The following is a 115343-nucleotide window of genomic DNA, read 5'->3' on the forward strand; positions in this document are numbered from 1 at the left end:
AGGTCTACCACATCGCGGGCGCCTTCCCGTCGGCCTGCGGCAAGACCAACCTGGCCATGCTGGAGCCGACCATCCCGGGCTGGAAGGTCGAGACGATCGGCGACGACATCGCCTGGATGCGGTTCGGCCCGGACGGCCGGCTGTACGCGGTCAACCCGGAGTACGGCCTCTTCGGCGTGGCACCGGGCACCGACTGGAAGACCAACGCCAACGCGATGCGGACGCTGGAGCGGGGCAACTCCGTCTTCACCAACGTCGCCCTCACCGACGACGGCGACGTCTGGTGGGAGGGGCTGGGCGAGCCGCCGGCGCACCTGATCGATTGGAAGGGCAACGACTGGACGCCGGGGAGCGAGAACCTCTCCTCGCACGCGAACAGCCGGTTCTGCACCCCGATCACCCAGTGCCCGATCCTCGCCGAGGACTACTTCGACCCCAACGGGGTGCCGATCGACGCGATCCTCTTCGGTGGCCGGCGCCGGGACACCGTACCGCTGGTGACCGAGGCCCGGGACTGGGTGCACGGCGTCTACCTGGGTGCCACCCTCTCCTCGGAGACCACCGCCGCGGCCTCCGGCGCGGTCGGCGTGGTCCGCCGCGACCCGATGGCGATGCTGCCGTTCATCGGTTACCACGGCGGCGACTACTTCCGGCACTGGATCGAGATGGGCAAGGGCGCCGACGGCGACGAGTCGAAGCTGCCCAAGGTCTACTACGTCAACTGGTTCCGCAAGGACCCGGAGGGCAGCTTCCTCTGGCCCGGCTTCGGCGAGAACTCCCGCGTGCTGAAGTGGATCATCGAGCGGATCGAGGGCCGCGCGGAGGCCGTGGAGACGCCGATCGGCATGGTTCCCACGCTCGACTCGCTGGACGTCGACGGCCTGGACATGACCCAGGAGGATGTCCGGATCGCGCTCAAGGTGGACCCGAACGAGTGGCGCGACGAACTGCCGCTGGTCACCGAGTGGTTCGAGAAGTTCGGCGACAAGCTGCCCGGTGTGCTGTGGGCCGAGCTGGACGCCCTGCGGGCCCGGCTCGACGCGGAGCAGCCGCAGCGGGGGGTGTGATCGACGCCGGATCCGGGCATCATCGGATCCCATGAGGACGGCCGCCGAGACCGAGGTCCGGCGGCCGTCCGCCGTCCGGGCGCTGACCGTGCTGCTCGCCGTGACCGCCGCGGCCACCGTCGTGGTCGAGGTGCTCAACTGGTGGTACGCCCCGGAGCAGGGCTTCGGGCTCGCGGTACGCACCGGCTGGGCGATGCTGCGTTCGTTCGGCTTCCTGCTGCTGATCGGCCACGTACGCCGAGGACGTACGGTGGCCCGCCCGCTCGGCCTGATCCTCGCCGTCACCACGGTCTTCGCGGTCGGTCGGCTGATCGTGCCCCGGCAGGGCGTGCCCCCACTACCCGGCCTGCTCGGCTTCGCCCTGCTCACCGCGCTCTGCACCACGGTGGTGTGGCTGCTGTACCGGTCCCCGCCCATCGCCGAGCATCTGGTGCGGCACCGGCCCCGGCTGGTCATCGACCGGTCCGGCATCTCCTGGCGGGAGACACCACCGCGTCGACCCGAGGCGAGCGCCTGGCTGCTGACCAGCCGGGTCGCCGCGTTCACCTACAGCCCGCTGATGCTGGTGCCGGCCCTGGTCGCCGCCGCGGCGATCCTCGACGGCCGGGCGTTCGCCCTGCCCGCGGTGCTGTTCTGGCTGCTGGCGGGCATCGCCACCAGCTACCTGGTGCTGTTCTGCACCGCGTTCCTGATGCGCGGCAAACGCTGGGCGAGCACCCTCCTCGTGGTGATCACCGCCGCCGTACTCGCCGTGGACCTCCCGCTGTGCTGGTGGCTGCTCGGCGTCGACGGCCTGATCCGTGACGGCGCCCCCCTGGTCGCCGCGGCGGGCCTCGCCCTCTACGGCGTACGCCGCGCCGCCCGCGCCACCGCCTCTGCCTGAGGCCGCCCCCGGTCTCCGCCTGAGCCCAGCCCGCCGCCCGAGCCCGCCCCGCCACCCACCGGCGGCCGTGGTCGCATGGCGCCCGGCCGGCGACCGAGTCCTCCGCGCCGCCTTTGCTCTGCTCCAACCCACGCAACGGAGAGTGGCCGAGTTCATTGCGTGGGTTGAAGCAGAGCAAAGCGCCTGGACAGGGGAGGGTGGAGGGCCGGGAGGGCCCCGGGCGGTGGGTCGAGGCGCGTTGCCCGGTCGGCCGGTCGGTGCCGCCCCGTCGCTGGTCCGCGAGCCTGTCACACGGTCGGTTTGATCGGCCTCGGCCGCTCGGTGCGGTATCGGCCACCGGCCCGCTCGATCGCGCGAGGGCTCGCTACTCTGCAAGTGATGACTCTGCGGAAACTTCTCTACTCCGTGTACGAGCGGCGGCTGACGGCCAAGCTCGCGGGCCGGCCGGTGCCCCGTCACGTGGGCGTGATGTGTGACGGTAACCGCAGATGGGCCCGGGACATGGGCTTCGTCGACCCGAACGACGGGCACCGCAAGGGCGCCGAGCGGATCAAGGAGCTGCTCCGCTGGTGCGACGCCGCCGGCGTGGGGCACGTCACGCTCTGGCTGCTCTCCACCGACAACCTCTCCCGGCCGGCGGCGGAGCTGGATCCGCTGCTTCAGATCATCGAGGATCTGACCACCGAACTGGCCGAGCAGGGCAACCCGTGGCGGCTGCGGATGGTGGGCGCCCTCGACGTACTGCCGGCGCAGCACGCGGCGGCGCTCAAGGCCGCCGAGGAACGGACCCGGGAGCGCAGCGGCGGCGCCCAGGTCAACATCGCGGTCGGGTACGGCGGCCGGCGGGAGATCGCCGACGCGGTGCGCTCACTGCTGCTGGAGCACGCGGCGAACGGCGGCACGCTGGAGGAGTTGGCCGGCTCGCTCGACGTCGACGACATCTCGGAACACCTCTACACCCGCGGCCTGCCCGACCCGGATCTGATCATCCGGACCAGCGGAGAGCAACGGATGTCCGGCTTCATGCTCTGGCAGTCGGCGCACTCGGAGTTCTACTTCTGTGAACTCAACTGGCCGGATTTCCGCCGCGTCGACTTCCTCCGCGCACTGCGCTCGTACGCCACTCGCCAGCGCCGTTTCGGCGTCTGACCCGGCCGGCTGAGCCGGCCGGCTGGCCCTGTCTCGGGTGCCGGCCGACCGGTCCCGGTGTCAGGTCAGGTGGTGGGTGGCCTCGGTGAGGAAATCGCCCAGGGCGGCCGGGGAGTCGATGGTGAGGTCGGCGGCCTCGGCGACCTCGGCGCCGGTCTCCGGGTTGGCGACGGCGACGCAGACCCCCACAAATTCCGGATCCGCAGCCGTACGCGCCCGCAGTGCGGCGAACGCCTTGATGTCGGAGACGTCGTCGCCGAAGTACCAGGCGCCACCGGCCTCCTGCACCAGCTCGCCGATGACCATGCCCTTGTCCCGGTCGACCGGCGGCTTGACCTCCAGCACCATCCGCCCGACCTGCACCCGCAGGCCGAGGCGCTCGGCCTGGGCGCGACCCCACGTCTCGACCGTGTCGGCGAGTTGCGGGGCGGTCCGCCAGTGCAGGGCCACCGAGAGTCGCTTGTACTCGACGAGGGCCTGCGGCGGCAGTTCGGCCCGAGCCAGGTCGGCGAGTTCGGCCATGGTGGGCACCCACGGCAGGGCGGCCGGCTCGGTGACCGTCTCGCCGCCGGAGTGGCTGTGCTCCAACCCGTAGAGCCCGTAGAGGTCGACGCCGCTCAGCCCGCCGAAGTGCTCCCGCAGGAACTCCACCGGCCGGGCGGAGACGATCGCGATTCGCCGGACCACCGGGGCGAGCGCCTCGATCGCGGCCAGCACCTTCGGCGCGGGCTGTACCTTCGTCGGATCGTCGGCGACCGGCGCGAGTGTGCCGTCGAAGTCGAAGAAGAGTATGGTCTCGGCCGCCCGGTCGGCGGTGGTCCGCCAGGCCTGGTCGGCGTCGGTCGGGATCTTCGGCTGCTGGTTGCCCAGATTCAACGGCGGCACGCGCGACAGCGTACCCCGGCTTTCGGCGATCAATCCTGGCCGGAATCGGCTCGGTTGGCCCTTGTGATCAGCGTTCGGCGGCTCCACGTCCTCGGCGTCCGAACGGCACCACGGCCGCCTCCTGGCCGTGGCTGAGCAGGTAGCCCTCCACGAAACCGCTGTTCCGGTCGCCGGTGTGCGCCTCGATCTCCCGAAGCCGCTCCACCAGGAACTCGGTGAGCGCGGTGAGCCGGTCGTTGAGCCGCTCGTGCAGCTCGGCGACCACGGCCAGGACGATCGCGGTGCCCGCGGCGGCGAGCGCGAAAAGGTTGACGAGCAGGGGAAGCTGCCCGCCGTTGAGGGCCAGGGTCACGGCGTTACCGGTCACGCAGAGCGTCACCGAGATTGTCGCGACCACGACTGCCGACCATTTCAGGGTCATGAAAGACCCTCCTTCTGTCCCGCAGGGCTGGGTTCGGCCTTGTCCCGTCCCCCCGCCGACGACGAGCCCAAGCAGTACAAACACGGACGCTAGCGCGCCCGTTCCCGCCCCGTAGCGAAACGAATGAGGCTGACCTGGTGTTCTTTCGCCATCTGAGGAACTAGCTGGCCGCTTCTCCTCGTTTTCGGACACCGGCCGGCAGTGTCGGCCGGTATGCGAGATAACGGATGGTTTCTCGGATGTGGAACTTCTCCGCGTCCGAGACGTCGGGGTCGACCAGCCGACGCAGCAGCGCCTCGACGTCAGGGTCCATCGGTGGGGGCGTCGGGGCGGTCCGGCGGGAGGCGGCCCGGTCCCAGCCCAGGGCCGTGAAGGCCACCGCCGGGTCGAGGCCGAGTCCTTCGCAGAACGCCACCACCCGCTCGGCCTCCGGGTCGCTGGCCCAGTCGCCGCGTACCCAGCGGTTGATCGTCTGCCGCGAGACGCCGGTACGCCGGGAGACCTCGGTGCCGCTCCATGCCCGGGTGGCCCGCGCCTCGTCGAGGGCCCGTCGGACGAAGGTGGCGAAGGCGATCTTCCGTGCATTGGCGGTCTCGGTCACCTCGTGACCGTACGACCGTTGAGCTTGGGTGGGGGTGCTCGGCACGCGTCTGTCACGCTTACGTGACGCCGATTCTGACTGGCTGGTCAGGGGTCCAGCGCTGTTCCTGAGGGGTGTCACCTGGGCAGGATAGATGTACGTAGGTGCGGAGGCAAACAAACGAAAAGCTGATACTGTCACGCCCATGGGACAACCTACGGTGTGTCACGTGCTTGAGACGATCAGTGCTCACCTGCGTTACGCGCCCGGTGTGGGGGAGGCGCGGTGACCGAACTCGCAACCCGTGCCCAGGCCTTCGGCCTGATCGCGGAGGGCGTCGCCGCCGGGCTCAGCGCGCCATGGCGCCTCTACCTCGCCCGGGGCTGCCGCTACCTGTCGCTGAGTGTCGGCGACCGGGCCGAGTGGAACGCCTGGCGGACCCACCTCGGCTGCCCGGAACTCAGCGTCCGGGTCTACGACGCCGGCGGAGAGATCCGCCGGTCATCGGTGGCCGAAGTGGTCCTGGACGGCTGCCGGATCAGCGTCGAACTGGTGGAGGAGATCGGCACCGACGACCTCGACCGGCTGCTGGTGCCCGACCCCACCACGGTCGAGCCGGAGGAGCGATGAGCGGCGCGCGAGGGATCGGAGCCGCCGGATGAGTCCGTTCCTCGCCATCTTCCTCGTCCTCGTGCTCGCCGCGACGAGCTATGCCGCCGGGCGCCTGCACGGGCAGCTCAGCTACCGGATCGGTTACCGCTTCGGCTACCGGCAGGGCTACTTCGATGGCGACCGGGGGGCATGGAACCGGCGGCGCCGCGACGCCCAGGCCGCGATCGCCAGCGCGCTCGCGGTCACCGGGCCCGCCAACGCCCGGGTGCCCGCCGCGGTGGCCCGCCCGGGCACCACGTACACCGGATCCTCGTTCGCGACGCCGGCCGCCTCGGTCACCGGGCGGCACCCGACCGGCACTCTCGTACGACGAACCGGCTGATACCGGTCGACGGGCCTGCCGGCCCGTCCACGAACGCGGCGTATCGCTTGATCGGGCGTGCGCCGCCGGGGTCACGTCAGACCGGTGACGGTGGTCCCACCGGCCGGGGTGCGCGCAGGGGGCATGCATCCCGGCCGGTTCGCCCCGTCGGCGCGGCGCCCGGCGTCGGTACTGCTCGGCGGGGTCGTCACCGGCTATCGGGCGTTAACGAACGACTACTAGCCGGGACGGGTGCGGGGAGCTAGCGTCTAGGCATGGCGCGGGATTGTCCCGAGCCAGCCGGTAGCCCGGCCTGCGACCTCGCGCATGGGGCCCGCATCCGACCCCGTGTCCGCCGGGCACCCGGAGGAGGCGGACCGCGGGTGGCCGGGTGCCCATCCGCCGGAGCAGGCCTGTGACGACTCGCCGTACGACCGCCGGTGCCGACCAGGGCCCGGCCGCGACTGCCACGACCCGCCGCACCGCCCGGAGCCGCCGTACCGCGGCCACCGGGTCGGCCGACACCAGGGAGCCTCGACCAGCGGGGCAATCCTTCGTTCTGGACACCTCCGTCCTGCTCAGCGATCCGGCGGCGTTCCACCGCTTCGCCGAGCACGAGGTGGTCCTGCCCCTGGTGGTGATCTCCGAGTTGGAGGGCAAGCGACATCATCCCGAGCTGGGCTGGTTCGCCCGGCAATCGCTACGCATGTTGGACGAGCTGCGCGTGCGTCACGGGCGGCTGGATGAGCCGGTGCCAGCCAACGACGCCGGTGGCACGCTGCGGGTGGAGCTCAACCACACCGACGACGGCGTGCTGCCGCCGGGTTTCCGCAACGAGTCCAACGACGCCCGGATTCTCTCCGTCGCGCTGAACCTCGCCGCCGAGGGGCGGGAGGTGACGCTGGTCAGCAAGGACATGCCGCTGCGGGTCAAGGCCGCCTCGGTCGGGTTGCGGGCCGACGAGTACCGGCACGGTCAGGCGAGCGACCCGACCTGGACCGGGATGGCCGAGCTGGAACTGAGCGAGGAGGACATCGGCCGGCTCTACGGCGGGGAGACCATCGACGTGGACGCGGCGGCCGGTCTGCCCTGTCACACCGGTCTGGTGTTGCACTCCGCCCGGGGCTCGGCCCTCGGCCGGGTACTGCCCGACAAGACCGTCCGGTTGGTGCGCGGCGACCGGGAGGCGTTCGGCGTGCACGGCCGTTCCGCCGAGCAGCGGGTCGCGCTCGATCTGCTGCTCGACGAGTCGATCGGCATCGTCTCGCTGGGTGGCCGGGCCGGCACCGGCAAGTCGGCCCTCGCGCTCTGCGCCGGCTTGGAGGCGGTGATGGAGCGCCGCCGGCACAAGAAGGTGATCGTCTTCCGCCCGCTGTACGCCGTCGGCGGCCAGGAACTCGGCTATCTGCCGGGCTCGGAGTCGGAGAAGATGTCGCCCTGGGCTCAGGCGGTCTTCGACACGCTCGGCGCCGTGGTGCACGAGAACGTGCTGGAGGAGGTCACCTCGCGGGGTCTGCTGGAGGTGCTGCCGTTGACCCACATCCGGGGGCGCAGTCTGCACGACGCCTTCGTCATCGTCGACGAGGCGCAGTCACTCGAACGCGGGGTCCTGCTGACGGTGCTCTCCCGGATCGGTCAGGGTTCCCGGGTGGTGTTGACTCACGACGTCGCCCAGCGGGACAACCTCCGGGTCGGCCGGCACGACGGAGTGACCGCTGTGATCGAGGCGCTCAAGGGTCATCAGCTCTTCGCGCACGTCACGCTCAGCCGTTCGGAGCGTTCTCCGATCGCCGCAATGGTGACCGATCTACTGGAGGACATCCCGCAGTGATGGCCGATTAGGGGGAGTTTTAGCGGCTTTTTCGGGTGACCCACGTCACAATTGGGTCGCGCGGTTTCCCATCAGCCTCACTGTGCGCGATGGTGTCCCACGGGCGCCCACGCACCAGACGCATCGTTGGTGGTCATTCGCCACTCCTTCGCGGAGGGCGGACGACTCGCCGGGATGCGACCCGGTGTGTCTACGGTGACCGGCCAGCCGGTCGCGGGCGCTCGCGGTGTGCTTCGGCCCAGCGCGGCTGCGGTCACACCGTGTCCCTGACCCCGACGAAGGGATCACTTCGTGAGTCGGCTGTGGAGCCGGTTCGCCGCCCGTGGCGTTGCTGTCGTGCTGCTCTCCGGGGGCGTTGCCGGCGGCTTCTACCTGAGCGAAGAGCGCCAGACTTCGCGCCCGGACCCGGGCGCACAGGTGGCCGGCAGTGTTACCCAGATCGATGTCGACTATCGGCAGGAGCAGCAGGTCTCCCGCCAGGTGCGGGCCGTCCGCGAGCAGGCCGCCGAGGCCAAGAAACGGGCCCGCGCCGCCGCCGAGAAGGCCCGCAAGGCCGAGGAGGCAGCGCGTCGAAAGGCCGCCGAGGAGAAGGCGGCCAAGGAAGCGGCAGCCCGGGCCCTGAAGCCGTACGACGGGCCGATTCCGGAATCCTGCGAGGAGTACAGCGGCAACCGGAAGACCGGCTGCGCGTTGATGATCGACGCCGGCTTCGGCATCGACCAGTTCCCCTGCCTGGACAAGCTCTGGAACAAGGAGAGCGGCTGGAACCCTCGGGCCCACAACAACTCCTCCGGTGCCCACGGCATCCCGCAGGCCCGGCCGGGCAACAAGATGGCCACGGTCGGCTCGGACCGGGAAACCAACCCCGTGACGCAGATCAAGTGGGGGCTCGGCTACATCAAGGGCCGGTACGGCACGCCGTGCAAGGCGTGGACGCACTCGCAGAACACCGGCTGGTACTGACCTGACCGCGACGGTGGCGGAGACCGGACGAGCCGCGTCCCCGCCGCCGTCGCCGTCGGCACCCGACCGGCCTCGGACGGGCGGTGCCGGGTGGCGAAAAGTGGCGGCTGTCGGCGTTTGCTGATAGCTGTTGACGGGTGACCCTGCACCCCGTCAATGGCGATCCGCACCGGTTCGGCACCGAGGCCTTCTACGCGTCCATCGGCCGAGCCTTCGTCGCCATGTGCGCCGTGGTGCCGGTGCTGTTCCTGATCGAGGGCCTCGACCAGTGGCTCGGTGCCGGCTTCGACGCCGCCGCCGGCATCATCCCGCAGCGCATCGAAGGGCTGGACGGGGTCTTCTTCTCGCCCTTCCTGCACCACGGCTTCGATCACCTTTACAGCAACAGCATCCCGCTGATCCTCCTCGGCACCTTCGTGCTGGCCGCCGGCGCCCGCCGGTTCCTCTGGTCCACCCTGGTGATCGTCCTGGTCAGCGGCCTCGGTGTCTGGTTCACCGGTTCACCCAACACGATCGTCGTCGGGGCGAGCGGGGTCATCTTCGGCTACCTCGGCATCCTGCTGACCCGGGGCATCTTCGAGCGCAGCTGGTGGAACTTCGCCGTCTTCCTGCTGGTCGGCCTCCTCTACGGCGGCCAACTGGTCGGCGTCCTGCCGACCGACGAGCGGATCTCCTGGCAGGGGCACCTGTTCGGGCTGCTGGGCGGCATCGTGGCGGCGATCATCTTCCGCCGTCGGCGGCCCGAACTCGACGGGCCGTACAGCTCCGAGTCGCCGATGACCATGCCCTGATCCGCCGCCCCGCCGCTTGCGGCGAGACGGCGTACGAGGGTCCGCGCGTCGGGCCTTACGCCTGCTCGGCCAGCGGCCGGCCGTCGAAATCGACCGCCGAGTAGAGCGCCAGCTTCTCCAACCGGTGGTACGAGTCGATCACCCGGATCGTGCCGCTCTTGGAACGCATGACGATCGACTGGGTGTACGCCCCACCGGCCCGGTACCGCACGCCACGCAGCAGGTCACCGGAGGTGACGCCGGTGGCCACGAAGAAGCAGTTGTCGCCGGTGACGAGATCGTCGGTGGTGAGCACCCGCTCCAGGTCGTGCCCGGCGGCCAGCGCCTTCTCCCGCTCGGCGTCGTCCCGGGGCCAGAGCTTGGCCTGCATCATCCCGCCCATGCACTTCAGGGCGCAGGCTGCGGTGATCCCCTCCGGGGTGCCGCCGATACCCATCAGCACGTCGACGTCCGACTCGCCGCGGGCGGCGGCGATGGCACCGGCGATGTCGCCGTCGGAGATGAAGCGGATACCGGCACCGGCACGGCGGATCTGATCGACCAACTCGTCATGGCGGGAGCGGTCGAGGATGCAGACCGTCACCTCGGACACGCTGGAGCCCTTGACCTTGGCGATCCGGCGCAGGTTCTCGACGACCCCGGCGTTGATGTCGACAACGTCCGCGTACGCCGGGCCGACGGCGAGCTTCTCCATGTAGAAGACGGCACTCGGGTCGAACATGGCGCCCCGCTCGGCGACCGCCAGCACCGCCAGCGCGTTCGGCATCCCCTTGCTCATCAGCGTGGTGCCGTCGATCGGGTCGACGGCGACGTCCACCTCCGGACCGCTGCCGTCGCCGACCTCTTCCCCGTTGAAGAGCATCGGCGCGTTGTCCTTCTCGCCCTCGCCGATCACCACGACACCGCGCATCGGGATCGAGTTGATCAGTTTGCGCATCGCGTCGACGGCGGCACCGTCGCCGCCCTCCTTGTCGCCCCGACCGACCCACCGGCCGGCAGCCATCGCTGCCGCCTCGGTGACCCGGACGAGATCGAGGGCGAGGTTGCGGTCGAGATTCTGTGGGGTACGCGTGCTGGTGGTCGTCATTGAACGGCTCCTCCTCGCGGCGGTGCGGGGTTGACCGGGCCGGCAGTGATCAGCTGCGGGCTTTGTTCCTGATCCTCACACGATGGCGGACGCGAGGCCGGGGCGGGGCGGTGATGGGCCGGATACCGCCGGTCGGGCGGCTGCGAGAATGGCCGGGTGGAACCCGCACAGCCTGCCGACCGTGAACCCGCAGCCCAGCCATCGGGCGGTGACCAGCCCACCGCCGAACGGCCGAGCGACCCGGGCGTACCCCAGCAGCTGACCGAGCCGACGGAGGCCGCCAGCGAGCCGGCGGCGCCCGCCTCCACCCGGTCGCCTCGGGACATGGTGATCTCGATGCTGGTACTGCTCATCCCGATCGCCCTGCTGTTCGCCTTCTACCGTGGGTTTCTCGGCGGCGACCAGCCGATTGCCGTCGATCCGGCGCCCACCTTCGAACAGGCCCGAGCGGCCGGGGTGTTCCCGGTGAGCGAACCGGCCGGCCTGGGCGACGGCTGGCGTTCCGTACGGGCCTCCTACCGCACGGCCGACGGCGGCGCCACGTTGCGCGTGGGATATGTCACTCCCGAGGGGCGTGGCCTCCAGTTGGTGCAGAGCAACGTGCCGCCGGAGCAGCTGCTGCCCGTCGAACTCACCGACGAGGGACGGCCGCAGGGCCAGGCCGACCTTGGCAGCGGGACCTGGCAGCGGTACACCGCGCGGGGTAACGAGCAGGCGCTGGTGTTGCTTGAGCCGGACCGTACCGTGATCGTGGTCGGCGATGCCCGGGACAACGAACTGCGGGAGATGGCGAGCGCCGTCGACTGACAAACGCTCCCCGAAACGTCGGCCCGATCCGTTACGCTCCCCGCGTTCGTTCCTCGGACGGCGTGACCGTCCGGATCTCCCCAGTTTGAGAAGAGACTTTCTGTGAACATTCGACGCTGGAGCGTGAGCGTCATCGCCGCCACGTTGCTCGTTCCTGGCGTGGCCGCCTGCAACTCCGGCACCACCGACTCGCCCGGCGCGTCGGGCTCGTCCGCTGCCGGCATCCCGACCGACCCGAAGCAGGCGCTGGTCGCCTCCACCAAGGGCCTGGCCGACGGCAACTACGCCTTCACCATCACCTCCGAGGCGATCAACGGCAGCGGCAGCGTCCACAAGCCGAGCAACAGCGCTCAGATGAGCATGAAGGTGGGCGACGAGACGTTCACCATGGAGTTCGAGCTGATCCAGATCGACGCCGACACCTGGGTGAAGATGGACCTGGGCGAGCTGCTCGCCGGGCTCCCGGGCATGGCGGAGATGAAGGACAAGTACCAGCACATCGACGCCGCCAAGGCGGGCGACGCCAGGAACCTCGACATGCTCAAGAAGGGCAGCGACCCGGCCGACGCCGCCGCGATGTTCCAGGGCCTGGCCGACGTGCAGGAGACCGCACCGGGCACCTACAGCGGCAAGGTCGACATCACTGCGGCGAAGGACTCGGTCGCCGCCGACGAGGACGTGGTCAAGGCGCTGGGCGAGCAGGCCAAGGAGATTCCGTTCACCGCGAAGGTGGACGCCGAGGGCCGGCTGACCGAGCTGGTCATCTCCATCCCCGCCGCGGGCGAGGCCAAGGCGCAGGACATCAAGATCGGGTACGCCGACTACGGCGCCGCCACCGCCGCCCAGAAGCCGCCGGCGGACAAGGTCGTCGAGGCCAGCGAGCAGACGTACGAGATGTTCAAGTAGGCCGATCGGTGGTGATCCGAAGCGGGGGGCGGACCGGTCCGCCCCCCGCTTCGCGTGTTCGGGTCCGGGACGGCGGTGCCGGAGCGGGCGCCCGGTCAGGTGATTGCCCGACCGGCTGGCAGGGAACAGAGAGGACAGCCTTCCGGCGCGCGAGGTGCGTCGGGCGACCCTGCTGGGAGACACCGATGACCGTTCGACGATTGAGCGCCGGCCTGATGGCCGCCGCACTGCTCACGCCCGGACTCGCCGCCTGCGCCCCCACCGGCGACGGCACTACCGGGCCCACCGCCACGCCGTCCGCCACCGCCACGCCGACCGGGGCAGCCGGCGACGCCGACGCCAAGCAGGCCTTACTGGACTCGACGCGGGAGATCAGCAACGGCAACTTCCGGTTCCGCATGTCCGGCGCCGGATCGACCGCCGAGGGGCAGGTCCACCAGCCGAGCCAGAGCGCCCAGATGCAGGTGAGCATCGGCGAGCCGACCGACGATCTCGCGATGACGCTCGACCTCATCCACGCCACCCCGGACAGCTGGGTCAAGCTGGACCTCAAGGGTGCGGCGGCGTCCAGCGTCCCCGGGCGGGACCGACTCAACCTCGGCAAGTACCAGCACCTCGACCAGACCCGGATCCAGGGCAACCGTAACCTCGGCTTCGACTTCGAAAAGGTCGACCCGGCCGGCAGCGCGGTCCTCACCCAAGCCATCACCGAGGTACGCCGCACCGGCGACGGGGCGTACGCCGGCACCATCGACCTGTCGAAGGCCGCCGAGGCCGGCTCGCTCGACCAGGGCATGATCACCGCACTCGGCGCGCAGGCGAACTCCGTGCCGTTCACCGCCACCACCGACGCGCAGGGCCGACTCACCGAGATGGTCCTCCAGATCCCGGGCACGAGCGAGGCGGCTAACCAGGAGATCCGGGTGACGTACAGCGACTACGGCAACGCGACCGCCGCCCAGAAGCCCCCGGCCGACCAGGTCGTCGAGGCGCCGCCGGAGCTGTACAACCTGTTCGACTGAGCCACGCGGAACGCGCGGCGGCTGGTCGGCCGGGTGCCCGGAGTCTCGACCACGCCGCGCTGTCCGCCGCACCGACCACCACCCATGGTGGGTCGAGCCCCCCGCGCAGGTCGACGTCGAGGGTGAGGTGCCTGGTGAGGCGGAACTGATCGAGGTCGCGGCGGCCTGGCCAGGCGGGACTGATCGAGGTCGCGGCGGCCCGGTGAGGCGGGACTGATCGAGGTCGCGGCGGCCTGGTCAGGCGGGTGCGGCGGAGCGCGCGACGTCGGTTGGGTGTCGCGGGCGCGGTGGGGGCGGAGGCTCTCTCCGCGCCCGCTCAGCTTGCGGGGTCCTGCCGGCTGGCGTCGATGCGGGCGCGGGCCCCGTCGAGCCAACGTTGGCAGATCACCGCGAGCGCCTCGCCCCGTTCCCAGAGCGCCAGGGATTCCTCCAGCGACGTCCCGCCGGCCTCCAGCCGTTCCACCACCGACGCGAGTTCGGCGCGGGCCTGTTCGTAGCTGAGCCGCTCGTCGGGCCCGCTCGTCTGCTCGTCAGTCATCGCACCCATCTCAGCACAACCACCCGACACCTTCCGCGACCGCATCGGCAGTCGATCCTAGCCGCGGATCTTGGTACGAGACGGCCTCCATGCGGGTCGTTTCGTACCAAGATCCGCTAGACAGAAGCGGAGCGGGTCAGGTGTTTACGGTGGCGGAGAGTTCGCCGTCGGCGAGGCGTACGCGCAGGGGGTCGCCGGGGCCGACCTGGTCGGCGGCTCGGACGACGTGGCCGTCGGCGCGCTGCACGATGGCGTACCCACGATCGAGGGTGGCGGCGGGGGAGAGCGCACGTAGCCGGGCCAAGGTGTGCCGCAGGTCGTCGTCGGCGGCGGCCAGCCGATGAGTCAGACAGCGGTCGGCGCGCTGGCGCAGGGCGGCCAGATCGGCGGCCCGCTGTTCGACCATCACCTGTGGACGGGCCAGCACCGGCCGCGAGCGCAGCGCGTCGATGCGGTGGGTCTCCCGGTCGACGAGATTGTGCACCGCCCGGTGCAGCCGGTGGCGGGCCTGGTTGATCAGGCGTACCTCCTCGGCCAGGTCGGGCACCACCCGCTTGGCGGCATCGGTGGGCGTCGAGGCGCGTACGTCGGCCACGTAGTCGACCAGCGGCGCGTCCGTCTCGTGCCCGATCGCACTGACCACGGGCGTACGGCAGGCGAAAACCGCCCGGCACAGCGCCTCGTCGGAGAAGGGCAGGAGATCCTCGATGCTGCCGCCACCGCGAGTCAGGATGATCACGTCGATGCTCGGGTCGCTGTCCAACGCCTTCAGCGCGTCGATGATCTGCGGGACGGCGCTGGGCCCCTGGACGGCGACGTTCACCGTCCGGAACGCCACGGCCGGCCAGCGGCGACGGGCGTTGGTGAGGACGTCCCGCTCGGCGGCGCTGGCCCGGCCGGTGATCAGCCCGATGCGCTGCGGCAGGAACGGGGGCCGGCGCTTACGGGCCCGGTCGAACAGCCCTTCGGCGGCGAGCAGCTTCTTGAGCTTCTCCAGCCGGGCCAGCAGCTCGCCCAGCCCGACCTGACGGATCTCGTCGGCGCGCAGGCTGAGCGTGCCCCGGGCGGCGTAGAACTCCGGCTTGGCGTGCACCACGATCCGGGCGCCCTCGCGCAGTTCGGGGGCGCCGGAGTCGAGCACGTCGCGGTTGGTGGTGACGGTGAGACTCAACTCGGCCGACGGGTCACGCAGGGTCAGGAAGACGGTGCTGGCACCGGGTCGGCGACTGATCTGCGCCACCTGCCCGTCGACCCACACCCAGCCCAACCGGGCGACCCAGGCGCCGATCTTCTGGCTGACCACCCGTACCGGCCAGGGCTCGTCGGAGCTGCTCGCCGCCCCCGCGCCTGGTGCCGCCCCGCCCGCACTCACCCGCCCACCCTAAACCCCGCCACCGACCACGACTCCGCGCACCGAAGCGTCGGCCGCCCGTTCCGCCCCTGCCCGACCCACCGAATCCGGCCGTGGACCATGAAGTTTGGTGGCGTTTCTGATCTCCGGGGCCTGCGTTCGGCAGGGTCGGCCGGGAGGCGCAGGCGGCGAACCCGCGTACGATGAACGGGTGACTGAGGCTGAGACGACTTCCCGGACCGGCAAGCGCGTCCTCCTGGCCAAGCCCCGCGGTTACTGCGCGGGCGTCGACCGGGCGGTGCAGACCGTCGAGGAGGCGCTCAAGCTCTACGGCGCCCCGATCTACGTACGCAAGCAGATCGTGCACAACAAGCACGTGGTGCGCACGCTGGAGGCCCAGGGGGCGATCTTCGTGGAGGAGAACGAGGAGGTGCCCGAGGGCGCCACCGTGATCTTCTCCGCCCACGGTGTGGCGCCCGAGGTCTACGAGCAGGCGAAGGAGCGGTCGCTGAAGGCGATCGACGCGACCTGCCCGCTGGTGACGAAGGTGCACCAGGAGGCGAAGCGGTTCGCCGCCGAGGACTACGACATCCTGCTCATCGGTCACGAGGGCCACGAGGAGGTCATCGGCACCGCCGGCGAGGCCCCGGAGCACATCCAACTGGTGGACGGTCCGGAGGATGCCGACCGGATCACCGTGCGCGACCCGAACAAGGTCGTCTGGCTGTCGCAGACCACGCTGTCGGTGGACGAGACGATGGAGACGGTGGCCCGGCTCAAGAAGCGGCTGCCGATGCTCAAGTCGCCGCCCAGCGACGACATCTGCTACGCGACGAGCAACCGCCAACACGTGGTCAAGGAGATCGCGGCCGAGTGTGACGTGGTGATCGTGGTCGGCTCGCGGAACTCGTCGAACTCCGTACGCCTGGTCGAGGTGGCCCTCGACGCTGGCGCACGCGCCGGGCACCTGGTCGACTTCGCCCACGAGATCGACGACGCCTGGCTGGTCGGCGCGGAGACGGTGGGTCTGACCTCGGGAGCGAGTGTTCCGGACGAGTTGGTCCAGGAGGTGCTGACCCATCTCGCCGAGCGCGGCTACGCCGACGTCGAGGAGGTGGTGACCGCCAACGAGCGACTCACCTTCTCGCTGCCCCAGGAACTCAAGCGTGACATGAAGGCCGCCGCAGCCGCCCGTGATTGACCGGCCAAGGGCAGTGCACAGGGGAGTCCGCCGCCGGCGCTTCAGGCTGATCGGCGTGGCGCCGGAGGCAGTGCACGGGGGCGGTCCGCCGCCGGTGCTCCAGGCTGATCGGCGTGGCGCTCGGCGGATGGAACGGTCGACCCGCCGCCTGCGTCAGAATTGGGTATGAGGACCATTCGGATCGCCGCCGCCGCGCTGATCGTCTGTACGGCGCTCGTCGCCTGTGCCGGTCAGGACGCGGGGGACGGCCCTGCCGCCCCGACGGGAGCGCCATCCGTGACCGAGCTGCCGACCCCCGATCCGACCGGCCCCGTCCCCTCGCCGTCCGACGCGGTGGACCCGACCGCGCCGCTCAGCCCGCCCGGTAAGCGTCCGGGTGGTGCGCCGAGGCCGACCGCGACCAGCGAGATGACCCTCACCGGCCGGATCGAGGCCGGTGTCGAGCCCGGCTGTCTGCTGCTCAACGGCTATCTGCTGCTCGGCGGTCCCGACGACGTGCTGACCGCGGGCGCCACCGTGACGGTGACCGGAAGGCCCGCACCCGGCATGCTCACCACCTGCCAGCAGGGCACCCCCTTCCAAGTGGCATCCGCCCACCGCGGCTGATCCGACCGACGCGAGATCTTGGTACGAAAGCGCCCCCGGAAGGGCCGCTCCGTTCCAAGATCTCGTGCGCGGTAGCGGGTGGGGGGAGAGAGACGGACGGGAGCCCGTCTCCGGAGATCCGGAGACGGGCTCCCTGCGTGGTGCGGTGGTGGGGTCAGCTCACCGCGCCGATGGTGACAGCGCCGCGGCCGACGACCGCGCCTTCGCTGGTCACCACGGCCAGCTCACCGGAGAGCGTCCGGCCTGCGGGCGGGGCGGACTGGGCGGTCACCGTACCCGAGAGGGCGCCGGTGGCGCCGTGGGCCAGGGTGGTGCTGCTGCTCGACGCCGCGAGGGTGCCGAGCGCCGGGGAGGAGTACGAGTCCCGGTAGTCGTACGCGGTGCTACCGCCCGCGCCGTCCACCGAGTACGCGTCCACCACGACCGTGTAGGTGCCGGCCGGCGGGTTGTTGATGGTGACGAACTCCTCCGAGTCGCCGTCGGCGTTGTACGCCACCAGGGCGCCGCCCCGGTAGACGAACAGGTCGAGGTCGGCGCTGGCGTTGGAGACGTTGCCGATGCGGGCGGTGAAGCTGGTGGCGCCCGCCGGCACAACGACGGTGAACTCCTGCTGGGCCAGCTCGACGATGGTCGGCCGCTCGACGTGCACGCTGGAGAGCGCGCCGCCCTGGCCGGTCACCGTGACCGGACCGAAGGTGTTCTTCAGCGACCAGGTCACCGGGGTCGGGGTGCCGGGGGTGACCGACGGCAGCTCGACCACGGCCGGCTCGACCGCGACACCCTGCACCCGCGCCTGGATCTGGTACGGGTTGTTCAGCGACGGCGAGGTACGCCGCGACTCCACCTCGATCTCCCAGACACCCGGGAGCGGGTTGGCGTAGTCACGCTCGAATGCGTTGCAGACGACCGTGCTGACGTGGTTGGTGAAGCAGGCCAGGCTGGAGGTGCTCTCCACCGGAACGCCGTACGGGTTGATCGCGATGAACCGGGTCTGCGACGCGGTGGCGATGCCGGAGAGGTTCACCTGCAACGCACCGGCGCCCGGCGGCACCGTCACGAAGTACGACGTGGTGTTGTTGCGGTCCACCTCGCCCTGCGCCGAGTAGGCGAAGTTGGGCTTCACGACGTCGTTCGAGACCACCACCACGGCGGCGAACTCGAAGTCGATCGTGTTGGTGGCCGGGTCGTCGACGGTGACGATGGTGCTGTGCGCACCGGCGGTCTTCGGCTTGGCGGTGACCGTGATGGTGACGGTCTGGTTCAGCGGCAGGGTGACGTTCTTCGGCGCCGAGAAGGTGCCGTTGTTACCGCGCAGGCCGACGTTGTGCTTGATGTTGCCGGCCGGGCCGCTGGTCCGGGTCAGCTTCACCTGGTAGGACTTCGACTGGTTGGCCTTGTGGCCACCGTTGGCGGCGTCGCACCGGTTGTAGACGCCGGTGCCCTGGTTCGGGGTGGCCAGCTGGTTGGACAGCGGCGTGCAGACCGGGGCGTCGGCGGTGTACGAGCGGGTCTGGACGCCCTTGCGGAGCAGCTTCCAGGCACCCGGCACGTCGAACATGCCGTAGCCCTGCGCGTACGTCGCGGTGTCGGCGATCGGCTTGGCCGAGGTGTAGATCGCCCGGCGCAGCGCCTCCGGCGTGATACCCAGGTGGTTCGCCTTGGCGGCCGAGAGCAGCAGCGCGGCGGCACCGGCGGCCTGCGGGGAGGCCATCGACGTACCGTTGAACATGCCGTAGCCCGGCGGCAGCGCGTAGCCGGCCTCGGCGACCGGGCTGCCGGCCTGCCAGACCGGGGTGGTGGAGATGGCCGAACCCGGCGCGGCGATGTTCGGCTTGGCGCCACCGTCCTCACGCGGGCCGCGCGAGGAGAAGTTGAACAGGGCGTTCTTCTTCTTGACCACCGAGCCGTAGTTGGCCAGCCAGGTGTCCTTGCTGATGCTCGCGGCAACGCTGACCACGTTGCTCGACGCCGACGGGTCGCCGATGGTGTTCAGACCCGGGCCGGAGTTGCCGGCCGAGATGAACATCTGCACCCCGTACGTGGTGATCAGGTTGTTGTAGAGGGTGGCGCGGGCGTTGTTGCCGTCGTTGAGCGCCGGCAGGCCGCCGATCGACATGTTGATGACGTCGACCCCACGGTTGATCACCAGGTCGGCCATGCCGGTGGTGAGCGCGGCGTACGTGCAGCCGCCGCCCCAGGAGCAGGCACGGGAGGAAACGATCTTGGCGCCGGGGGCGGCACCGTTGAACGCGCTGTTGCCCAGCATGCTGTTGGCGGCGGTGATGCCGGCGACGTGCGTGCCGTGCGCGCTCTCGATGATGCCGATGTTGACGTAGTCGACCAGGCCCGGCCCGCCGACCGGCGTGGTGTCGACGTTCTTGCGGTACTCGACCACGAACGACATCCGCTCCGTGATCGGAGTCGCCGGGTTGTCGGTGCCGAAGTAGCCGACGTCGAACTTCTCCTTGTACGGCCGCATCACGGCCTCGTCGGTGAAGTCGCCGTCCTGGTCGGTGTCGACCCAGACGTTGTTGGTCGCCGGGTCGAAGAGGATGCCCCACTGGTCGGTCCGGTCGCCGTCGCGGTTGACGTCACCGGCCGGCTCGCTGTTGTTCGTGACCGACTCGCTGAACAGGTTGAACCGGTAGGTGCCGGCCGGCGCGGTCCAGGTGCGTCCCGCGACGGTGAACGACGGGCCGGTCACCTGGGTGATCATCGGGCGCCAGGTGGCGTCCTCGAACGGGTCCGTGGCGGTGACCCAGTCGACGATCTTCCGCTCGCCGGTGGTGGTCGTCTGGAGCGCCGGGTGCTCCAGGTCCACACCGGAGTCCATGATGCCGATGGTGACGCCCCGGCCGTCCCACTTCTTGTTGTCCTTGACGAACTTGACCGCACCGGTCTCGCCCGTCGGCATGTAGGGGTTGTCGGCGGCGGTCTTGGCGCCCGGGCCGCTCAGCGTGCTGCCCTGCTTCTCGCCCTTCTTGCCGCCCTGGACGACCTCCGGCTTCGGGTCAGGAAGCTGGATCTTCTCGTCTAGGTCGACGGCGGCGACGCCGGGCAGGGTGGCGGCCGTGACGGCCTTGCCGGTCGGCACCTTCGCCAGCACGAAACCGATCGTGTCGTAGCGCTCGGTGACCGCGGCGCCCAGGTCCTTGAGGTCCTCGGCGACGTCCTTCGCCTTGCCCTTCTCGGTGGCGACGATCATCGTGACGGTGGGGGCCTTCTTCGCCTCCGCCTCGGCGAGCAGCTTGGCGTCGTGTTCGCCCAGCGCCTCAGCGGGGGTGACCTGCGCCGGGTCGGATCCGGCAGGAGCGGCGCTCGCGGTGGCGGTACCGCCCACCACGGTCACGGCGCTGGCCGCCATGACCGAGGCGAAGAGCGCAGCGGAGGTACGCCGGCTCAGGTTTCGGGGTTTACTCACGTTCTCTTTCCTCCAGAGAACTCAGGCGCCCTCAGATGCAGGGCACGCGTGAGCGAAATCCTTCGTGGTGCCGCCCATCGATGTCACTACCGACGGGTACGTTGTGACCATCTCGTGATACGCGAGACGCGCAATGTCACATCGAAGGTGGTAAAGACCCGATTAGGTGGACCGACTTCGACTGTCCGAACTGGACTCATCGACCAGCAGCTCAGGTGCCTGGGGCTGGCGGGGAGCCAACTCGACCTGCCCCGGCGTGGTCAGCTCCTGATCGGACACTCCCAGCTCGGCCAGCTTGCGCGCACTGACCAGCACCCGCGCCTCCAGCGACCCCACCGCCCGGTTGTACGCGGTCACCGCGCCACCGAGCGAGGCGCCGAGCTTGCCGACATGATCGCCGAGCGTGGAAAGGCGACCGTACAGTTCCCGGGCCAGGGAATGCACCGCGAGCGCGTTGCGGGCCAACTGTTCCTGCCGCCAGGACCAGGCCACCGTACGCAGCATTGCGACCAGGGTCGCCGGGGTGGCCAGCACGACGTTGCGCGCGAATGCGTGTTCCAGAAGTGTCGGATCGCGTTGCAGCGCCACGTCGAGGAACGGATCGGCCGGCACGAACAGCACCACGAACTCCGGGGTCTGCTCGAACGCCGCCCAGTACGACTTGGCCGCCAGCGCGTCGACGTGGGCCCGCAGGTGTCGGGCGTGCGCGTCGAGGTGGGTGTCGCGGCCCCGCTCGTCCCGCGCCTCCATCGCGGTCAGGTACGCGTCGAACGGCGCCTTCGCGTCCACCACCACGGTCCGGCCGCCGTGCAGGCGGACCACCAGGTCCGGGCGTACCGTCTGCTGGTCGGTGGCGGCGGTGACCTGCTCGGAGAAGTCGCAGTGCTCCAGCATGCCGGCGGCCTCGACGATCCGGCGCAGCTGGTGCTCGCCCCACCGGCCGCGTACCTGCGGCGCCCGCAACGCAGCGACCAGCTGTTTCGTCTCGGTACGCAGTTCGCCGGAGACGCTGCTCATGGCCCGGACCTGCTCCCGAAGCTCGGCGTACGCGTCGACCCGGTCACGCTCCAGTTCGGTCACCCGCTGCTCGTAGCGGCGCAGCGTGTCGTGCAGCGGCGCCACCGCCCGGGCGACCGCCTCCTGCGACTGGGCCGTCGCCTCGTAGCTCAACGCCCGCATCGACTGCTCCAGCCGCCCTTCGCCCTCCCGGGTGGCGCGCAGGGTGGCGTCCAGCCGGGCGATCTCGGCCGCCGCGCGGGCCCGGCCGGCGTACCAACCCACCGCGCCACCGGCGCCGAGGCAAACGACGACAACCGCCAAGGTCGTGAACTCCACGGCACGAGCTTGCCAAACAACGGCGACCCACGCCCGCGACAGATGGTCCGGGCGTGGCCCCGGCTGCTCCGGCGCGCCTGGGCAGCTGGGTCCGTGGCGTCGGGTGGGTACGTTTGGAGTCGTGGAACTTCTGCTGTGCGTACTCGTGATGGCCGTGCTCGTCGTCGGCCTGGTCTGGTGGCAGCGGCAACGGGCGGCGCGTGAGCTCGCCGACGTGCAGGCCGACGCGCGACGGTGGTACGAGCGCCTCGGCGGCCAGGTGATGCACCTGAGCGGCGACGACCCGGCGGTACGCCAGGCGTTGGCCGATGCCGCCGAGCGCTACCACGCCGCCGGCTCACAGTTGGAGCAGGCGCGGACCGTCACGCAGTTCCGGCTGGCCCGGGAGACCGCGGTGGAGGGCCTCACCTACATCCGGGCGGCCCGGTTGGCGCTCGGCATCGACCCGGGGCCGGACCTCCCGCCGCTGGCCGCCGCCAGCGGTGCCGGCCAGTTGACCGTGCCCCGTCAGGTCGACGTGCAGGGCCAGACGTTCCGGGCCGGACCGCAGCCGGGCCGGGACACCCCGTACTACTACCCGGGCGGGCGGATACAGGGCCGGCCGGTGCCGGCGGGCTGGTACTCCACCCCGTGGTGGAAGACGGCGCTGGGCGCCGGCGCCGGTGTGATCGGCGGCATGCTGATCGCCGACGCCCTCTTCTCGCCCTCGTTCGGCGACCCCGGCTACGACGCCGAGGCCGCCGGCCTGGGTGACCTGGGCGACACCGGCGCCGACTTCGCCGGAGACGACTTCGGTGGTGGCGGTGACTTCGGTGGTGGCGACTTCGGGGGCGGTGACTTCGGCGGAGGCGGCGACTTCTGACGCCACCGCCCACTCGTCCATCCGGCGGCGTTGATAAGGGGCCCTTCCTCTACCCGAGGCGTTAACAGGGTGCCCTTCCTTACCTTTCAGCCGGTGTTGCGCATGCCGGCGGCGATGCCGTTGACGGTGGTGAGCAGGGCGCGTTCCAGCGCCGTGCCGTCGCTGGGGGCCCGTCGGCCGCCCGGTGCGGTGACCACCGCCCGGCCGGCCGCACCCGAGTCGCGGTACTGCCGCAGCAGCGCCACCTGGAGGTGGTGCAGCGGCTCCAGGTAGGTGTCGCGGACCGCGAGGGTGCGTTGCAGCACCGGCGAGTTCTCCAGCAGGTCCGGTGAGTCGGTGACGGCCAGCACCTCGCGCCGGGTCAGCTCGTACTCCTGCTCGATCTTGTCGAAGATCGGGTGCAGCTGCTTCGGGACCAGGGTTTCCACGTACCGGCGGGCGATGCCGAGGTCGGTCTTGGTCAGCATCATCTCCACGTTCGACAGGAACGTGCGGAAGAAGTGCCAGTTGCGGTGCATCTCGGCCAGCACGTCGGCCAGCCCGGCCTCCCGGGCGGCGGCCAGGCCGGCGCCGACGCCGAACCAGCCGGGCACGATCTGCCGGGTCTGCGTCCAGCCGAAGACCCACGGAATGGCCCGCAGTCCGGACAGGCCGGCGCCGGTGTTCGGCCGCTTCGCCGGCCGAGAGCCGATGTTCAACGCGCCGAGCAGTTCGGTCGGCGTGGACGCCCAGAAGTACGCCGGCAGATCCGGATCCTCCACCAGCGACCGGTACGACCGGTAGGCCGACTCGGACACCACGTCCATCGTCGCGTCCCAGCGTTCCAGCATCTCGGCGGGCTGCCGGGGTGCGGTGTGCAGCAGCGTGGCCTGGAGCGCGGCGGCCACCGTCAGCTCCAGGTTCTCCCGGGCCAGCGCCGGCAGGGTGTACTTGTCGGAGATCACCTCACCCTGCTCGGTCACCTTGATGGCGCCGTCCAGGGTGCCGTACGGCTGGGCCAGGATCGCGTCGTGCGTGGGTCCGCCGCCGCGCCCCACCGTCCCGCCTCGACCATGGAACAGCCGCAGGTGGACGCCGTGCCGGGCGGCCACGTCCCGCAGTGCCCGCTGGGCCCGATGGATGGACCACTGGCTGGTGGTGATGCCGGCCTCCTTGTTGGAGTCGGAGTAGCCGAGCATCACCTCCTGCACGTCACCCCGGGCCGCGACCAGCGCACGGTACGCGGGCAACGACAGCAACTCGTCGAGCAGTTCACCACCGGCGTTCAACTCGGCCGGGGTCTCCAGCAGCGGCACGATGCCGATGCGTGCCCGCCCGCTGTGCACGTCGACCAGGCCGGCCTCGCGGGCCAGCACCACCGCGGCGAGCACGTCGTCCACCCCGAGGGTCATCGAGATGATGTACGACTCGATCACCTCGCTGCCGAACCGGTCCTGCGCCTCGCGGATGGTGCTGAACACGTCGAACGTCTTGCGGGCCGACTCGGACAGCGGAGTGTCCGCAGCCGACAGCGGTCGGCGGCCGGTCAGCTCGTCGGCGAGCAGCTTGGTGCGCTCCAGCCGGGTCAGCGACGGGTAGTCGGAGACCTCACCGACCGCCGCGTACAACTGGGTGAGCACCTCGTGGTGCTTCTCGGCGTGCTCGCGGACGTCCATCGTCGCCAGGTGCAGGCCGAACGCGGAGACGGTACGGATGGTCGAGGCGAGTCGCCCGACGGCGGTGAGCTGCCCGGAGTTACGGGCCAGCGAGGCGCGCAGCAGTTCCAGGTCGGCGATCAGCTCGGCCGAGCCCCGGTAGTCCCGCCCCGGCACGTGCGCGGTGCCCTGGCGCAGCCGGGCGCGGGTGTTGGCCAACTTGGCGCGTACGCAGCGGGCCTTCAGCCGGTACGGCTCCTCGGCGTTGACCCGGCGGAACCGGGGCGCCACCTCGGGCAGCGCGTCCAGGTCGGCGGCGAGGCTGGCGGAGAGGTCCAGCGACACCCCGCGCAGCCGGCGGGACACCGACACCTCGTTGATCAGCTCTTCCATCGCCGCCTCGGTGGCGGTCAGCCCGTGCTCGTGCTGGATGGCCAGCACCTCGCGGGTCACCGTCGGGGTGACGAACGGGTTGCCGTCCCGGTCGCCGCCGATCCAGGTGCCGAAGGTCAGCGGCCGAGCCGTCGGGGAGGTCTCCACGCCGAGGGTGCGCAGCGTCTCGGCGAGGTCGTCGAGCACCTGCGGAGCCGCCTCGGCGTACAGGTCACGCAGGTAGTAGATGGCGTTGCGGGCCTCGTCGGTCGGGTCCGGCCGGTCCAGCCGCAGCTCGTCGGTCTGCCACATCAGGTCGAGCAGCTCGGCCAACCGCCGGTTCGCCGGGCCTTCGTCGCTGGCGCCGTAGAGGATCGCGTTGGTCGTCTCGGCGTCCAGCTCGTCGGCGATGGCGCGCAGCTTGGACAGGATCGACCGGCGGGCGGCCTCGGTCGGGTGGGCGGTGAAGACCGGGCGGATCGCCAACCGGCGGGCCACCGCCGCGATCTCCTCCGCCGGCACTCCCCGCTCGGAGATCATCTTGGCCGCCTGGTCCAGCCAGCCACCGTTTATCGCGCGGCGGCGTCGCAGATCACGGGCCCGGTGCACCTGCTCGGTGATGTTGGCCAGGTGGAAGTAGGTGGAGAAGGCGCGGGCCAGCTTGGTGCCCGTGGTCACGTCGAGCCCACCGAGGCGGCGGGCAGCGGCGGGGGCGTCGGTACGGACCTGGGCGCGGATCTCCTCGACGAGGTCGAGCAGGGGCCGGCCCTCCTGGCGGGCGAGGGTCTGCCCGAGCAGGGTGCCCAGCCGGCGGATGTCGGCGCGCAGGGCGGCGTCGGGGCCGTCGTGATCGTGCTGGTCGGTCACCATGCGCTCCTCACGTTAGTACGAAGGACAGCGCTGTCCGACTCCCCCGATCGTATCCGCGCACGACCGGTTGAAAGGAGGGGCCCCTTGTTATCGCCTTTTGTATAGGAGGGGCCCCTTCCTAACATCGTGCCTGTCGAGGACCGGACATCAGTGCTGGTCGGGGCTGCGGTGGCGGCCAGGGGAGCCGACGACGTGCCGGCCCCGGACCAGGGTTGCGGTGATCAATCCCACGATTCCGGCGGCCACCCAGATCACCAGCCCCGTCAACGGCCAACGGATCGCCCGCCCGTCGAAGTAGACAGCCGACTTGACCAGATCGGTGGCCAGCCCCGGTACGTTCCAGCGGTGCATCCCGCGCAGCGCCGAGGGCAGGAACTCTGGCGCGTAGACGCCTCCGGAGCCCGGGTTGCCGAGCACCACCAGCAGCAGGATCACCAGCCCGGTGCCGAACAGGCCGAGCCAGCCCTGCACCGCCGCGGCCACCATGGTGGCGGCGAACGCGGCCAGCGCGCCCACCCCGGCGATCGCCAGGACGTGGTCGTGCCACACCCCCAGCACCGGTCCGACCAGCACCGCGCCCGCGATCCCGAGCAGCACGGCGTGCACGGCCAGCGCGGCGATCCGCAGCCCGGCGCCGCGCAGCCCGGCAGGCGCGGTGCCCAGCGAGATACCGAGCACGGTCGAGGCCAGGTACCCGCCGAGGACGAAGCCGATGGCCAGGTAGAACGGCGCCAGTCCACGCGGATCTTCGGGTGAGACCGGCACCTGGTCGGTCACCTGGATCCGTACCCCGGCCTGCTGGCCGGCGGTGGTGATCACCCGCTGCACCACGTCGGTGGCGGCGGGTGCGGAGGCACTGGCGAGGGTGAGCGCCAGGGCGCCATCGCCGGCGGTGGCGAGCGTCGCGTAGACGTCGCGGCCGTTCAGCGCCGCCTCGGCGGCGGCCGGATCGGCGTACGAGATCGCCTTGATGGTGTCGGTGTGCTGCCGGACGGCGGCGAGCAGCGTCTGCGCGGCCTGGTCGCCACGGACCACGCCGACCGGGATGTCCCGGGGATTGGGCGCGTGCAGCGCGCCCACGTACGCGGCGATGAAGGCCGACGCCAGGATCAGCGTCCCGACCAGCAGCGCCGCGGTACGCGGCAGCCATTCGCGTACCGGACTGTCCTCTGCCACGCCGTCAGACTAGGGGCGTTTGTGGCCGTTTCGTGGTGGTTCTGCCCGAGGAAGTGCCGGGGTCGGGTGCGCGGGGGTGGGGGTTGGGGGGCGCCAGGAGCCGGGCGGGCGGGGAGGGCGGGGCTGGGAGCAGATGGGGAGGGCGGGTGAGGCTGGGCACGGGAACGGCCGTGGACGGCGGTGGATAGTCGGGCCGGAGAGATAGTGTCGACCCATAGCACCCCCCGTCCGGACGGACGCGGGGTGATCGTCGTGTCCTCGCCTCGGAAGTGATCATGACTGCGCTCACCGGACTGTTCGCCGCCGCTCTGGCTGACCCGGGTCTGGCCCGGGTCCGTGACCTGGCGCGCTCGGGCGCGGCCCAGGTCGACGGCCTGGACCTGACCGCGCCGCCGGCACTGCGTCCGTTCGCGGTCGCCGCTGTCGCAGCCGATCCCACGCCGGGCGGGGATGCCGCGTCCCCGGGCGCCGGCACGTCGGGCGGGGGAGCGGGGCGGCTGGTGCTGGCGGTGACCGCCACCAGCCGGGAGGCCGAGGATCTGGTCGCCGCGTTGGGCAGCCTGCTGCCGGCCGAGCAGGTGGCGATCTTCCCGAGCTGGGAGACGCTGCCGCACGAGCGGCTCTCGCCGCGCTCCGACACGGTCGGCCGTCGGCTGGCCGTGCTGCGCCGGCTCGCGCACCCGGACTCGGCCGACGCGCACGGGCGTACCGGGCCGCTGCGGGTGGTCGTGGCGCCGGTCCGTTCGATGCTGCAACCACAGCTCAAGGGGCTCGGCGACCTGGAACCGGTGCGCCTTGCCGCCGGGCAGGAAGCGGACCTGGAACAGGTGGCACGCCGGCTGACCGACATGGCGTACGCGCGGGTGGACCTGGTCACCAAGCGGGGCGAGTTCGCCGTACGCGGCGGCATCCTGGACATCTTCCCGCCCACCGACGAGCACCCCTCCCGGGTCGAGTTCTGGGGCGACGAGGTGGAGGAGATCCGCACGTTCGCCGTCGCCGACCAGCGCACCATCGAGCAGGTCGCCCAACTCTGGGCGCCGCCCTGCCGGGAACTGCTGCTCACCCCGGCGGTACGGGAACGGGCCGCCGCGCTGGCCGAGCAGCATCCGGAACTGGCCGAGATCCTCGACAAGCTGGCCGGCGGCGTACCGGTGGAGGGGATGGAGTCGCTGGCCCCGGCGCTGATCGGCGGTGAGGCGATGGAGTTGCTGCTGGACTGCATGCCGGCCGGCACCCACGTACTGCTCTGCGACCCGGAGCGGATCCGCACCCGGGCGCACGACCTGGTGCGTACCTCGGAGGAGTTCCTGGCCGCCAGCTGGGCCGCAGCCGCCGTCGGTGGCCAGGCCCCGATCGACCTCGGCGCCGCCGCCTTCCGGACCCTGGCCGACGTACGCGCGACCGCCGCGAACCTGCGCCAGCCCTGGTGGACGCTGTCCCCGTTCGGGCTGGTCGACGCCGGCACCGCGACTGCCCGGCAGCCCTGGGAGGACGAGCCGGCGGCGGTCGACGTCACCCCGGACGACGCGATCGCGGTGTCCCTGACCGCGCAGCCCGCACCGCTCTACCACGGCGAGACCGCCCGGGTGGTGGACGACCTGAAGCGCTGGGCGGGCGAGGGCTGGTCCATCGCGCTGGTCTTCGAGGGGCACGGCCCCGCCCAGCGGGCGGTGGAGGTGCTCCGCGACGGCGGCCTCGGTGCCCGGCTGACCGAGCAGGTGCCGGCCGCGCCCGCCCCGGGCGAGCTGCTGGTCACCTGCGGCAGCCTGACCGGTGGCTTCGTCGACGAGGCGGCCCGGTTCGTGCTGCTCACCGGCAACGACGTCACCGGTGGACGGGGCAGCTCGACCCGGGACATGCGCAAGATGCCGAGCCGGCGGCGCAACACCATCGATCCGCTGGAGCTGCGGGCCGGCGACCACGTGGTGCACGAGCAGCACGGCATCGGCCGGTACGTCGAGCTGGTGCAGCGTACGGTCAACGGCGCTTCGCGCGAATACCTGGTCATCGAGTACGCCGCGAGCAAGCGCGGCCAGCCCGGCGACCGGCTTTTCGTCCCCACCGACCAGCTCGACCAGCTCAGCCGCTACGTCGGCGGTGAGCAGCCGACCCTGCACAAGATGGGCGGCTCGGACTGGCAGAAGTCCAAGGCGCGGGCCCGCAAGGCGGTCAAGGAGATCGCCGCCCAGCTGATCCAGCTCTACGCCGCCCGTAAGGCGTCCAAGGGGCACAACTTCGGGCCGGACACCCCGTGGCAGCGGGAGTTGGAGGACGCCTTCCCCTGGCAGGAGACGCCCGACCAGCTCGCCGCCATCGAAGAGGTCAAGCGGGACATGGAGCAGAGCGTCCCGATGGACCGGCTGATCTGCGGCGACGTCGGCTACGGCAAGACCGAGATCGCGGTACGCGCGGCGTTCAAGGCGGTGCAGGACGGCAAGCAGGTGGCGGTGCTGGTGCCCACCACCCTGCTGGTGCAGCAGCACTACAACACCTTCGCCGAGCGGATGAGCCAGTTCCCGATCACGATCCGGCAGCTCTCCCGGTTCCAGACGCCGAAAGAGGCCGAGCAGACCCTGGAGATGGTGGCGAACGGCACCGCCGACATCGTCATCGGCACCCACCGGCTGCTGGCGGCGGCCACCCGGTTCAAGTCGCTCGGGCTGGTCATCGTGGACGAGGAGCAGCGCTTCGGCGTCGAGCACAAGGAACACCTCAAGTCGATGCGGGCCGCGGTCGACGTGCTGAGCATGTCGGCGACCCCGATCCCGAGGACCCTGGAGATGGCGATCACCGGCATCCGGGAGATGTCCACCATCGCCACCCCGCCCGAGGAACGGCACCCGGTGCTCACCGCCGTCGGGGCGCAGGACGACCGGCAGGTGGCCGCCGCGATCCACCGTGAGTTGCTCCGCGACGGCCAGGTCTTCTACCTGCACAACCGGGTCGAGTCGATCGATCGGGCGGCCCGGAAGCTGCGCGAGCTGGTGCCCGAGGCCCGGGTCGCGGTGGCGCATGGCCAGATGGGTGAGGACGCCCTGGAGAAGGTCATGGTCGGCTTCTGGGAGAAGGAGTTCGACGTCCTGGTCTGCACCACGATCGTCGAGTCCGGCATCGACATCCCGAACGCCAACACGCTGATCGTGGAGCGGGCCGACCTGCTCGGCCTGGCCCAGCTGCACCAGATCCGGGGCCGGGTGGGTCGGGGCCGGGAGCGGGCGTACGCGTACTTCCTCTATCCGTCGGACAAGCCGCTCACCGAGCACGCCCACGAGCGGCTGGCCACCATCGCCCAGCACACCGAGCTCGGCGCCGGCATGTACGTGGCCATGAAGGACCTGGAGATCCGGGGCGCCGGCAACCTGCTCGGCGGCGAGCAGTCCGGGCACATCGAAGGCGTCGGGTTCGACCTCTACGTCCGGATGGTCGGCGAGGCGGTGTCGGCGTTCAAGGGCGAGCGTCCCGAGGAGGAGACCGACGTCAAGATCGACCTCCCGGTGGACGCGCACCTGCCGCACGACTATGTCGGCGTGGAACGGCTGCGCCTGGAGATGTACCGCAAACTGGCCGAGGCGCGCGACGAGGAGCGGCTGCGTGAGGTGGCCGCCGAGATGACCGACCGCTACGGCGAGCCGCCCGCCCCGGTGCAGAACCTGATCGCGGTGGCGAAGTTCCGCCTGCTGGCCCGCCGCTACGGCCTGACCGACGTCAGCGTGCAGGGCAAGCACCTGCGCTTCAGCCCGCTGCCGCTGCCGGACTCGAAGCAGCTGCGGCTCAAGCGCTACCACCCCGACTCCGTCTACAAGACCGCCCTCGACCAGGTCAGCGTCCCCCGCCCGACCACCCGCCGGATCGGCGGTGAGCCCCTGCGCGACCAGGCCCTCCTGGACTGGTGCGCCCAACTCCTCGCCGACGTCCTAGGCGCCCCCACAGCCCCCCAACCGTCTCCCGCCCCCTAGTTCTGTCTCGCGGATCTTGGTACGAAATGGCCCTCATGGAGGCCGTCTCGTACCAAGATCCGCGGCTGGGATCGGCGGAGAGCCAAGCGGAGCCCGGTGTGGTCGGTGCCCGGCGGGCTCGGCTGGGCTCCGGCGGAACCCTCCCACGCAGGGCAGGCAGGGGCATGAGAGAGTGACGGGCATGCGTGCTCGCCGTCTTGTCGCCGTCGCCAGCGTGGCGGTCGGTCTCGTCGCCCTCTCCGGTTGTCGTTCCGAGCCCGGTGTCGCCGCCTATGTCGGTGACCACCGGATCACCGAGGACGCCGTCACCGAGGTCATCGACGATGCGCGGGCGAAGAACCCGGCACCGACCGAGGCGGACGAGATGCTGCCGGGGCAGGCACCACGGCTACCCGGGCGCAGCGACGTGGTGAGCGTCTTGGTGCTCGGCGAGGTGTGCGAACGAGTGTCCGCCGCCGAGGGCTACCGGGCCCAGCGCGAGGTCGATCCCGCGCAGATCGCCCAGGGTGCCGGTCTGAACCCGGAGACCGAGTACGTGCGCCGCACCGCCGAGCTGTACGGCTGCCTGTCCGGCATTCCGATCGGCGAGCCGGTCGCTCCGACCGAGCAGGAGTTGGCCGAGCTGGTCGACGCCGGCAAGCGGGCCGGCGCGGTGCCGGCCGAGGTGAGCGTCGAGCAGGCCGCCGCCCAGCTCGACGGCGAGCAGTTGCGCTACGCCCTGGCGAACCGTAACTCGCTGGCGGAGGCGGTCGAGGCGTACGACGTGACGGTCAATCCCCGCTACCGGCCGCTGGTGTTCCCGGTGCTGAGCTTCTCCGGTCAGACCCCGATCGTCGCGGTGGGCGTGCCGCTCGGTGAGCCGGCCTCCGGGGCGGTCACCGACGTCTCCACCCCGAAGCCGGTGCCGACCGCGGCCGGCCCGACCGACGGCTGAGCATGCCGCGGATCGTCCTGCTGGTGACCTCGCCCCGGTTGCCGGCCGGTCTGCTGACGGCGGCCGCCTGGGACGTCGTACGCACCGCTGTGGTGTTTGCCGGCGCGGAGAGTGAGCTGGCCACGGCCATCCGCTCGGCGGGTGGGCAGGTGCGGGTGCCGGACGGCCCGGCGGTGCCGGCGTTGCTGGCCGCGGCGGCGACCCACGACACCGTGGTCTGGCTGGCCGGCCCGGCCGGCGACGAGGCGCTGGCCCGGGAGCTGGGTCTGCGGCTGGCCCGGGAGCCAGGGCTGGCCGAACTGGAGTTGATGTACGGCTCGTGGGATCCGCCGGGCGCCCGACTGCTCGACGCGGTGGCGGTGCTGGACCGGCTGCTCTCGCCCGGCGGTGACCCGTGGAAGCGGGCGCAGACCCACCAGAGCCTGGCCGGGTTCCTGCTTGAGGAGTGCTACGAGGCGTACGACGCGATCGTTGCCTCGGACACCGACGCGCTGCGCGAGGAACTGGGTGACGTGCTGCTCCAGGTGGTGCTGCACGCCCGGTTGGCCGAGGAACTGCCCGAGGGCGAGCGGTGGAACGTCGACGACGTGGCCGGTGGGCTGGTCGACAAGATGATCCGGCGCAATCCGCACGTCTTCGCCGGTGCCGAGGCGGGCAGCCTGGAGGAGATCACCGCGAACTGGGAGCGGATCAAGCAGGCCGAGAAGTCCCGCACGTCGGTGCTCGACGGCGTCGCGCTCAGCCAACCCGCGCTGGCCCTGGCCACGACGATCCTCGATCGCGCCGCCCGCGCTGGTCGTACCCTCCCGCTCCCTCCCCCCGAGACCCAGCCGACCCCCGAGTCCACTCTGGGCGCCACCCTCCTGGCCGCCGTGGCCCAGGCCCGCCAAGCCGGCCTGGATCCCGAATCCGCCCTCCGCCACACCACCCTCACCTACGCCCAAACCCTCCCCCCGACCACCTCCCCCACCCCACCCCCCACCGACCCGAGTTGATCAAGAGGTTTGCGTCTGGTTTCGGGCCGCCCGAGACGCAAACCTCTTGATCAACCGGACGGGAGCGGGGGTGGGGGTGGGGTGGGTAGGGTGGGGTGGGTGGAGCGGTTTGGGGTGGTGGCGGAGCGGATCGTCGAGGCGCTGCTGGTCAGTCGGCCTGGGGTGGCCAGTGCGGTGGGGGACCACCGGTACGACGATCGGCTGCCGGATCTCTCCGACGATGCCGTGGCCGCGGACCGGGCGATGTTGGTCGACGCGGCGAGTGTGCTGTGTGAGATCGACCCGGATTCCCTGGACGTCGAGGAGCGGGTGGATCATGCACTGCTCGCCACGCTGGTCGACCGGCAACTGTTCGAGCTGACCGAGATCCGCGAACGCGAGTGGAACCCGCTCGTGCACAATCCGGGGCCGCTGCTGCACGGGCTTCTCGCCCGGCCGTACGCCCCAGCGGAGCAGCGGCTGACCGCGCTGGCCGGCCGGCTCGCCGCCGTACCGGACGCGTTGGCCACCGCGCGTGCGACGTTGCGGGAGCTGCCCCGCATCCACGCCGAGACGGCGGTGGGGCAGTTCACCGGCACCGCGGCGTTGATCCGCGACGAGGTGCCGGCGCTGCTCGCCCAGGCACCCGCGCTGCTCGGCGCGGTGGAACCGGCCGCCACCGGGGCGATCGCCGCGCTGGAGGAGTTCGTCGCCTGGCTGCGCGTCGGTCTGGCCGCCGACCCCGGGCCCGGCCGCGATCCGCGACTCGGCCGGCGCAGGTGGGAGGCGCGGCTGTGGTACGCCCTCGACACCGAACTGGGCGCGGCCGAGATCCAACGTCGGGCCTGGGCCAACCTGGACCGGGTCAGCCAGGAACTGCGCGCCGCAGCCGTCGAGCTGGTCGGGGGTCCGGCCGACGACGAGACGGTACGCCGAGCCCTGGACCTGCTCGCCGCCGAGCACCCGGACGACCACACCATCGTGGACCTGGCCTCGATCACCATGGACGAGGCGAGCGACTTCGTCCGCGCCCACGACCTGGTCACGGTGCCCGACGACCCGTGCGTGATCCAGGTGATGCCGGAGTTCGCCCGGGGCGTGGCGGTGGCCTACTGCGACGCGCCCGGTGCGCTGGAAACGGCTGACCTGCCGACGTTCTACTGCATCGCGCCCACCCCGGCGGACTGGCCGGCCAGTCGAACGATCTCGTTCTATCGCGAATACAACGATCACATGATCCGGAACCTGACCGTGCACGAGGCGATGCCGGGGCATTTCCTCCAGCTCGCCCACGCCCGCCGGCACGTCGGCTCCACCCGGGTCCGGGCCCTGACCCGCTCCGGCCCGTTCCTGGAGGGCTGGGCGGTCTACGCCGAACAGCTGATGGCCGAGCACGGCTTCGGCGGCCTGCCGGTGCGGTTGCAGCAACTGAAGATGCAGCTGCGGATGACCCTCAACGCGCTGCTCGACCAGCTGGTGCACGCCGAGGAACTGCCCGAGACCGAGGCGATGGCGCTGCTGACCGGGCGCGGCTTCCAGGAGGAGGGCGAGGCGGCGGGCAAGTGGCGCCGGGCCCTGCTCACCTCCACCCAGCTGTCGACCTACTTCGTCGGATACAGCGAGGTGGCGGAGATCGCCGCCGCCCGCCCGGCCGAGGTGTCGCTACGCGACTGGCACGACGAGATGCTGGCCCACAACTGTCCGCCGCCGCGCCACCTGCGCACCCTGCTGGGGGTGTGAGACTCAGGAGTCGGGACGTCGGTCCACGATGCCGGCACCCGGCGGCAGCTCGAAGGCGGCACCGTCGACCTGCTCCTGGTAGCGGCTCAGCGCCAGCTCCACCGGTTCGCCGTCGATCCGGCCGGTGAAGCTGCCCAGCGCGCCCTCCCCGGTCACGCAGGCGGAGAAGTGTTCGCCGTCCTGCCGTACGTCGACGCAGGTGGCCAGGAGGCCGGCGACCGTGGTGTCGCTCTGGGTGATGACTGCTCCCGGGTCCAGGGCGGCGGTGGTCAACAGTCCCATCACCATCGGTGGGGTCACCTGACCCTCCCGTTCGGCGGCGGCGAAGACGACCACCGAGGGCTTGCTGTTGGCGGCCGGCGGCGCGTCCAGGGTGCACGTCGTGCGTTCGCCTTCGGCGTCGCAGTGGGTGGTCGCCTCGGCCGTGACGGTCAACTTCCCGCCGGGCCACTGGTACGCGGACCGGGCCGGGTCCTGGGCCTGGACGATCAGGGCGGTCCGCCCGCCACCGAGCTGATACTCCGCCGAGTAGGTCAGCCCCAGCGCCCGATCCATCCGGGCGGCCAGGTCGTTGACGATGTCGGCCCGTCCCATCGCCCGCCCGGCGTCGTCCAGGGCCTGACAGCCAGTGACGGTGAGCAACGCGATGGCCGACGCGGCGATCGTACGAAGGGTGGTCGAGGCGGCGGGCATGGCGCCCAGCCTGATCGATCAGGTCCCACTCGCGCAAACTCGTTGCCGGTTGACGCACGAGAATCCGGGAATGTCCGACCCGTCCCTACCCGAATCGGGGGTCGCAGGGCCGCCCGGTCGCGGTGCGGGCCGGCGGGGACCGATACGCTGCGTTCAACACTTGCCTCAGCCGCACCGTCGCGGCCGATACCGGACGAGACCACACAACGAGGAGCGACTCAGTGGCAACCATCGAGGTAATCGAGGCTCGGGAGATCCTGGACTCGCGGGGCAACCCGACCGTCGAGGTCGAGGTCGGGCTCGACGACGGCACGATCTCCCGCGCGGCGGTGCCCTCCGGCGCCTCGACCGGCGCCTTCGAGGCGATCGAGCTGCGCGACGGTGACAAGGGCCGCTACCTGGGCAAGGGAGTGGAGAAGGCGGTCGCCAACATCGAGGACCGGATCGTCGACCAGCTGATCGGCTACGAGGCCAGCGAGCAGCGGGTCATCGACCAGAAGATGCTGGACATCGACGGCACCGACAACAAGGCCGAGCTGGGCGCCAACGCCATCCTCGGGGTGTCGTTGGCGGTGGCCAAGGCCGCGGCCGGCAGCGCCGAGCTGAGCCTCTTCCGCTACCTGGGCGGGCCGAACGCGCACCTGCTGCCGGTGCCGATGATGAACATTCTCAACGGTGGGGCGCACGCCGACAGCAACGTCGACATCCAGGAGTTCATGATCGCGCCGATCGGCGCGCCCAGCTTCCGCGAGGCGCTGCGCTCCGGTGCCGAGGTCTACCACGCACTGAAGTCGGTGCTGAAGAAGAAGGACCTGTCGACCGGGCTCGGCGACGAGGGCGGCTTCGCGCCGAACCTGCCCACCAACGCCGCCGCGCTGGACCTGATCGCCGAGGCGGTGGAGAAGGCCGGCTACACCCTCGGCACCGACATCGTCTTCGCCCTGGACGTGGCCGCCACCGAGTTCTTCGCCAACGGCAGCTACACCTTCGAGGGGGTCGCCAAGACCGCCGAGGAGATGAGCGAGTACTACACCAAGCTCGCCGACGCGTACCCGATCGTGTCGATCGAGGACCCGCTGGCCGAGGACGACTGGACGGGCTGGCAGACGCTGACCGCCGCGATCGGTGACCGGGTTCAGATCGTCGGCGACGACCTGTTCGTCACCAACCCGCAGCGCATCGCCCGGGGCATCGCCGAGAAGGCCGCCAACGCGGTGCTGGTGAAGGTCAACCAGATCGGTTCGCTGACCGAGACGCTGGACGCCGTCGACCTGGCCCACCGGGCCGGCTTCAAGTGCATGATGAGCCACCGCTCCGGGGAAACTGAGGACACCACCATCGCCGACCTCGCGGTGGCCACCGGCTGCGGCCAGATCAAGACCGGTGCCCCGGCCCGCTCGGACCGGGTGGCCAAGTACAACCAGTTGCTGCGCATCGAGGAGGAACTGGCCGACGCGGCGCGGTACGCCGGCGCGGGCGCCTTCCCGCGTTACCGTTCCGCCTGATCCATGCGAGACCTCGGGGGAGGGGTGTGATGCAGCAGCGCCGCACGCCAGGTGGTCAGCGTCCGGTCCGCCGGCCGGGTCGCACCGGCCGGCCCGGCACCGGCCGCGGCACGGTGCGCGACAGCGGGGTCCGCGCGGAGTCGCGTACCGCCGCCGGTCGCGCACCGTCGACGGCTCGCGGTGCCGAGGGCGTACGCTCCGCCAAGCGCCCTGCCGCCAGGCGGGCGGCGGCTGGCGGGGTGACCCGGCTGGCCGCCCCCCGACCCCGAGGTCTCACCGGACGCGCCACCGTGCTCATCGCGGTGCTGATCGCGCTGGCGCTCGCCTACACCTACCCGGTCCGGGTCTACCTGGACCAGCAGGCCGACATCGAACGGATGGAGGCCGCGCAGGCGGCCCAGCGGGAGCTGATCGCGGAACTGGCCGAGCAGGCGGCGAAGTGGGACGACGAGGCGTACATCAAGACCAAGGCCCGGGAGCGGTTCTTCATGCACCGGCCCGGCGAGAAAATGGTGATCCTGCTTGAGGATCCGGCCGGCGCCGCCCGGGACGCCGGTGCCGGGGGCGACCCGAGCCCTCCGGCCCCGCCGGACGCCTGGTACGACACCCTCTGGTCGAGCGTGCGGGCCGCCGACGCCGCGCAACCCACCGGGCAGACCGACTCGCAGCTCGACGAGTGAGCACCGAACGAAAGAATGGCACCGTGACTGTCGTACCACCGCAGGAGCCGGCGGCTGCCTCCGTACCCCCGCCGAAGCGTGAGCCGGCCACCGAGGCCGACCTGGCCGCCGTGGCCGCGCAGCTCGGACGCCCGCCGCGCGGCACCCGGGCGGTGGCCCACCGCTGCCCGTGTGGCCTGCCCGACGTGGTGGAGACGACCCCCCGGCTGGCCGACGGCACCCCGTTCCCGACGTTGTACTACCTGACCTGCCCTCGGGCGACGGCGGCGTGCAGCCGGCTGGAGTCGGCCGGGTTGATGCGCGAGATGGCGGACCGGCTGGCCACCGACCCGGAGCTGGCGGCCCGCTACCGCGCCGCGCACGAGGACTACCTGACCCGCCGGGACGCGATCGCCGAGGTCCCCGAGATCGCGGGTGTGTCGGCCGGCGGCATGCCCGGCCGGGTCAAGTGCCTGCACGTGCACCTCGGCCACGCGCTCGGTGCCGGGCCCAGGGTCAACCCGTTCGGGGACGAGACCCTGGAACTGGTCGAGCCCTGGTGGGCGGCGGGTCGCTGCGTGGACGTGCCGGAGGCCGAGTGACCACCGAGGCAACCCCGGCCGTGGTGACCTCCGACGACATCGTGATCCGGCGGGCCCGCACCGCCGACGTGCGCGCCATCCGGCGACTGGTGGACACCTACACCGACGACCGTCGACTGCTCAGCAAGGCCACCGTCACCCTCTACGAGGACGTGCAGGAGTTCCGGGTGGCCAGCCGGGTCACCGACGGCGCGGTGGTGGGCTGCGGCGCGCTGCACGTGATGTGGGAGGACCTGGCCGAGATCCGCACCGTGGCCGTGGATCCGAGCTGCCGGGGGCGGCGGATCGGGCACCGGATCGTCGCCGAGCTGATCGAGGCGGCCCGGGAACTGGGCGTGGCCCGGATCTTCGTACTGACCTTCGAGACCAGCTTCTTCGGCTCGTTCGGCTTCACCGAAATCGACGGGGCGCCGGTGCCACACCCGGTCTACGAACAACTGCTGCGCTCCTACGACGAGGGTGTTGCCGAGTTCCTCGACCTGGAACGGGTCAAGCCGAACACCCTGGGCAACACCCGGATGCTGCTGCGCCTCTGACTCCGCCTAGCGGGATGCCCGCGCCCCGGCCCACGCCCGCGTCCACGCCTGCGCCCACGCCCGCCGGGTGGCCGGGTGAGGGTCACCGCTTCGGGCCCTGTCGAGCTGAGCCGTTTGCGCTCTCGCGGTCGCTCAGGAGACGGCCACCGTACGCGGACGGAGTCGCCGGGTGTGCGCCGCCGACCGAGGGCCGGCCGCCGGGCCGACCAGACCGGGTGATCCGTTGATGCAGTCAGCTCGACAGGACCCCAGGACCCCAGGACCCCAGGACCCCAGGACCCCAGGGCCAAGGGCCAAGGGCCAAGGGCGGGAGGCCAGGGGCGAGCGGCGAGGGCGAGGGCGAGGGGCCGAGAGGGTTGGTGGGGTTGGGTCGTTTCCGCAGCGGGCCAACACGCGTCGAAGCCCTCGGCTGGGCGAGGGCTTCGGGGGCGGGAGGTTAGGCGGTCGGGCCGATCTCCTTTGTCAGCCCGACGAAGCTCGCCCAGGAGGTCGGGGTGAAGGCCAGCGTGCCGCCGTTCCGGTCCTTTGTGTCGCGGACGAGGACGACGCCGGTCAGATTGTCCGCTACCTCCACGCACGAGCCGCCGTTGGTCCCGGAGTAGGTCGACTTGCGCCACCTGGCCGCTGTCATGTCCATGTCTGCGCCGCTTCCTTGATCAGTTCGAGGGACTGTCTGCGGGGGAGCGCCTCACCACGGACCGCCTCCCAGGTCCGTTGCAGGGTGGCCAGATCTTCGGTGTGGTTCACGATCTGCGCCCGGACCTGGTGGTCGAGGTGCGCCACCACTGAGCCGTCGCTCAGCGTGGCCAGGATGAAGCCTCCCTGCAACCCAGGGTAGATCCCGGTCTCCGCCGGCACCACGAGGATTTGGACATGAGGCAGCTCGGAGATCTTGACCAGTTGTTCGAGCTGCTCCCGCATGGTGTCGGGGCGGCCGATGATGCCGCGCCGGAGCACCATCGCGTCGAGCGCCGCCACCACCGGCACCGGCACGTCCCGGGTGAGGATCGACTGCCGGTCCAGCCGGGACGCGACCCGTTGGTCGATCTGGTCGGGTAGAAGCAGGCCGTTGTCCATCATGCCGCGGGCGTATGCCTCGGTCTGGAAGATGCCCGGCACGAAGGCCGGCTCGTACCAGCGCAGTAGGGCTGCCTCCCGTTCCAGCTCAATCCATTCCCGCAGCCATGACGGTGTCTGCTCCAGCTTCGACAACTCGCGGAGCATTCGGCCGAACCGGCCTTCCGCCGCATCCGGGTCGAAGGCAGGGTCGTGCGCGCGATCGACGGCGAGCATGTAGTCCTTCGTGGGTGGTCGGCCACCGGTCTCGACCGAGCTGACGTGTGAGCCGGAATAGCCGATGACCCGTCCGAAATCGTCCTGGCTCATCCGGAGGTGGGCCCGGAGCAGGCGCAGTTCCTCGCGTACGTAGTCGATCGCGTTGCCCATCAATTCCTCACCTCTGCCCAATTCCGCCAGACGGCCCTTCAAGCCGGCCCTACAACCGCCGCGACCTGCGCAGATGACGCGAGCACCTATCGACGCCCGTGCGGTCCTATGCAGACTTTGGCACAACGGATCCGCTCCTATCCAGGAAGGGACGGGGCGGGTTTCGTGTCGGGGCCGCCCCTGGACTTCCCCCGTTACCGGGGCGGCCCCTCCCGATCCCCCGTGCGATGGAGGTCGATGTGCGTACCCGTCCGTTTCTCTGCCCTACGGTGGTCCTCACCGTCCTGCCGCGCCGCCGACGTGGCACTCACCTGCCCGAGTGGCTGCGCGAGCCCACCCAGCCGTTGCCGTTGCAGCGCCCCGGCCGGCCCGGCTGGCTGACCCCGGGCCAGCAGTGGCGGGCGAACGGTGGACACCGATGATCACTACTCGGCTCGCGCAGCCAGGTCGGGGCCCGCACCCCGAGCATCCGCATGCCATCGGGTCGAACGTCCCGCACACTCCGCTACGACCGATGTGGTGCTGTCGGGCCGACGGGCAACCATGGCCCTGCGCCCAGGCGCGACTCCTGCTCTGGGGCGAGTTCGACCGGAACCCCGCCGGCCTGACGATCTACCTTGCCGGGCTGATGTACGAGGCCATGCGCGACCTCTACCACCTGAACCCACACGACGGTCCCGAGCCGGGGGCGCTGTTCGACCGATTCGTCGGCTGGGCGAGGAACGGTCGGCGGGCCGGTGATTCGGCTGGTCGCGAAGGGGGTGGAGCGGCAGGTGAGACGTGATCGGCGAGTGGGCGGTCGGGGCACGGTGGCGCTGTAGGGTGACTGTCGTGACGACGCGCGTGGCTGCCATCGACTGCGGCACCAATTCGATCCGCCTGCTGGTCGCTGACCTGCCCGACCCGGCGGCCGGGCCGGCCGAGCCCCTGGTCGACCTGCGGCGGCGGATGGAGATCGTCCGGCTGGGGCAGGGAGTGGACGCTACCGGCCGGCTGGCTCCGGAGGCGATCGAACGGACCCGGATCGCGCTGGCCGACTACGCCGACGATATCGGCAAGCTCGGTGCCGAGCGGGTCCGGATGTGCGCCACCTCGGCCACTCGGGATGCCGAGAACGCGGCCGACTTCCGGGCCATGGTGGAACAGACCCTGGGCGTACCGCCGGAGGTGGTCAGCGGCGACGAGGAGGCCCGGCTCTCGTTCACCGGTGCGGTGCGTGGGCTGCCCGCCGACGCGCGGTCGCCGTACCTGGTGGTGGACATCGGTGGCGGTTCGACGGAGTTCGTCGTCGGCAGCCGTGACGCGGGCGTACAGGCGGCGATCTCGATGGACATCGGCTGCGTCCGGATGACCGAGCGGCACCTGCACGGCGATCCGCCCGGCCTGGACGAGATCGCCGCCGCGCAGGCGGACATCGCGGCGGCGGTCGACCGGGCGCTGACCGTCGTGCCGGGCCGCGAGGCCGCCACCCTGGTCGGGCTCGCCGGTTCGGTCACCACCGTCGTCGCCATCGCGCAAGGGCTCACCGAGTACGACCCGACCCGCATCCACCACGCCCGGGTGTCGTACGACCGGGTGGCGGAGGTGACCGCGCAACTGTTGGCGATGACCCGGGAGCAGCGGCTGGCGATTCCGGTGATGCACCCGGGTCGGGCCGACGTGATCGGCGCCGGTGCGCTGGTGCTTCGCGTGATCATGGAACGCGCCGGGATGGATGCGGTGGTCGCGTCGGAGCACGACATCCTCGACGGCATCGCCTGGAGTCTCGCCCGTTGACCGGCCGCTGGCCGCTGACCGGGCCGGATGCGAACGGGAGGTGAATGCCACTGTTCCGGCATCTTCCGGCGGAGGTCACCGCGTGGCAGGCTACGCGCACGTGGGACCACTGGGCGACCAGCCAACGATGACTGACCGCTAGGAGGACGGGCCGATGGGCGAGATGGTGACCTACCGTGGCGATGGCGGTACAGGTGAGGGCTACCTCGCGATACCCGCCACCGGCACGGCCAGCCCTGCGGTAATCGTCATTCAGGACTGGTGGGGGCTGGTGCCGCACATCCGGTCGGTGGTGGACCGGTTCGCCGAGGCCGGCTTCGTCGCGCTCGCCCCGGACTTCCGTCACGGTGAACCGGCCGGCAAGCCGAGCGAGCCCCGGCAGATGCTGAACGGGCCGCAGATGGACGAGGCGGCGCGGGAGATCGCGGTGGCCGCCGACTACCTGGCCGGCCGGACCGAGGTCACCGGCAAGATCGGCTGTGCCGGCTTCTGCGCCGGGGCCAGCCTGGCGCTGTGGGCCGCGAGCTTCTCCGAGCGGATCGTCGCCACCGCCGCGTTCTACCCCCGCCTGCCGTGGGAGGGCATGCGTTCGGAGTGGACGGACTACGCCGGCAAGGACGCGCTCGTGCACTGCTCCGAGGCGGACGGCACCTCGGCCGACCCGGGCGTGCAGACCGTACGCCGGGCCATCGAGAACGCCGGCGGCACCTGCCACCTGCACGACTACCCGGGCACCGCGCACGCCTTCTTCAACGAGGACCGGCCGGAGAAGTTCGACCAGCGTGCGGCGACCAGTGCCTGGGCCCGCAGCCTCGAACTGTTCCGGGCGAAGCTTGGCTGAGCCGCGTACGCCCGCCGATGTGGTCGCCCGCGCCGCGCGGGCGACCGACCTGGCTGACCTCGACGCGGCTGTCACCGATTGTTACGCCTGCCCCCGGTTGGTCCAGTGGCGGGAGGAGGTGGCGCGCACGAAGCGGGCCGCCTTCCGCGACCAGGTGTACTGGGGGCGGCCGGTGCCCGGCTTCGGTGACCCCACGGCCCGGATCGCGATCCTCGGTCTGGCCCCGGCGGCGCACGGTGGCAACCGCACCGGGCGCATCTTCACCGGTGACCGTTCCGGCGACGTGCTGTTCGCCGCGTTGCACCGCGCCGGCCTGGCCAACCAACCGACCAGCGTGGCCGCCGACGACGGGCTGACCCTGCGGCAGACACGGATCTTCGCCGCCGTGCGCTGTGCGCCGCCGGACAACAAGCCCACCCCCGTCGAGCGGGACACCTGTGCACCGTGGCTGCATCGGGAGGTAGCCCTGGTCCGCCCGACGTTGCGGGTGGTGGTTGCGTTGGGTGCCTTCGCCTGGGCCGCGTGGTGGCCGGTGTTGCGGGACGTCTACGGTGTCGCCGCGCCCAGCCCGCGACCGTCGTTCGGCCATGGGGCACACTGGTCCGGCACGGCCGTTCCGGAATTGCTCGGTTGCTACCACGTCAGCCAGCAGAACACCTTCACCGGGCGGCTCACACCAGAGATGCTGGACGATGTGTTCGCCCGGGCGAAGCGGTTGGCCGGGGTGGACTGAGGCTGCGGGGCGGTGGCGATGACGGACGGGACGGTCACTTGCCCGCCGTACGCCCCGGTGGCCCGGAGGTAGGCCGGATGGACCTCGTGCGCAGGTGGTGGCCGGTCACGGTGGTGGCCGCGTTGCTTGCCGCCGTCGCCCTGGCCGCCTCGCACTCCTCGATCGGCGCGAGTCGGATCCCGCCCGCCGTGCAGGACGCGCCGTTCGTGCTGGAATACCCGACCGACGAGGCACGGCCCTCGATTCCCGCCGAGCCGCGCGAAGCCGCCGAGCAGACCCGTACCGAGATCCCTTCCTGGCTCGGCACGGTGGCGCTGGTGTTGCTCGGGGCGGCGCTGCTCGCGGCCATCGGCTATCTGGCCTGGTCGGTGGCGCGGGGAGTGGCGCGGCGGGTCACCCGCCGGTTGCCGGCCCGCCCGGCTCGACGCAGCGCCGAAGGCACCGCGCGGGAGGTCGTCGCCGCCGTCGATGCCGGTCTGGTCGATCTGGACGACCGGGCCACCGATCCGCGTACCGCCGTGATCGCCTGCTGGGTACGCCTCGAAGAGGCCGCCGCCGCCGCAGGAGTACCCCGGCTGACCGGCGACACCCCGACCGACCTGGTCACCCGGCTGCTGCGCGGCGACCCGTCCGCCGGCGTACCGGCCATCGTCAGCGCCGACGTGCTGGCCGAGTTCGCGCACGTGTACCGGGAGGCCCGCTACGCCACCCGGCCGGTCGACGAACGCACCCGCGACCAGGCCCGCGCCGCGCTGCGCCGGTTGCGCGGCGAACTCACCGCCACGGTGGAGCAGGTGACGGCGTGAGCAGGACCAGCATCGACGACCTGCTCACCTTCGAGGAGGAGCGGCCGGTCCAGCCGGAGCAGCGTCGTGGTGGCCGGCTGCGGTCGCTGGTCGCTCTCATCGGTGTCGCCGCCGCCGCGACCGTGGTACTCGTCGCCGGGCTGCGCGCGGTCGGCCTGCGGGTGTCCCTACTGGTGCTGGTGGCCGCGGTGGTCACGCTGCTGCTGGTACGTCGCATCGTGGCCCTGCTCGCCCCGCCGCCGACATCCACGCAGTCGTCCACCTCGCGTCCGCGCGGCGAGGAGGACGGCATGTACAACTGGGACGCCCGGGACGCGCTCCGTACCGCCATCAACGGCTGGGAACTGCCGCTGGAATGGTCGAAGACCCGGTCCGAACGCTTCACCGGGGTGATCCTGCCTCGGCTCGCGGAGTTGGCCGACGAGCGGTTACGCCTCAAGCACGGGGTGACCCGCGAGTCGGATCCGGCCCGGGCCCGCGCCCTGCTGGGCGACCGTCTGTGGCTGTTTCTGGAGACCCCGCCTCGCCGCACCCCCTCGCCGCGCGACCTCGCGGCGATCGTCGCCGAACTGGAGAAGATCTGATGAACGACGCCGTCCGGACCATGCCTCCCACCGAGGTCGGTAACCTCGCCCGGGCGGTACTGGACGCGGTGGGCCAGGTCGTGGTCGGCAAGCGGGATGCCCTGGAACTGGTGCTCGCCGGCATCCTCGCCGGTGGTCACGTGCTGCTGGAGGATCTGCCCGGCCTGGGTAAGACGCTCACCGCCCGGTCCTTCGCGCAGGCGCTCGGGTTGGACTTCCGTCGCCTCCAGTTCACCCCCGATCTGCTGCCCGCCGATGTCACCGGCTCCTTCCTCTACGACCAGCGCAGCGGCGACTTCACCTTCCGGGCCGGGCCGGTCTTCACGAACCTGCTGCTCGCCGACGAGATCAACCGGACCCCGCCGAAGACGCAGTCGGCCCTGCTGGAGGCGATGCAGGAGAAGCAGGTCTCGGTGGAGGGGGTGACCTACCGGCTGGACGAGCCGTTCCACGTGCTGGCCACCGCCAACCCCATCGAGTACGAGGGCACCTATCCGCTGCCGGAGGCGCAGCTGGACCGGTTCCTGCTGCGGGTGTCGTTCGGCTACCCGGAGCAGGAGGAAGAGTGGGAGGTGCTGCGCCGCCGGATGGCCCGCCGCCGCGAGGAGGCCGACATCAAACCGGTGGTCGACGCGGCGACGCTGCGGGCCATGCAGGCGGCGCTGGAGGACGTGGTGGTCGAGGACTCGGTCGGTCGCTACATCGTGGCGCTCACCGCGGCCACCCGGGAACACCCCTCGGTGCTGGTCGGTGCCTCGCCGCGTGGCTCGCTGGCGTTGCTGCTGCTGGCCCGGGTGCGGGCCGTGCTCTCCGGACGGGACTATGTGGTGCCGGAGGACGTCAAGGACGTGGCGGCACCAGCGCTGGCGCACCGGATCACGCTGCGGCCGGAGATGTGGCTGCGTCGCGTCGATCCGTCCTTCGTGGTCGGTGAGGTCCTCGACCAGACCCCGGCGCCGGCCAGCGGTGCGTTGCCCAGCTACGCCGCCGGGCGGCAGGGGCACTGACCCGACGTGAGTCTTCCGGACCGACCGGCACCGGCCAACTGGGCGCCCACCTGGGCACTCGGGCGAGCGGTGCTGCTCACCGGCCTGCTGCTGGTGGCGGCGGTGCTACTCGGCCGGGTGGACCTGGTCGTGCTGGCCGCCCCGTTCGCGCTCGGCACCGCGTACGCGTTGCGCCGCCGGCCCACCGAACTGCCTCAGGTGTGGGTGACCGCCGACGAGGGACACCTGGTGGAGGGGGGCGAGCTGACCGGGCGGGTCAGCGTCGGCAACCCGGGCGCGGTGCCGTACGACGTGGCGGTGGTCCGTACCCGGGTCTCGCCCTGGCTGCGGGTCGAACGGGCCAGTCTCGCCGGTGGAGCCGTCGCCGGCCGCAGCGGTGGTCGACGGTCGGTCGTCGACCGACCGTTCGTCACCTCGGTGACCCCGGACACCGCAGTCGACCTTGAGCTGACCGGCGCCGCGCTGCGCTGGGGGCGGCACCAGCTCGGCCCGGCCGGCGCGCGGGTCGCCGCCGCGCAGGGCCTGCTGGTCTCCCGCGCGGTGATCGCCGAGCCGGTCGTCAACCGGGTGTACCCGAAGACCGAGCCGTTCGAGGCGGTCAACGCGATGCCCCGGGCGGCCGGGCTGGTCGGCGCGCACCACTCGCGGCGGGCCGGTGAAGGCGGCGAGTTGGCCGGCGTACGGGTCTTCGCCCCCGGCGACCGGCTGCGCCGGATCGACTGGCGGGTGTCGCTACGCGCCCGGCAACTGCACGTGGCGGCCACCCTCTCCGATCGGGACGCCGAGGTGGTCGTCCTGCTCGACGTGCTCGCCGAGGCGGGTCGTTCCGGTGGCATCACCGGCACGGCGTCGGTGCTGGACACCACCGTCCGGGCCGCCGCCGCCATCGCCGAGCACTACCTGCACCGGGGCGACCGGGTGGCGCTTCTTGAGTACGGTCCGAGTGCCCGGCGGTTGCGCCCGGCCACCGGCCGGCGGCAGTACCTGACCGTCCTGGAGTGGCTGTTGGACGTGAAGGCCCAGTTCTCCCCGCACGAACCCTACGACCAGGTGTTCGGCCCGCAACTGCTCTCCGCCGACGCGCTGGTGGTGGTGCTCACGCCGCTGCTGGAGGAACGGTCGGCACAGATGTTGGCCCGGTTGGCCCGTTCGGGACGGTTCGTGGTCGCCGTGGACACCCTGCCGGCCGACCTGTCGCCGCCGAAGGATCGGGGCTGGGCCGAGGTGGCGTACCGGCTGTGGCGGCTGGATCGGGACACGATGATCGCCCAGTTGCGTGAGCACGGCGTGCCGGTCGTGCCGTGGGCCGGCGCCGGCAGCCTCGACCAGGTGCTGCGCGACGTGGCCCGGCTGGCAACCGCCCCAAGGGTCGGTGGCCGGTGAGCGCGAGGAACGCAGCGCAGCGGAGTCCCGCAGTCGCGAGCGAAGGACTGGCCCGGTGAGCGCGAGGAACGCAGCGCAGCGGAGTCCCGCAGTCGCGAGCGAAGGATCGGCCCAGTGATCGAGTCGCTCACCGGCCGGGTTCGGGCGCTGCGGACGGCGACTGGCCGGATCACGTTGGCCCCGGTGCTGGTCCGGTTGGGGATTTTCCTCAGCTCGCTGGCGGGGCTGCTGCTGGCGTACCCGGCCGAGGTCGTCGCGGGGCAGGCGCTGCCCGCCCTGCTGGGGGTGGCGGCGTTGCCGGCGCTGGCGCCGCGCCGGTTCTGGCCGACCTTCGCCGCGCTGGTCACCATCGGCGGCTGGCTGCTGGCCACCGACGGGTACGGCCGGCCCATCGCGCTGTGGCGGCTGATGGCCGTGGCGGTGCTGCTCTATCTCACGCACACGCTCTGCGCGCTGGTCGCGGTGCTGCCGTACGACGCGGTGGTGGATCCGGATCTCATCGTGCGTTGGCTCACGCGTACCGGCGCAGTGTTGCTCGCCACGTCGGTGCTCGGGGTGCTGCTGTTGGAACTGAGCCGGATTCGCGGTGGCGCAGCGGGCTGGCAGTCCGCCACGATCGCCGGTCTGCTGGTCGCGCTCGCGGTGACAGCGTTGCTGGCCTGGCTGCTGAGACGCCGGTGACAGCAGGGCCGGAAGGGGTCGGTCGCGGCGGCGTTACCGGCGCGTTGGAAGTGTTCCGAGTGGGCTGGGTTGCTCAGGTCACAGGGAGGTTGTGCTCGGTCACAGAAGGGGGCCGCGAGCGGGATTAGTGCCGCCGGTGGGGGAAAGATGGTAGGCGTGAATCCGAAGCGGATCCTTGTGGTGGGCGCCGGGCACGTTGGTCTCTACGCGGCGCTGCGCCTGTCGAAGAAGCTCAGCTCCCGTGAGGCTGAGGTGATCGTCGTCGACCCCCAGCCGCACATGACGTACCAGCCGTTCCTGCCGGAAGCATCGGCGGGAAACATCTCCCCGCGGCACTCCGTGGTGCCGCTGCGTCGCGAGTTGCGCCGGTGCACGGTGGTGGCCGGCGCGGTGACCCGAATCGAGCACGACCGCAAGACCGCCACCGTCCAGCCGATCGTCGGCCCGCCCCGGGAGATCACGTACGACCATGTCGTGGTCGCCCCCGGCTCGGTCTCCCGGACCCTGCCGATTCCCGGCCTGCACGAGCACGGGATCGGGTTCAAGACCATCGGTGAGGCCATCTACCTGCGCAACCACGTGCTGGAGCAGTTGGATGTGGCCGCTGCCACCACCGACCCAGAGGTGCGCCGCCGGGCCCTGACCTTCGTCTTCGTCGGTGGTGGCTACGCCGGCATCGAGGCGTTGGCCGAGATGGAGGACATGGCCCGGGACGCCCTGCGGTACTACCCCGAGCTGAAGACGTCGGACATGCGGTGGGTGCTGGTGGAGGCCACCCAACGGGTGCTGCCCGAGGTCGATCGGGACATGGGCGCCTACACGGTGCAGCAGTTGCTGAAGCGGGACATGGACATCCGGCTCGACACCCGCCTGGAGTCCTGTGTCGACGGGGTGGTCAAGCTCTCCGACGGGGACAGCTTCAGCTCCGACACCATCGTCTGGACCGCCGGGGTGAAGCCCTCGCCGATGCTGGACGCGACCGACTTCCCGCGCGATGACCGGCGCCGGGTCACCTGCCTGCCGACGCTTCAGGTGGTCGACGGGGACCGGGTGGTCGAGGGGGCGTGGAGTGCCGGCGACTGTGCGGCCGTACCGGACCTGACCAAGCCGCCGGGCAACTACTGCTCGCCGAGCGCGCAGCACGCCGTACGCCAGGCGCAGCGGCTGGCGGACAACATCGTCGCCGTGGTTCGAGGTCGGCAGCCGGTGGACTACAAGCACAAGCACGCGGGCAGTGTGGCGAGCCTGGGCCTGCACAAGGGGGTGGCGCAGGTCTACGGCATCAAGATGACCGGCTGGCCCGCCTGGTTCATGCACCGTACGTACCACATGAGCCGGATTCCCTCGTTCAACCGCAAGATCCGGGTGGTGGTCGACTGGACGCTGGCGTTCGTCCTCAAGCGCGAGGTGGTCGCCCTCGGCCAGCTACACGACCCCCGCGAGGAGTTCGCCGAAGCCTCCCGTAAGTAAGGAAGGGCACCTTCTTAACGTCTCCGGTAGAGAAGGGGTCCCCTTTTAACACCTGTATCCGCCCCCGGCTGGTCGCTGGCCGGGGGCGGATGCACGACCTGCCGTACGGGGTCTGGCGCGGGGGTGCTCGTCGCACGGGACGCCGTACCGGCCGGGAAACCGCTACCGTGGCACTGCACCGCGCGTGCCGGCGCGTCGGGGTCACCCGCCCGGGTGGTGGAACGGCAGACACGGCCGCCTTAAAAGCGGCTGCCGCAAGGCGTGCGGGTTCGACCCCCGCCCCGGGCACTCTCAGCGTTCCCTCAGCTTTCCGACGTCCAACGGGCTGTTCCGGCCGTTTACTCTTATAGCGCGCGTTGACGTGCCACGACCCCCTTAGGGAGGCCAGACAGTGAAGACTTCGAACCCGGTACTCGCTCGGCTCGGCCAGGCGGCCGAGCGGGAGCGGGCCGCCGGGTACGCCCCGACCGGGCCGTACGGACAGCCCGGCTACCCCCAGCAGTACCCGCCGCAGGTCGGCTACCCCGGCGCGCCGGGCTACCCCTCCGCGCCGCCGGCGGTCACCCCCATGTCGATCGACGACGTGGTGGTCAAGACGGTGACGCTCCTGGCCATCGTCGGCGTTTCCGCCGCAGCGGCCTGGATGTTGGTGCCCGACGCGCTGCTCGGCGTTGCCTGGATCGGCGCGGCCGTCGTCGGTCTGGTGCTCGGTCTGATCATCTCGTTCTCCCGGATGGCGAACCCGGCGCTGGTCGTCGCGTACGCCCTCGTCGAGGGCGTCCTCGTCGGCGCGGTCAGCAAGTTCTTCGAGGCGCGCTACCCGGGCATCGTCATCCAGGCGGTCGTCGCCACCTTCGGCGTCTTCTTCGTGATGACCATGCTCTACAAGGCGCGGGTCATCCGGGCCACGCCGAAGTTCACCAAGGGTCTGATCGCGGTGATGGCGGGCCTGTTCGCCGTCATGATGATCAACTTCGTGTTGGCGTTGTTCGGCGTGAACACCGGCCTGCGTGACGGTGGCCCGTGGGCCATCGGCTTCAGCCTGATCTGCATCGTGGTCGCCTCGCTGAGCTTCGTACTCAGCTTCAAGGAGGTCGAGGACGGCGTCCGGATGGGGCTGCCGCAGCGGTACTCCTGGGTCGCCGCGTTCGGCATCCTGGTCAGCCTGATCTGGCTCTACATCGAGATCCTTCGACTGCTGAGCTACTTCCAGGGCGACGACTGACCGCGCCGCCCAGCGACCGACCGGCGCCCGCTCCCCACTGGGGACGGGCGCCGTCGTCATTTCCACCCGGACCTGTGCTCGGCGGCACGGCGCGCGGGGCGGGTGGCGGGATGGATAGGGTTCGGATGTGCAGGACGTGGATCTGGGTCGCGGCGTGGAACTGATGGTGCGGCAGGTCGGACACTGGCAGCAGCCACGGTGGTCCGCCGTTGCGGCCGGCGGCAACGTGGCCCGAGGCGATCTGGTGCACCGGCTGGTGCAGGAGATCGCCAACCTGACCGCCGACGCGGAAGGCCAGCCCCGGCGAGACGTGCCTCGACTCGACAACGACCTGGCCCTGCCCGACCAGCTGCGGGTCGTCGCGGCGGATCTGCTCGCCGCCGGACCGCCTGCGGAGGTCCTGGCCCGAGCCGCCGCCCAGGTCGCGGCGACCCGGGCGGCGCTGTAGGACGACCCTGGGCCGGAACGTCAGCTGAGGCGTTCCAGAACCATCGCCATGCCCTGGCCACCGCCGACACACATGGTTTCCAGGCCGATGGTCTTGTCGTGCCACTGCAGGGCGTTGAGCAGCGTGCCGGTGATCCGGGCACCGGTCATCCCGAACGGGTGGCCGACGGCGATCGCACCGCCCATCACGTTCAGCTTCTCCTCGGGGATGCCGAGCTGACGGTACGACGGGATCACCTGGGCGGCGAACGCCTCGTTGATCTCGACGAGATCGACATCGGCGATGGTCATGCCGGCCCGATCGAGTGCCTGCCGGCTCGCCTCGACGGGACCGAGCCCCATGATCTCCGGTGACAGCGCGGTGACGCCGGTGGAGACGATCCGGGCCAGCGGGGTGATCCCCAACTCCTGCGCCCGCTGGGCGCTCATCACGACCACCGCGGCGGCCCCGTCGTTGAGCGGGCAGCAGTTGCCGGCGGTGATCCGACCGTCGGGCCGGAAGACCGGCTGCAACGTGGAGACCGCCGCCAGGTTCACCCCCGGGCGTGGACCGTCGTCGGTGTTGACCACCGTGCCGTCCGGGGTGGTGACGGGAGTGATCTCGCGGGCCCAGAACCCGTCCGCGATAGCCTTCTCGGCCAGGTTCTGGCTGCGTACGCCGAACGCGTCCATCTCCGCGCGGGACACGTCGTACACCTGGGCCAGGTTTTCCGCAGTTTGCCCCATGGCGAGGTAGACGTCGGGGAGTGCGCCCTCGTCGCGTGGGTCGGTCCAGACCGGGGCGCCGGCCTCGGCGCGGGCCACGGACCGCTGCTGCGCCTCGGCGAAGCGTGGGTTCTCCCAGCGCCCCAGCAGGGCCTGTGCCTCGGCCGGCAGACCGTCCGAGCTGCCCCGGGCGTACCGGGAGACGGCCTCGACCCCGGCGGAGACGAAGACGTCGCCCTCGCCGGCCCGGATCGCGTGCATCGCCATCCGGGTGGTCTGCAACGACGAGGCGCAGTAGCGGGTGAGCGTCGCGCCGGGCAGCCGGTCGAGGCCCATCAGGATGGCGACCACCCGGGCCATGTTGAAGCCCTGCTCGCCGCCGGGCAGGCCGCACCCCAGATAGAGGTCGTCGATCTCCTGCCGGTCGAGCTGCGGGACCTTGTCCAGGGCTGCCTGCACGATGGTGGCGGCGAGGTCGTCCGGGCGTAGGTCACGGAGGGAGCCCTTGTGGGCCCGACCGATGGGCGAGCGGGCGGTGGCGACGATCACGGCATCGCGGGGCGACTCAATCGGCATGCCCCAACGTTAACCCGTCAGTAACTTACGGCGGAAGCTGCCGCCACGGACGGCGGGCCGGCGTACGGTCAGGGGTCAGTGGCGGGGTGTGACCGCCGCGGCGGCGGCCACCGCCGGCAGCAGCGCGTGTGCCCAGACCCGGTAGCCGTCGGCGGAGGGGTGGTAGCCGTCGTGGCAGAACGTGCCGGCGTCGGCGCGGAAGACCGGACCGGTCTCGGTGGCCAGGTCGACCACCGTCCCCCCGGCGTCGAGGACCGCCTTTGTCTGGGCCCGGCCGACCCGGCGGCCGACCCAGCCGACGACCTGACGTAGCGGCGGGGCGATGGCCCGTACCGCGCCGAGGTCCGGGCAGGTGCCGACGACGACCTCGACCCCGGCCTGGCGTAGCCGGTGCACGGCCGCGCCGAGGTAGGCGGCGGCATCGGCCGGACGGCGCAGGCTGGTGGCGTCGTTCGCCCCGATCAGGACGACCGCCACGTCTGGCTGTTCGCCCAGCAAAGCCCGAGCCACCTGGGTCGCCAGGTCGGTGGAGCGCGAACCGGAGACACCGACGCTGGACAGGCGTACCCGTCGCCCGGTCGGCCCTTCCGCGAGAAGCTCGGCCAGCTGCCCGCCGATGGTGTCGCCGAGGCGATCGACACCGACCCCGAGAGCGGACGAGTCACCGAGCAGCACCAGACGCAGCGGCGGGGCATCGGCGCGGCCCACCGTCGCGCGCAACGCCAGGCCCAACTCGGGCTGGGCGTAGCGGCGGCTGCGGGCCAGCACGGCCTGTCCGGCGAGTACGGCCGCCCCACCGAGCGTGCCGGCGACCAGCGAGGCAGCCGCGGTACGGGCCAGCCAGCCGGCCACCCGGACTCCGGACGACCTGGTGTTCATCTCGTTGCCCCGGTGGGCGGGCCCGCGTTGTGCGGGGGCCTGATCCGCTCGGTCATTTGAGTTCCTCCACTGCGGGTGAGTCGACGCCGGCCGGCTGTGACACCGCACCGACACCGAACAGCCCTCGGCGACGCAGCTGCGCCCAGCGACCGCCCGGACCGCTCTCGCTGCCACGGACCTGCGTGCCGCTGACCTCCGTGCCCGGACGTCGAGCCGCTTCGTGAGCGGCCTTCGGCAACGACCGTACGCCTTCGACGCGCGTTGGCGAAGGCCTGCGTTCCGCTCCGTAACCGAGCGCGGCGAGCACCGTGGGCAGGATGGCGGCGGCAGCCATCGCGTACCCCTCGGCGGAGGGGTGGAACCGGTCCCAGGCGAACATCCGTCCCGGTTCGGCGGTGAAGCGTGGACCCAGCAGATCGCCGAGGGAGACCGTCCAGCCGCCCGCCGAGACCACGGCGATGGTCTGCGCGGCGGCGAGCTGGCGGCTCCACCGGCGGGCCAGCCACCGCAGCGGCGGCTGGATGGGACGGATCGCCCCCAGATCGGGGCAGGTGCCGACGACCACCTCGGCCCCGGCCGCGCGGAGGGCCCGGACCCCCTCGACGAGGTGCCGTACGGCCAGGCTGGGCGGCGTACGGTTGGTCACGTCGTTGCCGCCGATCAGGATCACCGCGACGTCGGGATCGCACTCCAGGGCCGCCTCGACCTGGAACCTCAGGCCGGCCGAGATGGCACCCACCACGGCGAAGCGATGCAGGCGTACGGGACGCTGGAGCCGCCGGGACAGCCCGGTGGCCAGCAGCGCGCCGGGTGTCTCCCGCCGACGGTGCACCCCGTATCCGGCGGCGGAGGAGTCGCCGAGCACGACCATGGTCAGGGCCGGGCCGGGAAACTTCGCACCGTAGACCCCGTCACAGCGCGGTGGGGGTGCCTCCGCCATCGGGATGGTGCGGCGGGCCTGGCGGGCCTGACCGAACAGTACGCCGGTGGCGGCTGCGGCCGTCACCGTGGCGGCACCGGTGCCGATCGCCGCCAGCCGGGCCACCCGCCACGCGCGCTGCCAGCGCGGGCGGTCAGGTACGACAGAACCAACGGCCCCCATACCGCGACATTAGCGCGCCGGTCCGACGTGTCGCTGTGCGCGTACGGCGCCCCGGTGCCTGGAATCCGACCGCTCTGGGTATTTGATTGAGGGTGTTGCGTCGGTTCGTCACGCTGCACGTGGAGAGGAGCACGACGATGGCTAGGACGTTGAAGCGGGGTGCCGCCTTCGTGGCCCTGGGCCGGGCCCTGACCTCCGGTGCTCGGGGCGGCCCATCGCTCGGCGCGCGGATCGGCGCGTTGCCCAGGATGATCGCCGCCACCGCCCGAGGACGGTACGACGGCGGGCTGCGGCTGGCCATGATGACGGCGGCGACGGCGTACATCGTCTCCCCGATCGACGCGGTCCCGGAGATGTTCCTGACCGTGTTCGGGCTGATCGACGACGCGGTGATGGTCACCTGGCTGGCCGGGGCCGTGCTCGCCGAGACCGAACGCTTCCTGGAGTGGGAGGCACGTCGCAGCTCTGTGGTCCCCGGGCACGTGGTGCCCTGACCCGACGTACCCTGGGCGCGGGAATCTCACGGAGTCACCCGCCCCGGCCTGCGGCGCCGGCGCCGGAGGAGAAGGGCACAACGAGGTGCAGTACTACGACAACGTCGTCGAGATGATCGGCAACACCCCGCTGGTACGGCTGCGCAACGTCGCCGAGGGCATCCAGGCGACCGTGCTGGCGAAGGTGGAGTACCTCAACCCCGGTGGGTCGGTGAAGGACCGGATCGCGCTGCGGATGGTGGAGGACGCCGAGGCGGCCGGGATTCTCCGGCCCGGTGGCACCATCGTCGAGCCGACCAGCGGCAACACCGGCGTCGGGCTGGCCCTGGTGGCCCAGCTCAAGGGCTACAAGTGCGTCTTCGTCTGCCCCGACAAGGTCAGCCAGGACAAGCAGGACGTGCTGCGGGCGTACGGCGCCGAGGTGGTGGTCTGCCCGACCGCCGTTGCGCCGGAGGACCCCCGCTCCTACTACAACGTCTCCGACCGGCTGGCCCGGGAGATCCCCGGCGCCTGGAAGCCCAACCAGTACGCCAACCCGGCGAACCCGCGTTCGCACTACGAGACCACCGGCCCGGAGCTGTGGAAGCAGACCGAGGGGCGGATCACGCACTTCATCGCGGGGGTGGGGACCGGCGGCACCATCTCCGGCATCGGGCGGTACCTGAAGGAGGCGTCCGGCGGCACGGTCAAGGTCATCGGGGCGGACCCGGAGGGTTCGGTCTACTCCGGCGGCACCGGCCGGCCGTACCTGGTGGAGGGGGTCGGCGAGGACTTCTGGCCGGAGACGTACGACCGTGGCGTGGCCGACGAGATCATCGAGGTCTCGGACAAGCAGTCCTTCGAGATGACCCGGCGGCTGGCCCGCGAGGAAGGGCTGCTGGTCGGCGGCTCCTGCGGAATGGCGGCGGTGGCCGCGCTCCAGGTGGCCCGCTCCGCCGGCCCGGACGACGTGATCGTGGTGCTGCTGCCGGACGGTGGCCGGGGTTACCTCTCCAAGATCTTCAACGACGGCTGGATGGCCCGCTACGGCTTCCTCGACAACTCCGGCTCCGAGCCGACCGTGGCCGAGGCGCTGGCCAGCAAGCCGGGCGGCCTGCCCGAGCTGGTGCACGTACACCCGACGGAGACGGTCCGCGACGCGGTCGACTACATGCGGGAGTACGGCGTCTCGCAGCTGCCGGTGCTCAAGGCCGAGCCGCCGGTGGTCACCGGCGAGGTGGCCGGCTCGATCGCCGAGCGGGATCTGCTCGACGCGCTCTTCACCGGCCAGGCGCAGCTGCACGACACGATCGAGCGGCACATGGCGGCGCCGCTGCCGATGGTCGGTGGCGGCCAGCCGGTCAGCGAGGCGGTGAACCTGCTGGAGAAGTCCGACGCCGCGTTGGTGCTGATCGACGGCAAGCCCAAGGGCGTACTCACCCGCCAGGACCTGCTCGCCCACCTCGGCGCCCGCTGATCCCGACCGAGCCGCGAGGCCCTCTTCCCGATGCGGGAAGGGGGCCTCGGTGCACAGCGGGCACACAACCTTTGCAAAGCCGGCGCCGATCCTCCGTCCCTACCGTCGCGGTCAGCGACCACGACAGGAGGCGACGATGGGGTACGACGACCATGAGGGGCAGCGGGTCAGCCGGCGGCGGCTGATCGCCGGGATCGGTTCGGTCGGGCTGGCCGGTCTGCTGGCCGCCTGCACACGCGGCGGCACGGTGACCACGTCGACGGGGGAGACGATCGCCCCGCAGGCGACCACCACCAGCGACCTGACCTCGTTGTTCGACGGGGCGAACACCTGCACCCTGGCGGCGAGTACCACCCAGGGCCCGTACTACTTCGACGCCGACAAGATCCGCAGCGACATCCGGGAGGACCGCGAGGGCGTACGGCTGCGGTTGGCGATCAGGCTGCAGGACAGCGAGCAGTGCGCGCCGTTGTCGAACGCGGTGGTGGAGATCTGGCACTGCGACGCGGCCGGGCTCTACTCCGGCGCCGAGGCACAGTCGTCCGGCGCCAACGGCGCCTCCGGCGGCGGCATGCCCCCCGGCGGCGGCACCCCGCCGAGTGGGGCACCCGCGGGCGGTCCCGGCAGCGGCGGTCCGGCCGGCGGCGGTCCGGGCGGGGCGCCCGGCGCCACCCCGGCTGACGGTGCCTCCGGCGGCGGCGACATGGCCGACCTGACCCCGACCGACGATCAGCGCTACCTGCGGGGGGCCCAGGTGACCAACGCCGACGGCATCGTCGAGTTCACCACCATCTGGCCCGGCTGGTACCGGGGTCGCACCGTGCACATCCACGCGATGGTGCACGTCGACAATGCCCGGGTGCTGACCACCCAGGTGATGTTCGACGAGGCGCTGAACGCGAAGGTCTACGCGAACCAGCCGTACGCGGCGCACACCGGTCGGGACACCTTGAACGACAACGACTCCATCTACGCCGACAGCATGCTGTTGACGGTGCGCGAGGAGGGCGACGGCTACCTCGGCGTGATCAACTTCGGAGTCGACGCCGACCAGGACGGGACCTGAGACGCCCCCGACAGCCACGCCCCCGGCAGCGCCGAGCACCGCCCACCCGTCCTGGCCATGTGAATGTCCAGACCCCTCCCGCCGGGCAGCGACACCCTCCAGTACGCCCTTTGCTCTGCTTCAACCGACGCCACGATTGTCGCGGGAAAACTGTGCGCGGATTGAAGCAGAGCAAAGGAGGCGCAAGGGAGGTGGCGGGTGGCGAGCAAGGGGGTGAGCAGGGCGGGAGCGGCGAGTGGGCGGGAACGGGGAGTGGGTCAGAGTGGGCGGGTGTAGCGCAGCTGTGGGGTGTGCACGTTGCCGATTCGCTCGTCGCGCTGCGCCCCGGTCGACCGCCAGCCGCCGCGTTCGTAGAAGCGGCGGGCGTGGGCGTTGTCGCGTAGCACCCAGAGCACCGCGTGCTGCCAGCCTCGCTGCCGCATCGCAGCCAACGCGTCGAGCATCAGCTCCCGGCCGACGCCCCGGCCGCGTTCGGCCGGGTCGAGGTGGATGGCGTTGAGGAGGCCGGTCCCCGGGTCGCCCTCGTCGTCCGGGCCGAGGTAGCTGAAGCCGGCCAGCGTGCCGTCCCGCTCGGCCACCGTCATCCGGTGGTCGGTCTGCTCGTAGGCCCACCGGATCGACCAGTACTCGCCCATCGCCTCGGGCGTCGGGTCGGCCAGCGCCTCGGGCGGCAGGAACGACGAGTACGCGGCGACCCGCGAACGCTGGTGCAGCCGGCCCACCGCCAGCAGATCGTCAATGGTCGCGGCACGCAGCGTGACAGTCACCCGGCCGAGGGTACCCGCCGGGGCGGGACCTGCACGGTGGTCAAATCTTCGGCGATCACCAGGTCGCCGTCGAAGTGGGCGCGGGCCTCGTCGGCGAAGCGGCGCGGGCCGGCGTACCGCTGGGAGAAGTGGGTGAGCACGAGCCGGCGTACCCCCGACTCGGCCGCCACCCGGGCGGCCTGGGCGGCGGTGAGGTGACCGACCTCGGCGGCGAGGGCGGCCTCCGACTCCAGGAAGGTGGCCTCGATCACCAGCAGGTCGGCGTGCTCGGCCAGCGCGTACACCCCGTCGCAGAGGCCGGTGTCCATCACGAAGGCGAACCGCTGCCCGGGCCGGGGCACGCTCACCTCGTCGCGGGTGACGCGCCGCCCGTCGAGGTCGAGGTGGCCGACGCGCTGCAACTCGCCGACGGCCGGCCCGTCGATGCCGTACGCGGCCAGCCGCTGCGGCAACATCCGGTAGCTGTCCGGTTCCACCAGCCGATAGCCGTACGTGTCGATCGGGTGCCGCAGCCGGCGGGCCTCCAGCGTGCCGCAGCGCAGCGGGATGCGCTGCCCGTCCGCCTCGATCGGCGTCACGGCAAGCTCGGCGGTCTCGTAAAAGGAGCTGGCGTGGCGCAGTCGGGCGAAGTACTCGGCACCCTCGGCCGGGAAGTGCACCGCCACCGGGCGCGACACCCGGTCCAGGGAGAGCCGCTGGATGGTGCCGGGCAGGCCGAGGCAGTGGTCGCCGTGGAAGTGGGTGACACAGATCCGGGTCAGGTCGGTGGCGGTGACCGTGGTGTGCAGCAGTTGTCGCTGGCTACCCTCGCCCGGATCGAAGAGGATCACCTCGTCGTCCCAGCGCAGCACGTACCCGTTGTGGTTGCGTGCCCGGGTCGGGGCCTGACTGGCCGTACCGAGCACCACCAGCTCGCGCATGGACACGTCGACCTTCCGCGCCGGCCCGGTCGACCCGGGCATGAAGCGACCCCCGGGGCTTCCGCGCGGACGCGGGCCGACTGGACTGGGTCGGCACCCCGGGGGTCGGGTGGCTTGTCGTGGATTCGCCGCACCGCTGCCACACGGTCTCGACGACGTCTTACTGCCCGCCTGGGAACAGACGGTCACTGTCGAGGACAGCGGCTAGCGGACAGCCACCTCACGAGTCCGATTGCTATACAAGTCTGGACCACCTCCCTTCCCGTGTACCGCCACGCTATCCATCACCGGGGCCAGCGGCAACGGATTTCGATCACATCTGTACCGGCCCCGGCAGCCCGGCGGCCATGCGGGGGTCGGCGTCGCCTGGCGGGCGGCTGGCACGATCGCCGTCATGGCGGCTGGCGGCGGTTGGGGTGCGGCGGCCGTCGTGGCGCTGGTCGGCGCGACCGGCCTGGCGAACCTGACCCAGCAGATCCTCGGCCCACCGGCCGGCCAACCTGATGCTGACGAGGTGGGCCGACCGGCCGAGCGGGGCGACGGTTAGGTGACGGGGGCGATGCCGATCGGGCCCTCGCGGGGGCCCTCCTCGTTGGCGGGCTGCACCGCCAGGGACGGGAAGTCCGCCAGTTCGCCCTCCGGCTCGGCGTCCCACTCCGGGAACACCAGGTCGCTCTGGAGGTAGAGACAGAGCAGTTGGGTCAGTTGGCGCAGCCCTTCCAGGTGGGTGCGTTCATGGCCGTGGGTGGCGTCCACGCCGAAGCCGAGCAGGGCCACCCGGGCGTGCGCCCCGGCCTCCACCGCCGCCGCCACGTCCGAGCGGTAGTAGTCGAAGACGTCGCGGACCAGGTCCACGTCGTGTTCGCGGGCGATGGCGGCCAGGTTGCGGGTGAGGTGGTAGTCGAAGGGGCCGACGCCGTCGCCCATGGCCAGGGTGGCGGCGTCCTCCCTGGACTGCTGGCCGGGGGCGACCACTGCGGCGTCCACCGAGACGATCTCGGCGACGTCCGGGTCGAGGCCGTGCGAGGCGCCGTGGCCGATCTCCTCGGTCACGGTGATCAGCAGGTGCGCGGTGACCGCCGGCTTCACTCCGGCGTCGACCATCGCCTTGATCGCGGTGAGCACCGCGGCGACCCCGGCCTTGTCGTCCAGGTGGCGGGACTTGACGTACCCGCTGGGCGTGACCGTGGGGTTGGGCAGGAACGCCACGAAGTCGCCCGCGTCGATGCCGAGCGCCCGCAGGCCGTCGATGTCCTCCACCGGCTCGTCGACGCGTACCTCGACCTGCTCCCAGCCGATGCCCTGCTCGTCGACCGCGTCGTTGTAGCGGTGGCCGCTGGCCTTCAGCGGCAGTACCTGGCCGGTGATCACCCGCTCCAGGTCGTCGGTGAAGATCCGTACGTGTGCCCCCTCGGCGAACCGGGCGCTGTGCGTGCCGATCGGCTTCAACTCCAGCCGGCCGTTCGCCTTGAGCTGCTTGACCATCCCGCCGATGGTGTCGGTGTGCACCACGATCGCGCGGTCCGCCCCGTGCTCGCGGGGGCCGGGCAGGCAGGCGCTGAGCGCACCCCGGCGGGTCAGTGTCGACGGGATGCCGAGCGCCGACAGGCGCTCACCGACGTACTGCTGCACGTGGTCGGTACGCCCGGACGGGCTGGGAATGTCCAGCAGCTCGACCAGCACCTGGCGGAGATACTCCAGGTCGATCGGCAGCGGAATGGTCTTGCGTACGGTCATGCCCCCGATGGTGCCGCACCCGCCGGGGTCCACAGCCGTTGCGGTGCCCGCGTCCCGGGGAAAAGGAGATCCACGAAGCGTTCGGCGGTCGGCTGCGGCTCGTGGTTGGCCAGCCCGGGCCGCTCGTTGGCCTCGATGAAGACGTGCTCGGGTTGGTCCGGGGCCGGTACCAGCAGGTCGAGGCCGGTGACCGGGATGTCCAGCGCCCGGCTGGCGGCCACGCACGCCTCGGCGATCATCGGGTGCAGCTCGCCGGTGACGTCGTGGATGGTGCCCCCGGTGTGCAGGTTCGCGGTCCGCCGTACGGCCAGCACCTGCCCCTCGGGCAGTACGTCGGGCAGCTCGTACCCGGCCTCGGCGATCACGTCACGGGTCATGTCGTCCAGCGGGATACGGGACTCGCCACCGGTGGCGGCGGCCCGGCGGCGGCTCTGCCGCTCGATCAGCTCGGCGATGTCGTGCACCCCGTCGCCGGTGATCGAGGCGGGACGGCGGACCGCGGCGGCGACCACCTCGTGGTCGATCACGATCACCCGCAGGTCCTCACCGGTGCACAGCTCCTCCAGCAGCACGTCCGGGCAGTACCGGGCGGCCAACTCGACCGCGGCGGCCAGCGCCTCGGGAGTGCGTACGCCCACCGTGATGCCGTTGCCCTGCTCGCCCCGGGCCGGCTTGACCACCAGTTGGCCCACCTCGGCCAGGAACTCGGCGTCGGCGTCGGCACCGGTGGCGGTGCGCCCGCGCGGCACCGACAGCCCGGCCTCGGCCAGGATCCGGCGGGTGACCCGCTTGTCGTCGCAGCGGCTCATCGCCACCGCCGAGGTCAGCTCGGACAGCGACTCCCGGGTGAGGATCGTCCGGCCACCACTGGTCAGCCGCAGCTCACCCCACTCCGGGTCGGTCACCTCCACCCGGATGCCCCGGCGCATGGCCTCGTCGGCGACGATCTTCGCGTACGGGTTGAGCCGGTCGTACCCGGTCGGCATGGCGGGCAGGAACAGCCGCTCGTTGATCGGGTTCTTGCGCTTCACGCAGAGCGTCGCGGTGCGGTAGAAGCCGAGCCGCTCGTACAGCCGGATCGCGCCGACGTTCTCGGCGAGCACGGAGAGGTCGACGTACGCCCGGCCCCGGGCGACCAGCCGGGCGGCCAGCTCGGTGATCAGCGCCTGGCCGGTGCCCGGCGGTGCCAGGTTGAAGTCGACGGTCAGGCACCAGAGGCTGGCCCCCCGCTCCGGGTCGTCGAAGACCGCCACGTGGTCGATGCCGGTGATGGTGCCGACGATCTCACCGGTGGTCGCCTCCGCCACCAGGTGCAGGAAGCGGTCGGTGGTGGCGTTGTCCACCAGCACCTCGACCGGCGCGGTGACCATGCCGTTGGCCGCGTAGATCCGGTTGACCGCGTCCGCGTCGGCGGCGTCGCGCAGCCGGCGGATGCGTACCCCGGGCAGCTCGCCACGGCCGGCGGTGGCGGCCGGGGTGTCGGCGCTGCCGGCCTCCTCGGCGGTCCCGTTGGCGTTGCGCGGGCCGGGCCGGGTGCCGCCGAGCGGCAGCCGGAAGGTCAGCGACGGGTCGATGAACAACTCGTCGGGCAACCGGGAGACCAGCACATGCGGGTCGCGCAGGTAGATGCAGATGTCCCGGGCGCCGGCCGCCTCGGAGCGCAGCACGTCGGCGACGGCGGCCTGGTCGGTGAAGGTCTGGCCGAAGACCAGCCGACCCCAACCACAGTCGAGGATGACGCCCGCACTGCCCGGGCGTTCGTCGTCGTCGGCCGCGTCGGTGCCGCCCGCAGCGATCGGATCACCGCCCGGCCCGACCCGTTCGTACCGCCGTCCCGCGCCCCGGCCACGGTCGGTCCGGGCTATCCCCGTTGCCAGGGTGTCGGTCACGGTCAGTCGATTCCGTGGCTCTGGAGCCACATTTCCAGGAGTCCGAGTTGCCACAGCTTGTTTCCGTTCAACGGGGTCAGTTCGGCGTTGGGCGCGTCGAGCAGGGCGTTGACGTAGTCGGGGCGGAACAGGTCGCGCCGGCGGGCCTCGGGCGCGTGCAGCGCGTCGCGTACCCGGTCGAGGAGCTTGCCCTCCAGGTGGGTGAGGCCCGGCACCGGGAAGTAGCCCTTCGGCCGGTCGATGACCTCGTGCGGCAGTACCCGGCGGCCGATCTCCTTGAGCACGCCCTTGCCGCCCTGGGCGAGCTTCAGCTCCGGCGGGCAGGCGGCGGCCAGTTCCACGAACTCGTGATCCAGGAAGGGCACCCGGGCTTCCAGCCCGTGCGCCATCGTCATGTTGTCGACCCGCTTGACCGGGTCGTCGGTGAGCATGATCTGCGTGTCGATGCGCAGGCCGGCGTCGATGGCGGTCTGCGCGCCGGGCTGCGCCAGGTGCGCGGCGACGAACTCCCGCGCCGGGTCCCCGTCGGCGAGCCAGTCGGGGTTGAGCACCTGGGCCAGGCCGGCCGCGTCGCGGTCGAAGAAGGCCCGGGCGTACGTGTCGAGGGCCTGCTCGCGGTCGACCCGGTGCAGCGGCGGATACCAGTGGTAGCCGCCGAGGATCTCGTCGGCGCCCTGGCCGGACTGCACCACCTTGACGTGCCGGGACACCTCCTGGCTGAGCAGGTAGAACGCCACGCAGTCGTGGCTGACCATGGGCTCGCTCATGGCCGCGACGGCGGCTTCCAGCGGCGGGACCAGGTCCTGCGCGGCGACCCGGATCTGGTGATGGTCGGTGTCGAAGGTCTTGGCGACCACGTCGGAGTAGCGGAACTCGTCGCCCTCCCGGCCGCCGACCGCGTCGAAGCCGATCGAGAAGGTGGACAGCCCGCGCTGCCCCTCGCCGGCCAGCAGGGCGACCACCAGGCTGGAGTCCAGGCCGCCGGAGAGCAGTACGCCGACCGGCACGTCGGCGACCATCCGCCGGCGTACTGCGGTGGTCAGCGATTCGAGCAGGGCGTCCTGCCAGTCCTTCTCCGACCAGTCGGTGTGCTCGACCTGGCGGAGGAACGACGGGTTCCAGTAGACCCGCTGGTGACTGCGGCCGTCGGGTTCGTAGACCCGGACGGTGGCCGGCGGCAGCTTGCTGACGCCGCGCAGGATGGTGCGCGGCGGCGGCACGATGCTGTGGAAGCTGAGGTAGTGCGCCAGGGCGACCGGGTCGATGGTGGTGTCCACGTCGCCGGCGGCCAGCAGGGCGGGCAGCGTGCTGGCGAAGCGCACCACGCCGGGCGACTCGGCGAGGTAGAGCGGTTTGATGCCGAGCCGGTCGCGGGCCAGCACCAGGCGACCGGTGTCCCGCTCGTTGATCGCCACGGCGAACATCCCGATCAGGTGGTCGACGAAGTCGATCCCCCACTCGGCGTACGCCTTGACGACCACCTCGCTGTCCCCGGTGGAGAAGAACTGGTGGCCCTTGGCGGACAGTTCGGCGCGCAGCTCACGGTAGTTGTAGATGCAGCCGTTGAAGACGGCCGACAGCCCGGTGGCCGAATCGACGATGGGCTGGCCGCTGGCCGCCGACAGGTCGATGATTTTCAGCCGCCGGTGACCGAGCGCGACGGAGCCGTTGGACCACACTCCGCTGCCGTCGGGCCCACGGTCGCACATCGTGGCGGCCATCCGTTCCACCGCGACGACATCGGCGCGCGTCGCGTCCCGTCGGAATTCCCCAGCCAGTCCGCACATGCCAGACCATGCTGCCAGAGGATGTTGCGATTCGCCTGTTGAGCCAATGACGTTCGTGTAACAGCGTTGCTAGAATCCGCGCCCCACGCGATCAAGCCCCGTACTCGGTCTTCGCGGCCGGGGGAATTTTGCGCCCTGATCAGCGCCGCTGCCCCAATCGTCGGACCAGTCGCGCTGTGACGAATGCCGCAATTCCGGTTGCGCCTGGAGAATCGACCGCAGCATCGAAGGATGGGAATGCACCCCGGCGTCGTGGCGGCATCCGCCGAACGGTCGACATTCCATAGTGGATATCGGGATGCATCGAGATCTTGACGCCCGTACGGTCTGATCATCACGGTTAGCGAACGGGGGAGATCAGTGTGTAGTCATACCGGTGTGCCCGGATCACCCGCACGCCTGCTACCCAAGGCAGGGCCGGGCTTGCGACGGACGATCTCCGTCGGCTTGTCCGTGGTGTTGGCCGCCACCATGGCGGACTGGGCGATCGCCCAGCCGGCGCAGGCCGCACCCGCACCAGAGTCGGCCCCGCCAGCCGCGCCGACGGCCGGACAGCCGTTGGAGCGACCCGACGAGGCCGCCGCGATCCACACCGCGCGACTTACCGGACAGAAGGTACGCGTCGGCGGGCTCACGACAGAGACGTCCGAGTTCTGGGCACTGCCCGACGGGCGGATCGAAGCCGAGGTCCACCTGGGGCCGGTCCGCATCCGCGACGACTCCGGCGCCTGGCAGGCGGTCGACTTCAACCTGACCCGGGAGCCGGACGGGTCGGTCCGGGCCAAGGTCCACCCGAGCGGGCTCCGGCTCTCCGGTGCGGCCGGGCCGGGCGAACACGACCTGGTGACCGTCGGCCGGGGCGGCGACCAACTGTCGCTGGGCTGGTCCGGTGCCCTGCCGGCACCCGAGGTCGACGGCACCCGGGCCACCTACCCCGAGGTGCGTCCCGGGGTGGACCTGGTGGTCGAGTCGACCCGGACCGGGTTCGAGCAGTACCTCGTGGTGAAGAACCGGGCAGCCGTCGCGCAGGTCCGCACCGTCTCGTTGCCGCTGCGCGGCAAGGGACTCAGGGCGGTCGCCGACGACCAGGGTGGCTTCGAGATCCGCGACGGCTCCGGCGAAACCGTCGGGGTGTCACCGGAGCCGCTGATGTGGGACGCGCGCGTCGATCCGCGCTCCGGCGAGCGGCTGCGCCAGACCCGGGTCGGCAAGAGGGTCGGTGTCGCCAAGGCCGGCCGCCTGGCGGTGACCCTGACCCCCGACGAGACGTGGTTGACGGACAGGGCGACCACCTTCCCGGTGACCATCGACCCAGCGGTGACGCTGAAGCCGAACTACGACGCGTTCGTCCAGATCGGCTACACCAGCGACCAGTCCGCCGCCACCGAGCTCAAGCTCGGCACCTACGACGGCGGTACGACGAAGGCCCGCTCCTTCCTCAGCTTCCACAACATGGAGTGGTTGCAGGGCAAGCAGGTCCAGGCGGCGACGCTGTACCTGTGGAACCACCACTCCTGGTCGTGCACGGCGCGGCAGTGGGAGACCTGGCAGACCAACTACGTCACCACCTCCGCGCGCTGGACGAACCAGCCGACCTGGATCAAGCGGCTGGGCTACACCACCGCGACCAAGGGCTACAACTCCTCGTGTGCCGCCGGTCGGGTCAACGCCTCGGTCACCACCGCCTTCGCCGACCTGGCCAACGGTGTGACCTGCTGTAGCACCGTCAACATCGGACTGCGGGCCGCCTCCGAGACCGACAACCTGGGGTGGAAGAGGTTCCACTCGATGGAGGGCGCCAACGACCCGTACGTGACGCTGACCTACCAGACGCTGCCCACGGTGACGGCGCGGGCGACCGTGCCCTCGCTGCCCTGCGCGACCGGCACGAGCACCCCGTACGTCAACACCCGGACCCCGCAGTTGCGGGCGCAGGTCACCGACGCCGAGGGTTCGCAGGTGCGGGCCGAGTTCGAGTGGCTGACCGGAGGTGGCACCCGGATCGGGGGCACCACCGTCGGACCCGGTGCGTCGGGTTCCTGGCTGGCGACCACGGTGCCGGCCGGCGCCTTCGCCGAGGGCAGTACCTACTCCTGGCGGGCGCGGGGCAACGACGGCAGCGGGAACGGTCCGTGGACGGGCTACTGCGCGATGATCATCGACACGGTCGCGCCATCGGCGATGCCGACGGTCTCCTCGACCGGGTACCCGGCGGGACAGTGGGCCGGCGCGGTCGGCACCGCCGGCAGCTTCACCTTCGGTGCGGCCGGCGTCTCCGACGTGGCCGCCTACGAGTACGGGCTCAACGTCAACCCGCCGAACCAGACGGTCAACGCGGCCAGCGTGGGTGGCAACGCCACCGTCTCGATCACGCCCACCACCGACGGGCCGCAGGCGCTGTACGTGCGCTCCCGGGACCGGGCCGGCAACCAGTCCGCGATCCGGACGTACGCGTTCAACGTCGGGTCGGGTGCGGTGACCTCGCCCAAGGAGGGCGACATCACGGCGGCGAAGGTGGCGCTCACCGGGATCGGCCAGGCGGCGGCCACGGGGGTGACCTACCAGTGGCGGCGCGGTGACGCCGACGCCTGGGTGACCGTCCCGGCCGGCCACGTCACGGTCGCGGCCGGCGGTGGCGCGGTCAGTTGGCCGCTGCCGAGCACCGGCGGCGGCAACTTCGCCAAACTGAACTGGGACGTCGAGGCCACCCTCGCCGCGGTCGACGCGGAGTCGATTCCCCGCAACGGGCCGTTGCAGGTACGCGGCACGTTCGTCGGCGGCACCGGCGGCACGTCCAGCCCGGTGAAGATCACCTTTGACCGGGACCAGGCGTCGGCGGCATCGCAGGAGATCGGCCCCGGCTCCGTCAACCTGATCACCGGCAACTACAGCCTGTCGGACACCGACGTCTCGGTGGACTCCTACGGCACCGACCTGACGGTGACCCGGTCGTACAACTCCCGCCGGGCGGCCGAGGCGGACACGGCGAACATGTTCGGACCCGGCTGGGTCTCCGGCGTGACGGTCGAGGAGGCGGACGCGCCGTACACGTCGCTCACCGTCTACGGGTCGCTGGTGCAGGTGGGGCTGCCGGACGGCGACACCATCGGGTTCACCAGGCGCACCGCCAGCGCGTTCGACCCCGAGGTCGGAATGGAGTTCCTGCGGCTCTCCTACGCCAGCGGCAGCGACTCGTACGCCCTGATCGACGAGGACGGCAACAACGTCAGTTTCACCCGGGTCGCCGGCACGGCGGCGGGCAAGTACTTCCCGACCTCGGTGCTGGTGCCCGGCAGCAACCAGACCACCACGCTGGGCTGGGAGAAGGCCACCGTCGCCGGTAAGGAGGTGGTCCGGCCGGTCCGGATGCTGGCGCCGGTGGCCGACGGGGTCAACTGCGCCACGCTGACCCGGGGCTGCCGGGCGTTGACCTTCACCTACGCGACCACCACCACGGCGACCGGCACCGGCGAAACGGGCTGGGGTGACTACACCGGCCGGGTCAAGGAGATAGCGTTCACCGCCTGGGACCCGGACCTGGCCACCCCGGCCATGCGTACGGTGCCGATGGCCCGGTACGCGTACGACAACGCGGGCCGGCTGCGCGGAGTGTGGGATCCACGGCTGGACTGGAACGACGGCGGCACCACCCGGCAGTTGCGGGAGACCTACGACTACACCGCCGACGGCATCCTCAGCAGCATGAAGCCGGTGGCCGAGGAGCCCTGGCAGCTCAGTTACACCACCATCCCCGGCGACCCGGGTGCCGGCCGGCTGCACAAGGTGACCCGCTCGGCGCTGGCCGCCGGGACGGCGACCCAGACCGTCGTCTACAAGGTGCCGCTCACCGGCGCCGGTGCGCCGTACGACCTGTCGCCCGCGCAGACCAGCCGGTGGGCGCAGCCGGAGGCACCCACCGACGCGACGGCGGTGTTCCCGGCCAACCAGGTGCCGACCGGCAATCCGGCCACCGGCACCCTGCCGTCGTCGTACGAGCGGGCCACCGTCACCTACCTGGACGCCAACGCCCGCGAGGTGAACACCGCCACGCCGGGCGGGCACCTCAACGCCACCTGGTACGACCAGTGGGGCAACACCGTGCGGACCCTCACCGCCGGCAACCGGGCCCGCGCGTTGAACGCCAGTACGACCGACGACGCGGCGGCGGAGAGCATGCTCGCCCGCAACCGCTCCACCCTCAACACCTACTCCGCCGACGGGCAGCGGCTCACCAGCACGATGGAGCCGGAGCACGACGTCATGCTGCCCACGGGCGTGGTCGTGCGGGGGCGTAAGCACACCATGAACAGCTACGACCAGGGGGCGCCGACCACGGGTGGGCCGTACCACCTGATCACGAAGGAGGATGTGGGCGTCCGCACCCGGGACGCGAACGGAGTGGACGTCGACACCGACATCCGGACCACCACCACCGCGTACGACTGGGGCCTACGGCAGCCGACGGTGGTGACCGTGGACCCGGGTGGGCTGGCGCAGGCCACCCGTACGGCGTACGACCCGATCACCGGCCTGGTCACGTCGAGCACCTCGCCGGCCGGCGGCACCAGCACCACCACGCCGGCCACCCGGCGGACGGTCTACTACCGGGCCACCGCCGGCTCCGGTCACGCCGAGTGTGACCTGCGGCCGGAATGGGCGAACCTGCCCTGCCGGGTGCAACCGGGCGGGCAGGCTGCCTCCGGGCCGGAACTGCCGGCCCTGGTGACCACCTACGACATGTACCAGCAGACCCGGGTGGTGACCGAGAAGACCAGCACGGCGACCCTGCGGACCACCACCACGACGTACGACGCCGCCGGACGGACCTACGAGACCAGCGTGGCCGTCGCGGCCGGGCTCGGCACGGCGGTCCCGATCACCCGCAACGTCCACGATCAGGCCACCGGCCGGCTGAGCCGGGTCCAGTCCGTCGTCGGTGGACTGGCGACCGCGCAGGTCGTCACCGTCCACGACAGCCTCGGCCGGCAGATCTCCTACACCGATGCCGACGGGGTCACCTCCACCACCACGTACGACCTGCTCGGCCGGGTGGCGACCAGCAACGACGGCAAGGCCACCCGGACGCACACCTACGACGGCGGTAGCGAGCGGCGCGGCCTGGTCACCTCCATCACCGATTCGCAGGCCGGCACCTTCACCGGCAGCTACGACGTAGACGGCAACGTGGTCACGGAGACCTGGGCCAACGGGGTGCAGGTGACCAACGAGACCGACGAGACCGGCACCCAGGTCGGCCTGACCTACGTCAAGCCGGGCTGTGCCGCCGACGACTGCACCCTCTACACCGAGAGCGTCATCGAGTCGGTGCACGGCCAGTGGCGGGAACGCGCGTCGACGCTGTCCGAGCAGAGCTACAGCTACGACCAGGCGGGCCGGCTCACCTCGGTCCGGGACACCGTCGGCGGCCAGTGCACCACCCGGTCGTACGGGTTCAGCACGTCGGCCAACCGCACCTCGGTCACCGAGTACGGTCCGGGTGCCGACGGCACCTGCCAGAGCACGACGTCGGCGTGGTCGAGGAGTTGGACGTACGACACCGCCGACCGGGTGAACACCGCCGGCTACGGCTACGACGCCCTCGGTCGTACCACCACGGTGCCGGCGGTCGACAGCGCGACCTCGGCCGGCGGAAACGTGACGATCGCGTACCACTCGACCAACCTGGTCGACAGCATCACCCAGGATGGCCGAACCACCGACTACGCCCTCGACGTGACCGGTGAGCGGATTCGGTCGTGGACCGACAACAGCAGCGGCGAGGTGGTGCAGTCGGTGCACCACTATGATGGCGACGATGACCGCCCGTCCTGGACACAGGAGACGGACGAACGGTTCACCCGACCGGTCGCCGGCATCTCCGGTGTGGCCGGCACGTTCGACAGCGAGAGCGGGCAGGTCGACTGGCAGCTCGCCAACCTGCACGGTGACCTGGTCGCGGCGATCGAGGGTGACGACGAGGGTCTCTCCCGCACCAGCGAGGCCACCGAGTACGGCACCCCGCGTAACGCCGCGGACGCCGGCAACCAGCGGTACGGCTGGCTCGGTGCCAAACAACGGGCGGCCGACACCCCGTCCGGCATGGTGCTCATGGGGGTACGCCTCTACAACACCGTCACCGGTCGTTTCCTCCAGGTCGACCCCGTACCCGGTGGAAGCTGCAACCCCTACGACTACACCTGTGCCGACCCGATCAACCAGGAAGATCTCGATGGCAAGGCCGTCCCGATCATCGCTGGCCTGGTGCTCCTCGGGCGGGCCGTGTGGACCGCGTGCCGGGTGTCGAAGGGGTGGTGCGCGCGTGCCGGAAAGTATGTCGCCAAGCAGGCCTGGCGTGGCGCGAAGGCCGGTTGGCGGGCCGCCAAGTCCCGTTGGCCCTCGGTCAAGGCATGGGGCAAGCGGAGCTGGGACTACTCGGCCAAGTGGGCGGGCCGTGGTGGCGCCGCCGGCGCTGTCGCGGGCTACGGAAGCTGTGTCTACCGCACCCGGAAGTGGGGCAGATGTGTTGACCAGGCGTCGAGCTGGGGTGGCTACGGTACGGCGTACGGCGCCGGGTTCGGCGTGGCCCGTGGGGCGTACAAGGCCGGCCGTAGGTTGTGGCAGCGCTGGCGGCGCTGAGTGATCAGGCGGGAACTGCCGCGCCAGCCCCGGTTTCGTCACCGGGGCTGGCGCGGCGCGCTGTCCGTGGGTGCCGGTCTGCTGCTGCTGATCGTGGTGCTGATCGTCAGTAGTCGCTGGGGGAGTGCGGACTGGCCGGACGCGGCTGGTCGCGCTGTCCAGTCGCCGTACGCGTGGCTGGCCGTGCTGGCGTACCTGGTCCGCTATCTGGTGGGTCCGGAGCGGCCGAGGTCGTCCGGGACGTGGCGCAACGGGTTGACCGTCGGCTACTGGGTGCTGCTCGCGCTGGTGGTCTTCACCGCGGTCTTCGCCGGGAGCATCTTCCCGGACCGCTGGTACGGCGATGCCGTCAAGGCGCTGTTGGCCGTCCTGGGTGCCACGTTCGTGGCCGACTCGGCGCACCGACTCCTGGCCCCATCATCCGACTCGGGGCCGGCCGTTTCCCACGACCGACCCCGATGACCGCTGCTGCTGGTCAGCCGGCGGTGCGCGCCACGCCGACCGGGCAGCTCAACCCGTTCGGGCCGTGGTTGCAGTAGCCGTTCGGGTTCTTCGTCGGTGCCAGGTACTGCTGGTGATAGTCCTCGGCGAAGTAGTAGTCGCCGAGCCGGCCGATCTCCGTGGTGATCTCGCCCTTACCGGCGCGGGCCACGATCGGCGCGAACGCGTCGCGGGACGCCTCGGCCGTCGCGAGCTGCTCGTCGGTGGTGGCGTAGATGGTCGACCGGTACTGGGTGCCCACGTCGTTGCCCTGGCGCATGCCCTGGGTCGGGTCGTGGTTCTCCCAGAAGACCTTCAGCAGGTCCTCGTAGCTGATCGTCGAGGGGTCGTAGACCACCTGGACCGCCTCGGTGTGTCCGGTCATCCCGGAACAGACCTCCTCGTAGGTCGGATTCTGGGTGTAACCACCCGCGTAACCGACCGAGGTGGTGAATACGCCCGGGAGGGTCCAGAACAGCCGCTCGGCCCCCCAGAAACACCCCATACCGAAGACCGCGACCTGTGAACCCTCGGGGAACGGGCCCTTCAGCGGGGTGCCGAGCACCTCGTGCCGGTCGGCAACCGGCATCGCGATCGGACGACCGGGCAGCGCCTGGTCGGGAGAGATCATCTCGGCCTTCATGCGGCGGAGGAACACGATGGGACTCCTTTCGTACCCTTCCCCGCGAACAACACCGGCGGACCCCACTTCCTTACCCGCCCCGTCGCCGGTCAGGCCCGATCCTGCCGCCAACGCGTCCGCGCGTACTCGTCGACCCAGCTCCGACTGCTCCGCCACGCGCCATCGTCACCCTTGACCGCCCGCAGCCGTCCACGGCTCGCGGCGACGCGCAGGGCTGCCTCCGAGAGGTCTTCGCTCGCGAGGGCCGGTAGGGGGACGAGGTGCGCCGCGTCGGCGACGGCCGGTATCACGAAGCGGTGGATGTTCGCCGTGACGCTACGGGCGATCAACTCCGAGGTCAGGTCGGCGTGGAGAGGGCGGTGCGGATCCGGTCGGCGTAGGAGGCGGCTTCGGCGTCGTCGGCGTAGCGGGTACGTGGCCAGAAGAAGCCGCGCAGGCCGTCGCCCTTGGTCCGGGGCACCACGTGGGTGTGCAGGTGCGGCACGGACTGGGACACCTTGTTGTTCATCGCCACGAAGGTGCCGCCCGCCTCCAACCCGGCCTCGACCGCGATGGCGAGCCGGCGGACCAGCCCGAAGTAACCGGCCAGCGACTCCGGCGGCAGGTCGGCCAGGGTGACCAGGTGGGTGCGGGGCACCACCAGCAGGTGCCCCTTGAACACCGGCCGGGTGTCCAGGAACGCCACTCCGTCCGGCTCGTCGACCACCCGGAACGCCGGCACTTCACCGGCCACGATCCCGCAGAACACACACCCCGCCACGCGCCCAGGTTAGGCGCTGCGGGCCGGCACGGACCGGACCCGGGCAGCACTGGTTTGCGGAGGCCGTCGGGGATGACGTCCGGTTCCCCCGCTCGGCCGGGTTCCAGAGCCTGGGACGGACTGGAGGACTAACGTCTGCGTAATGAACCACGGCTTCGACACACTCGCCATTCACGCCGGTCAGGACCCGGAGGCCCGCACCGGCGCGGTGATCCCACCGATTTACCAGACCAGCACGTACGCCCAGGATGCGGTCGGCGCGCCCCGGCTGGGTTACGAGTACAGCCGCTCCGGCAACCCGACCCGGGACGCGCTCCAGGAGTGCCTGGCCGCGCTGGAGGGTGGGCCGGTCGGCCTGGCCTTCGCCAGCGGCCTGGCCGCCGAGGACACCCTGCTGCGTACCGCCTGCGCTCCGGGTGACCACGTGGTCATCCCCGACGACGCGTACGGCGGCACCTATCGGCTCTTCGCGAAGGTGGCGCAGCGGTGGGGGCTGGCGTACACCCCGGCGAAGGTCTCCGACCCGGACGCCGTGCGGGCCGCGATCCGGCCGGGCACCACCAAGATCGTTTGGGTGGAGACGCCGACCAACCCGCTGCTCGGCATCGCCGACATCGCCACCCTCGCCGCCGTGGCGCACGACGCCGGAGCGCTGCTGGTGGTCGACAACACCTTCGCCTCGCCGTACCTCCAGCAGCCGATCGCGCTCGGCGCGGACGTGGTGGTGCACTCCACCACCAAGTACGTCGGCGGGCACTCCGACGTGGTCGGTGGGGCGCTGGTCGCCGCCGACGCCGGGCTCGGCGAGGAACTGCGCTACCACCAGAACGCGATGGGCGCGGTGAACGGACCGTTCGACGCCTGGCTCACCCTGCGCGGGATCAAGACCCTCGGCGTACGGATGGACCGGCACTGCGACAACGCCGAGCGGATCGCCGCGTACCTGGACGGGCACGCCAAGGTCGGCCAGGTGCTCTACCCGGGTCTGCCCACGCACCCTGGTCACGAGGTGGCGGCCAAGCAGATGCGCCGGTTCGGCGGGATGATCTCGTTCCGGGCCGCCGGTGGCGAGGAGCACGCCGTCGAGATCTGCAACCGGGCCAAGCTTTTCGTACTCGCCGAGTCGCTCGGCGGGGTGGAATCCCTGATCGAGCACCCGGGCCGGATGACACACGCGAGCGCTGCCGGCTCGCCGCTTGAAGTTCCCGGCGATCTCGTGAGACTGTCTGTCGGCATCGAGACGGTCGAAGACCTGCTCGCCGATCTGGAGCAGGCGTTGGGCTGACCGCTGGCTGGGGAGGGTGGCCGTGCAGGACATCATGCCGACCTGGGTGGGGGCGACCGCCAAACAGATCGCCCGGGGCGTACGCCGGGGAGATGTCTCCGCCACCCAGGTGCTGGCCGACCATCTCGACCACATCGCCAAGGCCGACGCCGACCTCGCCGCGTTCCGTACGGTGCGTGGCGGGGAGGCGGTCACCGAGGCGGAGAAGGTCGACGAGCAGGAGGATCTGGCCAACCTGCCGCTGGCCGGGGTTCCGGTGGCGGTGAAGGAGAACACTCCGGTGGCCGGCATGCCCACCTGGAACGGCTCCGCCGCAGTGCGTACCACCGTGGCCGAGGCCGACCACGAGGTGGTCCGCAGGTTGCGCGGCGCCGGCGCGGTGATCCTCGGGGTGACCCGAATGCCCGAGCTGGGCCTCTGGGCGGCGACCGACGACGCCACCGCGGTCACCCGCAACCCGTGGGACCTGGACCGGACCCCGGGCGGCTCGTCCGGTGGCGCGGCGGCGGCCGTGGCGGCCGGGCTGGTGCCGATCGCACACGGCAACGACGGCCTGGGGTCGATCCGCATCCCGGCGGCGTGCTGCGGTCTGGTCGGCCTCAAGCCGGGCCGGGGCGTGGTGCCCTGCCAGCTCGGTGCCGAGGACTGGTTCGGGCTGGCCGAGCACGGCATGCTCAGCACCACCGTCGCCGACGCGGCGGTGGGCTTCCAGGTGCTCGCCGGCCGCGCCCAGGAGAAGCTGGTCCCGCCGCAGCGCCTGCGGGTCGGCGTGTCGCTGCGCTCGCCGGTGCGTGGCGTCTCACCCGACGCGCCGAACCGGGACGCCGTCACCGCCGCCGGTCGGCTGCTCGCCATGGCCGGGCACGACACCGTGCCCGCCGACCCGGTCTACCCCACGGCCCTCGGGTTGCAGGGCATCGCCACCTGGTTCGCCGCCGCCGCGGCCGACGTCCGGGCCGCCGGGGTCGACCGCCGCAGCCTGCAACGCCGCAGCCGGCGGCACGTCGCGTTCGGCGAGTGGGCGTGGCGACGCGGGTACGTCCGGGAGGCCGACCGGCTGGCCTGGCGCGAACGCTCCATCGGGTTCTTCACCGACCACTCGGTGGACCTGCTGCTCACCCCCGCACTGGCCGCCGCGCCGCCGCCGGCCACCAACTGGTCGGCCCGGTCCTGGCAGACCAACATGCTGGCCAACATCCGGTACGCCCCGTACGCCGCACCCTGGAACATCGCCGGACTGCCGGCCCTGGTGGTGCCGGTGGGTCGCCGCCCGGACGGGTTGCCGCTGGCCGTGCAACTGGTCGGCCCGCCCGGCTCGGAACTGCTGCTGCTCGGCGTCGCCGGACAGTTCGAGATGGAGGCCCCGTGGCCTCGGCACGCACCCGGCTACCCCCGGGTCGGAACGGGGTCGCCGGCCAGCGCCTGATCATCTACGCTCCCGGTGCCGATCACCTGGAGAGATTCGATGATGCGCTGCCAGACCTGCCACGCCGACGTGGACGCCCGCATGCCGGAGTGCGAGACCTGTTTCACCCCGGTCGGCTCGCCCGCGCTGCGGCCCGACGTCCAGGTGCGCGCGGTGTGGGGGGTCGGACGTGCCGCCTCGGTCGCCGTCGCCGCGACGGTGCTGTTCCTGCTGTTGACCGTGGCGGTGCAGCCGGTCAACGCGCTGCTCGCCGAACGGGCCGTGGACTCCGTCGACGGCGAGGCGTTCCTGCTCACCGCGGGCCTGCTGGAGTTGGGGGCGGCGCTGCTCTACCAGGTGGCGATCCTGGCCGCCGTCGTACTCGTCATCATCTGGACCTGGCGGGCGCGCAAGAACCTGGACGCCTTCCCGGGCGCCGGCCCGACCCTCTCGGCCAAGTGGGCGATCGCCGGATGGCTGGTGCCGTTCGTCAACCTCGTGCTGCCGCACCGGGTGATGGCCAACGTCGCCCGGGACAGCCTCTGGCGGTTCGGCACCCCCTGGCTGGTGCACCTCTGGTGGGGCACCTGGCTGGCGTTCCTGCTCACCGATCGGATCGCCACCCGGTCCGCCGTCGCCGAGTACGACTCGCTGCCGTACCCGCAGACCTCGGCCGACTTCCAGGCGTACGCCGACCACTACTCCTCCAGCACGGTGGCCTATCTGCTCCCCGCGCTGGTCTGCCTGGTCGCCGGGGTGTCGCTGATCGTGCTGATCCACCGGGTCTCGGTGGCGCAGACCGCCCGGATCGGGCGCGGTGGGGCCGCCGGACCGATCCTGCCCGGCATGACCCTGACCGGCGCCGCCGGTCCGGCCGGGCCCGCCGCCGCGATGCTGGCGAGCCCGGGACCGGCCGGGGGCGGGCACCCGGCGCCGGGTGTGCCCGTCGCCGCCCCGCCGGTTGTTCCGGCGCCACCCGCCGCACCGATCCAGGCGCCGCCGGCTGCCGGCGGGCCGGGTGGCACGATCGGGGCATGACGGAACTTGTCAGCCTGGACGACGTGCGAGCAGCGCGGGAACTCATCGCCGGCGTCACCCGCACCACCCCACTGGAGCCCTGCCGTCCGCTGAGCGCCGCGCTCGGCGGGCCGGCCTGGCTCAAGTGCGAGAACATGCAGCGGGCGGGGTCGTACAAGGTGCGGGGCGCGTACGTGCGGATCTCGCGGCTGTCCGCGCCGGAACGGGCCCGAGGGGTGGTCGCGGCCAGCGCCGGCAACCACGCCCAGGGGGTGGCGTTGGCCGCCGGGCTGGTCGGCACCCAGGCCACCGTGTTCATGCCGGTGAACGCGCCGCTACCGAAGGTCGCGGCCACCAAGGGGTACGGCGCACAGGTCGAGCTGGTGGGCGCCACGGTCGACGAGTCCCTCGTCGCGGCGCAGACGTACGCCGAACGGACCGGTGCGGTCCTGATCCATCCGTTCGACCACCCGGACGTGATCGCCGGGCAGGGCACGGTGGCGTTGGAGATCCTGGAGCAGTGCCCCGAGGTGAAGACGATCGTCACCGGGGTCGGCGGCGGTGGACTGATCTCCGGGGTGGCGGTGGCGGCCAAGGCACTGCGCCCGGACGTGCGGGTGATCGGAGTGCAGGCGGCCGGTGCGGCTGCCTTCCCGCCGTCGCTGGTGGCCGGTGAGCCGGTACGCCTGCCCGCCTTCGCCACCATCGCCGACGGCATCGCGGTGGGCCGACCCGGCGAGATCACCTTCGCCCATGTCCGCAAGCTGGTGGACGAGGTCGTCACGGTGACCGAGGAGGACATCTCGCGGGCGCTGCTGATGCTTTTGGAGCGCGGCAAGCAGGTGGTGGAGCCGGCCGGCGCCGCGGGGGTGGCCGCTCTGCTGGCCGGTGCCGTCGAGGTGCAGGCCCCGGTGGTGGCCGTGCTCTCCGGCGGCAACATCGATCCGCTGCTGATGCTGCGGGTCATCGAACACGGCCTGGCGGCGGCCGGCCGTTACCTGCGGATCACCGTGCGCTGCTCGGACCGGCCGGGGCAACTCGCCTCGCTGCTCAGTCAGATCGCCGAGCATCGGGCCAACGTGGTCGACGTGGTGCACCAGCGGGCCAACCCGCATCTGCGGCTCGGGGAGGTCGAGGTGGCGTTGTCGGTGGAAACCCGGGGCGTCGAGCACTCCGACACGTTGATCAGTGCCTTGCGGGCCAGCGGTTATCAGGTGACCATCGCGCCAGAGGCGTGACACCGTTGCGGTGCCACGCCTCTGCGCGGGTGCCGGCGGTCGCGAACGCCGGGACGACTCAGCCGGAGAACGGCTCGAAACTGACCACGGTCACCTTGATGTCAGCGCCGCTGGGCGCGGTGTAGGTGCAGGTCTGTCCGGCCTTGCCGCCCAGGATCGCCCGGCCGAGCGCCGACTCCGGGCTGTAGACGGTGAGGTCGGTGGTCGAGGCGATCTCGCGCGAGCCGAGCAGGAATGTCTCTGTGTCGTCGGCATCGTCGTCGAAGTAGATCGTCACGACCATCCCGGGCGCCACGGCGTCGGCGGTCGGCGCCTCGCCGACCTGGGCCGTGCGGAGCAGCTCCTTGAGGTAGAGGATGCGCCCCTCGGCCTTGCCCTGCTCCTCACGGGCGGCGTGGTAGCCGCCGTTCTCGCGCAGGTCGCCTTCCTCGCGCCGGGCGTTGATCTCGGCGGCGATGATCGGCCGGTTGGCGATCAACTCGTCGAGCTCGGCCTTCAGGCGGTCGTACGCGTCCTGGGACAGCCAGGTGGCGGGCGCCTCGTTGCCATTGGACACAGGCGGTCCTCCTCGGTTCTGCGTGCTGGCTGACAGGTGAACCTTTAAGTTACCAGTGCCGTACGACAAGGAGTGTCGGCGATCACGTCGCGTACCTTGGTGGACCCGGTGGGTCCGACGGCCTCAGCCGGGCGGTCGGCAGCGGATGACTTCACCGATGAAGGGACGCCCGCTGGTGGCCAGCCGGTGCCGGACGGTGACCTGCCGTTGCCCCTCGACCGCGGTCACCGACACCTCCTCGCGGGCCACCTCGGCACCGGCGACATCGCGGGCGCGCAGCAGGCACACCGCCGATCCGCCGTCCGGCAGGTTCACCCGGAAGTCGATCATCACCTGGTGGTCCGTGATGTCGGTGTAGGTGATCACCTGCACGTCGTACGCGGGGTCTCCGTACTGCTGGTAGAGCCGGACGGAGATCGCGGTGAGCGCGGCCGCCACGACGATCACCAGGAGCCCGGTCAACAGCGGCCGGCGGCGGCCCGGCTCACGGCGTCGGCCGTACCGGCCGGGCGGGAACACCGGCGCGCCCGGTGGAATTGTGGCGTGCGTCTCGGTCACCGGCGGGTATCTCCTGGCGTTGTTGTCGGCGGCATCGGCAAGAATGGCGGAGGCCCGTCCTTTCCTGCCCGACTCGGTTCGAGAGCTGCTCGGCGTCGATGCTGCCCAGCAGCGCTGCCTGGCAGCAGAGCTGCTCGGCATCAGCGGTGCCTGGCATCGAGGATGCCGGCATCAAGGATGCCTGGTGTCGAAAATGCCTGGCGCCGAGGATGGCTGGTGTCAAATATGACAGGCCGACGCGGGCCGGTACCGCGACGGGGAGGAATCCGGCAGGCCAACGGTCGACCCGGCGTGGGTCGGCCAGTGGGCAGAGACGAGGAGCGCCGACGTTGGCAGAGCAACTTCGACTCATGGCCGTCCACGCACATCCCGACGACGAATCGAGCAAGGGCGCCGCGACCACGGCGAAGTACGTCGCCGAGGGTGTGGACGTGCTGGTCGTGACGTGTACCGGTGGCGAGCGTGGCAGCGTGCTCAACCCCAAGCTCGACCGGCCGGAGGTGTGGGCGAACATCGCCGAGATCCGCCGGGCCGAGATGGACGCGGCACGGGCCATCCTCGGCGTGGAGCAGGCGTGGCTGGGCTTCGTCGACTCCGGCCTGCCCGAGGGTGATCCGCTGCCCCCGCTGCCCGAGGGCTGCTTCGCCCTCCAGGACGTCGCGGTGGCCGCCGGCCCGCTGGTGCGCCTGATGCGCGAGTTCCGGCCGCACGTGGTCACCACGTACGACGAGGAGGGGGGCTACCCGCACCCCGACCACATCATGTGCCACAAGGTCAGCGTGGCGGCCTTCGAGGCCGCCGGCGACGCGGAGCGCTACCCCGAGCTGGGCGAGCCGTGGCAGCCACTGAAGCTCTACTACGACATCGGGTTCTCCAAGGGCAAGATCCTGGCGCTGCACGAGGCCATCCTGGCCACCGGGGCCGAGTCCCCGTACGCGGAGTGGCTGACCCGCTGGGACGACCGCCCCGACAAGGGTCCCCGGATCACCACCCGGGTGGAGTGCGCCGAGTACTTCACGGTCCGGGACGACGCGCTACGCGCCCACGCCACCCAGGTCGACCCGGACGGCTTCTGGTTCCAGGTGCCGATGGATCTGCAACAGCGGGCCTGGCCGACGGAGGACTTCGAACTGGTCCGGTCGTTGGTCGACAGTCCGCTGCCCGAGTCCGACCTGTTCGCCGGCGTACGGGCGACGAGCCATGCCCGCTGAGCCGGCGGCCGGCTACCCTGGTCGGACATCGCACTCCGGAGGAACCCCATGCTGACCGCTGCCCAGGTGCTCGCCCAGAACAACTTCGGGGACACGCGGACGGGCGGTCTGGCCGGCCCGATGGGCCTGTTCCTCATCCTGGTCCTGGGCACCGCGACCGTGCTGTTGATCCGCAACATGAACGCCCGGCTGCGCCGACTGCCCGACCGGTTTCCCGCCCAGGAGTCCGAGGCCGGGCGGGACGAGATGGCCCGGGCGGTCAGTGATCCGACAGATGAGACCGTCACGGCGGATTCATCCACGGACGCTGCCAACCGGCACCAGCAGCGCCGGGACACCTGACCGGGGCATGATTCACGCCGAACCGGATGGTCGCCCCCTGTTGCGACCACCGGGATTGGCTTAGCCTTCGCCCGGGGGGACCAGAAGTCCCCAAGCTGTGTGCGGGAGGGGGCGCCGATGACCATGGCAGTCGTTCGTGCCCCTCACGCGTCCTGCTGCCGGCTGGCAGGAGGAGGTCGGTGACCTCCGGCCGGGCCGGTCATTCGATCGATCGGCCCGCAGGCCGTCGGACGCCACTCGGGGTGCACCTGCTCACCGCCGCCGTGCTGGGCACCGCTCTGGTCGCCGCCGTCGTCGGGCTGGGCCTGCCGGTGCGGCTGCCGGTCGACGACCCGCTCGGCGGGCCGGCCCGGTTCGGCATCGCGGTGGCCGCGTTCGCCCTGTCGCAGCTGGCCCGGTTGCGGTTCCGGGCCGCCGCCGGCATGGTCAGCGTCACCTGGGCCGAGGCGGCCCTGGTCGTCTGCCTCCACCTGGTACCGCCCGGTTGGCTACCGGCCGCAGCCCTGCTCGGCGTCGCACTGGCCTGGACCGTGATGTCCGTCGTCGACGAGGGCCGGACGACGTCGGAGATCGCCCGCATCGCGGGGGTGCAGACCGCAGCCGTGGCGCTGGCGGTGGCCGTCACCACCGCGCTCGGCCAGCCGCTGCTGGCCACCCCGACGCCGTCGCTCGTGCTCGCGGTCACCGCCGGGGCAGCCGCCTATCTGCTGGCCAGCGTGGCGCTGGGTGGGGTCATGCTGGCGCTGCGCCACGGCATGCCGATCGGTCGCCCGCTGCTCGCCGCGCTGCGCGGCAAGCTGCTGATGTTCGTCGGCAACCTGGTGGTCGGCGTACTCGTCGTGGTGCTCATCGAGATCGACCTCCGGTGGCTGTTGCTGCTGCCGGTGCTGCTCTGGCTGCTCCAGCAGACCTACCGACAGCGGCTGCGCGACGATCGCGAACGGCGGACCTGGCGGTCGTTCGCCGAGGCCACCGCCGCGTTCAACCAGCTCGACGAGCGCGGGGTGGCGATGGCCGGCGTCACCGGCGCCCTGGCGGTGTTCGAGGCGGAAATCGTCGACGTGGAGGTGGCCCGGGCCGACGGGCGGTGGCGGCGTTACCGGGGCGACCCCGGCGGGCAGGTGATCGACCGGGAGATACCGCCACCCGGAGACGACGCGCCGGACCAGGACGAGCTGGTCCGCGACCTGTCGGTGGGCGACGCGCGGGTGGGACGGCTGCGGGTGCGCCTACCCCGTACGGCCCCGCCCACCGGCCGGGAACTGGACGCGCTCGCCGCCTATGCCGACGCCCTGGCCGCCGCGCTGCACGACGCGGCGACGCACCGGGAACTGCGACTGGTCACCGCCCGCTCGTCGTACGAGGCGGTGCACGACCCGTTGACCGGTCTGGTCAACCGGTCCGCCCTGCTCAGCCAGGGTGACCAGGCGCTGCGGCAGCTTGCCCACGACCATCCCGTCGCCCTGCTGCTGCTGGATGTCGACCAGTTCAAAGAGGTCAACGACACGCTCGGGCACGCCGCTGGCGACCAGTTGTTGCGGCTGACCGCCAACCGGCTCGGCACGCTGACCCGCTCCGGTGACCTGCTGGCCCGGCTCGGCGGTGACGAGTTCGCGCTGATGATGACGTCGGTTCCGGTGCGGGGGGACCACACCGCCCCGATGGCGTACGCGCTACGTCAGGCGCGGGAGATCGCCGAGCGGCTGGCGGCACCGGCCGAGGTGGCCGGGGTGCGGATGTCCGTCGAGGTCTCCGTCGGAGTGGTGGTGGCCCCGGCCGGCACCGCCGACCTGACCGAGCTGCTGCGCCGGGCCGACATCGCGATGTACCAGGCCAAGTCGGGCGGCGGCAGTGTGGCCACGTACGACAGCACGCGGGATGCGGCCAGCACGGACCAGTTGGCCCTGCTCGCCGAGTTGCGCGAGGCGTTGCAGACCGACGATCAACTGGTCCTGGTGTTGCAGCCCGCCGTGGACCTGACCACCGGAGCACCGACCGGGGTGGAGGCGTTGATCCGGTGGCGGCATCCGCGCCGGGGACTGCTCGGGCCCGCCGACTTCATCCGGCCGGTGGAGAACAGCGACCAACTCGGCAGCTTCACCCGGTATGTGCTGGACAAGGCGCTGACGGTCGCCGCCGGTTGGGCCCGGGAAGGGCTGGACATCCCCATCTCGGTCAACCTCTCCGCGCGCAGCCTCCTGGACCACCGGTTGCCCACCGAGATCGGTGAGGCGTTGCGCCGGCATCAGGTGCCGGCCGACCGGCTGGTCCTGGAGATCACCGAGACGGTGGTGATGAGCGAACTGGAAGTCATCGACCAGGTGCTCAGCACGCTGCGGTCGATGGGCGTGCAACTGGCGGTCGACGACTTCGGCACCGGCTTCTCCTCGCTCAGTTTCCTCGCCCGGGTCGCGGTCGACGAGCTGAAGGTCGACCGTTCCTTCGTGTTGCGGATGGCGGATTCGCCGGAGGCGGCGGCGATCGTGCGGACCACCGTGGGGCTGGCCCACGAGCTGGGCCTGCGGGTGGTGGCCGAAGGGGTGGAGACCGCCGCCCAACGCTCGGCCCTGGCCGAGCTGGGCTGCACCGCCGCCCAGGGCTACCACTTCTTCAAGCCGATGCCCGCCGACAAGATCGGCGCCGTGCTCAACTCCCTGACCCGCCAGGCCCCCACCAACGTCCTCCCGCTCCGCGCCGACGGCGCATCCTGACCTGCCCCTTCTCCACCGCGTTGATCAAGAGCTTTTGGTCTCGGAGAGCGCTCCAGCAGACGCAAACTTCTTGATCAACGCGATAAGGGGTGGGGTGGGGTGTGGGGGGTTGGGGGGTGGGTGGGTGGTTATGGTCGACGGGTGAACCGACTCGCGGACGCCACCAGCCCTTATCTGTTGCAGCATGCGGACAATCCGGTGGACTGGTGGCCGTGGTGCGACGAGGCGTTCGCCGAGGCGAAACGGCGCGACGTGCCGGTGTTGATCTCGGTTGGGTATTCGAGTTGTCATTGGTGTCACGTGATGGCGCACGAGTCGTTCGAGGACGAGGCCGTCGGCAAGCTGTTGAACGAGGGCTTCGTCTCGATCAAGGTGGACCGTGAGGAGCGGCCCGACGTCGACGCCGTCTACATGACCGCCACCCAGGCGATGACCGGCCAGGGTGGCTGGCCGATGACGGTCTTCGCGACCCCCGACGGCACCCCGTTCTTCTGTGGGACGTACTTCCCCCGGCCGAACTTCGTCCGGCTGCTCCAGTCGGTCAGCACCGCCTGGCAGGAGCAGCGCGACGCCGTACTGCGTCAGGGCGCCGCGGTGGTCGAGGCGATCGGCGGCGCCCAGGCCGTCGGCGGCCCCACCGCCCCGCTCACCGCCGACCTGCTCGACGCTGCGGCCGCCCAACTGGCCAGCGAGTACGACGAGACGAACGGCGGCTTCGGCGGCGCACCGAAGTTCCCGCCGCACCTGAACCTGCTCTTCCTGCTGCGTCACCACCAGCGCACCGGCTCGGCGCGGAGCCTGGAGATCGTCCGGCACACCAGCGAGGCGATGGCCCGGGGCGGTCTCCACGACCAACTCGCCGGTGGCTTCGCCCGCTACTCCGTGGACGCGCACTGGACCGTGCCGCACTTCGAGAAGATGCTCTACGACAACGCCCTGCTGCTGCGGGTCTACACCCAGCTGTGGCGGCTCACCGGCGACGCGCTGGCGCTGCGGGTGGCCCGGGACATCGCCCGGTTCCTCGCCGACGAACTGCACCGGCCCGGGCAGGGCTTCGCCTCCGCGCTGGACGCCGACACCGAGGGCGTCGAGGGGCTCACCTACGTCTGGACCCCGGCTGAGCTGGTCGAGGTGCTGGGCGAGGAGGACGGCCGGTGGGCCGCCGACCTGTTCGACGTCACCGAGGCCGGCACCTTCGAGAAGGGCAGCAGCGTGCTGCGGCTGGCCCGGGACGTCGACGACGCCGACGCGGAGGTTCGTGGCCGCTGGCGGGACGTGGTGGGTCGACTGCTCGCCGCCCGCGACACCCGTCCCCAGCCGGCCCGCGACGACAAGGTGGTGGCCGCGTGGAACGGCCTGGCCGTCACCGCGCTCGCCGAGTTCGTCCGGCTGTTCGAGACCGCCGGTCGGGTCGGCAGCGAGGGGGAGGCGAACCTGCTGGAGGGGGTCGTCATCGTCGCCGACGGCGCGCTGCGGGACACCGCCGAGTACCTGGCCCGGGTGCACGTGGTCGACGGCCGGCTGCGCCGCGCCTCCCGCGACGGCCGGGTCGGCGAGCCAGCCGGGGTATTGGAGGACTACGGCTGCGTGGCCGAGGCGTTCTGCGCCATGCACCAGCTCACCGGCGAGGGGCGCTGGCTGGAACTGGCCGGGCAGCTGCTCGACACCGCGCTGGCGCACTTCGCGGCGCCGGGCGGGGCGTTCTACGACACGGCCGACGATGCGGAGCAACTGGTGACCCGGCCGGCCGACCCGACCGACAACGCCACCCCCTCGGGACGGTCCGCGATCGCCGCGGCGCTGGTGGCGTACTCGGCGTTGACCGGGGAGAACCGCTACCGGGAGGTCGCCGAGGCGGCCCTGTCCACCGTCGCGCCGATCGTCGGGCGGCACGCGAGGTTCACCGGGTACGCGGCGACGGTGGGCGAGGCGCTGCTCTCCGGGCCGTACGAGATCGCCGTGGCCACCCCCGATCCGGCCAACGATCCGCTGGTCGCGGCGGCGTACCGGCACGCTCCGCCCGGTGCGGTGATCGTGGCCGGTCACCCGGACCAGCCGGGAGTGCCGTTGCTGGCCGGTCGACCGCTGCTCGACGGCGGGCCCGCCGCGTACGTCTGCCGGGGCTTCGTCTGCCAGCGGCCGGTGAGCACCGTCGAGGACCTGGTGGCGCAGCTGGGCTGAGCCGGATCCGCCGGAGGCTGGCCGGGCTGCCCCCGATAGGCTGGCGGCGCTATGGATTCCCGTACCGGTCTGCCGGTTGTCGGCATGGTGGGCGGTGGCCAACTGGCCCGGATGACCCACCAGGCCGCGATCTCCCTCGGCCAGTCACTGCGCGTGCTCGCCCTCACGCCGGACGACGGCGCGGCCCTGGTCGCCGCCGACGTCCAGTACGGCGACCACACCGACCTGGCCGCGCTGCGTACCTTCGCCAAGGGCTGTGACGTGGTCACCTTCGACCACGAGCACGTCCCGACCGAGCACATCCGCGCGCTCGCCGCCGAGGGGGTGAAGCTGTTCCCACCGGCGGACGCCCTGGTGCACGCGCAGGACAAGCGGGTGATGCGGGAGCGGCTCGACGGCCTGGCGGCACCGAACCCGGCCTGGCGGCCCGTCGAGTCGCCGACCGACCTGGTGGCCTTCGGCGACGAGGTGGGCTGGCCGGTGATGGTCAAGGCGGCGCGCGGCGGCTACGACGGGCGCGGCGTCTGGCCGGTCACCGATGCCGCGCACGCCACCGAGCTGGCGGAGACGCTGCTCACCGGTGGCACGAAGCTGATCGTCGAGGAGCGGGTGCCGCTGCGCCGTGAACTGGCCGTGCAGGTGGCCCGCTCCCCGTTCGGGCAGGTCGCCGTCTACCCGGTGGTGGAGACGGTGCAGCGTGACGGGATCTGTGTCGAGGTGCTGGCGCCCGCACCCGGCCTGCCGGAGGAACTGGCGGTGGCCGCCCAGCAACTCGCCATCGACCTGGCCACCGCGCTCGGCGTGGTAGGGCTGCTGGCGGTGGAGCTGTTCGAGGTGGCCGACGACTCGGCGCCCGGCGGCAGCCGGCTCCTGGTCAACGAACTGGCGATGCGGCCGCACAACTCCGGGCACTGGACCATCGAAGGCGCCCGCACCTCGCAGTTCGAGCAGCACCTGCGGGCGGTGCTGGACTACCCGATGGGCGACACCTCGCTGGCCGCGCCGGTGGTCGTGATGGCGAACGTGCTCGGCGGTGCGCCGGGCGGCATGCCGATCGACGAACGGCTGCACCACCTCTTCGCCGCTGTGCCGTCCGCCCGGGTGCACCTGTACGGCAAGCAGGTCCGCCCCGGCCGCAAGATCGGGCACGTCACGGTGCTCGGCGACGACCTGGACGAGGTACGCTCCCGCGCCGCGCGGGCGATGCGTTGGCTACGCGACGGTACGGAGGGAACAGCGTGAGCACCGTCGGTGTGATCATGGGCAGCGACTCGGACTGGCCGACCATGAAGGCCGCCGCCGAGGTGCTCGACGAGTTCGAGGTGTCGTACGAGGTCGAGGTCGTCTCCGCCCACCGCACCCCGGTCAAGATGATCGACTACGGCCGGGCCGCCGCCGGACGGGGCCTCAAGGTGATCATCGCCGGCGCGGGTGGTGCCGCCGCCCTGCCCGGCATGGTCGCCTCGGTCACCCCGCTGCCGGTGATCGGCGTACCGGTGCCGCTGAAGCACCTCGACGGCATGGATTCGCTGCTCTCCATCGTGCAGATGCCGGCCGGCGTACCGGTGGCCACGGTCTCCATCGGCAACGCGCGCAACGCCGGGCTGCTCGCCGTCCGCATCCTGGGCACGGCCGTTCCTGGGCTGGCCGAGCGGATGTCGGCTTACCAGGCCGATCTGGAGCAGTTGGTTGCCGAGAAGGATGCCGCGCTGCGGGCTTCGTTGTCCTAGCGGGTTGGGGCTGAGCGGCTGGCGGCGGTGGTTGCGGTTGAGGGCTGTCTGGCTGGGTGGCGACGGTGGTTGCGGTTGAGGGCTGGGGGGCGACCGTGCCCGGCTCCGGGCGGTCAGGCTTGATCCCTGCGCCGGGCACGGTCGCCCCCCAGCCCCGTCGTGTGGGGGCGTCGGGTGTCGGCTCGGCGTTTGTTCACGTCGCGTCCTCAGCCGTGGGGGTGATGCGGCTGTGGGGCTGGTGGGCTGGTGGGTGGGTGGGGCTGTCGCCGGGTTCTTTGATTTTGTGGGTGGGATTGGTGGGTGGGGCTTGACCTTGACACGGTGAGAAGGGGTTCGCTGTGCTCGGGGGTGATGGTGGTGGACATGCCGGGACAGAGGCCGGATGTGGGTCGGGTGCACGCGGGGCTGGCGGCCGGTGATTCGTCGGTGCGGCTGCGGGTGGCGCTGGCGGTCGGTACGACTCCGGACCCGCGGTTCGTCGACGCGCTCATCGAACGATGCGCGGTCGAGCCGGAGTTCCAGGTGCGCGAGATGCTCACCTGGGCGATCACCCGTCACCCGGCGTCGGTGACGGTCCCCGGGCTGATCGAGGCGCTGTCCTCGGAGCGTACGCAGGCCCGGAGCCAGGCGTTGCACACGCTGTCCAAGATCGGGGACCGGCGGGCGTGGCCCGCGATCACCAGGGCGCTGCTCACCGACGCCGACGACGAGGTGGCGCGGAGCGCCTGGCGGGCTGCCGTCGTACTCGTGCCCGAAGACGCGCGACCCGAGTTGGCCGGCGTGCTGGCGACCCAGCTCGGGCGGGGCGACCGTGCGACGCAGTTGAGCCTGAGCCGGGCGCTGATCGCCCTCGGTGAGGTGAGCAGGCCGCCCCTGGACGCCGCGACGACGGCTCTCGACCCGCGCGTACGCCAACACGCGATCGCCACGCAACGGCTGTGGCGTGACCCGGACGCCGAATTCGAGTTCGCGATCGAGGAGGCGAAGCGCGTCGTGGCCCTCGGCCCGACCCGTCAGGAGGGGTGACCAGCAGTGTTGATCGGTGAGGTGGCCCGGCGGTCCGGGGTCAGTGCCCGGATGCTCCGGCACTACGACTCGCTCGGCCTGCTGCGGCCGACGGACCGTACCGGGGCCGGCTACCGGGAGTACTCCGGCGAGGACATCCGGCGGATCTTCCATATCGAGAGCCTGCGGTCCCTGGGGCTCTCGCTGCGGGAGGTCGGGCGGGCTCTCGACGACCCCGGTTTCGCACCCGCCGCGCTCGTCGACGACCTCATCCGGCAGACGCGGCAACGCATCGCGGCGGAGACGGACCTGCTCACCCGACTGCGTCGCATCGGTGCCGCCGAACCCGCCGACTGGGCGGACGTGCTCCAGATCGTGGCGCTGCTTCAGGCGCTCGGCTCGGAGAACGCTGGCAAGCGCCAGCGCGCGGCCCTGTCCTCAGGACGAGAGGCACCGCTGCCGGTGGAGGCACTGGTCGAGGCAGCGCTCAACGAATCGGACCCGAACGTCGCCGGAGCCCTTCGCTGGGCGTTGGCCCAGTCGGGCGACGCCGGACTGGCGCTGCTGGCGGAGGGCCTCGACGCACCCGAGGTCGAGGTGCGCAAACGTGCCGTCGAGTCCATCGCCGAGATCCCCGGTGGTGGCGCGACGGCCCTGTTGCGGAACGCCCTCGTGAACACCGACATCGTGGTCCGTCGGTATGCGGCGCTGGCGCTCGGGGCGCGTGGCGTGGCCGAGGCGGCTCCGACGCTCATCGACATGGTCGTCGCGGAGGCGAACGACGTCGACGCAGCCGATGCGTTGGCCGCGTTGGCGGGCGATCCCGCGTCGGCGGATCACATCGCCGCCGGGCTCGTCGACCGCCTCGACCACACCGGTGAACCGTCCGCCCGGCGACGGCTGACCGAGGCGCTCGCGGACATCCCCGGGACCAGGGCGTCCCGTGCCCTCGCCGCGCTGGCACAGGACGCCGACCCGGTCGTCGCGCACACCGCGAGGTACATCCTCGACGTACGCACCGCACGGTGACGCCGGCCGGTGGTCACCGGGGCGCGACGCGGTCCGGACCGGTCACCGCATACCGCGCAGAGCGGTCTGGAGGCGTTCCTGGGCGCGGCGCCGACGTTCGTTGCTGGCGCCGAGGACCAGCAGCAGGAAGCCGACCGGGATCAACGCCAGCCACGGACCGAGGCTGAACAGGGCGTGCACCGCCGCGATGGCGGTCACCACCGCGCCGACGATCACCGGGGCCTGCTGCTGGCTCATCGACCCGAACACCAGGACGGCGACCGCGCCGAGCAGCAGCAGCACCTGACGTAGGGTGCTCGAATCCGTGGCCAGCACGATCGCCAACGTCGGTACGAAGGCGGCCACCAGCGCCGGCCCGTACGCCACCCAACTGCTCAGGTCCGGGCGCTGCCGCAACTCCAGGACGCCGACCAGCAACGCCAGCGCGGCGAACGGCAGCGTGTACGCCTCGGGCAACGCCACGTCGGTGACCCACATCAGGATCCACCAGGCGGTGATCTCACAGATCACCACCGCCCAGAACAGGATCCGCCGCTCCATCGGCCGACGCCCCGGCCGCACTGCCGCGATGCCGAGCACCGCACCCCAGGCGGCCAACAGTGCGGCGATGTGCCGGGGCGAGTCGTAGGCCAGGGCCAGCGCGATCAGTGCGGCGGCGTGGCCGCTCCATTCCACCGTCGCGGCCTCACGTTGCGCCTCGGGGCGGCGCAGCCGGGGCAGCCTGGCGGCGAACACCTGCAACGCGGCGCCGACCGCCAGCACCCCGAAGGCGGACCACACTGCCGCGAGCCCGGCAACCAGGCCGGCGGTGAGCACGAACAGTTGCGCCATCAGCGAGGCGAACAGCCAGCCGAGGATGCGTGCCCGCGAGGTGGTGCCGAACAGCGCGGCGAGCACGCCGACCCCGACCGCGCCGCCGAGGCTGAGCAGGGTCAGGTCCCGAGCGGCCAGGCTGCCGGCCAGGCCCGCTCCGCCGGCCGCCAGGCCGATCATGAAGACCAGCACCCGGGCCAGCCGCAACGACCGGGCCCGCTCCTCGATGGACGGCGGTGGCGTCAGCGCCAGCCCCAGCATCGAGATGGTGAACACCACAAGCGCCGAGCGGGTGCTCGTCGGCCAGCCGCTGCCCAGCGCGATCGGGGCGATCAACAGGGTCACCGCGGCACCGGGCAGCACCACCGGCACCGCCCGGGAACGGCGGCCCGCACTGAATCCGGTGGCCGCCAGTGCCGCCGTCACGGTGAGCAGCAGCGCGGTCAGCACGTGCGTCGGGTTGACCGCCGCGGGCGGCGGATCGAGCAGCTCCGGCGGCGGCCCCTGCCAGACCCCGCCGAGCGTACGAATCGGGTCGACCAGGGCGGCCAGCAGCGCCGGAGCGATGGAGACCAGCGCCAGGACGGTCGGCAGGGCGGCAGCGGCCAGCGCCCCCGCAGCCGGACTCACCCGCCATCGACGCCGCGCACCGTCGTCGGGCAGCCGCCGTAACGCCCCGTCCAGCAGCACCGACCAGCGGCCGACCGGCTGGGTGGGGTCAGCCGGCGGCTCGGTGGCCCCCCGCACCAGTTCGGCGAGCACCCCGAGCAGGGCCGCCGCGGCGGCGTAGACACCGACCGGCAGATGCAGGGGTACGGCGGCCAGCGCGGTCACCACCGCACCGCCGACCACCCCGGCGCTCGCCCAGGGCAGGTACTGCGGAACCTGCCGGCGAACTCCGGCGATCATGGCCAGGCCGAGGCTCGTGGCGGCCAGGCCGGCGGTGAGGATCGCCTGGGGAGCGTGGCCGAACTCGGCGGCCAGCGCGGCGGTGGTGCCGGGCAGCGCCAGCACCGCCGCGCCCACGGCCGCACCGCCGATCTGCGCCAGGTGCGGCGGCATGCCCTCGGTCTGGATGTCCTCCACCAGCGAGCCGGCGATGGACCGGGCCAGCGCCGCCACCACCGTGCCGATCAACACGATGCTGCCCAGCGCCAGTGCGGTCGTCCACGGGCGGACCAGGCCGGCGCCGGCCGCGTGCAGGGCGACCACCCCGGCGACCGTGATCCTGGACAGCGCGGCCCGGGGGTCGACGGAGGCGGCGGCGGCCATGCCGAAGATGGCGGCGACCATGCCGCCGATCAGGACCGGCGACCACCACGACAGGCCGAACGCGGCCGGCGCACCGATGGTGGCCAGGACCACCGCCGCGCCGGACACGTCGTAGCGCCAGGGCGGCGGCAGCAGGATGGCGGCGGCGAGCGCGAGCAGGACCAGCGCGATCGGGCCCTGCCAGGTGGTGCCGCCGGTCGGCGCGGCCGGCCAACCGCTGAGGTCACCGTTCCAGAACGGGCCGGGGGTCGCCAGGACGCCCACGCCGCCGCGCAGCGCCATCCAGCCGGCCAGCAGACCGATCAGTACGCCACCGACGGCGAGCCCGAGCACCGGCCCGCGTCGCCACTGCTCGGGCATCGCCCGTGCGGCGACGGCGACCACCAGCAGCAGCGCGGCGGCGACGGCGAGTTGTCCACCGGGGGCGAGCACGGTGCCGATCCGCAGCAGGGTCGCGACGAGGGCCGCGGTCACCGCCGCGGCGGCCAGGTCGGAGCCGTCCATCGCCAGGTCGGAGCGGCGTCCGGCGTCGATCGACGGGGCCAGGAAGAGGAGTACGGCGGAGACCAGCAGCAGCGCGCCGACCCAGGCGTCGGCCACGGTGGCGCCCGGCGCGCCGAATCCCGCGGCGGCCACCACCAACGCGCCGAGGCCGGTGCCCACCGACAACGGCACCGGGATGTGCCGTTGGGACACCTGGACGACCGCGGCGTAGCCGAGCGTGACGCAGACGGCGAGGAAACTGGCCGCCAGTACCGGCACGGTCGCCTCGCGCAGGCTCGCCGGAGTCAGCGCCGGCTCGCCGGGCAGCATGGCGGCGACGAACGCGGCCACCGCTCCGGGCAGGGCGAATGCCGCACCACCGGCTGCCCAGGCCGAGACGTCGTCGGCGGCAGCCGGGGCGAGCCTGATCCGGGGGGCGGCGGCGATCAGCACGCCGGCCAGGACGAGGGTGAGGAGCACAGCGGCGGTCAACGCGGGCCGGGCCAACGCCGCACCGGCGCCGACCAGACCGACGCTGGCGGCGGCCACCGCGTGCGCGAGTGCGGCCCGGGTGGTACGGGCGGACAACCCGATCGCCCCGATCCCGATCGCGGTCAGCACCATCGGCCACGGCGCCATCGCCCAGGTCAACCCGAACGAGGCCGGTACGGCAAGGGCGGTCAGTGCGGCGCCGGTCACCGCGAACTCGCGGCGGATCTCCGAGGGTAGGGCCAGCACCGCCGCCACGGTCAGCAGGAAGGCGCTGGCGGCGAGCTGCCAGGCGGCCGGTCCGACGGCGGCGGCCAACTCGGCCGGATAGCGGTCGAGGTCCGCCGCCCAGGCCGGCAGCGCGGCCTGGACGGGGGCGATCCCGGCGCGTAGGGCGCTGCCGGCGACCACCACCCCGCTGACCGTGAGCGCCACCGCGGAGGCCAGCTGCGGCCCACGGCGTGCGGACTCCGGTACCGCGCGCACCGCCAGGCCGGTGACCGCGATGACGGCCGCGATCAGCAGCAGCGACCGGCCGGGCAGCGCCACCGAGGCGATCCGGCCGAGGGCGCCGATGACGGCGAGGGTGAGCACACCGGCACCGATGTCCGGTAGCGGCGGGCGGCGCAGCAGCAGGGTGCCGGCCAGACAGACGGCGGCGGCGAGCAGCAGCACCAGACCGACACCGATGGCACCGGGCACCGTGTCGGTACGCAGCAGGGCGGTCACCGCGTACCCGAGGGCGACCACGACGGCGACGCCGTGCAGCGACCAGGTCAGCTCCCGGAGCCCCGGCACCGGCCGGACGGGCGGGCTGGCCGGCGTGCCGGCGGTGGGGTCGAGCAGCTCACCGGCCTCCTCCGGCGCACCCTCGGGTCGCCCCTCGGCCTGTCGTTGGCGGGGGGTGCCCGGCCGACCGGGTGCGGTGCTTGTCGACCCGTCGACGGGGGCCCGCTCCACGGTGACCGGTGAGCGGGCCAGCCAGAGGTCGAGCACCGCCACCACGGTCAGCACCAGGGCCCAGCCGGCGGGGCCGCTGATCCGGTCGTACGCCAACAGTGGCACCACCGGCTGGGCGGCCAGCACGGTGGCGAAGCGGGGGGCACGTAGGCGGGTGAATCCGGCGTACCCGACGGAGACGGCAGCGGTGACCGCGAAGATCACCCCGGCGAAGACCGCGCCGGAGGCGGGGCCGTTGCCGATCCGGTCCACCGACCACAGCGCGTACCCGGCGAGTGGCACCAGCAGCAGCCCCACCGCGGCGATGGTCTCGGCGGTGGAGGTCAGCCCGCGCCTGGTCAGCACGGGCGGGGCGAGCAGCATGAGTACGGTGGCGAGCAGCAGGATGCCGAGGCGGGCCAGCGCGTCCATCGAACTGGTCGCGACCACGGCGAAGACCACCGCGGCCACACCGAGCAGCAGCGCGCCGAGGCCGAGGGGGATGTTCTGCACCTCCCGCGAGGACGCCTCGGGCGGGTGCTCGGGATCGTCGGCGTCCAGCCAGACCGGCCGGGCCGGTGGTGGGTCCTCGGCACCGCCGGTGGGGCTCTGCCGGGGCACCCGTGGTGGTGGCGGTGGAGCGCTGTCGGCGGGCGTGCTCCGTACCGGTGGGGCGGTGCCGTTGCCCGGCGATTGGTGCGGCGGTCGACGGCGCAACACCCGACGGGGCCGGGCGGTCTGCTTGCTCCGCCCCTCACCGGCGTTACCGGCGTGCGCGAGGGTGTCCCGCTGGAAGATCGCGGCCTGCATCTTGGAGGCGAGCTGCCGTTGTTCGCTGGCGATGGCGGCCTCGCGGGCCTTCATCTCCGCGATGGACCGCTCGATCTCCGCCAGGTGCTCGGCCCACTGTGGCTGGTGTGCACCGCAGCGCGGACAGCGGACCGCCGGCTTGATCTCCCGGCCGCACGAGGAGCACTGAAAGGTAGCCACGACACCCCTCCACCCGCACTGTGGATTCCCACTGTCGCAGCATGCACAATGCCGCCCCGGAATTCGACAGTTGTCGGCGGGTCACCCCTCAACCCGCGTAGCCCGACCCCGACGCGCAGGCCCCGACCACGGACGGCAACACCCGCCCCCACCGACCGACGCCAGCAGACACCTCCAGACCCTGATCTCGCCCGCCGACGGCGCCCACGCAGGTCAGGTTTTCCGGGGGAGCCCACCCGCGCAGGGATCAAGCCTGACCGCCCGGAGCGGGTGGGCTCCCCCCGGAAAACCGACGCGAGCCCGCCCACCGAAACCGCACCGCAAGAAACCCCGAAAGATCAGGGCCGACCCAACCCCCGGTACTCCCAACCCGCCTGCGTCCACAGTGCCGAGTCGAGGCAGTTGCGGGCGTCGACCACGCGGCGTCCGGCGACCAGTTCACCGAGGACGGTCGGGTCGGCGTTGCGGAAGTCGGCCCACTCGGTGAGGACGCAGACCAGGTCGGCGCCGGCCACCGCCTCGGCCATGCCCGACTCGTAGGTCAGCTCCGGTACGGCCCGGCGGGCGTTGTCGATGCCCTGCGGGTCGTAGACGTGTACGTCGGCGCCGGCCTTGTGCAGCAGCGCGGCGACGGCGAGCGCGGGCGCGTCGCGTACGTCGTCGGTGTTGGGTTTGAAGGTCGCGCCGAGCACGGCGATCCGGGTGCCGGACAGGTCGGGGCCGGCGGGGCCGGCACGGCGGCCGAGCAGTTCGGCGGCGAGGTGGAGCACGCGGGTACGGCGGCGCAGGTTGATCAGGTCGACCTCGTGCAGGAAGCGCAGTGCCTCACCGGCGCCGAGTTCCTGGGCGCGGGCCTGGAACGCGCGGATGTCCTTGGGCAGGCAGGCGCCGCCGAAGCCGAGCCCGGCCTGGAGGAACCGGTTGCCGATGCGCGGGTCGTAGCCGATGGCCCGGGCCAGTTGGGTGACGTCGCCGCCAGCCACCTCGCAGACCTCGGCCATCGCGTTGATGAAGGAGATCTTGGTAGCCAGGAAGGCGTTCGCGGCGACCTTGACCAGCTCGGCGGTGGCGAAGTCGGTGACCACCAGGGGCACCTCGCGGTCCTCGGTGGCGGCCAGGTCGAACACGCCCTTGTGCGCCGCGTACAGCATGCCGTTGGCCCACTCGCTCTTGACGCCGACCACGATCCGGTTCGGTCGCAGCACGTCGTCGACGGCGAAGCCCTCCTGGAGGAACTCGGGGCTCCAGGCCACCTCGACGTCGAGGTCGGTGGGGGAGTGCTTGCCGACCAACTGCTCCACCCACTCGGCGGTGCCGACCGGGACGGTGGACTTGCCGACGATCAACGCCTTGCGGGTCAGGTGCTGGGCCAGGCTGGTCACCGACGCCTCGACGTACGACAGGTCGGCGCCCATCCCGTCGGCGCGCTGCGGGGTGCCGACGCAGATGAAGTGCACGTCACCGAAGTCGGCGGTCTCGGCGATGTCGGTGCTGAACCGCAGCCGGCCGGCGGCGAGGTTGCGCCGCAGCAGCTCGTCCAGGCCGGGCTCGTGGATCGGCACCTCGCCGGCGTTCAGCTTGGCGATCTTGTCCGGGTCGACGTCGTACCCGAGCACTTCGTAGCCGAGCTCGGCGTAGCAGATGGCGTAGGTCGCGCCGAGGTAGCCGGTGCCCAGGAAGGTCACCCGAGGGCGGGAGGCACCCGAGGGGGGTGTCACCGCGGCGATGACGGGCATCGGCTGGGAGTTCGGGTACGGGATGGTCACGCCTGTCTCTCCGCTCGCACTGGCGGCGCAATCGCGTCGCGTTCCGCTGCGGCGCCTGGCCGGCACCGGAGGGGTTGGTTCCGTGGTTCTGTCTTCCATCATCGCCGAGCGGCGTCCTGCTCCGTGATGGCCGATCCTACGCGCCGGTAACAACGCCTGAACTGTGGTCGCTATCCTTCAGTCTGCGCGGTGGGCGTCCAGGTGACGCTACAGACTGCGCATGATAGCCGTGAAGGGGAGGGGCCGGCATGGCCGCAGAGCAGTCATTCGACGCGTATCGGTTGCCCGAGGAGCACGAGGCGATCCGGGAGGCGGTCCGGGAGGTCTGCGCGGCGAAGGTCGCGCCGCTCGCCGCCGAGGCGGACGAGACCGGTGAGTTCCCCAAGGCGTCGTACGACGCGCTGCGTGCCGCTGACTTCCACGCGCCGCACGTCCCGGTCGAGTACGGCGGCGCCGGGGCGGACGCGCTGGCCACCGCGATCGTGATCGAGGAGGTGGCCCGGGCCTGCGCCTCGTCCTCGCTCATCCCGGCGGTGAACAAGCTGGGCACCATGCCGCTGCTGCTGGCGGGTGCGGAAGAGTTGAAGCGCCGCTACCTGACCCCGGTCGCGGCCGGCGAGGCGATGTTCTCGTACTGCCTGTCCGAACCGGAGGCCGGCAGCGACGCGGCGTCGATGACCACCCGGGCCGTACGTGACGGTGACCACTGGGTGCTCAACGGCGTGAAGCGGTGGATCACCAACGCCGGTGTCTCCGAGTACTACACCGTCTTCGCGGTCACCGACCCCGGCGCCCGCTCCCGGGGCATCTCCGCCTTCGTGGTCGAGAAGTCCGACCCGGGGGTCAGCTTCGGCGCCCCGGAGAAGAAGCTCGGCATCAAGGGCTCCCCGACCCGCGAGGTCTACCTGGACAACGTGCGGATCCCGGCGGACCGGATGATCGGCGCCGAGGGCACCGGCTTCGCCACCGCGATGAAGACCCTGGACCACACCCGGGTCACCATCGCCGCGCAGGCCGTCGGCATCGCCCAGGGCGCGCTCGACTACGCCAAGGGGTACGTCACCGAACGCAAGCAGTTCGGCAAGGCGATCGCCGAGTTCCAGGGCGTGCAGTTCATGCTCGCCGACATGGGCATGAAGCTGGAGGCCGCCCGGCAGCTCACCTACGCCGCCGCCGGCAAGTCGGAGCGCGGTGACGCCGACCTGACCTACTTCGGTGCGGCGGCGAAGTGCTTCGCCTCGGACGCCGCCATGGAGATCACCACCGACGCGGTGCAACTGCTCGGCGGCTACGGCTACACCCGGGACTACCCGGTGGAGCGGATGATGCGGGACGCCAAGATCACCCAGATCTACGAGGGCACCAACCAGGTGCAGCGCATCGTGATGGCCCGCCAGCTGCTCAAGGGCTGACCGTTGCCGCCCGCCCGGCGGCGTCACCACCGGGCGGGTCGGCGTCGGATCAGTTGATGGCGTCGTCGCGCCGGGGCAGGTTGCCCGGTGGCGCCGACCAGGGCGACGCGCCACCGGTACGCCGTGGCAGCGGCTCGGTCGGCGTCGGGTCCGGGTAGCCCAGGCTGAGCGGGGAGGTGTCCCGCTCCGCCGCCGGGGACTGCGGCCAGTCGGTCAGGGTCTGCTCGGTGGCCGGGGCGTCCACCGACGCCGGCGTCGGTTCGGTGACCGGCTGCGGCCAGCGTCGCCAGCGTTGCCCGCTGAACGTCGCCATCAGCAGCAGCAGGCCGATCAGGAACAGGGTGCCGTTCTCCACCGGCAGCCGCAGCGGCAGCGGGTCGCCGAGGAACTCCCAGTCCGCCGGGATGCGGTCGCGCACCTGGAACGGCGCGACGAACAACCCGATGTACGGGATGACCAGCAGCACCCCGGCCACCAGCGGGCCGAGCGGTGAGACGCGCAGCGTGCCGAGCAGGCCCAGCACGATGCCGCCAACAGCGAGGTAGACGGCCGGTTCGATGAGGTTGGCGGTGTTCGATGTGCCGATCTCCACCCACCGGTTCACGGTGCCGGCCGATCCATCCTGCCCGAGGGTGACCAGCGCCCAGGTGACCGGCGCCACCACCAGCCCGGCGAGGAAGCTCCACAGATGTCGCATCCGCGCACCGTACCGTTTCCGACATGACCGAGCACCCCTGCGCCGCACCGTCGGGCAAGCCGCCGTCGTACTCACGGGTAACGCTGAGCCGGATCATGACCGCCGTCGACGTCAACCTCTACGGCACGGTGCACGGCGGGGTGCTGATGAAGTTCATCGACGACGTCGCCGGGGCGGCGGCGGCCCGGCACAGCGGCGGTACGGCGGTCACCGCGGCGATCGACGAGATCGTCTTCTCCGAGGCGGTCCGGGTGGGTGACCTGGTCCACGCGTACGCCCAGGTGAACTGGACCGGGCAGACCTCGATGGAGGTCGGCGTACGGGTGATGGCCGAGCGCTGGGACTCGGCCGAGGAGGCGCCGGTACGGGTGGCCACGGCGTACCTCGTCTTCGTCGGCGTCGAGGTCGGCGGTGCGCCCCGGGCGGTGCGGCCGGTGCTGCCGGAGACGCCCGAGGACGAACAGCGCTGGCGGGAGGCGGAGATCCGGCGGGCCCACCGGCTGGCCCGCCGCCGCGCCATCCAGGCCCACCGCGCGGGCTGAGTCACACACTTCGCTGAATCGGATAACCCATCCGCTTGTGTTATCGTCAGGCCAAGCGGATGGGTTATCCGTATTTCTCGAAGGAGGTGGCAGCCATGCGAAGGACAGCTGTGGTCACGGCCGCGACGGGCGGCATCGGCCTGGAGACGGCCCTCGGGCTGGCGTCCGCCGGGTTCGCGGTCACCGTCGTGGGACGCAACGCGGACCGGGGCGCCGCCGCCGTCGCACGGATCAACGCGACGACGCCGCAGCACCCGGCGCGGTTCCTGCGGGCCGACCTCGCCTCGCTCGACGCGGTCCGGGCCCTCGCCGGCCAGCTCGCTGCCGATCACCGTGCCTCCGGCGAACCGCTGAGCGTGCTGGTCAACAACGTCGGCGCCATGTTCGCCGACCGACGTGACCTGGACGGCGTCGAGGCGTCGCTCGTCGTCAACCACCTGTCGCCGTACCTGCTCACCGAACTGCTGCTGCCGACACTGAAAGCGAGCGCGCCGAGCCGGATCGTCAACGTGACCTCGGCGGCGGTCGGGGTCGCCAAGCGGACGTTCGACGCCGTCGAGCCGCCCGGTGGTTACTACGGCTTCCACTGGTACGGCCGGGCCAAGCTGGCCAACCTCGCGTACACCCTCGACTTGGCCGCCCGCCTGGACGGCACCGGCGTCTCGGTCTTCGCCGCCGACCCGGGTGGCGCGGCGACCGACATGACCAACGGCACCATGGCCGACTCGAAGATCGTCTCGCCCGGCCTGCGGCTGCTGTGGCCCCTGGTGCGCCGCAAGTTCGCACAGTCGACCGCCGGCCGGCCCTCGGTGGCGGCCCGATCCTCGATCGTCGCCGCCACCGACGACGCGCTGGCCCGCCGTACCGGGATCGTGTTCGACAGTCGGGCCCGGCCGAAGGCGCCGCTGCGCGCGGCGGTCGACCCGCGCATCGCCGAAGCCGTGCGCCGGCTCAGCGAACGCCACGCACCACTCACGGTCGGCTAGGTTCTGTCTCCGCGGCTGGGGCGGCCGGCGGTGCCCGACAGTTATCCGGATCGGAAATCCGGTTAGGCTGTGCCCATGGCGACCACGACGCTACGTAAGGACGCGGCCCGCAACTGGGACCGGATCGTCGCCGTGGCCCGCGGCATGGTCGACGAGGGCACACCCCTGCAACTCAACGACGTCGCCCGCCGCGCCGGACTCGGTGTCGGCACCGTCTACCGGCACTTTCCCACCGTCGAGGCGCTGCTGGAGACCGTCGCCACCCCCTGCCTGGAGGCGCTGGCCGCCCACGGCGAGGCGGCCCTGAGCTGTGCCGACCCCGGACGCGGGCTGGAGGAGTTCCTGGCCCGTACGGTGGAAGCCCAGGTCGGCGACGCATCCCTGGCCATGGTCGTCGCCGCGCCGGGCGAGGCGCTGGCCCGTACCACGGAACTCAAACGGTCGATCTGGTCGATCGGCACCGCACTGCTCGACCGGGCCGCTGCGGCCGGAGCGATTCGCCCCGACCTCACCGCCGCCGACCTGGTTCCGATCATGTGCGGCATCGCCTACGCGGCGCAGCTGCACGGCGAGACCCCGCAGGACCGGATCACCAGCGCCCGGCGCTACCTGACCACGTTCCTTGAGGGCTTCCGCGCCCACCCACCGAAGCGCTCCTGAGTAGTCCGCCGCCCACCCGGCTCCACCCCGGCCCGTCCGCGCATTTCATGTGGGCCGGGCACATGCGTCGGGCCGGGCTGGCTGCGGAGAATGGCGCTTCGAGGTAGGGCAAGATGGCGCCACGGCCCACCGCACAGCGCCGTGCCGGGCCGGGGGAGGAGTGACCAGTGACTGACGTGCTGTGGACGCCACCGGCGGACGTGCTCGAACGCTCGCGGATCGGGGCGTACCTGCGCTGGCTGGCCGAGCACCGCGGGCTGGAGTTCGCCGACTACGACGCGCTGTGGCAGTGGTCGGTCACCGACCTGGACGCCTTCTGGCGCTCGATCTGGGATCACTTCGAGGTGGTCGCGCACACCCCGCCGACCGCCACCCTGTCCAGCCGCCACATGCCGGGTGCCCGGTGGTTCCCCGGCGCCACCCTCAACTATGCCGAGAACGTGCTGCGAATGCCCGGCCGGGCCGACGACGACCCGGTGGTGCTCGCGTACGGTCAGACCCGCGCCCCGGTCACCCTGACCGCCGCCGAGCTGCGGGAACAGGTCCGCCGGGTGGCCGCCGGCCTGCGCCGGCTCGGCGTCACCACCGGCGACCGGGTGGCCGCGTACGCGCCGAACATCGCCGAGACGTACGTGCTGCTGCTGGCCACCGCCAGCCTCGGTGCGATCTTCTCCTCGTGTGCGCCGGAATTCGGCACCCGCAGCGTCACCGACCGGTGGCAGCAGATCGAGCCGAAGGTGCTGGTCGCGGTGGACGGCTACCGCTACGGCGACAAGCCGGTGGACCGCTCGGCGGAGGTGGCCGCGATCCGGGCGGCGCTGCCGTCCCTCCGGCACACCGTCAGCATCTCCTACCTCGACCCGACGGCGGCACCGCCCGACGGCGCCCTGTCCTGGGCCGAGCTGGCGGCGGCGACCGACGAGCCGCTGACCTTCACGCCGGTGCCCTTCGACCAGCCGCTCTACGTGCTCTACTCCTCCGGCACCACCGGCCTGCCCAAGCCGATCGTGCACGGCCACGGCGGCATCCTGCTCGAACACCTGAAGATGCTCGCCCTGCACCACGACCTGGGACCGGCCGACCGGTTCTTCTGGTTCACCACCACCGGCTGGATGATGTGGAACTTCCTGGTCTCCGGTCCGGCGGTGGGCGCGGCGATCGTGCTGTTCGACGGCAACCCCGGCCATCCCGACCTGGGCGCGCTGTGGCGGCTGGCCGAGGAGAGCGGCACCACCTACTTCGGTACCTCCGCGCCGTTCCTGCTGGCCTGCCGCAAGGCCGACCTGGTACCCCGCGAGGTCGCCGACCTGTCCGCGCTGCGCGGGGTCGGCTCCACCGGTGCGCCGCTGCCCGCCGAGGGCTTCACCTGGGTGTACGACACGGTCGGTCGTGACCTGCAACTCCAGTCGCTGTCCGGCGGCACCGACGTGTGCACCGGCTTCGTCGGCGGGGTGCCGCTGCTGCCGGTACACGCCGGGGAGATCACCTGCCGGGCACTCGGCGCCAAGGTGGAGGCCCGCTCCGCCGACGGCACCCCGGTCATCGGCGAACTCGGCGAGCTGGTGATCAGCGAACCGATGCCGAGCATGCCGGTGGGCTTCTGGAACGACCCGGACGGGGTCCGCTACCGGGAGGCGTACTTCGACGTGTATCCGGGCGTGTGGCGGCACGGCGACTGGATCACCATCAACTCGCGCGGCGGCTGTGTGATCACCGGCCGCTCCGACGCCACCCTGAACCGGGGCGGCGTACGGCTGGGCACCGCCGAGTTCTACTCGGTGGTGGAAGGGCTGGACGAGGTCGTCGACTCGGTGGTGGTGCACCTGGAGGACGACGAGGGCGGCGCCGGAGAACTGCTGCTGTTCGTGGTGCTCGCCGACGGCCTGACCCTCGACGACGAGCTGCGCAAGAAGATCTGCCGCGAGCTACGTACCGCCCTGTCGCCCCGGCACGTGCCCGACGAGATCCACCAGGTCCGCGCCGTCCCCCGCACCCTGTCCGCCAAGAAGCTGGAAGTCCCGGTCAAGAAGATCCTCACCGGCACCCCCATCGACCAGGCCGCCGCCAAGGGCGCCCTGGCCAACCCCGACTCCCTGACCGCCTTCGCCACCCTCGCCCACCACCGCACCCCCTAGGTTCTTGTCTCGCGGATCTTGTTGGCGGGGGACGGCAGGTAGGCCGATCGAAGTTCGACGAGTCGAGCAAGGCGTGGAAGCGGGTACCGAGCCTGTCGCACCTGGCCGCCTGGTCGCGCCGTGCCTGCCCCGTTGAGGCCGCGTCCGACCTGGCTGCGTTGCCCGTCCACGGCACGCTCCCACCACGCTGCTCGGCCGCCCCTCCCCTAGCCGCAGATCTTGGTACGGAACGGCCCCCATGCGGCCCGTTCCGCACCAAGATCCGCGAGACCGCCCCTAACCCCCGCGATCTTGCACTTTTGGTCGCGGCAAAAGGGATCTACTGCCCATGTCGGCGACCAGAAGTGCAAGATCGCGGAGAAGTGGGGAGGGGGGAGGGGAGGGAGGGGGGAGGGGGTTAGGGGGTTAGGGGAGGGAGTGGGTTGTTTGTTCGGTGGATTGGCGGGTGGGGAGGTGGGTGGGGTCGGGGTGGGCGCAGAGGACGAGGGTGGCGTTGGCGGTGAGCGGGGCGAGTAGCCAGTCGAGTGGGTCCGGGTGGCGGTCGACGTTCACCAGGAGACGGTCGCCGGAGGTGATGCCGAGTTCCGCCGCACGAGCGCTCGCCTGGTCGCTCAGCGTGGCGTGCGCCGGACCACCCGGTGGGTACGCCCCGAAGTGGTCGCCCTGCACCCGCACCTCGGTCACGTAGTCGGCGAAGCCGGCCGGCACCTCCCGCAGCGGCAGCGCGAACGGGTGCAGCGCCAGGGCGTACCGGTCGCCGGCCGTCCAGGCGTCCGCCTCGGCGGCCCGGTCTACGGCGGCGAAGAGCACGTCCACGTCACCCGGCTTCTCGGCCACGGTCAGGCCGGCCGACCAGCAGCCCAGCAACACGGCGGCGGTCTGCCAGTGCGGCGGGAGCAGCACCGCGGCGGTGTCGCCGGGCCCCAGGGCCAATTCGTCGGTGAGCAGGTTGGCCGTCTTGGTCACCCAGTTCGCCAGCGTCGCGCCGGAGAGTTCGGTGCGCTCACCGGTGGCGTCGTCGTACCAGGTCAGCAGCGGTCGATTCGGGTTGGTCGCGATCGCGTCGGCGAACACCCGGGCAATGTTGTCGGCCATCGACGCGAACGATACGCGGCTGGCGACCGTACTCGATGACAGCGACAAGTCGGCGTACCGTCGGGTCGCAGTCAGCGTCCGTACCCGGCTCCGGCGTAGGCTTGCCCGGAGTGTTGTTCCCCACAGTCCCGCCATCGCAAGGAGTCGCCCCGTGACCGCCGGCCGCCCGCCCCGCGTGCTCATCGACGCCACGAGTGTCCCCGCCGACCGTGGTGGCGTCGGTAGATACGTCGACGGCCTGCTCGGCGCCCTCGGTGACGTGTGCGGGTCGGCGGTGGATCTGGTCGTCGTCAGCCTCCGCACCGACCTTGAGCGCTATCGCCGGAAGCTGCCCGGCGCCGAGATCATCCCCGCGCCCGCCGCCGTCGCGCACCGACCCGCCCGACTCGCCTGGGAGCAGACCGGCCTGCCGCTGCTGGCCCAGCAGGTCGGCGCGGAGGTGCTGCACTCGCCCTTCTACACCTGCCCGTTGCGGGCCGGTTGTCCGGTCACCGTCACCGTGCACGACGCGACCTTCTTCACCGAGCCGGAGCACTACGACAAGTCCCGCCGCACGTTCTTCCGGAGTGCGATCAAGACCTCGCTGCGCCGCGCCGACCGGGTGATCGTGCCCAGCAAGGCCACCCGGGACGAGTTGATCCGGCTGCTGGACGCCGACCCGACCCGGATCGACGTCGCCTATCACGGCGTCGACCACGCCGCCTTCCACGCCCCCGGCGACGAGGAGAAGGCCCGGGTACGCGCCCGGCTCGGCCTCGGCGGCAGCAGCTACGTCGCGTTCCTCGGGGCCAAGGAGCCGCGCAAGAACGTACCGAACCTGATTCGCGGCTGGGCCCGGGCGGTGGCCGACCGGCAGGACCCGCCGGCCCTGGTCGTCGCCGGTGGTCAGGGGCACGACGACGACATCGACCGCGCGGTGGCCGAGGTGCCGTCGCACCTGCGGCTGCTGCGCCCCGGCTACCTGCGCTATGCCGATCTGCCCGGATTCCTCGGTGGTGCCCTGGTCGCCGCCTACCCGTCGTACGGGGAGGGGTTCGGCCTGCCGATCCTGGAGGCGATGGCGTGCGCCGCACCGGTGCTCACCACGCCCCGACTGTCGCTGCCCGAGGTGGGTGGCGACGCGGTGGCGTACACCAGCGAGGACCCGGACCAGATCGCCATCGACCTGGCGGCGCTGCTCGACGACGAGCCGCGCCGGCTGTCGTTGGCCAAGGCCGGCTTCGACCGGGCGAAGGAGTTCACCTGGGAGTCGAGCGCCGAGGTGCACATCGCCGCCTGGTCCCGGGCCCGGGCCTGAGGTCGGCAACCGGGCGCCCGCACCGGGCGGTTCGGGCATGATGTCCTGGTGATCTATGTCGTCATTCCGGCGGGTGGCAGCGGCACAAGGTTGTGGCCGCTGTCCCGGGCCGGCCATCCCAAGTTTCTCCACCCGTTCACCGGCACGTCCGCCTCGCTGCTCCAGGCGACGGTGCAGCGGTCGGGGCCGTTGACCGCCCCGGAACGCATCATGGTGGTCACGGGCGCCGCGCACGCCGCCGCCGTGGCCCGCCAGCTGACCGTTCTGCCGGAGGAGAACATCCTGGTCGAGCCCTCCCCACGGGACTCCTGCGCGGCCATCGCGCTGGCCGCGGCAGTGATCGCGATACGCGACCCGGACGCGGTGATGGGCTCGTTCGCCGCCGACCATCTGATCGGTGAGCCACAGCGGTGGGTGGACACGGTGCGGGAGGCGATCCGGGGCGCCGAGCAGGGACTGCTGATGACCGTCGGGATCACGCCGACCCGGCCGGAGACCGGTTACGGATACCTCCAGACCGGCGACCCGGTCGGTGACGGCCCGATGCGACCGGTCATCGAGTTCAAGGAGAAGCCGAACGCCGAGGTGGCCGAGGCGTACGTCCGCTCCGGCCGGTACCTGTGGAATGCCGGCATGTTCGTCTGGCGGGTGTCGGCGTTCCTCGCCGAACTGGCCCGCCAGCAGCCTGCCCTGCACACCGGGGTGACCGCCATCGCCGCGGCCTGGGGCAGCGACGAGCAGGACGACGTGCTGGGTGCCGTCTGGCCGACGTTGCCAAAGATCTCGGTCGACTACGCGGTGATGGAGGGCGCGGCCAGCGCCGGCCGGGTGGCGACCGTGCCGGGCGACTTCCGTTGGAACGACGTGGGGGATTTCCACACCCTCGGCGAGGTGTTGCCGGCGGACGCCGACGGCAACGTGGTGCTGGGCATGGACGACAAGGCCGAGGTGCTGCTGCGTGACAGCAGCGGCATGGTGGTGGTGCCGCAGTCCGGCCGGCTGGTGGCCAGCGTCGGGGTACGCGACCTCATCGTGGTCGACACCGCCGACGCGTTGCTGGTCTGCCCGCGCGACCGGGCCCAGGACGTCAAGGCGATCGTGGACGAACTCAAGGAGCGGGGCGAGGACAGGCTCGTCTGAACGCGGCCCGGCCCGGCTCGACCAGCCGGGCCGTCCCGCCGGCCAGCGGACGCGGCAGCTCGTCCGGCGGGAACCAGCCGAGCGCCTCGGACTCCGCGCTGACCTGCGCCACCGCCGCTGGCGGGGCGAACACGGCGAAGCGTACGTCGTGGTGCAGTGACCCGCCCTGGCAGTTGACCGGGTGCACGTCCACGTCGATCGGCACCGGGTCCATCCACAGGCCGGTGATGCCGGACTCCTCGGTGGCCTCGCGCAACGCGGCGCCGGCCAGCGTCCGGTCGCCCGGCTCGCAGTGGCCGCCGAGCTGCACCCACGTGTGCATCTTGCCGTGCAGGCAGAGCAGCACCTGGGAGCCGGTCGCGTCGAACACCAGCGCGCTGGCGGTGACGTGACCGGGCCGATGCTCGCGGCTCATCGCCACCGGCCCGGCGGCCAGCAGGTCGAGGGTGCGCGCCTGAGCCGTGGCGGCGTCCGGGCAGGTCGGCTCCCAGCCGGTGAGCACCGCCAGGGTGTCGGCGTACAACGCCGTCCAGCTGTCGTCGTGGGGGAGCGGGGGTTCCTGTACTGCCGGAGGCGTCGACACTCTGCCCCCTCCTTTCAGGTCGGCGAACGGGCGGCACCCCTGCGGAATCTATCCGCCGCAGACCCTCGTGTGGTGCCGCCCGCTCGACCGTCCCCCGACCTCGGGGCGTCCGTACGGCACGCCCGAGGTGTGTCGCCCCCGCGCGACCCGGGAAGCATGGCGTACCGGACGGTAGGGCGTCGAGGTCTTTTAGCCCAGGCTTAATCGGCCGGGCCCGAGGCGATCCAGGTAGAGTGCGGAAGGTCGCCGGGCGCCCCTCAGCCGGGCGACAGGGAGTCGTTCCATGCTGAAGATCCATTTCTCCGGCGAGGACATCCTCCGGACCCGGGTGGCTCCGGCGGCGGATCCGGTCTGGGAAGTGGTGCTGAGTCTGCACCTGCTGCCCGAGCGCAGCCGGGATCCGCTGCTGTCCGGCTGGCGCCGCGAGGTCATGCGTGACCTGCGCCGGCCGGAGGACGCCGACGGCCTGCGACTGCTGCTGGCACTGAACCCGCCACGCGGCTACTTTCCGGACTTCCTCACCCCGTACGAGAGTGTCGACGGGTTCGAGGCGGGGATGGAGGCGGTCCGGCGTACCCCGGTGCCACTGCTGCACCGCGACCTCACGCTGCTGGCCAACGCCCGAAGCCTGCCCGCCGACGCCAGCGCCCTGGCCCGGGGTGAGCCGGATGCCCTGGAACACCTGACCGCAGCCATGGGCCGCTACCGCGAGCTGGCGCTCCGGCCGTACTGGCCCCGGGTCCAGGCGGCGGTGGAGGCGGACCGGGCCCGGCGGGCGCGGGCCGTGCTCGACGGTGGTGTCGAGGGGTTGCTGACCAGTCTGCGGCCGGGGGTGCGCTGGAACTCGGGCACCCTGGAGATCCCCGGCTATCCGAGCAGCCGCGAGCTGCACCTACAGGGCCGCGGCCTGCTGCTGGTGCCGTCGTTCTTCTGCGCGGACACGCCGGTCGCGTTGCTCGACCCGACGCTGCCGCCGGTGCTGGTCTATCCGGTGGACCGGCTCGGTGGCCTGGCGCCGGAGGAGGCGAAGAAGTCCGAGGCGGCGCTGGCCGCGTTGCTCGGCCGGACCCGCGCGGCGGTGCTCGCCGCCAGCGACGACGGTTGCAGCACCGGTGAACTGGCCCGTCGACTGCACATCTCGCCGGCCGCGGCCAGTCAGCACGCCACCGTGCTGCGCAATGCCGGCCTGCTGGTCAGCCACCGGGATCGCAACACGGTCCTGCACACCCTCACCCCACTCGGGCGCGCCGTCCTCAACACCTGACCCACCCACCGACGATCTCCAAGGGGCGTCACCCCGTGGGCGACCCGCTCAGAGGGCGAGGGTGGCGGCGGCGGTGGTGTGGGCGGGTGGCGGCAGGAGTTGGGAGGGGACGCCCTGTGCCGCGAGGGCGGTACGGAGGCGCTGCACGTCGGCGCCGAAGCGGACCAACTGGACGGGGCCGACCGGGGTGGGTGGGGAGCAGAGCACCAGCGCGGTGGCCTCGGCCGGCCAGCCGGCCACGACGGCGACCAGGCCGGTGCGTACGTCCTCGTCGGTCACCTGGGTGAAGACCGTGCCCGGCGCGACCACGCCGGCGACCGTGGCGATCGCCCGGTCGACCGCCGCCGGATCGGGTGGTGTGCCGCCCGGACGGTCGGCAAGGGTGGCGGCGGCGGCCAACCCGGCGGCCTTCGCCTCTGCGGTGCCGAGGGAGAACAGATCCATCGAGGAGTCCCGAACCAGGACGCCCGCACCCTCGCCGTCGCCGGGCAGCGGCGCGGTCAGGTAGCCACGGATCACCGCCACCGGCATCTGGTCACACTTGCCCTTGATCAGCTCGCCCGCCGCGGCCAACTCGTCGGCCACCGCCATCTGGGTCAGCACGAGTTCGTTGCCGTACGGGTCGACCTCGCCCCGATGATCGCGGATGGCGTCCATCCCGGCCACGCCGAGGGCCACGTCGGTCAGCCCGTTGCGCCACGGCCGGCCCATGGTGTCGCTGACGACGACGGCCACGTCCACGCCGTACCGGTCACGCAGGCCGGCGCGCAGCGCCCGAGCCGAGGCGTCCGGATCCTCGGGCAGCAACACCAGTCGGGTCTTGTCGACGTTGGAGGCGTCGATGCCGGCCGAGGCCATCACGAAGCCGTGCCGGGTCTGCACGATCCGGGTGGCGCCCCGGGTGGCCACCACCCGGACGGTCTCGGCGGCCAGGATCTCGTCCCGGGCGGCCTGCCGATCCGGGCCGTCGGCCGGGACGTCCACCAACCGCCCCTCCGCCTTGGACACGATCTTGCTCGTCACCACGAGCACGTCGCCGTCGCGTAGCCAGGGCGCCGCCGTCGCGATCAACGCGGCCAGGTCGTCCCCCTCGGCCACATGGCCGATCCCGGGTACCGGCAGGATCTCCAGTCTGGCGCCGGGCACCGGCAGGGTCTCCAGTCTCATGCCATCTCCACCGCGGCGCGGACCATCGCCGTCGTCGCCGCCTCGTCGGTCATCCGCAGCGGCGCCGCACGGACGCTCACCTGCGGCACCTCCGTCTGTGCATCCTCCTCGGCCACCAGCCAGCCGTCGAGCAGACCACCGGCCGACCGGCCGCCGTACAACCGGCCCACGCCGGCCGCGCTGCACTCGACGCCGATCACCTCCAGGCACCGGTCCGCCATGCCCCGTACCGGCGCGCCCCCGATGATCGGCGACACACCCACCACCGGTGCCGGTCCGCTCGCCACCGCCTCCCGCAGGCCCGGCACGGCCAGGATCGGCGTGATGCTGACCACCGGGTTGCTCGGCGCGACGAGCACGACGTCCGCCTCGGTGATCGCCTCGGTCACCCCGGGTGCCGGCTTGGCCGAGTCGGCCCCGACGAAGACGAACCGGTGCGTCGGCACCTGGGCCCGATGCCGCACCCACCACTCCTGAAAGTGGATCGCCCGCTGCCCACCGTCGTCCGCGCTGAGGATTGCGTGGGTCTCCAGCCGGTCGTTGGTCGCCGGCAGCAGGCGTACGCCGGGCTGCCAGCGGGTCGCCAACGCCTCGGTCACCTGGTGCAGGGGATAGCCGGCGTCCAACATGGTGGTGCGGACCAGGTGGGTGGCGAGATCCTTGTCGCCCAACCCGAACCAGCTCGGCTCGGCACCGTACGCGGCCAACTCGTCCTTGACCGTCCAGCTCTCCCCGACCCGGCCCCAGCCCCGCTCCGGGTCGGCGCCCCCGCCCAGGGTGTACATGACACTGTCCAGGTCCGGGCAGACTCGGAGGCCGTGCAGGCGCAGGTCGTCGCCGACGTTGACCACCGCGGTCACCTCGGCGCCCACCTGCCGGGCGTAGGCCCGCACGCCGAGCAGGAAGCGGGCACCGCCGATCCCCCCGGTCAGAACCACGATGCGCATCCGACCATCCTCGCCTACGTGACGTCTGCGGCGGCGAGTCGCCCCGGGAGACTAGGCTCACGTCGGCATCTGTCCGCTTTCGCCCCCAGGGAGAGTTCGTGACCAGCCCCGCCGAGCCCCCGCCCAACGCCCCGACCCCGGCCAGTCAGGTGACCCGGCCGTTGCGGGAACTCGCCGCCATCGTGCTCCTGGGCGCGAACGCCCTCTTCCTCTTCGTCGGCCTGATCCGGCTGCTGACCCCGCAGGGTGCCTACAGCACGGTGACCGGCCGGGCGGGCAGCGCCTTCTTCGCCTTCATCGGGCTGGAGGCGGTCGTGCTGCCACTGTTGGCCGTGCTGCTGGCCACCCACGTCGCCCCGGTCGTGGCGAGGGGCAAGATGATCACGCAGGTGGCGCTCGGAGAGTACGCGGTGAGCGCCGTGCTCGGCGGGCTGACCCTGCTGGTCTGGATGGTCGGTCGGCTGGCCGAGGCGCAGCTCTTCGACGCCCTCACCGGCATGCTCACCCGGGCCGCCTGGGTGGCACTGTTCGGGCTCGCCGGATATGTGGTCTGGAGTGTCTGGCAGCGGCTGTACCACGTCCCGAGGCCCAAGCCGGAGCCCGGTCTGTACGGCACCCCGCAGCCAGGCTGGCCGGGCAACCCGAGCCAGCCGGGGCACGGCGGGTCCGGCCAGCCCGGGTACCCGAGCCAGCCGGGTCACGGTGGGTCCGGCCAGCCGGGGTACCCGAGCCAGCCCGCGTATCCGGGCCAGCCCGGGCACGGTGGGTCCGGGCAGCCCGGACAGCCGGGTGGCGGGTGGCCGACCGACGGGTGGTCGGCTGCGGACCAGCCGGGTGCTCCGGGCGCCGGCCCGGCGACCGGCTCGCCCGCCGGTTGGCCGGTGGCCGGGCAACCGCCGTCGAGCCCGGAATCGTCCGCTTCACCACACACCTGGCCGCCGCACGGTCAGCCGGCCGTGCCCCCGCAGTCGGCGCCGCCGTTCGGGCAGCCGGCGTCGGTCGACCCGACCCAGGCGATTCCGCGCCAGAGCGCTGACCCGACCCAGGCCCCGCCCGGGCCGGACGGTGACGACGACCGTACCCAGCGCATCGAGCCGGGCGGGCAGCCGACCTGACCTGCCCGACGCACCGGTGTGGTTGCCCACGCCAGCGCAATGGGCCGGGCGGCAGCGAATAGGCTGAGTGGATGGTTGACCGGAGCGAGTCCGCGTCGGGTGAGGCAAGCGTTCGGCGGGCGTTGCGCCGGGCCGCCGCCGGGCGGGCGCTCGACGTCGAGGAGGCGTCGGCGCTGCTGACCGCGCGCGGCGGGGCGCTGGAGGAACTGCTCGACACCGCCGGGGCGATCCGCGACGCCGGCCTGCGTGACGCCGGCCGTCCGGGCGTGGTGACGTACTCCAAGAAGGTCTTCATCCCGCTGACCCGGCTGTGTCGGGACCGCTGCCACTACTGCACCTTCGCCACCGTGCCGCACCGGTTGCCGGCGGCCTTCCTGGACCGCGACGAGGTGTTGGAGATCGCCCGGGCCGGGGCCGCGCAGGGCTGCAAGGAGGCGCTGTTCACGCTCGGCGACCGGCCGGAGGAACGCTGGCCGGCGGCTCGGCAGTGGCTGGACGAGCGGGGCTACGAGTCGACCCTGGACTACCTGCGCGCCTGCGCGGTGGCGGTGCTGGAGGAAACCGGCCTGCTGCCGCACCTGAACCCGGGGGTGCTCTCCTGGTCGGAACTGCACCGGCTCAAGCCGGTGGCGCCCAGCATGGGAATGATGCTGGAGACCACCGCGACCCGGCTGTGGTCCGAGCCGGGCGGCCCGCACTACGGCTCGCCGGACAAGGAACCGGCGGTGCGGTTGCGGGTGCTCGACGACGCCGGACGGGTCGGCGTCCCGTTCACCACCGGCATCCTGATCGGCATCGGTGAGACCCACGCCGAGCGGGTGGAGGCGATCTTCGCGATCCGCCGGGCGCACCGGGAGTACGGCCACCTCCAGGAGGTGATCGTGCAGAACTTCCGCGCCAAGCCGGACACCGCCATGCGTGCGATGCCCGACGCGGAACTGCACGACCTCGCCGCCACCGTGGCGGTGGCCCGGGTGCTGCTCGGGCCGAAGGCGCGCATCCAGGCCCCACCCAACCTGATCGCCGGCGAGTACGACCTGCTGCTGCGCGCCGGCATCGACGACTGGGGCGGGGTCTCCCCGGTGACCCCGGATCACGTGAACCCGGAACGCCCCTGGCCACAGCTCGACGAGTTGGCGGCGCGTACCGCCGGAGCCGGGTTCACCCTGCGGGAGCGGCTGACCGTCTACCCGGAGTACGTGCGGGCCGGCGAGCCGTGGCTGGATCCGCGCCTGCTGCCCCACGTCGGCGCGCTGGCCGATCCGGCGACCGGGCTGGCCGTGGAGTCGGCCCGGCCGGTGGGTCGGCCGTGGCAGGAGCCCGACGAGTCGTACGGCGGGCGTACCGACCTGCACGTCACCATCGACAGCACGGGACGCACCGACGATCGGCGGGGCGACTTCGACCACGTCTACGGCGACTGGTCGGAGGTGGCGGCCAAGGCCGCCGTACCGCCGGCTCGGGCGGGTCGCGGCGACGGCCCGGCGGCGGATGCGGGGCAGCCGGCCGGTCGGTCCGCCGACGCGGGCGACGCCGACCTCCGCGCCGGGCTGCGGTTGGCCGGGCGCGATCCGGCGGCGCTGCTCGAACCCCGGCACGCCGACGCCGCGCTGGCGCTGTTCGCCGCCGACGGCCCGGCCCTCGACGAACTCTGCCGGATCGCCGACGACCTGCGCCGCGACGCCGTGGGTGACGACGTCACCTACGTCGTCAACCGGAACATCAACTTCAGCAACGTCTGCTACGTGGGCTGCCGGTTCTGCGCCTTCGCCCAGCGGGAGCGCGACGCCGACGCGTACCGGCTCTCGGTGGAGCAGGTCGCCGACCGGGCGCAGGAGGCGTGGGACGCCGGCGCCAGCGAGGTCTGTATCCAGGGCGGCATCGACCCCAAGATGCCGGTGACCGGCTACGCCGACCTGGTCCGGGCGATCAAGGCACGGGTGCCGCAGCTGCACGTGCACGCCTTCTCGCCGATGGAGATCGCCACCGCCGCCGCGAAGGCCGGCGTGTCGGTACGGGAGTGGCTGAGCGCGCTGCGCGACGCGGGGCTGGACACCATCCCGGGCACCGCGGCGGAGATCCTCGACGACGAGGTGCGCTGGGTGCTGACCAAGGGCAAACTGCCGGCCGCCGCCTGGGTCGAGGTGGTCAGCACCGCCCACGAGCTGGGCATCCGGTCCAGCTCCACGATGATGTACGGCCACGTGGATCATCCGGGGCAGTGGCTGGCGCACTTCCGGGTGCTGGCCGGAGTGCAGGACCGTACCGGTGGGTTCACCGAGTTCGTGGCACTGCCCTTCGTGCACACCAACGCGCCGATCTACCTCGCCGGCATCGCCCGGCCGGGGCCGACCTGGCGGGAGAACCGGGCGGTGCACGCGATGGCCCGGGTGTTGTTGCACGGCCGGATCAGCAGCATCCAGTGCTCCTGGGTGAAGCTCGGCGACGCGGGCAGCGCGGAGTTGCTGCGCAGCGGCTGCAACGACCTGGGCGGCACGTTGATGGAGGAGACCATCTCGCGGATGGCCGGCTCTGGCAACGGGTCGGCGCGTACCGAGGAGCAACTGCGGGCGATCGCGGCGGCGGCGGGACGACCGGCGCGTAGGCGAACGACTTCGTACGGTCACGTCGACGCTTAGCGTCGAACCTTCGCCCGTCGCCGGCCGTACCTGTCGATGCCGGCGGCGGTAGCGGCGAGGACCGCCGCCGGCACCCCTGCGGGGGCCGGTGGGAACGCTTCCGACCCCCGTCCGCCATCGCGGGCGCGTGCGCGCCGCCGCTGGAAAGGTTGCCCATGAGAACTCAGACGCGCAGGCGGGGCTGGCCGAAGCTGACCCGCCGTCAGACGCTGACGGCTGCGGCCAGTGCCACCCTCGGCGCCGCCACTCTCGCGGTGACGGGCCTGTCGGTTGCCGGTGAACGTGGCAATGGTGCGGCGGCCGGCGCCGACGAGACGATCGTCGTGCACCTGCGCGACGCCCGCTCCGGGACGATGGACGTCTTCGTCGGCGAGTCCCGGATCGAGGTGCAGGACCGCGGTCTGGCCGATCGGCTGCGCAAGGCCGCCCGACGCTGAACCCGGTGACCGTCCGACCCGGCGCGCGAGCCGATCCGCCGCACGCCACCTGGCGCCCCGGACTCCACCCACGGCGCTGAACCTTTCTCGTCGCCTCCGCCGCAAGCGGGTGGTGGCGGCGTCCCACCGGCCCGGCGCGGGCTCTCGGCGCCCGGTCGGCATTCCCATTCGCTTCTTCGCCCCGTGAGGTGGGTTCGTCATGTCTTCACACCGTGAGGCACCGGAGATCGCCAAGGATCCGGTCGCCGACTCATCCGATCTGTACGCGTTCGTCACTCCGGACCGTCCGGACACGGTGACGCTGATCGCCAACTACGTACCGCTGCAACTGCCCTCCGGTGGCCCGAACTTCTTCGAGTTCGGCGACGACGTGCGGTACGAGATCCACATTGACAACAACGGCGACGGCAAGCCGGACATCACCTACCGGTTCGAGTTCACCACCGAGATCACGAACCCGAACAGCTTCCTCTACAACACCGGCCCGATCGAGTCGCTGGACAGCAAGAACTGGAACCGGCGGCAGTTCTACCAGGTGACCCGCATCGCCGACGGCAAGCAGCAGCGGCTGGGTCGCAAGCTGCCCTGCCCGCCGAGCAACGTCGGTCCGCTGTCCATCCCCAAGTACGGCGAGCTGGTACGGCAGGCCACCTTCTCGCTGTCCACTGGGGAGAAGGTGTTCGCCGGGCAGCGCGCGGACGGCTTCTACGTCGACCTGGGCGCGATCTTCGACCTCGGCACGCTGCGCCCGTTCCAGCAGTTGCACGTGGCCGGAAAGAAGATCTTCAGGGCGGCTGGCGAGCCGGTCAACGCGCTCGACCGGATGAACGTGCACAGCATCGCGATCCAGGTGCCCGTCGACAAGCTGCGCCGACGCGCCAGCCGGTACCACTGGCAGGAGCCGGCGTCGGTGATCGGGGTGTGGACGTCGGCCTCCCGACGTCAGGTGAAGGTGCTCGGCGACAAGGTCGCGGCCGACACCAACGCCGGTCCGTTCACGCAGGTGTCCAGACTGGGCAACCCGTTGTTCAACGAGGTCATCGTGCCGATGGCGCAGAAGGACCTGTGGAACACGCTGCCGCCGTCGGAGGACAAGCGGTTCGCCCAGTTCGTCGAGCAGCCGGAACTGGCCGCCCTGCTGCCGGTGCTCTACCCGGGCGTCTTCCCCAACCTGGAGAAGCTGAACAAGTCGAAGAAGGCCCGGGCGGACCTGGTGGCCATCCTGCTCACCGGCATTCCGGAAGGGCTGATCAACGGCTTCACCAACGCCACCGGTAACACCCAGGCCGACATGCTGCGGCTGAACACGGCGATCCCGCCGGCCCGGCGTCCGAACCGGCTGGGCGTGCTCGGCGGTGACCTGGCGGGCTACCCCAACGGCCGGCGGGTCACCGACGACGTGGTGACCATCGCGCTGCGCGCCGTGGCCGGGCTGACCGTGCCGCTGGTGGACCGGAACTTCACCCCGGACGACGCGGCCGCCGCGGTGACGCCGGGACTGACCGAGGCCGACGTGACCGCGCCGTTCCTGCGGAACTTCCCATTCCTCGGTACGCCGTACGACGGGTTCAACAACCC

Annotated in this window: 97 protein-coding genes and 1 tRNA gene (2 of these 98 cut by a window edge); 66 read left to right on the forward strand and 32 right to left on the reverse strand. The window is 71.7% G+C overall.

All coding sequences use genetic code 11. From position 1 onward, the window contains the following. The 3 genes from E0H26_RS04590 to E0H26_RS04600 form a co-directional block, all read left to right on the forward strand. Positions 1-1067 carry the 3' portion of a phosphoenolpyruvate carboxykinase (GTP) gene (locus E0H26_RS04590; RefSeq protein ID WP_131301130.1) on the forward strand. The gene continues 784 nt to the left of window position 1, outside the view, so the window shows 1067 of its 1851 coding nt (coding positions 785-1851); its start codon lies beyond the left edge, outside the window; it ends in the stop codon at positions 1065-1067. A gap of 31 nt (positions 1068-1098) precedes the next feature. After that, positions 1099-1950, forward strand: a complete 852-nt coding sequence (locus E0H26_RS04595; protein WP_131301132.1) for a hypothetical protein — start codon at positions 1099-1101, stop codon at positions 1948-1950. A gap of 378 nt (positions 1951-2328) precedes the next feature. Continuing rightward, positions 2329-3099, forward strand: a complete 771-nt coding sequence (locus E0H26_RS04600) for an isoprenyl transferase (RefSeq protein WP_131301135.1) — start codon at positions 2329-2331, stop codon at positions 3097-3099. A 60-nt stretch (positions 3100-3159) separates the two neighbouring features. On the opposite strand, the gene otsB is transcribed toward E0H26_RS04600, so the two are convergent. The 3 genes from otsB to E0H26_RS04615 all read right to left on the reverse strand — a co-directional run bounded on the left by otsB (position 3160) and on the right by E0H26_RS04615 (position 5006). Next, positions 3160-3984, reverse strand: a complete 825-nt coding sequence (gene otsB / locus E0H26_RS04605; RefSeq protein ID WP_131301137.1) for a trehalose-phosphatase — start codon at positions 3982-3984, stop codon at positions 3160-3162. Between the two features lie 67 nt (positions 3985-4051). Continuing rightward, positions 4052-4405 carry a hypothetical protein gene (locus E0H26_RS04610; RefSeq protein ID WP_131301139.1) on the reverse strand — a complete coding sequence of 118 codons (354 nt, stop codon included), beginning with the start codon at positions 4403-4405 and terminating at the stop codon, positions 4052-4054. A gap of 160 nt (positions 4406-4565) precedes the next feature. After that, a complete protein-coding gene (locus tag E0H26_RS04615; RefSeq protein WP_131301141.1) occupies positions 4566-5006 on the reverse strand; it encodes an XRE family transcriptional regulator in 441 nt (146 codons plus the stop codon). Between the two features lie 264 nt (positions 5007-5270). On the opposite strand from E0H26_RS04615, the gene E0H26_RS04620 reads away from it, so the two are divergent. The 5 genes from E0H26_RS04620 (at position 5271) to E0H26_RS04640 (ending at position 9543) form a co-directional block, all read left to right on the forward strand. After that, entirely contained in the window at positions 5271-5615 is a 345-nt protein-coding gene (locus E0H26_RS04620) for a hypothetical protein (RefSeq protein WP_131301143.1), read from the forward strand. A gap of 28 nt (positions 5616-5643) precedes the next feature. Continuing rightward, complete coding sequence (locus E0H26_RS04625) at positions 5644-5979, forward strand: hypothetical protein (protein ID WP_131301145.1); 336 nt, start codon at positions 5644-5646, stop codon at positions 5977-5979. 394 nt (positions 5980-6373) lie between these two features. After that, positions 6374-7789, forward strand: coding sequence for a PhoH family protein (locus E0H26_RS04630; RefSeq protein WP_131301147.1), 1416 nt, complete (start codon positions 6374-6376; stop codon positions 7787-7789). A 291-nt stretch (positions 7790-8080) separates the two neighbouring features. Further along, positions 8081-8752: an aggregation-promoting factor C-terminal-like domain-containing protein gene (locus E0H26_RS04635; protein ID WP_131301149.1), complete on the forward strand. Its 672-nt coding sequence runs from the start codon at positions 8081-8083 to the stop codon at positions 8750-8752. A 137-nt stretch (positions 8753-8889) separates the two neighbouring features. Further along, a complete protein-coding gene (locus tag E0H26_RS04640) occupies positions 8890-9543 on the forward strand; it encodes a rhomboid family intramembrane serine protease (RefSeq protein WP_131301151.1) in 654 nt (217 codons plus the stop codon). 55 nt (positions 9544-9598) lie between these two features. Here E0H26_RS04640 and glpX read toward each other — a convergent pair whose 3' ends face one another. Next, entirely contained in the window at positions 9599-10630 is a 1032-nt protein-coding gene (gene glpX, locus E0H26_RS04645; protein WP_131301154.1) for a class II fructose-bisphosphatase, read from the reverse strand. 156 nt (positions 10631-10786) lie between these two features. Here glpX and E0H26_RS04650 point away from each other — a divergent pair, with 156 nt between their 5' ends. The 3 genes from E0H26_RS04650 to E0H26_RS04660 all read left to right on the forward strand — a co-directional run bounded on the left by E0H26_RS04650 (position 10787) and on the right by E0H26_RS04660 (position 13365). Beyond that, a complete protein-coding gene (locus tag E0H26_RS04650) occupies positions 10787-11437 on the forward strand; it encodes a DUF4245 domain-containing protein (RefSeq protein WP_131301156.1) in 651 nt (216 codons plus the stop codon). Positions 11438-11539: 102 nt separating this feature from the next. Further along, positions 11540-12343 carry a hypothetical protein gene (locus E0H26_RS04655; RefSeq protein ID WP_240742006.1) on the forward strand — a complete coding sequence of 268 codons (804 nt, stop codon included), beginning with the start codon at positions 11540-11542 and terminating at the stop codon, positions 12341-12343. Between the two features lie 185 nt (positions 12344-12528). After that, complete coding sequence (locus E0H26_RS04660; RefSeq protein WP_131301158.1) at positions 12529-13365, forward strand: hypothetical protein; 837 nt, start codon at positions 12529-12531, stop codon at positions 13363-13365. Positions 13366-13681: 316 nt separating this feature from the next. Here E0H26_RS04660 and E0H26_RS04665 read toward each other — a convergent pair whose 3' ends face one another. Together E0H26_RS04665 and xseA are read right to left on the reverse strand one after the other, a co-directional pair. After that, complete coding sequence (locus tag E0H26_RS04665; protein WP_131301160.1) at positions 13682-13903, reverse strand: exodeoxyribonuclease VII small subunit; 222 nt, start codon at positions 13901-13903, stop codon at positions 13682-13684. Between the two features lie 136 nt (positions 13904-14039). Then, positions 14040-15275 (reverse strand): exodeoxyribonuclease VII large subunit, encoded by a 1236-nt coding sequence (gene xseA / locus E0H26_RS04670; RefSeq protein ID WP_131301162.1) that lies wholly within the window; start codon positions 15273-15275, stop codon positions 14040-14042. A gap of 190 nt (positions 15276-15465) precedes the next feature. On the opposite strand from xseA, the gene E0H26_RS04675 reads away from it, so the two are divergent. Together E0H26_RS04675 and E0H26_RS04680 are read left to right on the forward strand one after the other, a co-directional pair. Then, positions 15466-16455 (forward strand): 4-hydroxy-3-methylbut-2-enyl diphosphate reductase, encoded by a 990-nt coding sequence (locus tag E0H26_RS04675; RefSeq protein WP_131301164.1) that lies wholly within the window; start codon positions 15466-15468, stop codon positions 16453-16455. A 165-nt stretch (positions 16456-16620) separates the two neighbouring features. Then, positions 16621-17061, forward strand: a complete 441-nt coding sequence (locus E0H26_RS04680) for a hypothetical protein (RefSeq protein WP_131301166.1) — start codon at positions 16621-16623, stop codon at positions 17059-17061. Positions 17062-17215: 154 nt separating this feature from the next. On the opposite strand, the gene E0H26_RS04685 is transcribed toward E0H26_RS04680, so the two are convergent. Both E0H26_RS04685 and E0H26_RS04695 read right to left on the reverse strand, forming a co-directional pair. Continuing rightward, positions 17216-20482 carry a S8 family serine peptidase gene (locus tag E0H26_RS04685; protein ID WP_131301168.1) on the reverse strand — a complete coding sequence of 1089 codons (3267 nt, stop codon included), beginning with the start codon at positions 20480-20482 and terminating at the stop codon, positions 17216-17218. A 162-nt stretch (positions 20483-20644) separates the two neighbouring features. Further along, positions 20645-21817: a DNA recombination protein RmuC gene (locus E0H26_RS04695; protein ID WP_131301170.1), complete on the reverse strand. Its 1173-nt coding sequence runs from the start codon at positions 21815-21817 to the stop codon at positions 20645-20647. 148 nt (positions 21818-21965) lie between these two features. On the opposite strand from E0H26_RS04695, the gene E0H26_RS04700 reads away from it, so the two are divergent. Further along, a complete protein-coding gene (locus E0H26_RS04700) occupies positions 21966-22679 on the forward strand; it encodes a hypothetical protein (protein WP_420812787.1) in 714 nt (237 codons plus the stop codon). An 86-nt stretch (positions 22680-22765) separates the two neighbouring features. On the opposite strand, the gene ppc is transcribed toward E0H26_RS04700, so the two are convergent. Together ppc and E0H26_RS04710 are read right to left on the reverse strand one after the other, a co-directional pair. Beyond that, complete coding sequence (ppc, locus tag E0H26_RS04705; RefSeq protein WP_131301174.1) at positions 22766-25552, reverse strand: phosphoenolpyruvate carboxylase; 2787 nt, start codon at positions 25550-25552, stop codon at positions 22766-22768. A gap of 150 nt (positions 25553-25702) precedes the next feature. After that, on the reverse strand, positions 25703-26731 hold the full coding sequence (locus E0H26_RS04710) for a YhgE/Pip domain-containing protein (RefSeq protein ID WP_131301176.1): 1029 nt from the start codon (positions 26729-26731) through the stop codon (positions 25703-25705). Positions 26732-27006: 275 nt separating this feature from the next. Here E0H26_RS04710 and mfd point away from each other — a divergent pair, with 275 nt between their 5' ends. The 4 genes from mfd (at position 27007) to E0H26_RS04730 (ending at position 34338) form a co-directional block, all read left to right on the forward strand. Then, positions 27007-30690 (forward strand): transcription-repair coupling factor, encoded by a 3684-nt coding sequence (mfd, locus tag E0H26_RS04715; protein WP_131301178.1) that lies wholly within the window; start codon positions 27007-27009, stop codon positions 30688-30690. Between the two features lie 181 nt (positions 30691-30871). Beyond that, positions 30872-31624: a hypothetical protein gene (locus E0H26_RS04720; protein ID WP_131301180.1), complete on the forward strand. Its 753-nt coding sequence runs from the start codon at positions 30872-30874 to the stop codon at positions 31622-31624. Positions 31625-31626: 2 nt separating this feature from the next. Next, positions 31627-32619 (forward strand): nucleoside triphosphate pyrophosphohydrolase, encoded by a 993-nt coding sequence (locus E0H26_RS04725; protein ID WP_131301182.1) that lies wholly within the window; start codon positions 31627-31629, stop codon positions 32617-32619. 99 nt (positions 32620-32718) lie between these two features. Beyond that, entirely contained in the window at positions 32719-34338 is a 1620-nt protein-coding gene (locus E0H26_RS04730) for a DUF885 domain-containing protein (RefSeq protein WP_131301184.1), read from the forward strand. 3 nt (positions 34339-34341) lie between these two features. Here the strand turns inward: E0H26_RS04730 and E0H26_RS04735 are convergent, their stop codons facing one another. Next, positions 34342-35031, reverse strand: coding sequence for a hypothetical protein (locus tag E0H26_RS04735; RefSeq protein WP_131301186.1), 690 nt, complete (start codon positions 35029-35031; stop codon positions 34342-34344). 221 nt (positions 35032-35252) lie between these two features. Here E0H26_RS04735 and eno point away from each other — a divergent pair, with 221 nt between their 5' ends. From eno to E0H26_RS04755, 4 genes are read left to right on the forward strand one after another with little or no spacing between them, the layout of a single operon-like run. Next, positions 35253-36536, forward strand: coding sequence for a phosphopyruvate hydratase (gene eno / locus E0H26_RS04740; RefSeq protein WP_131301188.1), 1284 nt, complete (start codon positions 35253-35255; stop codon positions 36534-36536). 29 nt (positions 36537-36565) lie between these two features. Beyond that, positions 36566-37216, forward strand: coding sequence for an FtsB family cell division protein (locus E0H26_RS04745; RefSeq protein ID WP_131301190.1), 651 nt, complete (start codon positions 36566-36568; stop codon positions 37214-37216). Between the two features lie 23 nt (positions 37217-37239). Then, positions 37240-37797 (forward strand): DUF501 domain-containing protein, encoded by a 558-nt coding sequence (locus E0H26_RS04750; protein WP_131301192.1) that lies wholly within the window; start codon positions 37240-37242, stop codon positions 37795-37797. 20 nt (positions 37798-37817) lie between these two features. After that, a complete protein-coding gene (locus E0H26_RS04755) occupies positions 37818-38333 on the forward strand; it encodes an amino-acid N-acetyltransferase (RefSeq protein ID WP_206024890.1) in 516 nt (171 codons plus the stop codon). Between the two features lie 436 nt (positions 38334-38769). On the opposite strand, the gene E0H26_RS04760 is transcribed toward E0H26_RS04755, so the two are convergent. Together E0H26_RS04760 and E0H26_RS04765 are read right to left on the reverse strand one after the other, a co-directional pair. Beyond that, complete coding sequence (locus E0H26_RS04760; protein ID WP_131301194.1) at positions 38770-38970, reverse strand: DUF397 domain-containing protein; 201 nt, start codon at positions 38968-38970, stop codon at positions 38770-38772. After that, positions 38961-39779, reverse strand: a complete 819-nt coding sequence (locus E0H26_RS04765) for a helix-turn-helix domain-containing protein (protein ID WP_131301197.1) — start codon at positions 39777-39779, stop codon at positions 38961-38963. The genes E0H26_RS04760 and E0H26_RS04765 overlap by 10 nt, the downstream gene beginning before the upstream one ends. A gap of 239 nt (positions 39780-40018) precedes the next feature. Here E0H26_RS04765 and E0H26_RS04770 point away from each other — a divergent pair, with 239 nt between their 5' ends. From E0H26_RS04770 to E0H26_RS04835, 14 genes are all read left to right on the forward strand, one after another. Beyond that, positions 40019-40201 (forward strand): hypothetical protein, encoded by a 183-nt coding sequence (locus tag E0H26_RS04770; protein ID WP_131301199.1) that lies wholly within the window; start codon positions 40019-40021, stop codon positions 40199-40201. Then, positions 40198-40563: a hypothetical protein gene (locus E0H26_RS04775; RefSeq protein WP_240742007.1), complete on the forward strand. Its 366-nt coding sequence runs from the start codon at positions 40198-40200 to the stop codon at positions 40561-40563. The genes E0H26_RS04770 and E0H26_RS04775 overlap by 4 nt, the downstream gene beginning before the upstream one ends. A 59-nt stretch (positions 40564-40622) precedes the next feature. Beyond that, on the forward strand, positions 40623-41555 hold the full coding sequence (locus tag E0H26_RS04780) for a Ppx/GppA phosphatase family protein (RefSeq protein ID WP_131301460.1): 933 nt from the start codon (positions 40623-40625) through the stop codon (positions 41553-41555). 154 nt (positions 41556-41709) lie between these two features. Continuing rightward, a complete protein-coding gene (locus E0H26_RS04785; RefSeq protein WP_131301201.1) occupies positions 41710-42396 on the forward strand; it encodes a dienelactone hydrolase family protein in 687 nt (228 codons plus the stop codon). Next, complete coding sequence (locus tag E0H26_RS04790; protein ID WP_420812782.1) at positions 42389-43129, forward strand: uracil-DNA glycosylase; 741 nt, start codon at positions 42389-42391, stop codon at positions 43127-43129. Before E0H26_RS04785 ends, E0H26_RS04790 begins: the two co-directional genes overlap by 8 nt. 77 nt (positions 43130-43206) lie before the next feature. Then, a complete protein-coding gene (locus E0H26_RS04795; protein ID WP_131301203.1) occupies positions 43207-43935 on the forward strand; it encodes a DUF4129 domain-containing protein in 729 nt (242 codons plus the stop codon). After that, entirely contained in the window at positions 43932-44519 is a 588-nt protein-coding gene (locus E0H26_RS04800) for a hypothetical protein (RefSeq protein ID WP_131301205.1), read from the forward strand. The genes E0H26_RS04795 and E0H26_RS04800 overlap by 4 nt, the downstream gene beginning before the upstream one ends. After that, positions 44519-45526 (forward strand): AAA family ATPase, encoded by a 1008-nt coding sequence (locus tag E0H26_RS04805; protein ID WP_131301207.1) that lies wholly within the window; start codon positions 44519-44521, stop codon positions 45524-45526. Before E0H26_RS04800 ends, E0H26_RS04805 begins: the two co-directional genes overlap by 1 nt. 6 nt (positions 45527-45532) lie before the next feature. Beyond that, the gene (locus tag E0H26_RS04810; RefSeq protein WP_131301209.1) at positions 45533-46909 is read left to right on the forward strand and encodes a DUF58 domain-containing protein; all 1377 of its coding nucleotides are present in this window, start codon (positions 45533-45535) and stop codon (positions 46907-46909) included. Between the two features lie 117 nt (positions 46910-47026). Then, on the forward strand, positions 47027-47590 hold the full coding sequence (locus tag E0H26_RS04815; RefSeq protein WP_131301464.1) for a hypothetical protein: 564 nt from the start codon (positions 47027-47029) through the stop codon (positions 47588-47590). Between the two features lie 156 nt (positions 47591-47746). After that, positions 47747-49060 carry an NAD(P)/FAD-dependent oxidoreductase gene (locus E0H26_RS04820; protein WP_131301211.1) on the forward strand — a complete coding sequence of 438 codons (1314 nt, stop codon included), beginning with the start codon at positions 47747-47749 and terminating at the stop codon, positions 49058-49060. A gap of 207 nt (positions 49061-49267) precedes the next feature. Continuing rightward, positions 49268-49348, forward strand: a tRNA-Leu gene (locus E0H26_RS04825). A gap of 103 nt (positions 49349-49451) precedes the next feature. Then, on the forward strand, positions 49452-50285 hold the full coding sequence (locus E0H26_RS04830; RefSeq protein WP_131301213.1) for a Bax inhibitor-1/YccA family protein: 834 nt from the start codon (positions 49452-49454) through the stop codon (positions 50283-50285). A 163-nt stretch (positions 50286-50448) separates the two neighbouring features. Continuing rightward, on the forward strand, positions 50449-50733 hold the full coding sequence (locus E0H26_RS04835) for a hypothetical protein (RefSeq protein ID WP_240742019.1): 285 nt from the start codon (positions 50449-50451) through the stop codon (positions 50731-50733). A 20-nt stretch (positions 50734-50753) separates the two neighbouring features. Here the strand turns inward: E0H26_RS04835 and E0H26_RS04840 are convergent, their stop codons facing one another. The 3 genes from E0H26_RS04840 to E0H26_RS04850 all read right to left on the reverse strand — a co-directional run bounded on the left by E0H26_RS04840 (position 50754) and on the right by E0H26_RS04850 (position 53994). Then, positions 50754-52013 (reverse strand): acetyl-CoA C-acetyltransferase, encoded by a 1260-nt coding sequence (locus E0H26_RS04840; RefSeq protein ID WP_131301215.1) that lies wholly within the window; start codon positions 52011-52013, stop codon positions 50754-50756. A gap of 75 nt (positions 52014-52088) precedes the next feature. Further along, on the reverse strand, positions 52089-52892 hold the full coding sequence (locus E0H26_RS04845) for an SGNH/GDSL hydrolase family protein (protein ID WP_131301217.1): 804 nt from the start codon (positions 52890-52892) through the stop codon (positions 52089-52091). Positions 52893-52944: 52 nt separating this feature from the next. Continuing rightward, complete coding sequence (locus tag E0H26_RS04850; RefSeq protein WP_131301219.1) at positions 52945-53994, reverse strand: SGNH/GDSL hydrolase family protein; 1050 nt, start codon at positions 53992-53994, stop codon at positions 52945-52947. 137 nt (positions 53995-54131) lie between these two features. Between E0H26_RS04850 and E0H26_RS04855 the strand changes: the two genes are divergently transcribed. The 3 genes from E0H26_RS04855 to E0H26_RS04865 all read left to right on the forward strand — a co-directional run bounded on the left by E0H26_RS04855 (position 54132) and on the right by E0H26_RS04865 (position 57010). Next, entirely contained in the window at positions 54132-54488 is a 357-nt protein-coding gene (locus E0H26_RS04855) for a YkvA family protein (protein ID WP_131301221.1), read from the forward strand. An 85-nt stretch (positions 54489-54573) separates the two neighbouring features. Then, entirely contained in the window at positions 54574-55944 is a 1371-nt protein-coding gene (locus tag E0H26_RS04860) for a cystathionine beta-synthase (RefSeq protein ID WP_131301223.1), read from the forward strand. Positions 55945-56080: 136 nt separating this feature from the next. After that, the gene (locus E0H26_RS04865; protein ID WP_131301225.1) at positions 56081-57010 is read left to right on the forward strand and encodes a peptidase associated/transthyretin-like domain-containing protein; all 930 of its coding nucleotides are present in this window, start codon (positions 56081-56083) and stop codon (positions 57008-57010) included. Positions 57011-57267: 257 nt separating this feature from the next. On the opposite strand, the gene E0H26_RS04870 is transcribed toward E0H26_RS04865, so the two are convergent. Beyond that, positions 57268-57777, reverse strand: a complete 510-nt coding sequence (locus E0H26_RS04870; RefSeq protein ID WP_131301227.1) for a GNAT family N-acetyltransferase — start codon at positions 57775-57777, stop codon at positions 57268-57270. Beyond that, positions 57774-58703 (reverse strand): ribonuclease Z, encoded by a 930-nt coding sequence (locus E0H26_RS04875; protein ID WP_131301468.1) that lies wholly within the window; start codon positions 58701-58703, stop codon positions 57774-57776. Before E0H26_RS04875 ends, E0H26_RS04870 begins: the two co-directional genes overlap by 4 nt. A gap of 388 nt (positions 58704-59091) precedes the next feature. Here E0H26_RS04875 and E0H26_RS29120 point away from each other — a divergent pair, with 388 nt between their 5' ends. Continuing rightward, positions 59092-59244, forward strand: a complete 153-nt coding sequence (locus E0H26_RS29120) for a hypothetical protein (RefSeq protein WP_165521759.1) — start codon at positions 59092-59094, stop codon at positions 59242-59244. Here E0H26_RS29120 and E0H26_RS04880 read toward each other — a convergent pair. From E0H26_RS04880 to E0H26_RS04890, 3 genes are read right to left on the reverse strand one after another with little or no spacing between them, the layout of a single operon-like run. After that, positions 59241-60434 carry an osmoprotectant NAGGN system M42 family peptidase gene (locus E0H26_RS04880; protein ID WP_131301229.1) on the reverse strand — a complete coding sequence of 398 codons (1194 nt, stop codon included), beginning with the start codon at positions 60432-60434 and terminating at the stop codon, positions 59241-59243. The genes E0H26_RS29120 and E0H26_RS04880 overlap by 4 nt on opposite strands. Beyond that, entirely contained in the window at positions 60431-62323 is a 1893-nt protein-coding gene (gene ngg / locus E0H26_RS04885) for an N-acetylglutaminylglutamine synthetase (RefSeq protein ID WP_131301231.1), read from the reverse strand. Before ngg ends, E0H26_RS04880 begins: the two co-directional genes overlap by 4 nt. A 2-nt stretch (positions 62324-62325) precedes the next feature. Further along, a complete protein-coding gene (locus E0H26_RS04890) occupies positions 62326-64110 on the reverse strand; it encodes an N-acetylglutaminylglutamine amidotransferase (protein WP_131301233.1) in 1785 nt (594 codons plus the stop codon). A 453-nt stretch (positions 64111-64563) separates the two neighbouring features. Between E0H26_RS04890 and E0H26_RS04895 the strand changes: the two genes are divergently transcribed. Then, entirely contained in the window at positions 64564-70746 is a 6183-nt protein-coding gene (locus E0H26_RS04895) for a DNRLRE domain-containing protein (protein WP_240742020.1), read from the forward strand. Next, positions 70747-71208 (forward strand): hypothetical protein, encoded by a 462-nt coding sequence (locus E0H26_RS04900; RefSeq protein WP_131301237.1) that lies wholly within the window; start codon positions 70747-70749, stop codon positions 71206-71208. A 13-nt stretch (positions 71209-71221) separates the two neighbouring features. Here the strand turns inward: E0H26_RS04900 and msrA are convergent, their stop codons facing one another. Together msrA and E0H26_RS04910 are read right to left on the reverse strand one after the other, a co-directional pair. Continuing rightward, positions 71222-71884, reverse strand: coding sequence for a peptide-methionine (S)-S-oxide reductase MsrA (msrA, locus tag E0H26_RS04905; protein WP_131301239.1), 663 nt, complete (start codon positions 71882-71884; stop codon positions 71222-71224). Between the two features lie 322 nt (positions 71885-72206). After that, positions 72207-72629 carry an HIT family protein gene (locus E0H26_RS04910; RefSeq protein ID WP_131301241.1) on the reverse strand — a complete coding sequence of 141 codons (423 nt, stop codon included), beginning with the start codon at positions 72627-72629 and terminating at the stop codon, positions 72207-72209. Positions 72630-72771: 142 nt separating this feature from the next. Here E0H26_RS04910 and E0H26_RS04915 point away from each other — a divergent pair, with 142 nt between their 5' ends. Genes E0H26_RS04915 through ilvA form a run of 4 tightly spaced genes read left to right on the forward strand, consistent with a single transcriptional unit; the run spans position 72772 to position 77574 of the window. Further along, positions 72772-73914: a cystathionine gamma-synthase gene (locus E0H26_RS04915; protein WP_131301243.1), complete on the forward strand. Its 1143-nt coding sequence runs from the start codon at positions 72772-72774 to the stop codon at positions 73912-73914. 16 nt (positions 73915-73930) lie between these two features. Next, the gene (locus tag E0H26_RS04920; RefSeq protein WP_131301245.1) at positions 73931-75340 is read left to right on the forward strand and encodes an amidase; all 1410 of its coding nucleotides are present in this window, start codon (positions 73931-73933) and stop codon (positions 75338-75340) included. 39 nt (positions 75341-75379) lie between these two features. Beyond that, the gene (locus tag E0H26_RS04925) at positions 75380-76357 is read left to right on the forward strand and encodes a DUF4328 domain-containing protein (protein WP_131301247.1); all 978 of its coding nucleotides are present in this window, start codon (positions 75380-75382) and stop codon (positions 76355-76357) included. Next, a complete protein-coding gene (gene ilvA / locus E0H26_RS04930; RefSeq protein WP_131301249.1) occupies positions 76354-77574 on the forward strand; it encodes a threonine ammonia-lyase in 1221 nt (406 codons plus the stop codon). The genes E0H26_RS04925 and ilvA overlap by 4 nt, the downstream gene beginning before the upstream one ends. 58 nt (positions 77575-77632) lie before the next feature. Here the strand turns inward: ilvA and greA are convergent, their stop codons facing one another. After that, on the reverse strand, positions 77633-78130 hold the full coding sequence (gene greA / locus E0H26_RS04935) for a transcription elongation factor GreA (RefSeq protein ID WP_131301251.1): 498 nt from the start codon (positions 78128-78130) through the stop codon (positions 77633-77635). Between the two features lie 123 nt (positions 78131-78253). Then, positions 78254-78688 (reverse strand): DUF4307 domain-containing protein, encoded by a 435-nt coding sequence (locus tag E0H26_RS04940; RefSeq protein WP_131301253.1) that lies wholly within the window; start codon positions 78686-78688, stop codon positions 78254-78256. A gap of 329 nt (positions 78689-79017) precedes the next feature. On the opposite strand from E0H26_RS04940, the gene mca reads away from it, so the two are divergent. The 8 genes from mca to E0H26_RS04980 all read left to right on the forward strand — a co-directional run bounded on the left by mca (position 79018) and on the right by E0H26_RS04980 (position 88897). Then, positions 79018-79899, forward strand: coding sequence for a mycothiol conjugate amidase Mca (gene mca, locus E0H26_RS04945; RefSeq protein ID WP_131301255.1), 882 nt, complete (start codon positions 79018-79020; stop codon positions 79897-79899). A 48-nt stretch (positions 79900-79947) separates the two neighbouring features. Further along, the gene (locus tag E0H26_RS04950) at positions 79948-80241 is read left to right on the forward strand and encodes a hypothetical protein (protein WP_131301257.1); all 294 of its coding nucleotides are present in this window, start codon (positions 79948-79950) and stop codon (positions 80239-80241) included. A 263-nt stretch (positions 80242-80504) separates the two neighbouring features. Continuing rightward, entirely contained in the window at positions 80505-82952 is a 2448-nt protein-coding gene (locus E0H26_RS04955) for a putative bifunctional diguanylate cyclase/phosphodiesterase (RefSeq protein ID WP_420812788.1), read from the forward strand. Between the two features lie 141 nt (positions 82953-83093). Next, positions 83094-85133 carry a thioredoxin domain-containing protein gene (locus E0H26_RS04960; protein WP_131301259.1) on the forward strand — a complete coding sequence of 680 codons (2040 nt, stop codon included), beginning with the start codon at positions 83094-83096 and terminating at the stop codon, positions 85131-85133. Between the two features lie 51 nt (positions 85134-85184). After that, positions 85185-86375 (forward strand): 5-(carboxyamino)imidazole ribonucleotide synthase, encoded by a 1191-nt coding sequence (locus E0H26_RS04965; protein ID WP_131301261.1) that lies wholly within the window; start codon positions 85185-85187, stop codon positions 86373-86375. Next, complete coding sequence (purE, locus tag E0H26_RS04970) at positions 86372-86863, forward strand: 5-(carboxyamino)imidazole ribonucleotide mutase (protein ID WP_131301263.1); 492 nt, start codon at positions 86372-86374, stop codon at positions 86861-86863. The genes E0H26_RS04965 and purE overlap by 4 nt, the downstream gene beginning before the upstream one ends. 363 nt (positions 86864-87226) lie before the next feature. Beyond that, positions 87227-87889 (forward strand): HEAT repeat domain-containing protein, encoded by a 663-nt coding sequence (locus tag E0H26_RS04975; protein WP_131301265.1) that lies wholly within the window; start codon positions 87227-87229, stop codon positions 87887-87889. Positions 87890-87895: 6 nt separating this feature from the next. Continuing rightward, on the forward strand, positions 87896-88897 hold the full coding sequence (locus E0H26_RS04980; RefSeq protein WP_131301268.1) for a HEAT repeat domain-containing protein: 1002 nt from the start codon (positions 87896-87898) through the stop codon (positions 88895-88897). Between the two features lie 42 nt (positions 88898-88939). On the opposite strand, the gene E0H26_RS04985 is transcribed toward E0H26_RS04980, so the two are convergent. Further along, entirely contained in the window at positions 88940-93883 is a 4944-nt protein-coding gene (locus E0H26_RS04985) for an SCO7613 C-terminal domain-containing membrane protein (RefSeq protein WP_131301270.1), read from the reverse strand. Between the two features lie 338 nt (positions 93884-94221). After that, entirely contained in the window at positions 94222-95649 is a 1428-nt protein-coding gene (locus E0H26_RS04990; RefSeq protein WP_131301272.1) for a UDP-glucose dehydrogenase family protein, read from the reverse strand. 248 nt (positions 95650-95897) lie between these two features. Here E0H26_RS04990 and E0H26_RS04995 point away from each other — a divergent pair, with 248 nt between their 5' ends. Further along, positions 95898-97061, forward strand: coding sequence for an acyl-CoA dehydrogenase family protein (locus E0H26_RS04995; RefSeq protein ID WP_131301274.1), 1164 nt, complete (start codon positions 95898-95900; stop codon positions 97059-97061). Positions 97062-97110: 49 nt separating this feature from the next. Here the strand turns inward: E0H26_RS04995 and E0H26_RS05000 are convergent, their stop codons facing one another. Then, positions 97111-97758, reverse strand: coding sequence for a hypothetical protein (locus tag E0H26_RS05000; protein WP_131301276.1), 648 nt, complete (start codon positions 97756-97758; stop codon positions 97111-97113). A 23-nt stretch (positions 97759-97781) separates the two neighbouring features. Here E0H26_RS05000 and E0H26_RS05005 point away from each other — a divergent pair, with 23 nt between their 5' ends. The 4 genes from E0H26_RS05005 (at position 97782) to E0H26_RS05020 (ending at position 102081) form a co-directional block, all read left to right on the forward strand. Continuing rightward, the gene (locus tag E0H26_RS05005) at positions 97782-98300 is read left to right on the forward strand and encodes an acyl-CoA thioesterase (protein ID WP_131301278.1); all 519 of its coding nucleotides are present in this window, start codon (positions 97782-97784) and stop codon (positions 98298-98300) included. Positions 98301-98395: 95 nt separating this feature from the next. Continuing rightward, positions 98396-99286: an SDR family NAD(P)-dependent oxidoreductase gene (locus E0H26_RS05010; RefSeq protein ID WP_131301280.1), complete on the forward strand. Its 891-nt coding sequence runs from the start codon at positions 98396-98398 to the stop codon at positions 99284-99286. Between the two features lie 75 nt (positions 99287-99361). Continuing rightward, positions 99362-99946 (forward strand): TetR/AcrR family transcriptional regulator, encoded by a 585-nt coding sequence (locus E0H26_RS05015; protein WP_131301282.1) that lies wholly within the window; start codon positions 99362-99364, stop codon positions 99944-99946. A 167-nt stretch (positions 99947-100113) separates the two neighbouring features. Beyond that, positions 100114-102081: an acetoacetate--CoA ligase gene (locus E0H26_RS05020; RefSeq protein WP_131301284.1), complete on the forward strand. Its 1968-nt coding sequence runs from the start codon at positions 100114-100116 to the stop codon at positions 102079-102081. Positions 102082-102486: 405 nt separating this feature from the next. Here E0H26_RS05020 and E0H26_RS05025 read toward each other — a convergent pair whose 3' ends face one another. Further along, complete coding sequence (locus tag E0H26_RS05025) at positions 102487-103176, reverse strand: TIGR03089 family protein (protein WP_131301286.1); 690 nt, start codon at positions 103174-103176, stop codon at positions 102487-102489. Positions 103177-103327: 151 nt separating this feature from the next. Here E0H26_RS05025 and E0H26_RS05030 point away from each other — a divergent pair, with 151 nt between their 5' ends. Beyond that, a complete protein-coding gene (locus E0H26_RS05030) occupies positions 103328-104473 on the forward strand; it encodes a glycosyltransferase family 4 protein (RefSeq protein WP_131301288.1) in 1146 nt (381 codons plus the stop codon). Positions 104474-104521: 48 nt separating this feature from the next. Next, a complete protein-coding gene (locus E0H26_RS05035; RefSeq protein ID WP_131301290.1) occupies positions 104522-105613 on the forward strand; it encodes a mannose-1-phosphate guanylyltransferase in 1092 nt (363 codons plus the stop codon). Here E0H26_RS05035 and E0H26_RS05040 read toward each other — a convergent pair. Then, entirely contained in the window at positions 105582-106196 is a 615-nt protein-coding gene (locus E0H26_RS05040) for an NUDIX hydrolase (RefSeq protein ID WP_131301292.1), read from the reverse strand. The genes E0H26_RS05035 and E0H26_RS05040 overlap by 32 nt on opposite strands. Before the next feature lie 283 nt (positions 106197-106479). On the opposite strand from E0H26_RS05040, the gene E0H26_RS05045 reads away from it, so the two are divergent. Beyond that, positions 106480-107460, forward strand: coding sequence for an ArsR/SmtB family transcription factor (locus E0H26_RS05045; RefSeq protein WP_131301294.1), 981 nt, complete (start codon positions 106480-106482; stop codon positions 107458-107460). 48 nt (positions 107461-107508) lie between these two features. Here the strand turns inward: E0H26_RS05045 and E0H26_RS05050 are convergent, their stop codons facing one another. Then, positions 107509-108627 carry a coenzyme F420-0:L-glutamate ligase gene (locus E0H26_RS05050; protein ID WP_131301296.1) on the reverse strand — a complete coding sequence of 373 codons (1119 nt, stop codon included), beginning with the start codon at positions 108625-108627 and terminating at the stop codon, positions 107509-107511. After that, complete coding sequence (gene cofD, locus E0H26_RS05055) at positions 108624-109574, reverse strand: 2-phospho-L-lactate transferase (RefSeq protein ID WP_131301298.1); 951 nt, start codon at positions 109572-109574, stop codon at positions 108624-108626. Before cofD ends, E0H26_RS05050 begins: the two co-directional genes overlap by 4 nt. Positions 109575-109672: 98 nt before the next feature. Between cofD and E0H26_RS05060 the strand changes: the two genes are divergently transcribed. From E0H26_RS05060 to E0H26_RS05075, 4 genes are all read left to right on the forward strand, one after another. Beyond that, the gene (locus tag E0H26_RS05060; protein WP_131301300.1) at positions 109673-110689 is read left to right on the forward strand and encodes a hypothetical protein; all 1017 of its coding nucleotides are present in this window, start codon (positions 109673-109675) and stop codon (positions 110687-110689) included. A gap of 71 nt (positions 110690-110760) precedes the next feature. After that, entirely contained in the window at positions 110761-113328 is a 2568-nt protein-coding gene (locus E0H26_RS05065; RefSeq protein ID WP_131301302.1) for a bifunctional FO biosynthesis protein CofGH, read from the forward strand. Between the two features lie 155 nt (positions 113329-113483). Next, positions 113484-113765: a hypothetical protein gene (locus tag E0H26_RS05070; protein ID WP_131301304.1), complete on the forward strand. Its 282-nt coding sequence runs from the start codon at positions 113484-113486 to the stop codon at positions 113763-113765. 199 nt (positions 113766-113964) lie between these two features. Further along, positions 113965-115343 carry the 5' portion of a DUF4331 domain-containing protein gene (locus E0H26_RS05075; protein ID WP_131301306.1) on the forward strand. The gene runs 16 nt beyond the window's last position, so the window shows 1379 of its 1395 coding nt (coding positions 1-1379); it begins with the start codon at positions 113965-113967; its stop codon lies off the right edge, out of view.

This window comes from Micromonospora zingiberis (assembly GCF_004331455.1).
GTDB lineage: Bacteria > Actinomycetota > Actinomycetes > Mycobacteriales > Micromonosporaceae > Micromonospora > Micromonospora zingiberis.

What these genes read in the sequence shown, in the direction of transcription:
- E0H26_RS04595 (WP_131301132.1), top strand. Translation starts at nt 1,099, where the DNA reads ATGAGGACGGCCGCCGAGACCGAGGTCCGGCGGCCGTCCGCCGTCCGG.
- E0H26_RS04600 (WP_131301135.1), top strand. Translation starts at nt 2,329, where the DNA reads ATGACTCTGCGGAAACTTCTCTACTCCGTGTACGAGCGGCGGCTGACG.
- E0H26_RS04610 (WP_131301139.1), bottom strand. Translation starts at nt 4,405, where the DNA reads ATGACCCTGAAATGGTCGGCAGTCGTGGTCGCGACAATCTCGGTGACG.
- E0H26_RS04625 (WP_131301145.1), top strand. Translation starts at nt 5,644, where the DNA reads ATGAGTCCGTTCCTCGCCATCTTCCTCGTCCTCGTGCTCGCCGCGACG.
- glpX (WP_131301154.1), bottom strand. Translation starts at nt 10,630, where the DNA reads ATGACGACCACCAGCACGCGTACCCCACAGAATCTCGACCGCAACCTC.
- E0H26_RS04660 (WP_131301158.1), top strand. Translation starts at nt 12,529, where the DNA reads ATGACCGTTCGACGATTGAGCGCCGGCCTGATGGCCGCCGCACTGCTC.
- E0H26_RS04665 (WP_131301160.1), bottom strand. Translation starts at nt 13,903, where the DNA reads ATGACTGACGAGCAGACGAGCGGGCCCGACGAGCGGCTCAGCTACGAA.
- E0H26_RS04680 (WP_131301166.1), top strand. Translation starts at nt 16,621, where the DNA reads ATGAGGACCATTCGGATCGCCGCCGCCGCGCTGATCGTCTGTACGGCG.
- E0H26_RS04700 (WP_420812787.1), top strand. Translation starts at nt 21,966, where the DNA reads ATGGCCGTGCTCGTCGTCGGCCTGGTCTGGTGGCAGCGGCAACGGGCG.
- mfd (WP_131301178.1), top strand. Translation starts at nt 27,007, where the DNA reads ATGACTGCGCTCACCGGACTGTTCGCCGCCGCTCTGGCTGACCCGGGT.
- E0H26_RS04720 (WP_131301180.1), top strand. Translation starts at nt 30,872, where the DNA reads ATGCGTGCTCGCCGTCTTGTCGCCGTCGCCAGCGTGGCGGTCGGTCTC.
- E0H26_RS04725 (WP_131301182.1), top strand. Translation starts at nt 31,627, where the DNA reads ATGCCGCGGATCGTCCTGCTGGTGACCTCGCCCCGGTTGCCGGCCGGT.
- E0H26_RS04735 (WP_131301186.1), bottom strand. Translation starts at nt 35,031, where the DNA reads ATGCCCGCCGCCTCGACCACCCTTCGTACGATCGCCGCGTCGGCCATC.
- E0H26_RS04745 (WP_131301190.1), top strand. Translation starts at nt 36,566, where the DNA reads ATGCAGCAGCGCCGCACGCCAGGTGGTCAGCGTCCGGTCCGCCGGCCG.
- E0H26_RS04760 (WP_131301194.1), bottom strand. Translation starts at nt 38,970, where the DNA reads ATGGACATGACAGCGGCCAGGTGGCGCAAGTCGACCTACTCCGGGACC.
- E0H26_RS04765 (WP_131301197.1), bottom strand. Translation starts at nt 39,779, where the DNA reads ATGGGCAACGCGATCGACTACGTACGCGAGGAACTGCGCCTGCTCCGG.
- E0H26_RS04775 (WP_240742007.1), top strand. Translation starts at nt 40,198, where the DNA reads ATGATCACTACTCGGCTCGCGCAGCCAGGTCGGGGCCCGCACCCCGAG.
- E0H26_RS04785 (WP_131301201.1), top strand. Translation starts at nt 41,710, where the DNA reads ATGGGCGAGATGGTGACCTACCGTGGCGATGGCGGTACAGGTGAGGGC.
- E0H26_RS04795 (WP_131301203.1), top strand. Translation starts at nt 43,207, where the DNA reads ATGGACCTCGTGCGCAGGTGGTGGCCGGTCACGGTGGTGGCCGCGTTG.
- E0H26_RS04805 (WP_131301207.1), top strand. Translation starts at nt 44,519, where the DNA reads ATGAACGACGCCGTCCGGACCATGCCTCCCACCGAGGTCGGTAACCTC.
- E0H26_RS04835 (WP_240742019.1), top strand. Translation starts at nt 50,449, where the DNA reads ATGGTGCGGCAGGTCGGACACTGGCAGCAGCCACGGTGGTCCGCCGTT.
- E0H26_RS04840 (WP_131301215.1), bottom strand. Translation starts at nt 52,013, where the DNA reads ATGCCGATTGAGTCGCCCCGCGATGCCGTGATCGTCGCCACCGCCCGC.
- E0H26_RS04845 (WP_131301217.1), bottom strand. Translation starts at nt 52,892, where the DNA reads ATGAACACCAGGTCGTCCGGAGTCCGGGTGGCCGGCTGGCTGGCCCGT.
- E0H26_RS04850 (WP_131301219.1), bottom strand. Translation starts at nt 53,994, where the DNA reads ATGGGGGCCGTTGGTTCTGTCGTACCTGACCGCCCGCGCTGGCAGCGC.
- E0H26_RS04855 (WP_131301221.1), top strand. Translation starts at nt 54,132, where the DNA reads ATGGCTAGGACGTTGAAGCGGGGTGCCGCCTTCGTGGCCCTGGGCCGG.
- E0H26_RS04865 (WP_131301225.1), top strand. Translation starts at nt 56,081, where the DNA reads ATGGGGTACGACGACCATGAGGGGCAGCGGGTCAGCCGGCGGCGGCTG.
- E0H26_RS29120 (WP_165521759.1), top strand. Translation starts at nt 59,092, where the DNA reads ATGGCGGCTGGCGGCGGTTGGGGTGCGGCGGCCGTCGTGGCGCTGGTC.
- E0H26_RS04880 (WP_131301229.1), bottom strand. Translation starts at nt 60,434, where the DNA reads ATGACCGTACGCAAGACCATTCCGCTGCCGATCGACCTGGAGTATCTC.
- E0H26_RS04890 (WP_131301233.1), bottom strand. Translation starts at nt 64,110, where the DNA reads ATGTGCGGACTGGCTGGGGAATTCCGACGGGACGCGACGCGCGCCGAT.
- E0H26_RS04915 (WP_131301243.1), top strand. Translation starts at nt 72,772, where the DNA reads ATGAACCACGGCTTCGACACACTCGCCATTCACGCCGGTCAGGACCCG.
- E0H26_RS04925 (WP_131301247.1), top strand. Translation starts at nt 75,380, where the DNA reads ATGATGCGCTGCCAGACCTGCCACGCCGACGTGGACGCCCGCATGCCG.
- ilvA (WP_131301249.1), top strand. Translation starts at nt 76,354, where the DNA reads ATGACGGAACTTGTCAGCCTGGACGACGTGCGAGCAGCGCGGGAACTC.
- E0H26_RS04950 (WP_131301257.1), top strand. Translation starts at nt 79,948, where the DNA reads ATGCTGACCGCTGCCCAGGTGCTCGCCCAGAACAACTTCGGGGACACG.
- E0H26_RS04965 (WP_131301261.1), top strand. Translation starts at nt 85,185, where the DNA reads ATGGATTCCCGTACCGGTCTGCCGGTTGTCGGCATGGTGGGCGGTGGC.
- E0H26_RS04975 (WP_131301265.1), top strand. Translation starts at nt 87,227, where the DNA reads ATGCCGGGACAGAGGCCGGATGTGGGTCGGGTGCACGCGGGGCTGGCG.
- E0H26_RS04995 (WP_131301274.1), top strand. Translation starts at nt 95,898, where the DNA reads ATGGCCGCAGAGCAGTCATTCGACGCGTATCGGTTGCCCGAGGAGCAC.
- E0H26_RS05000 (WP_131301276.1), bottom strand. Translation starts at nt 97,758, where the DNA reads ATGCGACATCTGTGGAGCTTCCTCGCCGGGCTGGTGGTGGCGCCGGTC.
- E0H26_RS05005 (WP_131301278.1), top strand. Translation starts at nt 97,782, where the DNA reads ATGACCGAGCACCCCTGCGCCGCACCGTCGGGCAAGCCGCCGTCGTAC.
- E0H26_RS05010 (WP_131301280.1), top strand. Translation starts at nt 98,396, where the DNA reads ATGCGAAGGACAGCTGTGGTCACGGCCGCGACGGGCGGCATCGGCCTG.
- E0H26_RS05015 (WP_131301282.1), top strand. Translation starts at nt 99,362, where the DNA reads ATGGCGACCACGACGCTACGTAAGGACGCGGCCCGCAACTGGGACCGG.
- E0H26_RS05025 (WP_131301286.1), bottom strand. Translation starts at nt 103,176, where the DNA reads ATGGCCGACAACATTGCCCGGGTGTTCGCCGACGCGATCGCGACCAAC.
- E0H26_RS05045 (WP_131301294.1), top strand. Translation starts at nt 106,480, where the DNA reads ATGCTGAAGATCCATTTCTCCGGCGAGGACATCCTCCGGACCCGGGTG.
- E0H26_RS05050 (WP_131301296.1), bottom strand. Translation starts at nt 108,627, where the DNA reads ATGAGACTGGAGACCCTGCCGGTGCCCGGCGCCAGACTGGAGATCCTG.
- cofD (WP_131301298.1), bottom strand. Translation starts at nt 109,574, where the DNA reads ATGCGCATCGTGGTTCTGACCGGGGGGATCGGCGGTGCCCGCTTCCTG.
- E0H26_RS05065 (WP_131301302.1), top strand. Translation starts at nt 110,761, where the DNA reads ATGGTTGACCGGAGCGAGTCCGCGTCGGGTGAGGCAAGCGTTCGGCGG.
- E0H26_RS05070 (WP_131301304.1), top strand. Translation starts at nt 113,484, where the DNA reads ATGAGAACTCAGACGCGCAGGCGGGGCTGGCCGAAGCTGACCCGCCGT.